Consider the following 108,199-nt stretch of genomic DNA (forward strand, 5'->3'; position numbering starts at 1 on the left):
TGCCGTCCGGCGCGCCCCAGCTGAACTGGTGCCAGGCCTGTTGCAGGATGTTGTCGACGAACCAGGCGCGGTCCTCGATCAGCCGGCGGATCTCGCGGCCTTCACGGAAACGCTTGTCGAGCACCTCGCCGGCCATGCGGATGGCCTTCTTGAAAGCGGCGATGGGGCTTGCCTTGAGGGCCAGTTCCGCCTGGAACTGGCCGCGGTCGAACAGCTCGGGATCCACCTGGGGCATCGAGTCGCGTTCCTGTTAGTCAGTATCAGGCCGAGGTGCGCGGGATGGTGTCGTCCTTGCGCAGGGTGAAGATCTCGTAGCCGCTGGCGGTCACCACCAGGGTGTGCTCCCACTGGGCCGAGAGCTTGCGGTCCTTGGTGATGGCGGTCCAGCCGTCGCCCAGCACCTTGGTGTCGGCCTTGCCCTGGTTGATCATCGGCTCGATGGTGAAGGTCATGCCTTCCTTGAGTTCCATGCCGGTACCGGCGCGGCCGTAGTGGAGGATCTGCGGCTCTTCGTGGAACACCTTGCCGATGCCGTGGCCGCAGAACTCGCGGACCACCGAGAAACCGTTCTTCTCGGCGTGCTTCTGGATCACTTCGCCGATGTCACCCAGGCGGCAGCCGGGCTTGACCAGCTCGATGGCCTTGTACAGGCACTCCTGGGTGACCTTGGACAGGCGCTCGGCCCATGGCGCGACGGTGCCGACATGGAACATGCGGCTGGTGTCGCCGTGGTAGCCGTCCTTGATCACGGTCACGTCGATGTTGATGGTGTCGCCGTCCTTGAGCGCCTTGTCATTGGGAATGCCGTGGCAGACCACATGGTTGATCGAGGTGCAGATCGACTTGGGGAAGCCCTTGTAGTTGAGGGGGGCGGGGATCGCCTGCTGGACGTTGACGATGTAGTCGTGGCACAGGCGGTCGAGCTCCTCGGTGGTGACGCCGGGCTTGACGTGCTCCTCGATCATTTCCAGCACTTCGGCGGCCAGGCGGCCAGCGATGCGCATCTTCTCGATGTCTTCTGCAGTCTTGATGGTGACGGTCATGAACAGGCTCTCTACGGCGCCCTGTGTGGCGCGAACAAACGGGAAAGACCGGATTCTACCAGAGCGCGGCGGCGATCTGTCGGGAGAGTCCCGTGGATCCGGTGGTCTATTGAAGGCATTCTGGCCGCAAAGCACGGGTGCTGCAAAAACCGCTGACGGACGAAGCATGATCCGGGTTCCGTTCGCGCTCGGCCTGTGGTATAAAATGCGCCGCTTTCGGGGGATGTCCTCCGTCAGCTCAAACCCACACACGTGTCGACACGATGGCCTGGGTGCCCGGTTTCCCTGGAAACACGGGTTGGTCATTGGGATACGTGGAGGCCCAACCCGACTTATCAAGGAACTATCATGTCCCAAGTCAACATGCGCGATATGCTGAAGGCCGGTGTGCACTTCGGCCACCAGACCCGTTACTGGAACCCGAAAATGGGCAAGTACATTTTCGGCGCGCGTAACAAGATCCACATCATCAACCTGGAAAAAACCCTGCCAATGTTCAACGAAGCTCTGTCCTTCGTAGAGCGCCTGGCCCAGGGCAAGAACAAGATCATGTTCGTCGGCACCAAGCGTTCCGCCGGCAAGATCGTCGCCGAGCAAGCTGCTCGTTGCGGTTCGCCATACGTTGACCACCGTTGGTTGGGCGGCATGCTGACCAACTACAAGACCATCCGCGCCTCGATCAAGCGTCTGCGCGACCTGGAAACCCAGGCCGAAGACGGCACCTTTGCCAAGCTGACCAAGAAAGAAGCCCTGATGCGTTCGCGCGATCTGGAAAAACTGGACCGCAGCCTGGGTGGTATCAAGGACATGGGCGGCCTGCCTGATGCCCTGTTCGTGATCGACGTCGACCACGAGCGCATTGCCATCACCGAAGCCAACAAGCTGGGCATCCCGGTCATCGGCGTTGTCGATACCAACAGCAGCCCGGAAGGTGTTGACTACATCATCCCAGGTAACGATGACGCCATCCGCGCCATCGAGCTGTACATGACTTCGATGGCTGACGCCGTCATCCGCGGCCGCAACAACGTTGCCGGCGGCACTGAAGTCTACGCTGAAGAAGCGGCTGCACCTGCTGCTGAGTAATTGACGCCTGGCGTCTACTTGGCACGCAAAAAGGGGGCTTGGCCCCCTTTTTGCCACCTTGAAATCCTGCTGTCAGCAACGGCCCCGCATCATGGGCGAGCTGATATAAAGGCAGCGATTTGCAGAATTTAACGCCCGTGACGAGCGGGTGGAATGGTTGAAAAACTTTCCAAGAGGATTTTGAAATGGCAGCAATTACTGCGGCGCTGGTCAAAGAACTGCGCGAGCGTACTGGCGAAGGCATGATGGATTGCAAAAAGGCCCTGGAAAAGGCCGGCGGCGACATCGAGAAAGCCATTGACGACATGCGTGCCTCGGGCGCCATCAAGGCCGCCAAGAAGGCTGGCAACGTCGCTGCTGAAGGCGCTATCGCCGTCAAGACCGACGGTAAATCCGCCGTTCTGCTGGAAGTGAACTCGCAGACCGACTTCCTGGCTCTGCAGGACGACTTCAAGAACTTCGTTGCCGAAAGCATCGAAGAAGCCTTCGCCCAGAAGCTGACCGACGCAGCTCCGCTGATCGCCTCGCGTGAAGCCGCTCGTGAAGCCCTGGTTGCCAAGTGCGGCGAGAACGTCAACATCCGTCGCCTGGTGCGCGTTGAAGGCGACGTTGTCGGTGCCTACCTGCACGGCAACAAGATCGGTGCCGTTGTTGTCCTGAAAGGCGGCGACGTCGACCTGGCCAAGAACATTGCCATGCACGTTGCAGCCTCGAACCCAGAGTTCCTGGATGCGTCGGAAATCTCCGCCGAGGCCATCGAGCGCGAGAAGAACGTCTTCCTGCAGCTGAACGCCGACAAGATCGCCGGCAAGCCGGAAAACATCGTTGAAAACATGATCAACGGTCGTATCTCCAAGTTCAAGGCCGAAGCCTCGCTGAAAGAGCAAGCCTTCGTCATGGATCCGGAAGTCAAAGTCGGCGCGCTGGCCAAGAAAGCCGGTGCTGAAATCGTTTCCTTCACCTACTTCAAGGTCGGCGAAGGCATCGAGAAGCCGGTTGACGACTTCGCTGCCGAAGTTGCCGCCCAGGTAGCTGCCGCCAAGCAGTAAGACGGATTCGTCTGTCGCCCCGAAGAGGCTGCCCGCTTACGCGCGCAGCCTCTTTGTCAAAGCGGGAGCGGTTCACGAGACCGTTGTTCGCTGACGCATGAATTGCGTCACGCTAGAGTTACGCGCAGGCTGAAACAGCCCGCCAGATTTTTACAAACGCCGCAGGAGAGATTCGCAATGGCTCAGCAGGGCAGTGGTCATCAGGCTCGCTATAAACGCATTCTACTCAAACTTAGCGGCGAGGCCCTGATGGGCTCGGAAGAGTTCGGGATCGACCCCAAGGTCCTGGATCGCATGGCGCTGGAAGTCGGCCAGCTGGTCGGCATCGGCGTTCAGGTCGGCCTGGTGATCGGTGGTGGCAACCTGTTCCGTGGCGCGGCGCTCAGTGCAGCCGGCATGGACCGCGTTACCGGCGACCACATGGGCATGCTGGCCACCGTGATGAACGGCCTGGCCATGCGCGACGCGCTGGAGCGGGCGAACATCACCGCCATCGTCATGTCGGCCATCTCCATGGTAGGCGTGACCGATCACTACGATCGCCGCAAGGCCATGCGCCACCTGAACTCCAAGGAAGTCGTGATCTTCGCTGCCGGTACCGGCAACCCGTTCTTCACCACCGACTCCGCCGCTTGCCTGCGCGCCATCGAAATCGATGCCGACGTGGTATTGAAGGCAACCAAGGTCGATGGTGTATACACTGCAGATCCATTCAAGGACCCGCATGCCGAGAAGTTCGATCATCTGTCCTACGATGAAGTGCTGGATCGCAAGCTGGGCGTAATGGACCTGACGGCAATCTGCCTTTGCCGCGATCACAAGATGCCGCTGCGCGTCTTCAACATGAACAAGCCCGGCGCCCTGCTGAACATCGTGCATGGCGGCGCGGAAGGAACTCTGATCGAGGAAGTTCAAAAATGATCAACGAAATCAAGAAAGACGCCCAGGCGCGCATGCAAAAGTCGCTGGAGTCGCTGATCCACGCATTTGGCCAGATCCGCACCGGCAAGGCGCATCCGAGCGTCCTGGGCAGCGTGATGGTGCCTTACTATGGCTCCGACACCCCGCTGACCAGTGTCGCCAACGTGACCGTCAAGGACAACCAGACCCTGCAAGTCGTGCCTTTCGAGCGCAACATGCTGGGCGCCATCGACAAGGCCATCGGCAGCGCCGGCTTGAATCTCAATCCGACCAACCTGGGCGAGTTGCTGCTGGTCAATATGCCCCCGCTGACCGAAGAAACCCGCAAGGGCTTCACCAAGCAGGCTCGCGCCGCGGCCGAAGATGCGCGCGTTGCCGTGCGCAACATCCGTCGTGACGCCATGGGTGACCTGAAGAAGCTGTCCAAGGACAAGGAAATCAGTGAAGACGAAGAGCGTCGTGCCAGTGCCGACATCGACAAGCTGATCAAGGATATCGAGGCGCAGATCGCCAAGGCCACCGAAGCAAAAGAAAAGGACCTGATGGCCATCTAAGGGTCAGGACGCCTTCATGGAAAAGACCAAGCAGACTGTGCCCTCCGTGGTGCCGCGTCACGTGGCGATCATCATGGATGGGAATAATCGCTGGGCGAAGAAACGCTTCATGCCCGGTGTTGCCGGGCATAAAGCGGGTGTCGATGCGGTGCGCGCCGTGATCGAAGTGTGCGCCGAGGCGAAGGTCGAGGTGCTCACGCTTTTTGCGTTCTCCAGTGAGAACTGGCAGCGACCGGCGGACGAAGTCAGTGCCCTGATGGAGCTGTTCTTCAAGGCGCTGCGCCGCGAGGCCTCGCGCCTGAACGACAACAACATCAGCCTGCGCATCATTGGCGACCGCTCGCGCTTCCATCCTGAGCTTCAGGCGGCGATGCGCGAGGCCGAGGCCGCGACCGCAGGCAGCAACCGTTTCATCCTGCAGATCGCCGCCAACTACGGCGGCCAGTGGGATATCGCCCAGGCTGCCCAGCGCCTGGCGCGTGAGGTTCAGGCCGGTCATCTGCGGCCGGACGACATCACACCGGAGTTGTTGCAGACCTGCCTTGCCACCGGCGACCTGCCGTTGCCCGATCTGTGCATCCGCACCGGCGGCGAGCACCGTATCAGCAACTTCCTGCTGTGGCAGCTGGCCTACGCCGAGCTGTACTTCTCCGACCTCTATTGGCCGGACTTCAAACACGAGGCCATGCGCAACGCGCTGGCCGATTTCGCTTCGCGCCAGCGCCGCTTCGGTAAGACCAGCGAGCAGGTCGAAGCCGGAGCCCGTGCTTAATGCTTAAACAACGCATCATTACCGCGCTGATCCTGCTGCCGATCGCGTTGGGTGGTTTCTTCCTGCTCAACGGTGGAGATTTCGCCCTGTTCATCGGCTTCGTGGTGACGCTCGGTGCCTGGGAGTGGGCGCGCCTGGCCGGCCTGGTCGCGCAGCCGCTGCGCATCGCCTACGCCGCGGTGGTGGCGGGCGGCCTGATGTTGCTCTACCTGATGCCCGACCTTGCGCCCTGGGTGCTGGGCGCCTCGGTGATCTGGTGGGCCCTGGCCACCTGGCTGGTGCTGACCTACCCGCGCAGCGGCGAGCTGTGGAGCAGCGCCGCCTGTCGCCTGCTGATTGGCCTGTTGGTACTGCTGCCTGCCTGGCAGGGCCTGGTGCTGCTCAAGCACTGGCCGTTGGGCAACTGGCTGATCCTGTCGGTGATGGTGCTGGTCTGGGCTGCCGATATCGGCGCGTACTTCTCCGGTCGGGCCTTCGGCAAGCGCAAGCTGGCGCCGCAGGTCAGTCCGGGCAAGAGCTGGGAGGGCGTCTATGGCGGCCTCGCGGTCAGCCTGCTGATTACCCTGGCCGTGGGTTTCTCCCGCGACTGGAGTGTCGGCCAGGTGCTGCTGGGCCTGCTGGGGGCTGTCGTTGTAGTGATGTCCTCGGTGGTCGGCGACCTGACCGAAAGCATGTTCAAGCGCCGTGAAGGCATCAAGGACAGCAGCAACCTGCTGCCGGGTCATGGCGGCGTGCTCGATCGCATCGACAGCCTGACCGCGGCGATTCCGATGTTTGCCGTGCTGCTGTGGGCGGCTGAGTGGGGTGTGATGTGAGTGCCGTGCAACGCATAACCGTGCTGGGGGCCACCGGCTCCATCGGCCTGAGCACGCTGGATGTCATTGCCCGCCACCCCGACCGTTACCAGGTGTTCGCCCTCAGCGGCTATTCGCGCATCGACGAACTGCTGGCCCTGTGCGAGCGTCATCGTCCGGCGTTCGCCGTGGTGCCGAGCGCCGAGGCGGCCATGCGCCTGCGTCAGGGGCTGGCCGCGGCGGGCTGCGCCACCGAGGTGCTCGAGGGTGAGGCCGGGTTGTGTCAGGTGGCCGCTGCGTCCGAGGTGGATACCGTGATGGCGGCTATCGTCGGCGCCGCCGGCCTGCGCCCGACCCTGGCCGCGGTCGAGGCGGGCAAGAAGGTGCTGCTGGCCAACAAGGAGGCCCTGGTGATGTCCGGGGCCCTGTTCATGGATGCGGTGCACCGCAGTGGTTCGGTGTTGCTGCCGATCGACAGCGAGCACAACGCGATCTTCCAGTGCATGCCCGGCGATTACGCCCGTGGCCTGGGCGCTGTCGGCGTGCGCCGGATCCTGCTGACCGCCTCCGGCGGGCCGTTCCGCGAAACCCCTGCTGAAGCATTGCTGGATGTAACTCCGGAGCAGGCCTGCGCGCACCCGAACTGGTCCATGGGTCGCAAGATCTCGGTCGACTCGGCCAGCATGCTGAACAAAGGCCTGGAACTGATCGAGGCCTGCTGGCTGTTCGATGCCAAGCCGTCCCAGATTGAAGTGGTGGTGCACCCGCAGAGCGTCATTCACTCGCTGGTGGATTACGTCGATGGCTCGGTGCTTGCCCAGCTGGGCAACCCGGACATGCGCACACCGATCTCCAACGCCCTGGCCTGGCCGGAGCGTATCGATTCGGGCGTCGCGCCGCTGGACCTGTTCGCCATCGCCCGTCTGGATTTCCAGGCGCCCGACGAACAGCGCTTCCCATGCCTGCGCCTGGCACGTCAGGCTGCCGAGGCGGGCAACAGCGCGCCGGCGGTGCTCAACGCCGCCAACGAAGTGGCTGTCGAGGCGTTTCTCCAGCGGCGTATCCGCTTCCCGGAGATCGCGGGTATGATCGAACAGGTGCTCGACCAGGAGCCCGTGGTGGCATTGCCCACCCTCGAGGCGGTGTTCGCCGCCGACCAGCGTGCCCGGGAGCTCTCCCGGGAATGGCTGCGACGCCACGGCCGCTGAAGCCTGCGGCCGACTCCGCCGAATGTCACCCGGAGATTGGACATGACTGCGCTCTACATGATTGTCGGCACCCTGATTGCCCTGGGTGTGCTGGTTACCTTCCACGAGTTCGGCCACTTCTGGGTGGCGCGGCGTTGCGGGGTCAAGGTCCTGCGTTTCTCGGTGGGCTTCGGCACGCCACTGGTGCGTTGGCATGATCGCCACGGCACCGAGTTCGTCGTCGCCGCGATCCCCCTGGGCGGCTACGTCAAGATGCTCGACGAGCGCGAGGGCGAGGTCCCGCCAGCGCTGGTCGAGCAGTCGTTCAACCGCAAGTCGGTCCGCCAGCGCATCGCCATCGTGGCCGCCGGCCCCATCGCCAACTTCCTGCTTGCCATCCTGTTCTTCTGGGTGGTGGCCATGCTGGGCTCGCAACAGGTACGTCCGGTCATCGGCGGCGTCGAGGCCGGCAGCCTGGCGGCCAGCGCCGGTCTGAGCGTCGGCCAGGAAATCGTTTCCATCGATGGCGAACCGACCAATGGTTGGTCGGCGGTCAACCTACAGTTGGTGCGCCGCCTTGGCGAGAGCGGCACGCTGCGGGTCGGGGTGCTCGACGAGGGCGCGACCACCGAGCGCCAGCTCGATGTTTCCCTGAATCAGTGGCTCAAGGGCGTCGACGAGCCGGAGCCGATCCAGTCCCTTGGCCTGCGCCCCTGGCGCCCGGCGGTGGTGCCGGTGCTGGCCGAGATCGATCCGAAGGGGCCAGCGGCGGCGGCCGGGCTCAAGACCGGTGACAAGCTGCTGGCGCTCGACGGCGTCGAGCTGGCCGACTGGCAGCAGGTGGTCGACGCGGTCCGCGCGCGTCCCGAGAAAAAGGTCAGCCTGCGCATCGAGCGCGACGGCGCGCCACTCGAGGTTGCCGTCACCCTGGGGCGCAAAGGTGAGGGCCAGGCTTCTGGCGGCTATCTGGGCGCCGGGGTCAAGGCCGCCGAGTGGCCGGCGAAGATGCTCCGCGAGGTCAGCTATGGTCCGCTGGAAGCAGTCGGCGAGGGGCTTTCCCGCACCTGGAGCATGAGCGTCCTGACCCTCGAATCGCTGAAGAAAATGCTGTTCGGGGAGCTCTCGGTAAAAAACTTGAGCGGACCGATAACCATTGCTAAAGTGGCGGGCGCTTCAGCCCAGTCGGGCGTTGGGGATTTCCTGAATTTCCTGGCCTACCTGAGCATAAGCCTGGGGGTTCTGAACCTGCTGCCCATCCCGGTACTGGATGGGGGGCATTTGCTGTTCTACCTGATCGAGTGGGCGCGCGGTCGTCCGCTCTCGGATCGGGTGCAAGGTTGGGGGGTCCAGATCGGTATCAGTTTAGTCGTCGGGGTGATGTTGCTCGCCCTGATCAACGATCTGGGTCGACTATAAAAGCTTCGCTCAATCGCGAAAACCTGCCGCCTTGTCGCGGCAGGTTGTTTATTGCCAGTTGGAATAAAAGGACTTCATGAAACGTCTGCTGCTAACTGCGGTGCTCTCCGCACTGATGATCGCTGAAGTTCACGCCGAGTCCTTCACCATCTCCGATATTCGTGTCAACGGCCTGCAGCGGGTGTCCGCCGGCAGCGTGTTCGGCGCGTTGCCGCTGAACGTCGGTGACCAGGTCGACGACCGCCGTCTGGTCGAGTCGACCCGCTCGCTGTTCAAGACCGGCTTCTTCCAGGACATCCAGCTGAACCGCGACGGCAATGTCCTGATCATCAACGTGGTCGAGCGCCCCTCGGTGTCGAGCATCGAGATCGAAGGCAACAAGGCGATCAGCACCGAAGACCTGATGAAAGGCCTGAAACAGTCGGGCCTGGCCGAAGGCGAGATCTTCCAGCGCGCGACGCTGGAAGGCGTGCGTAACGAACTGCAGCGTCAGTACGTGGCCCAGGGCCGCTACTCCGCCGAGGTCGACGCCGAAGTCGTGCCGCAGCCGCGCAACCGCGTGGGCCTGAAGATCAAGATCAACGAAGGCACCGTGGCCGCGATCCAGCACATCAACGTGGTGGGCAACACGGTCTTCGACGACGAGACCCTCGGCCAGCTGTTCGAGCTCAAGACCACCAACTGGTTGTCGTTCTTCAAGAACGACGACAAGTACGCCCGGGAAAAACTCTCCGGTGACCTGGAGCGCCTGCGTTCCTACTACCTGGACCGCGGCTACATCAACATGGACATCGCGTCCACCCAGGTGTCGATCACCCCGGACAAGAAGCACGTCTACATCACCGTCAACATCAACGAGGGCGAGAAGTACACCGTCCGCGACGTGAAGCTGTCCGGTGACCTGAAAGTGCCGGAAGACCAGGTCAAGTCGCTGCTGCTGGTGCAGCCGGGCCAGGTGTTTTCGCGCAAGGTGATGACCACCACCTCCGACCTGATCACCCGTCGTCTGGGCAACGAAGGCTACACCTTCGCCAACGTCAACGGCGTGCCGCAGCCGAATGACCAGGACCACACCGTCGACATCATGTTCGTCGTCGATCCGGGCAAGCGTGCCTACGTCAACCGCATCAACTACCGCGGCAACACCAAGACCGAAGACGAAGTGCTGCGCCGCGAAATGCGCCAGATGGAAGGTGGCTGGGCTTCGACCTACCTGATCGACCAGTCCAAGACCCGCCTCGAGCGCCTGGGCTTCTTCAAGGAAGTCAACGTCGAGACGCCGCCGGTGCCGGGCACCGACGACCAGGTCGACGTCAACTACAGCGTCGAAGAGCAGGCCTCCGGCTCGATCACCGCCAGCGTCGGTTTCGCCCAGAGCGCCGGCCTGATCCTGGGCGGCTCGATCAGCCAGAACAACTTCCTCGGTACCGGTAACAAGGTATCCATCGGCCTGACCCGTTCCGAGTACCAGACCCGCTACAACTTCGGCTACGTCGACCCCTACTTCACCGCCGATGGCGTGAGCCTGGGCTACAACGCCTTCTACCGCAGCACCGACTACGACGACCTCGACGTCGACGTGGCCAGCTACGCGGTGGACAGCCTCGGTGCCGGTGTCAGCCTCGGCTACCCGATCAGCGAGACCTCGCGCCTGACCTACGGCCTGACCGTGCAGCAGGACAAGATCAAGACCGGCCGCTACACCGTCGACGAGATCTTCAAGTTCCTCCAGGACGAGGGCGACAACTTCCTGAACTTCAAGGCGTCGATCGGCTGGTCCGAGTCGACCCTGAACAAAGGCGTGCTGGCTACCCGCGGTCACTCCCAGAGCCTGACCCTGGAAACCACCGTGCCTGGCAGCGACCTGTCGTTCTACAAGCTCGACTACCGTGGCCAGCTGTTCAAGCCGATCAACAACGACTACACCCTGCGCCTGCACACCGAGCTGGGCTATGGTGATGGTTTCGGCTCGACCTCCGGCCTGCCGTTCTATGAAAACTACTACGCGGGCGGCTTCAACTCCGTGCGCGGCTTCAAGGACAGCACCCTGGGTCCACGCAGCACCCCGAGTCGTGGCGCCGCGGTAACCGGCAACCAGGGCACCATCGCCGACCCGGACCAGGATCCGCTGCCGTTCGGTGGCAACGTCCTCGTCCAGGGTGGCGTGGAGCTGCTGTTCCCGCTGCCGTTCGTCAAGGATCAGCGTTCGCTGCGCACGTCCGTGTTCTGGGACGTGGGTAACGTGTTCGACACCAACTGCGGCTCCAAGCCCGATTGCACCAAGGTCGGTTTCTCGGACATGGCCAGCTCGGTCGGTCTGGGCGTGACCTGGATCACCGCGCTGGGCCCGTTGAGCTTCAGCCTGGCGATGCCGATCAAGAAGCCGGACGACGCCGACACGCAAGTGTTCCAATTCTCTCTGGGCCAGACCTTCTGAGGTCGGCCCTTGCATAACGACAACGGATTATCCAGGAGTGCATCGTGCGTAAGTTGACCCAACTGGCCCTCGTGGCCGCGGCGCTGGTCGCCACCCCGGCTTTCGCCGAAATGAAAGTTGCCGTGCTGAACTATCAGATGGCCCTGCTGGAATCCGATGCGGCCAAGAAGTACGCCGTTGACGCCGAGAAGAAGTTCGGTCCGCAACTGACCAAGCTCAAGGGCCTGGAAAGCAGCGCCAAGGGTATCCAGGACCGCCTGATCAAGGGCGGCGACAAGATGCCTCAGCCTGAGCGTGAACGCCTGGAACTCGAGTTCAAGCAAAAAGCCCGTGACTTCCAGTTCCAGTCCAAGGAACTCAACGAAGCCAAGGCCGTGGCCGACCGCGACATGCTCAAGCAACTCAAGCCGAAGCTTGACGGTGCTGTCGAGGAAGTGATCAAGAAGGGCGGTTTCGACCTGGTTCTGGAGCGTGGCGCGGTCATCGATGTCAAGCCGCAGTACGACATCACCCGCCAGGTCATCGAGCGCATGAACCAAGCTCGTTGATATGACCGTGACCATGACGCTCGGCCAGCTGGCCGAGGCCCTCGGGGCCGAACTCAAAGGCCCCGAAGCGCTGCAGATCACCGGGCTGGCCACCTTGCAGGAGGCCGGTTCCGGGCAGTTGAGCTTCCTGGCCAACAAGCAGTACCGCAAGTTCCTGGACGATTCCTCGGCCAGCGCGGTATTGCTCAAGGCCGAGGACGCCGAAGGTTTTGCCGGCAACGCCCTGATCGTTCCCGACCCTTACCTGGCCTATGCACGCATTTCGCACCTGTTCGATCCAAAGCCCAAGGCTGTGGCGGGAGTCCATCCCAGCGCCGTGGTTGCCGAGGATGCCCAGGTGGATGCCAGCGCCAGCATCGGCCCGTTCGCGGTGATCGAGAGCGGTGCGCGCATTGGCGCCAATGTAACGGTTGGCGCGCACTGCTTCGTCGGTGCCCGCTGCGTCATCGGCGAGGGTGGCTGGCTGGCCCCGCGGGTCACGCTGTATCACGACGTGACCATCGGCAAGCGGGTGGTCATCCAATCCGGCGCGGTGATCGGCGGCGAGGGCTTCGGCTTTGCCAACGAGAAAGGTATCTGGCGCAAGATCGCGCAGATCGGCGGCGTCACCCTGGGTGATGACGTGGAGATCGGTGTGAACACCGCGGTAGACCGCGGCGCGCTGTCGGACACCCGCATTGGCGATGGCGTCAAGCTCGACAACCAGATCCAGATCGCCCACAACGTGCAGGTCGGCGACCACACGGCGATGGCGGCCTGCGTCGGGATTTCCGGCAGCACCCGGATCGGCAAGCATTGCATGATTGCCGGTGGCGTCGGGATGGTCGGCCACATCGACGTCTGCGACAATGTCTTTGTCTCCGGCATGACCATGGTGACCCGTTCGATTACCGAGCCGGGTGGCTATTCTTCCGGTACGGCCATGCAACCCTTGGCCGAGTGGCGCAAGAGCGCCGCTCGCATTCGCCAGCTGGACGAGATGTCCAAGCGTCTCCAGCAGCTGGAAAAGCGTGTCGACACCGTGACCTCAGGTGGCCAGCCGGCATCAGAAGGCTGATACCATTTACTGAGCAAGCGTTACAGTCGCTAGCTGGCTCCTCTTTGGATCTGCAAAAGGAGCGTGTGGTCAGCACCTGCGCTCCCTATTCTTATACAGGCTTCCCCCCGAAATGATGGACATCAACGAGATTCGCGAATACCTGCCTCACCGTTACCCGTTCCTGTTGGTGGATCGTGTGACGGACCTGGACTTCGAGGCCCAAAGCATTCGTGCCTACAAGAATGTCAGCATCAACGAGCCGTTCTTCAATGGCCACTTCCCGGCGCATCCGATCATGCCGGGCGTGCTGATCATCGAGGCGATGGCCCAGGCGGCCGGGATTCTCGGATTCAAGATGCTCGACGCCAAGCCGGCGGACGGCACCCTCTACTACTTCGTCGGCTCCGACAAGCTGCGCTTCCGCCAGCCGGTGCTGCCGGGCGACCAGCTGGTGCTGGAAGCCAGGTTCCTCAGCCGCAAGAGCATGATCTGGAAGTTCGAGTGCCGCGCCCTGGTGGACGGCAAGCCGGTCTGCTCGGCCGAGATCACCTGCGCGGAACGCTCCCTATGAGTTCGATTGACCCAAGGGCGATCATCGACCCCTCGGCCAAGCTGGCCGAGGGCGTCGAGGTCGGCCCCTGGTCGATCGTAGGCCCCGATGTGGAAATCGGGGAGGGCACCGTCATCGGTCCGCACGTGGTGCTCAAGGGGCCGACCCGCATCGGCAAGCACAACCGTATCTACCAGTTTTCATCTATCGGTGAAGACACCCCTGACCTGAAGTACAAGGGTGAGCCGACGCGCCTGGTGATCGGTGACCACAACGTGATCCGCGAGGGTGTCACCATCCACCGCGGCACCGTCCAGGACCGTTCGGAAACGACCCTGGGCGATCACAACCTGATCATGGCCTATGCCCACATCGGCCACGACAGCGTCATCGGCAACCACTGCATCCTGGTCAACAACACCGCGCTGGCGGGCCATGTGCATGTCGGCGACTGGGCGATCCTGTCCGGCTACACCCTGGTACACCAGTACTGCCATATCGGCGCCCACGCGTTTTCCGGCATGGGCACCGCGATCGGCAAGGACGTACCGGCCTACGTCACCGTGTTCGGCAGCCCGGCCGAGGCGCGCAGCATGAACTTCGAAGGCCTGCGCCGTCGCGGTTTCAGCGACGAAGTACTGCACGCCCTGCGTCGCGCCTACAAGATCGTCTACCGGCAGGGCCTGACCGTCGAAGAGGCGCTCAAGGAGCTGGATGAACTGGTAACGCAGTTCCCCGAAGTCGACCTGTTCCGCCAATCGATCGCCAATTCCGCACGCGGCATCACCCGCTGACATGGCCCAGCTCTGCGTGGCGCTGGTCGCGGGCGAGGCCAGCGGCGATATTCTTGGTTCCGGCCTGATGCGCGCCATCAAGGCACGTCATCCCGATGTACGGTTCATCGGTGTTGGCGGTCCCTTGATGGAAGCCGAGGGCATGACCTCCTACTTTCCGATGGAACGTCTGGCCGTCATGGGCCTGGTCGAGGTGCTCGGGCGCCTGCGCGAGCTGCTCAAGCGGCGCAAGGAACTGATCCAGACGCTGATCGGCGAAAAGCCCGACGTGTTCATTGGCATCGACGCCCCCGATTTCACCCTCAATATCGAACTCAAGCTGCGCCAGGCCGGGATCAAGACGGTGCATTACGTCAGCCCGTCGGTCTGGGCCTGGCGGCAGAAGCGCGTGCTGAAGATTCGCGAGGGGTGCGACCTGATGCTCACCCTGCTGCCGTTCGAAGCGCGTTTCTATGAAGAGCAAGGTGTGCCGGTGCGTTTCGTCGGCCATCCGCTGGCGGACACCATTCCCCTGGAGGCCGACCGTGGCGCGGCGCGTGCCGAGCTCGGCCTGGGCGAAGGGCCGGTGATCGCGCTGATGCCCGGCAGCCGGGGTGGTGAGGTGGGACGCCTGGGTGCCTTGTTCCTCGATGCCGCCCAGCGCCTGTGCGAGCTGGTGCCCGGCGTGCGCTTCGTGCTGCCGTGCGCCAATGCCGCCCGGCGCGCCCAGGTCGAGCAGATGCTCGAAGGGCGCGAGCTGCCGCTGACCCTGCTGGACGGCCGCTCGCACCAGGCGTTGGCCGCCTGTGACGCGGTGCTGATCGCCTCCGGCACCGCCACCCTTGAAGCGATGCTGTACAAGCGACCGATGGTGGTGGCCTACCGCCTGGCGCCGCTGACCTATTGGATCCTCAAGCGCATGGTCAAGAGCCCGTACGTGTCGCTGCCCAACTTGCTGGCCCAGCGCCTGCTGGTGCCGGAGCTGCTGCAGGACGCCGCCACCAGCGAAGCCCTGGCGCAGACCCTGGCGCCGCTGGTCAAGGACGGCTCGCAACAGACCGACAGCTTCGACCAGATCCACCGCACCCTGCGCCGCGACGCCTCCAACCAGGCGGCCGACGCGGTGCTCGCCCTGTTGAAGGACAGCTGACATGCAGATGGGACTGGATTTCAACCTGGTTGAAGAGCTGGTGGCCGGCGTCGATGAAGTGGGTCGCGGCCCGCTGTGCGGCGCGGTGGTCACCGCGGCGGTGATTCTCGACCCGCGCCGACCGATCCTCGGCCTGAACGACTCGAAGAAGCTTACCGAGGCCAAGCGCGACGCGCTGTTCGACGAGATTCGCGAAAAGGCCCTGAGCTTCTTCATCGCCCGGGCCGAGGTCGAGGAGATCGACAGCCTGAACATCCTCCAGGCCACCATGCTGGCCATGCAGCGCGCGGTCGAAGGGCTGCACATCACGCCGAAACTGGCGCTGATCGACGGCAACCGTTGCCCGAAGCTGGCCGTGCCGGCGGCGCCGGTGGTCAAGGGCGACTCCCAGGTGCCGGCGATCGCGGCGGCTTCGATCCTGGCCAAGGTTACCCGTGATCGCGAGATGAGCGAGTTCGAGCTGATCTACCCGGGGTACGGGATCGGCGGGCACAAGGGCTATCCGACCCCGGTACACCTCGAGGCCCTGGCACGTCTTGGGCCGACGCCCATTCATCGGCGCTCGTTCGCGCCTGTTCGGGCCGCATGGGAAGCCCGTGAAGGTATTTCCACCTCGCTGATCTGATCGGCGCCATTCATCGCGGGGCAAGCCCGCTCCCACGCCAAGCCTGCACTGGAATCGGCTGCGTGGGAGCGGGCTTGCCCCGCGATGCATTCTGCAACCAACCGCTGACCTGCAGGCGAGGCAAGCGAAGAGCAATACGCTACAATCCCGCCCTTGTCGTTCAGCACTGCTACAGGATCCTCCATGCCGGTCTCCTTCGTTCACCTTCGCGTGCACTCCGAATTCTCCCTGGTCGACGGCCTGGTGCGGATCAAGCCGCTGGCCAAGGCCCTGGCCGGGATGAACATGCCGGCGGTGGCGATCACCGACCAGAGCAACATGTGCTCGCTGGTGAAGTTCTACAAGACCGCCATGGGCGCCGGCATCAAGCCGATCTGTGGCGCCGACCTGTGGCTGGCCGGGGCCGACCCCGAGGCGCCGCTGTCGCGCATCTGCTTCCTGGCCATGAACCCCAAGGGCTACCGCAATCTCACCGAGCTGATCTCGCGCGGCTGGACCGACGGCCAGCGCAACGGCCTGGTGATCATTCAGCGCGACTGGATCGCCCCGGCCAGCGAGGGGCTGATCGCCCTGTCCGCTGGCAAGGAAGGTGATATCGGCGTGGCCCTGATGGCCGGGCGCCAAGACGAGGCCCAAGCCCTGCTCGGCGACTGGATGGGCCTGTTCCCGGATCGTTTCTACGTCGAGCTGCAGCGCACCAACCGCGCCGGTGACGAAGAGTACGTGCACGCCGCCGTGGCCCTGGCCGACAAGTTTGGCGCGCCGCTGGTGGCGACCAACGACGTGCGCTTCATCAAGCAGTCGGACTTCGACGCCCACGAGACCCGCGTCTGTATCGGCGAGGGCTGGACCCTCGACGACCCGCGCCGCCCGCGCGGCTACAGCGACCAGCAGTACCTCAAGTCGCCGGAGGAGATGGCCGAGCTGTTCAGCGACCTGCCGGACGCCATCGCCAACACCGTCGAGATCGCCAAGCGTTGCAACATCACCGTGCAGCTGGGCAAGTACTTCCTCCCCGATTTCCCCACGCCCAACGGCATGGGCATCGACGACTACCTGCGTCACGTCTCCCACGAGGGCCTGGAGGAGCGCCTGGCGGTGCTCTGGCCGAAGGAGACCACGCCCAACTACGAAGAGAAGCGCCAGGTCTACCTGGACCGTCTGAAGTTCGAGCTGGATATCATCATCCAGATGGGCTTCCCCGGTTACTTCCTGATCGTTATGGACTTCATCAAGTGGGCGAAGAACAACGACGTGCCGGTCGGCCCGGGCCGGGGTTCGGGTGCCGGTTCCCTGGTGGCCTATGTACTGAAGATCACCGACCTCGACCCGCTGGCCTATGACCTGCTGTTCGAGCGCTTCCTGAACCCAGAACGTATTTCCATGCCCGACTTCGACGTCGACTTCTGCATGGATGGCCGTGACCGGGTGATCGATTACGTGGCCGAGGCCTATGGCCGCAACGCGGTGAGCCAGATCATCACCTTCGGCACCATGGCCGCCAAGGCGGTGGTGCGCGACGTGGCGCGGGTGCAAGGCAAGTCCTACGGCCTGGCCGACCGCCTGTCGAAGATGATCCCGTTCGAAGTGGGCATGACCCTGGAGAAGGCCTACGAGCAGGAAGAGATCCTGCGCGACTTCCTCAAGGGCGACGAGGATGCCCGCGAGATCTGGGACATGGCCCTCAAGCTCGAGGGTGTTACCCGCGGTACAGGCAAGCACGCCGGTGGCGTGGTGATCGCGCCGACCAAGCTTACCGACTTCTCGCCGATCGCCTGTGACGAAGAGGGCGGCGGCCTGGTGACCCAGTTCGACAAGGACGACGTCGAGGCCGCAGGCCTGGTGAAGTTCGACTTCCTCGGCCTGCGGACCCTGACCATCATCAAGTGGGCGATGGAGATCATCAACCGCGAGCAGGCCAAGAAGAACCTGCCCGACGTCAACATCGACTTCATCCCCCTGGACGACCGCAAGACCTACGAGCTGCTGCAGAAAGCCGAGACCACGGCAGTGTTCCAGCTCGAATCCCGTGGCATGAAGGAGCTGATCAAGAAGCTCAAGCCCGACTGCCTGGAAGACCTCATCGCACTGGTGGCGCTGTTCCGTCCGGGCCCGCTGCAATCGGGCATGGTTGACGACTTCATCAACCGCAAGCACGGTCGGGCAGAGCTGGCCTACCCGCATTCCGACTACCAGTACGAAGGCCTCAAGCCGGTACTCGCGCCTACCTACGGCATCATCCTGTACCAGGAGCAGGTGATGCAGATCGCCCAGGTGATGGCCGGCTACACCCTCGGTGGCGCCGACATGCTGCGTCGGGCCATGGGTAAGAAAAAGCCCGAGGAGATGGCCAAGCAGCGCGGTGGTTTCATCGAAGGCTGCGTGGCCAACAACATCGATGCGGACCTGGCCGGTAACATTTTCGACCTGGTAGAAAAATTCGCCGGCTACGGCTTCAACAAATCCCACTCCGCCGCCTACGGCCTGGTGTCATACCAGACCGCCTGGCTGAAGACCCACCACCCGGCGCCATTCATGGCCGCGGTGCTGTCGGCGGATATGCACAACACCGACAAGGTGGTGGTGCTGGTCGAGGAAGTGCGCAGCATGAAGCTGCGCCTGGACGCGCCGGACGTGAACTTCTCCGACTTCAAGTTCACCGTCAACAATGACGGGCGCATCGTTTATGGCCTGGGCGCGATCAAGGGCGTGGGCGAAGGGCCGGTCGAGGCGATCGTCGAGGCCCGTGCCCAGGGCGGCCCGTTCAAGGACCTGTTCGACTTCTGCGAGCGGATCGACCTCAAGCGGGTCAACAAGCGGACCCTCGACGCGCTGATCCGCAGTGGTGCGCTGGACCGCCTGGGGCCGCACTTCCATGATGAGATCAAGGCTTATCAGGCCAACATCGACATCAACCGTGCAACCTTGCTGTCGGCGCTGGGCGAGGCGGTCAAGGCTGCCGAGCAGGCCGCTCACACCGCGGACAGTGGTCATGTCGATCTGTTTGGCGGCATGTTCGACGAGGCGGATGTCGACGTCTACGCCAACCATCGCAAGGTGCGCGAGCTGACCCTCAAGGAGCGCCTCAAGGGTGAGAAAGACACCCTCGGCCTGTACCTGACCGGCCATCCGATCGACGAATACGAGACCGAGATCCGCCGCTTCGCCCGCCAGCGCATCGTCGACCTCAAGCCGGCGCGAGATACCCAGACCATTGCCGGCATGATCATTGCCCTGCGGGTAATGAAGAACAAGAAGGGCGACAAGATGGGCTTCGTCACCCTGGATGACCGTTCCGGGCGCATCGAGGCCTCGCTGTTCGCCGATGCCTTCATGGGCGCCCAGGCCCTGCTGCAGACTGACGCCATGGTGGTGGTGGAAGGGGAGGTGAGTAACGATGACTTCTCCGGCGGCCTGCGCCTGCGGGTCAAGACCGTGATGACCATGGAGGACGCCCGGACCAAGCTGGCCGAGAGCCTGCGCCTGAAGGTCGGCCACGACGCGCTCAAGGGCGATCGTCTGAAGTGGTTGGGCGAGCTGATCACCCGCCATCGCGGTGGTTGCCCGATCACCCTGGAGTACACCGGCAGCGACGCCAAGGCCATGCTGCAGTTTGGCGACCAGTGGTCGATCGATCCGGCCGATGGGCTGATTCAGGCACTGCGTGACCAGTTCGGGCGTGAGAACGTCTTCCTGCAATACCGTTGAAACGACGAATTTTAATCTCGACCTTTATGCGCCTGATCCCTTAAGGTAGGGCGCCAAACGGATCAACCGGCCGGCCGCCTGGCCGTAGACCCAAGACGGAAGCCTATGAACCCGAATTTCCTCGATTTCGAACAGCCGATTGCCGACCTGCAAGCCAAGATCGAAGAGCTGCGCCTGGTGGGCAACGACAACTCGCTGAACATCAGCGATGAAATTGCCCGTCTGCAGGACAAGAGCAGCACCCTGACCGAGAGCATCTTCGGCAACCTGACCAGCTGGCAGATCGCTCGCCTGGCCCGTCACCCGCGCCGCCCTTACACCCTCGACTACATCGACCACATCTTCACCGAGTTCGAGGAGCTGCACGGCGACCGTCATTTCGCCGACGACGCCGCCATCGTCGGTGGTACCGCGCGTCTGAACGACAAGCCGGTCATGGTCATCGGTCACCAGAAGGGCCGTGAAGTGCGCGAGAAGGTGCGCCGCAACTTCGGCATGCCGCGCCCTGAAGGCTACCGCAAGGCCTGCCGCCTGATGGAAATGGCCGAGCGCTTCAAGATGCCGATCCTGACCTTCATCGACACCCCGGGCGCCTACCCGGGCATCGACGCCGAGGAGCGCAACCAGAGCGAGGCCATCGCCTGGAACCTGCGTGTGATGGCGCGCCTGAAGACGCCGATCATCGCCACCGTGATCGGTGAAGGCGGTTCCGGCGGCGCACTGGCCATCGGCGTGTGCGACCAGCTGAACATGCTGCAGTACTCGACCTACTCGGTGATCTCGCCGGAAGGTTGCGCCTCGATCCTGTGGAAGACCGCCGACCGCGCGGCTGATGCCGCCGAGGCCATGGGCGTGACCGCCGAACGTCTGAAGAGCCTGAACATCGTCGACAAGGTCATCGCGGAGCCGCTGGGCGGTGCTCACCGTGATCCGGCGAAGATGGCGGCCAATGTTCGCGCCGACCTGATCGAACAGCTGGACATGCTCGGCAAGCTCGACAACGACGCGCTGCTCAAGCGCCGTTACGATCGCCTGATGAGCTACGGCCTCTGATCGTAGTCTGACGCCCTCGATCGCGGGGCAAGCCCGCTCCCACGTTCTGTAGCGTGGGAGCGGGCTTGCCCCGCGATGCGATTTGAAGAGGGACTACTATGCTCGACCTCACTGCGCAACTCTCTCCCTGGCTCAACGCCCCCGCCTGGCACGTCGCCTTCTCCGGCGGCCTGGACTCCACAGTCCTCCTGCACCAGCTTGCCGACTACACCCGCAACCATCCAGCGCCCCCCCTGCGCGCCATCCATGTCCATCACGGCCTGCAAGCCGCCGCCGATACCTGGCCCGACCACTGCCGAGCGGTGTGCGACGCCTTGGGTGTCGAACTCGATGTGATTCCTGTCCAGGTCGCCCCCGGCGCCAGCCTCGAACAAGCGGCCCGCAACGCCCGCTACGGCGCCTTCGAAAAACGGCTGGGCGCAGGCGAGGTACTGTTCACCGGTCAGCACCGCGATGACCAGGCCGAAACCCTGCTGTTGCGTCTGTTGCGCGGCGCTGGCCTGCGTGGGCTGGCCGCCATGGCGCAACAGCGTCCGCTGGGCCAGGGCAGCCTGGTGCGGCCGCTGCTGGGGCTGTCGCGCCAGCAGTTGCAGGCCTACGCCGACAGACACGGGTTGGAATGGGTCGACGACCCTTCCAATAGCGATACGGCCTTTGCCCGCAACTTCCTGCGCGGCGAGGTCTTCCCAATCCTGCGCCAGCGCTGGCCCCAGGCCGAAGCCAATCTGGCGCGCAGCGCCGAACACCTGGGCGAGGCACTGGGCCTGCTGGACGAACTGGCCGCCAGCGACCTGGCGGTCGCCTGCGACAATGCGCCGCTGTCATGGCTGGGTTTGGATTCACTCAGCCTCGAGGCGCTCACCGCACTGTCCCCGGCGCGTCAACGCAACGCCATGCAATTCTGGCTCAGCCAGCGCACCCGCCTGCCCGACAGCCGCCACTGGGCCGGCTGGAGCGACCTGCGCGACGCGGCGGCCGATGCCTGCCCGGTCTGGCGTCTGACCGACGGCGAAATGCATCGCAGCCATGGACGTATCTGGTGGCTGAGTGGCGATTGGCTGGCTGCGGTGTCGGGCGTTTACCCCTGGCTGGACAGCGGGAAACCGTTGCGCCTGCCGGGTAATGGCAGCGTTCGCCTGATGTCGGGCCTGCCAGGTGAAGGCCTGCATATCCGCTACCGCCAGGGCGGCGAGGTCATGCAACTGCCCGGCCGCGGCCGGCGCGATCTCAAGCGCCTGCTCAACGAGCTGCAGGTCCCGCACTTCGTGCGCCCGCGCCTGCCGCTGCTGTATCGTGGCGAGCAGTTGCTGGCGGTGGCCAACCTGCCCGAGCGGGTGCAGGCAGATTGCCAACTGCACTGGCAGCCGCCGACGAACGTGCAAGGTTTGAGCTGAAGGGTACATTCCGGTAGACTACCCTCCCTTCTTGATACAACTTCTGTGGGTTGCGCAAAAACACAGGAGTTGCCGATTACCAAGCAGTTTTTTGCTGGGCTGATTTCTTAAAATGACGAGCGAGCTCCATGCCGGGGATACCCCTGGTCTGTACAGACGCGGCAGTTTTTCGAGATGCACTGTGATTGACGCAGGTGATCGGGGGCTTCGGCCTTCCTTCGCTTTCTCCGGCGGCGCTGGCCGCCTTAACGCAGACTTCTAGGGTTTTTCATGACGCGCTACATATTCGTCACGGGCGGTGTTGTTTCTTCATTGGGGAAAGGCATTGCCTCGGCTTCCCTGGCGGCCATCCTGGAAGCGCGGGGGCTCAAAGTCACCATGCTCAAGCTGGACCCGTACATCAACGTCGACCCGGGCACCATGAGCCCGTTCCAGCACGGTGAAGTATTCGTCACCCACGACGGCGCCGAGACCGACCTCGACCTGGGCCACTACGAGCGGTTCATCCGCACCACGATGACCCAGAACAACAACTTCACCACCGGCCGTATCTACGAGCACGTGCTGCGCAAGGAGCGCCGTGGTGATTACCTGGGCGCGACCATCCAGGTCATCCCGCACATCACCGACGAGATCAAGCGCCGCATCATCAAGGGCGCCGGCGATGCCGACGTCGCGCTGGTCGAAATCGGCGGCACCGTGGGTGACATCGAGTCGCAACCGTTCCTCGAGGCGATCCGCCAGCTGCGCGTCGAAGTGGGCTCCAAGCGCGCCATGCTGATGCACCTGACCCTGGTCCCGTACATCGCCACCGCCGGCGAGACCAAGACCAAGCCGACCCAGCACTCGGTGAAGGAGCTGCGCTCCATCGGCCTGCAGCCGGATGTGCTGATCTGCCGCTCCGACCACCCGGTCGATGCCTCGTCGCGTCGCAAGATCGCGCTGTTCACCAACGTCGAAGAGCGTGCGGTGATCTCGCTGGAAGACGTCGACACCATCTACAAGATCCCTGGTGTGCTGCACGCACAAGGCCTGGACGACTTCGTCGTCGAGCGCTTCGGCCTGCAGTGCAACAGCGCCGACCTGTCCGAGTGGGACAAGGTCGTCGACGCCAAGCTCAACCCTGAGCAGGAAGTGACCATCGCCATGGTCGGCAAGTACATGGAGCTGCTGGATGCGTACAAGTCGCTGATCGAAGCGATGAGCCACGCCGGCATCACCAACCGCACCAAGGTCAACCTGCGCTACATCGACTCCGAAGACATCGAGAACCAGGGCACCAGCCTGCTCGAAGGCGCCGATGCCATCCTGGTCCCGGGCGGTTTCGGCCTGCGTGGCGTGGAAGGCAAGATCACCGCGGTGCAGTACGCCCGTGAGAACAAGGTTCCGTACCTGGGCATCTGCCTGGGCATGCAGGTGGCCGTGATCGAGTTCGCCCGTAACGTGATGGGCTGGAAAGACGCCAACTCCACCGAGTTCGACCGCAACAGCGGCCACCCGGTCGTCGGCCTGATCACCGAGTGGGCCGATGCCACCGGCGCGGTCGAGACCCGTACCGAAGCCTCCGACCTGGGTGGCACCATGCGCCTGGGCGCGCAGGACTGCCAGCTGGCGGCTGGCTCCAAGGTCCACGACTGCTACGGCAAGGACGTGATCACCGAGCGTCACCGTCACCGCTATGAAGTGAACAACAACCTGCTGCCGCAACTGGTCGATGCCGGCCTGGTGGTGTCCGGTCGTTCCGAAGACGGCGCGCTGGTCGAAGTGGTCGAGTCCAAGGAGCACCCATGGTTCGTCGCCTGCCAGTTCCACCCGGAATTCACCTCGACCCCGCGTGACGGCCACCCGCTGTTCAGCGGCTTCGTCAAGGCTGCCCTGGCACAGAAGAACAAGGCCTGATCCATGACTCAGAAGATCATTCGCGTCGGTAACATCGAGATCGCCAACGACAAGCCGTTCGTCCTGTTCGGCGGCATGAACGTCCTGGAGTCCCGTGACCTGGCCCTGAAGGTCTGCGAGGAGTACGTGCGGGTGACCGAGAAGCTCGGCATCCCATACGTGTTCAAGGCCAGCTTCGACAAGGCCAACCGTTCGTCGGTCAACTCGTACCGCGGCCCCGGCATGGAAGAAGGCCTGAAGATCTTCGAAGAGATCAAGCAGACCTTCAACGTGCCGGTGATCACCGACGTGCACGAGCCCTACCAGTGCGAGCCGGTGGCCAAGGTGTGCGACATCATCCAGCTGCCGGCCTTCCTGTCGCGCCAGACCGACCTGGTCGTGGCGATGGCCAAGACCGGTGCCGTGATCAACATCAAGAAGGCGCAGTTCCTGGCGCCCCACGAGATGAAGCACATCCTCGCCAAGTGCGTCGAGGCCGGCAACGATCAGCTCATCCTCTGTGAGCGCGGTTCGAGCTTCGGCTACAACAACCTGGTCGTGGACATGCTCGGCTTCGGCATCATGAAAGAGTTCGAGTACCCGGTGTTCTTCGACGTGACCCACTCGCTGCAGACCCCGGGTGGTCGCGCCGACTCCGCCGGCGGCCGTCGCGCCCAGGTCACCGACCTGGCCAAGGCCGGTATGAGCCAGGGCCTGGCGGGCCTGTTCCTCGAGGCCCACCCGGATCCGGACAACGCCAAGTGTGACGGTCCGTGTGCCCTGCGCCTGGACAAGCTGGAGCCGTTCCTGGCCCAGCTCAAGCAACTGGACGACCTGGTGAAAAGTTTTCCGACGGTAGAAACCGCGTAAAGCTCGTTTCTCGGGTAAAGTACCGCCCGTTCCACCCCTGACCTTTCGGTCAGGGGCTCCCTTCGCCAGGCCTGCCCGTGCCATGTCGCCTGGTGAACGGCAAGAATTCCCAAAAGCTGCGTTGTTTTCGTCAATTCTGGAGTGCTTACAACAATGGCAAAGATCGTCGACATCAAAGGTCGTGAAGTTCTCGATTCGCGTGGCAACCCCACCGTGGAAGCCGATGTACTGCTCGACAACGGCATCATCGGTAGCGCCTGCGCGCCGTCGGGTGCTTCCACTGGCTCGCGCGAAGCGCTGGAGCTGCGTGATGGCGACAAGAGCCGTTACCTGGGCAAGGGCGTGCTGAAGGCCGTCGGCAACATCAACGGCCCGATCCGCGACCTGCTGCTGGGCAAGGACCCGGCCGACCAGAAAGCCCTGGACCGTGCCATGATCGAGCTGGACGGTACCGAGAACAAGGCCAAGCTGGGCGCCAACGCCATCCTCGCCGTGTCCCTGGCCGCCGCCAAGGCCGCCGCCCAGGACCTGGACCTGCCGCTGTACGCGCACATCGCCAACCTCAATGGTACCCCGGGCCAGTACTCCATGCCGGTGCCGATGATGAACATCATCAACGGCGGCGAGCACGCCGACAACAACGTCGACATCCAGGAGTTCATGGTGCAGCCGGTTGGTGCCAAGACCTTCTCCGACGGCCTGCGCATGGGCACCGAGATCTTCCACCACCTCAAGGCCGTGCTGAAGGCCCGTGGCCTCAACACCGCCGTCGGTGACGAAGGTGGCTTCGCGCCGAACCTGGCTTCCAACGAAGACGCCCTGGCAGCCATTGCCGAAGCCGTCGAGAAGGCCGGCTACAAGCTGGGCACCGACGTGACCCTGGCCCTGGACTGCGCGGCTTCCGAGTTCTATGAAGACGGCAAGTACAACCTGTCCGGCGAAGGCAAGTCGTTCGACGCCGAAGGCTTCGCCGACTACCTGAAGGGCCTGACCGAGCGCTTCCCGATCATCTCGATCGAAGACGGCCTGGACGAGTCCGACTGGGCCGGCTGGAAGATCCTGACCGACAAGATCGGCGAGAAGGTCCAGCTGGTCGGCGACGACCTGTTCGTGACCAACACCAAGATCCTCAAGGAAGGCATCGAGAAAGGCATCGGCAACTCGATCCTGATCAAGTTCAACCAGATCGGTTCGCTGACCGAGACCCTGGAAGCCATCCAGATGGCCAAGGCCGCCGGCTACACCGCGGTGATCTCGCACCGTTCCGGTGAAACCGAGGACTCGACCATCGCCGATCTGGCCGTGGGTACTGCTGCCGGCCAGATCAAGACCGGTTCGCTGTGCCGTTCCGACCGCGTCAGCAAGTACAACCAACTGCTGCGCATCGAGGAGCAACTGGGCGCCAAGGCCGTATATCGCGGTCGTGCCGAGTTTCGCGGCTGAGCAAGAGATGGTAAAAAGGCAGCAGCCGGGGCCGGCTGAACGTTCGTACTGATCGTTCGGTTGTCTCCACGGGTTTCTGTCGACGAAGCCTGGCCTCGGCCAGGCTTCGTGCTATCGGAAGCTCGCTGCGGCGGCCTTTTTTACCCTGGATATCTTCATGCGCAGTCCCTATTGGTTGTTCCTCGTCCTGCTCCTGCTGCTCGGCGGCCTGCAATATCGCCTTTGGGTAGGTAATGGCAGCCTGGCGCAAGTGACCGAACTCAAACAGCAGATCGCCGACCAGCATGCGGAAAACGAACGCCTGCTGGAGCGCAATCGTGTGCTCGATGCCGAGGTCCTGGAGTTGAAGAAAGGTATGGAGACCGTGGAAGAACGGGCTCGTCATGAGCTGGGGATGGTCAAGGAGGGCGAAACCCTCTACCAGCTGCCGCAGAAATGACAAACGAACTGCCGGCCTTCTGGGCCGTGATTCCCGCCGCGGGCGTTGGTGCCCGCATGGCTGCCGACCGTCCCAAGCAGTACTTGCAACTGGGCGGGCAGACGATTCTCGAGCACAGCCTCGACTGTTTCCTCGACCATCCCATGCTCAAGGGCCTGGTGGTCAGCATTGCCGAACAAGACCCCTACTGGCCCGGCCTGCGTTGCGCCAGCGATCCGCGCATCCAGCGCGCCCCGGGCGGTAGCGAGCGCGCCGACTCGGTGCTCAACGCGCTGTTGCTGCTGCATGCCCAGGGCGCGGCGGATGACGACTGGGTGCTGGTGCACGACGCCGCGCGGCCGAACCTGGCACGTAGCGATCTGGACAAGTTGCTGTCAGCCCTGGCTGAAGATCCCGTCGGCGGATTGCTCGCCGTACCCGCCCGGGACACGCTCAAGCGTGCCGACGGCGAGGGCCGGGTGGCGGCCACGGTTGATCGCAGCACCGTCTGGCAGGCCTATACCCCGCAGATGTTCCGCCTTGGCATGCTGCACCGGGCGCTGGCCGAGTGCCTGGTGTCCGATGTGGCGGTCACCGACGAGTCGTCCGCCATCGAATGGGCCGGTTATGCGCCGCGCCTGGTCGAAGGGCGCAGCGACAACATCAAGGTGACCCGGCCAGAGGACTTGGAGTGGCTGCGCCAGCGCTGGGCCGGGCGCCGCTGAGCGCCGACCTGGCACTGTCCCTGTAGGAGCGGGCTTGTCCCGCGAACACCGGCAAAGCCGGTGCCATGCGACGCGGCGCCTGCTTTGCGGGGCAAGTCCGCTCCTACAGGGGAGTGCTGCTATATTCTGGCAACTGTGCCAACCCTTCCTTGAGATAGTCCACCAATCGCCTCACCTTCGGCGACAGATGCCGCTGCTGCGGATACAACGCCCACACTGCCGTATTCGGCGGCTGATGCCCCTCCAGCAACGACACCAGCGCCCCGCTGTGAAAATGCTCGAGCACGTAATAGTCCGGCAACTGGCACAGCCCCATCCCCTGCAGCGCCGCGTCCAGCACCGCCTGGCCGCTGTTGCAGCGCCAGTTGCCCTGCACCCGCTGGGTGATCTCGCGACCCTCCTGCTGCAGTGCCCACAGGTCCGAACTACCCACCAGGCAGTTGTGCCGCGCCAGCTCCGACAGGCTGTGCGGCCGCCCATAGCGCTCCAGGTAGGCCGGCGACGCGCACAGGTACATGCGCCTTGGTGCCAGGCGCGTGGCCACCAGCCGCGAATCCTGCAAGCGCCCCAGGCGAATCGCCAGGTCCATGCCTTCGTGCAGCAGGTCGAGGGTACGGTTGCTCAGCTCCACTTCGACCCGCAACTGCGGATACTGCGCCATGAAGCGCGTCACCAGCGGCACGATGAAGCGTTCGCCATAGGCCACCGCGCAGGTCATGCGCAGCAGGCCCTTGGGCTCGCTGGCCAGGTCGCCCATGGCGCGCAGCGCCTCCTCGCGGCCATCCTGCAGGCGCTGGCAGTGCTGGAGAAAGGTCTGCCCGGCTTCGCTCAGGGTCACCCGTCGGGTGCTGCGATACAACAGGCGAGTCTGCAGGCGTTCTTCCAGGCGGGCGATCTGCCGGCTGATGTGCGAGGACGACACCCCCAGGCGTTCGGCGGCGGCGGTGAACTGGCCCGATTCGGCCACCGCGACGAACTCGTCGATGCCCTCCCAGCGACTGCTCATGGATTATCCCTGCATAGCAATAATGTTTTGTGAATGGCTGGATTATTCATCAAAAGGCGGTGAATTACACTGACCGCCAGTAACCGACATCCTTCTGGAGACCTTTGATGATCAAGTCCCGCGCTGCCGTCGCCTTCGAGGCCAAGAAACCCCTGGAAATCGTCGAAGTGGACGTGGCCATGCCCAAGGCCGGCGAAGTGCTGCTGCGCGTCGTCGCCTCGGGTGTCTGCCATACCGACGCCTACACCCTGTCCGGCGCCGACCCGGAAGGTATCTTCCCGTCGATCCTCGGCCACGAAGGCGGGGCGATCGTCGAGGCGGTGGGCGAGGGCGTTACCTCGGTGGCGGTCGGTGACCATGTGATCCCGCTGTACACCCCCGAATGCGGCCAGTGCAAATTCTGCCTGTCGGGCAAGACCAACCTGTGCCAGGCCATCCGCGCCACCCAGGGCAAGGGCCTGATGCCCGACGGCACTACCCGCTTCAGCTACAAGGGCCAGCAGCTGTTCCACTACATGGGCACCTCGACCTTCTCCGAGTACACCGTGCTACCGGAAATCTCCGTGGCCAAGATCCAGAAGGAAGCTCCGCTGGAGAAGGTCTGCCTGCTCGGTTGCGGCGTGACCACCGGCATCGGCGCGGTACTCAACACCGCCAAGGTCAAGCCGGGTGACACCGTGGCCATCTTCGGCCTTGGCGGCATCGGCCTGTCGGCAGTGATCGGCGCGGTCAAGGCCAAGGCTTCGCGCATCATCGCCATCGACATCAATCCGGCCAAGTTCGAGATCGCCCGCCAGCTGGGCGCTACCGACTGCATCAACCCGAAAGACTACGACCGCCCGATCCAGGAAGTAATCGTCGACCTCACCGACGGCGGGGTCGATTTCTCCTTCGAGTGCATCGGCAACGTGCAACTGATGCGCGCGGCGCTGGAGTGCTGTCACAAGGGCTGGGGCGAGTCGGTGATCATCGGCGTGGCCGGTGCTGGCCAGGAAATCGCCACCCGTCCGTTCCAGCTGGTCACCGGTCGCGTCTGGCGCGGTTCGGCCTTCGGCGGCGTGCGGGGTCGCAGCGAGCTGCCGAGCTACGTCGAGATGGCCGAGAAGGGCGAGATCCCGTTGGACACCTTCATCACCCACACCATGGGCCTGGAGGACATCAACAAGGCCTTCGACCTGATGCACGAAGGCAAGAGCATCCGCAGCGTGATCCACTTCTGAGGGCCCCGCCATGACCCTGGAAAACCTCTCCTGCCAGAAGAGCTTCGGCGGCTGGCACAAGCGTTACCGGCACACTTCCAAGGTGCTCGGCTGCGACATGGTGTTCGCCGTCTACCTGCCGCCCCAGGCCGAGCAGGGCGAGAAGCTGCCGGTGCTGTACTGGCTCAGCGGCCTGACCTGCACCGACGAGAACTTCATGCAGAAGGCCGGCGCCCAGCGCCTGGCCGCCGAGCTCGGGCTGATCATCGTCGCCCCGGACACCAGCCCGCGTGGCGAGCAGGTGCCGGGTGATCCGGATGGCGCCTGGGACTTCGGTCTGGGCGCGGGGTTCTACCTCAACGCCACCCAGCAGCCCTGGGCCCAGCATTACCGGATGCACGACTACGTGGTGGAGGAGTTGCCGGCCCTGATCGAGGCGCACTTCCCGGCGTCCGACCAGCGCAGCATCAGCGGTCATTCCATGGGCGGGCACGGAGCGCTGGTCTGCGCCCTGCGCAACCCCGGGCGCTATCGTTCGGTGTCGGCGTTCTCGCCGATCAGCAATCCGATGGATTGCCCCTGGGGCGAGAAGGCGTTTTCCCGCTACCTGGGCGAGGACCGTGCGCGCTGGCGCGAGTGGGACGCCAGCGTGCTGCTGGCTGAGCCCGGGCAGTGCCCGCCGTTGCTGGTGGACCAGGGCGATCGCGATGACTTCCTCGACAAGCAGCTCAAGCCGCAGGCGCTGGAGCAGGCAGCGCGCAAGGGCGGCCATGCGCTGACCCTGCGCCTGCAGCCGGGCTATGACCATAGCTACTACTTCATCGCCAGCTTCATTGATGAACACCTGCGTCATCATGCGGTGGCGTTGGGCAGGGTTTAAAGGTCGATGGCTTTTCGTCTGTAGGCGCGGCCTTGTGCCGCGAAAGGGCCGCGAAGCGGCCCCAGGATGTCAGCGTCACCGCCAGTCCCGCCGGGGCTGCTGCGCAGCCCTTTCGCGGCACAAGGCCGCTCCTACAGCGCCGCCCAATACTGCATGAAAGCAGGTAGAATCACGCCCTGACTCAATCAGGGCGTTTTTCTATGCGTATTGGCCACGGCTACGATGTCCACCGTTTCTGCGACGGTGATTTCATTACCTTGGGCGGGGTGCGTATCCCCCACAAGTTCGGCCTGCTGGCCCACTCCGACGGCGACGTGCTGCTGCACGCCCTGAGCGATGCCCTGCTTGGCGCTGCGGCGCTGGGCGACATCGGCAAGCATTTCCCCGACACCGACCCGCAGTTCAAGGGCGCCGACAGCCGCGTCCTGTTGCGCCACGTGGTTACCGTCGTGCGCGACAAGGGCTGGAAGGTCGGCAACGTCGACGCCACCATCGTCGCCCAGGCGCCGAAGATGGCCCCGCATATCGAAATCATGCGCCAGCAGATCGCCGCAGACCTGCAGGTCGAACTCGACCAGGTCAACGTCAAGGCCACCACCGAAGAAAAGCTGGGCTTCACCGGTCGCGAGGAGGGCATCGCCGTGCACGCGGTCGCCCTGCTGCTGCCAGCATGACCGAACTGGAACTGCTGGGCCCACGGGCCTCGGGCGATGCATTGGGCACTGCAGTGCTCAAGGCGGTGGCCGAAGACTTCCAGGTCGATGAAGTCCTTGATATCCCGCTGTCCGGCCAGGGCGAGCACCTGTGGCTGTGGGTCGAGAAGCGCGACCTCAACACCGAGGAGGCGGCCCGCCGCCTGGCCCGCGCCGCCGGCGTGCCGGTGCGCGCCATCAGCTATGCCGGCCTCAAGGACCGCCAGGCCCTGACCCGCCAGTGGTTCAGCCTGCACCTGCCGGGCAAGGCCGACCCCGACCTGTCCCGCGCCGAGGACGACACCCTGCGGGTGCTCAAGCAGGTGCGCCACCAGCGCAAGCTGCAGCGTGGCGCGCACTCGGCCAATGGCTTCACCTTGCGCCTGACCGCGCTGCAGGCCGACCGCCCGGCCCTCGATGCCCGCCTGGAGCAACTCAAGCTGCAGGGCGTGCCCAATTACTTCGGCAGCCAGCGTTTCGGCCATGGCGGTGGCAACGTGCATGATGCCCAGGGCTGGGCCGCACGCCAGGCATTGCCCGAGCAGCGTAACGTGCGCTCGCGGTTGTTGTCGGCCGGGCGCAGCTACCTGTTCAACCAGGTGCTGGCCGCCCGGGTGGCAGACGGCAGCTGGCAGCGCGCCCAGGTCGGCGACCTGCTGGCGTTCACCGACAGCCGCAGTTTCTTCCCGGCAGGGGAGGCCGAGTGCAGCGATCCGCGCCTGGCCATTCTCGACCTGCATCCCACCGGCCCGCTGTGGGGCGAGGGGCAATCGCCTTGCGCTGGCGCGACCCAGGCGCTCGAGAGCGAAGTTGCCGCCCGCCATCCGGCGTTGTGCCAATGGCTGGCGCGAGCGGGCATGGATCACGAACGGCGCATCCTGCGGCTCCCTATTGGGCGTCTGTCGTGGCATTATCCCGAGCCTGATATCCTGCAACTGGAATTCGTCCTTCCGGCCGGATGCTTCGCCACCGTGGTGGTGCGCGAACTCGTCGATCTGGTGCCGGCAGGGCAGACGGACAGCCCATGCGTATTCTGATTTCGAATGACGACGGTGTTACCGCACCCGGCATCGCCGCGCTGCATGAAGCGCTGGCGGATTACGCCGAGTGCGTGGTGATTGCCCCGGATCAAGACAAGAGCGGCGCCAGCAGTTCGCTGACGCTCGACCGGCCGCTGCACCCGCAGACCCTGGCCAACGGCTTCATCAGCCTCAACGGCACGCCCACCGACTGCGTGCACCTGGGGCTCAACGGCCTGCTGCCGGAAACCCCCGACATGGTGGTGTCCGGCATCAACCTGGGTGCCAACCTGGGGGATGACGTGCTGTATTCCGGCACGGTCGCCGCCGCGCTGGAAGGGCGTTTCCTCGGCGGCACCTCGCTGGCCTTCTCGCTGCTTTCGCGTCTGCCCGATAACCTGCCGACCGCCGCCTATATCGCCCGGCGCCTGGTCGAGGCGCAGTCGCGCCTGGAACTGCCGCCGCGCACCGTGCTCAACGTCAACATCCCCAACCTGCCGCTGGAGCACATCCGCGGCATCCAGCTTACCCGCCTGGGGCACCGGGCGCGTGCCGCGGCGCCGACCAAGGTGGTCAACCCGCGGGGCAAGGAAGGTTACTGGATCGCCGTGGCCGGCGATGCCGAGGATGGCGGGCCGGGTACCGATTTCCATGCGGTGATGCAAGGCTACGTGTCGATCACGCCGTTGCAGCTGGACCGTACCTTCAACGATGCCTTCGAGCGCCTCGATGGCTGGCTGGAGGGCGTGCTCTGATGCGCGAACAGGACGATCTGCAGCGTCGCGGCATCGGCATGACCTCCCAGCGTACCCGGGAGCGGCTGATCCAGCGCCTCTACGAAGAAGGCGTGTCGAACGCCAAGGTACTCGAGGCCATTCGCCGCACCCCGCGCCACCTGTTTGTCGATGAAGCCCTGGCCCATCGAGCCTACGAGGACACGGCGCTGCCGATCGGCCACAACCAGACGATCTCCCAGCCGTTCATGGTCGCGCACATGAGCGAGCTGCTTCTGGAGGCCGGGCCCCTGGACAAGGTGCTGGAGATCGGCACCGGTTCTGGCTACCAGACCGCGATCCTGGCCCAGCTGGTGGAGCGGGTGTTCTCGGTGGAGCGGATCAAGGTCCTGCAGGACCGGGCCAAGGAGCGCCTGGTCGAGCTCAACCTGCGCAACGTGGTGTTCCGCTGGGGCGACGGCTGCGAAGGCTGGCCGGCGCTGGCGCCGTACAACGGCATCATCGTTACCGCGGTCGCCCCGGAAGTGCCCCAGGCACTGCTCGACCAGCTGGCGCCGGGCGGGCGCATGGTGATCCCGGTCGGGCCGGCGGGGGAGACCCAGCAGCTGATGCTGATCGTGCGCGAAGAACATGGCTTCTCGCGCCGGGTACTCGGGGCCGTACGCTTCGTACCCCTGCTCAACGGCCCGCTGGCCTGACCTGCGCAACGGAATATTTGCGCCGGCGACGAATTCTTGCGCCTGGCCCCTGTCTATCTGGCGTGGCGTTTTTCGTACACCGATCAGGCCAACAGCGAGTCACCCCAAGGTGGGTGGCTCGGTTATAATTGAAACAATATTGCATTTCGTATCGTCATTTTTGACAGCATGAGGGGAGCGCGGGTGGGTCACACAGGCATGCGGCAGCGCAAGGAACGGTCGGTATTGAAGCTTCTGGTGATTGCGCTGGCCATGGGGACCCTGTTGGCTGGCTGTTCCAGCACCAGCTCCAACGGCGCCCGCGTGGTCGACCGCAACAACGCCGCGCCCAAGCGCCCGACCGTCACCTCGGGGCAGTACATCGTCAAGCCCGGCGACACGCTGTTCTCCATCGCCTTCCGCTATGGCTGGGACTACAAGGAGCTGGCGGCGCGCAACAACATTCCCGCCCCCTACACCATCCGTCCGGGCCAGCCGATTCGTTTCAGCAGCGGCGCGGGGGGCAGCACCACGGTTGTCAGCAGCCCTTCTTCGTCGAGCAAGACCACCGTCATCCGCCGACCGGTCGGCAGCACCGCGCCGACGACCAGTAATGGCAAAAGTGCCACTACTGCCTCTTCCACCACCTCGCAAACGGTTGCCCAGGTGCCCGCCGCAGAGCGCGCCGTCGGCGGTTGGACGTGGCCGGCGAGCGGCGTGCTGATTGGTAAATTCGCTTCAAACGGTAGTTTGAATAAAGGCATTGATATCGCCGGTGATTTGGGACAGCCTGTTTTTGCTGCGTCTGATGGAGCGGTGGTCTACGCCGGCAGTGGCTTGAGGGGCTATGGCGAGCTCATCATCATCAAACACAGCGATACCTACGTCAGTGCCTACGGTCACAACCGCAGGCTTTTGGTTCGGGAGGGGCAGCAGGTCAAGGCAGGGCAGACGATCGCAGAAATGGGGTCCACGGGCACTGATCGGGTGAAGCTGCATTTCGAGATTCGCCGCCAGGGCAAACCCGTCGATCCGCTCCAGTTCCTGCCACGCCGTTGATCATTGTCCCGGCCTGTTCCTTGGATGTAGAGGGGACAGGCTCCAGCGCTGCCATGGAAGGGTGACGCTCGAGTCTGAGTTCGAACTCAGCAAAGGACTATAACAATGGCTCTCAGTAAAGAAGTGCCGGAGTTTGACATCGACGATGACCTCCTTCTCATGGAGACGGGCATCGTTTTGGAAACGGATGTGGTGTCAGACGAACCTGCTGTACCTTCGGTTCGGACCAAGTCGAAACAGGGCGCATCGCTCAAGCAGCACAAGTACATCGACTACAGTCGCGCACTTGATGCTACTCAACTGTATCTGAATGAAATCGGCTTCTCGCCCCTGCTTTCGCCAGAGGAAGAAGTGCATTTCGCGCGCCTGTCGCAAAAAGGCGACCCGGCCGGTCGCAAGCGCATGATCGAAAGCAACCTGCGCCTGGTGGTCAAGATCGCCCGCCGTTACGTCAATCGTGGCTTGTCGTTGCTCGACCTGATCGAGGAAGGCAACCTGGGACTGATCCGTGCGGTGGAGAAATTCGACCCCGAGCGGGGCTTCCGCTTCTCGACCTACGCGACCTGGTGGATCCGCCAGACCATCGAACGGGCGATCATGAACCAGACCCGCACCATCCGCCTGCCCATCCACGTGGTCAAGGAGCTCAACGTCTACTTGCGCGCTGCCCGCGAGCTGACGCAGAAACTCGACCACGAGCCGTCGCCGGAAGAAATCGCCAGCCTGCTGGAGAAACCGGTGGCCGAGGTCAAGCGCATGCTCGGCCTGAACGAGCGGGTGTCCTCGGTGGATGTCTCGCTCGGCCCTGACTCGGACAAGACGCTGCTCGACACGCTCACCGACGATCGCCCCACCGATCCGTGCGAACTGCTGCAGGACGACGACCTGTCGCAGAGCATCGACCAGTGGCTGGGCGAGCTGACCGACAAGCAGCGCGAGGTGGTGGTGCGGCGTTTCGGCCTGCGTGGGCATGAAAGCAGCACCCTCGAGGATGTCGGCCTGGAGATCGGCCTGACCCGCGAGCGCGTGCGGCAGATCCAGGTCGAAGGCCTCAAGCGTCTGCGCGAGATCCTTGAGAAGAATGGCCTGTCCAGCGAGTCGCTGTTCCAGTAGTCACTGACGTGCTTAGGCGAACGCCCCGACTTGTTCGGGGCGTTTGCGTTTTAGATTGGCTGATCTGACGCCATCGCGGGGCAAGCCCGCTCCCACGCTGCTTTTGGGGGCTGGACGCGAAACCTGTAGGAGCGGGCTTGCCCCGCGAAGGCGTCCTCAATACCAACCCCATAGCCTGCTCCCCTGCGAAGTATTTATTTCTCCACCCTCGTAGCATCGCGTGTAAGCATTTGCTCACTCGTCATGTAAGCGATCGCTGTAGGGATCAGTAAATCAATGTCGTTTCCAACGGCGTACTTTTTCTAACTAACTGATATTTATGACTTTTATAAATATCAAAAGATGTGTCACCTGAATCATCCTGAGATATTCGCCGCTTGTTCCCTACCGAGGAATCGCTAGTATTCGAACTGTGTCAAGGGACAGACACAGGCCTTCAAGGATGACGGCCAGGGACATCGCGGGACGCGATTCATCAGGATGATGATTGGGACATACAGGGACTACGGAAAAAATGTGGGCGGGTCAAACCGCCCCTTTTTTTTGCCCGTCGGAAATGAAAAAAGGCCCTTTCGGGCCTTTTTCGCAACTGGGCGCTATCAGCGCTCCAGGTCGGCAATCTTGCCCGTCTTGCCATCCCACTCTTCGGCGTCCGGCAGGGCGTCTTTCTTCTCGGTGATGTTCGGCCAGATCTCCGCCAGCTCGGCGTTCAGCTCGATGAAGTTCTCCATGCCGGACGGCACTTCGTCTTCCGAGAAAATCGCCTGGGCCGGGCACTCCGGCTCGCACAGCGCACAGTCGATGCACTCGTCCGGGTGAATCACCAGGAAGTTCGGGCCTTCGTAGAAGCAGTCCACCGGACAGACTTCCACGCAGTCGGTGTACTTGCATTTGATGCAGTTGTCGGTGACGACGAAGGTCATTTCTAATTCTCTCCTCAGGCGACGGCAGCTTGCCCTTCCTTACCAGGGCAGCGCGGTTCACGGTGCTGGCTGCAGGCCAGGCTAATAACCTGCAGTGCTCGCAAACCGCGCCGGATTCTACCAGCTTGCGCGGTGGGCCGTTATAACAGGTTTTTCAGTTGATATAGCATTTCGATAGCTTGGCGCGGCGTCATGTCGTCCAGGTCCAGCTTGCCCAGCTTCTCGATGGCTGGGTGTGGCAGGCTGGCGAACAGGTCGCTCTGGTGCGGCACGTGAGGCATGTTGTCGCGGGCTGGCGTGACCGGCGCCTCGTGGGGCAGGCTGGCGGTTTCCAGCCGGCCGAGGTGCTCGCGGGCGCGTTGGATCACCGCCGCCGGCACGCCCGCCAACTGCGCCACGGCCAGGCCGTAGCTCTGGCTCGCCGGGCCCGGCAGGACGTGGTGCAGGAACACGATGCGTTCGTTGTGTTCGGTGGCGTTCAGGTGCACGTTGGCCACTAGCGGTTCGCTGTCCGGCAGCACGGTCAGTTCGAAGTAGTGGGTGGCGAACAGCGTGTAGGCGCGCAACTGGGCCAGGCGCTCGGCGGCGGCCCAGGCCAGCGACAGGCCATCGAAGGTACTGGTGCCGCGGCCGACTTCGTCCATCAGCACCAGGCTGCGGTCGGTGGCGTTGTGCAGGATATTGGCGGTCTCGCTCATCTCGACCATGAAGGTCGAACGCCCGCCGGCCAGGTCGTCGCTGGAGCCGATACGGGTGAAGATGCGGTCGACCGGCGACAGTTCGCAGGCGGCTGCCGGGACGAAGCTGCCGATATGGGCCATCAGCACGATCAGCGCGGTCTGGCGCATGTAGGTGGACTTACCGCCCATGTTCGGGCCGGTGATGATCAGCATGCGCGTGCTGTTGTCCAGGCCCAGGTCGTTGGCCACGAATGGCGTGGTCAGCACCTGCTCGACCACCGGGTGACGGCCCTGCTCGATGCGCAGGCACGGCTCCTCGACGAAGCTTGGGCAGTTCAGGTCCAGGTTCAGGGCGCGCTCGGCCAGGTTGCTCAGCACATCCAGTTCGGCCAGGGCGGCGGCGCTGTCCTGCAGCGGCGCCAGGTGTTCGATCAGGGTTTCGAGCAAGGCATCGTAGAGCATCTTCTCGCGGGCCAGGGCGCGGCTCTTGGCCGACAGTGCCTTGTCCTCGAAGGTCTTGAGCTCGGGGGTGATGAAGCGTTCGGCGCCCTTGAGCGTCTGCCGCCGGATGTAGTCGGCGGGTGCCTGCTCGGCCTGCTTGGTCGGCAGTTCGATGAAGTAGCCGTGCACGCGGTTGTAGCCAACCTTGAGGTTGGCCAGGCCCGTGCGGGCCTTCTCGCGGGCTTCGAGGTCGATGAGGAACTGGCCGGCGTTCTCGCTGATCGCCAGCAGCTCGTCCAGTTCGCTGTCGTAGCCGGTCTTGAGCACGCCACCGTCGCGGATCACCGCCGGTGGGTTGTCGATGATCGCCCGCTCCAGCAGGCCGGCCAGCTCCGGATAGGTGCCGGTGATCGCGGCCAGGCGCGCCAGGTGTGGCGCCTCCAGCTCGGTCATGGCGTTCTGCAGCTCGGGCAGGGCGCCGAGGGCGTCGCGCAGGCGCGCCAGGTCACGGGGACGGGCGTTGCGCAGGCCGATCCGCGCGAGGATCCGCTCGATGTCGCCGATTTCCTTGAGCTGCGGCTGCAGCTTCTCGAAACGGTAGCCGTCGAGCAGGCAGCGGATCGAATCCTGGCGGGCCTTGAGCACCTTCAGGTCGCGCAGCGGACGGTTCAGCCAGCGGGTCAGCAGGCGGCTGGCCATGGCGGTCTGGCAACGGTCGATGACCGATTGCAGGGTGTTGTCGCGGCCACCGGCCAGGTTGATGTCCAGCTCCAGGTTGCGGCGGCTGGCGGCATCGAGGATGACCGTGTCGTCCAGGCGCTCGTGACGCAGGCTGCGCAGGTGGGGCAGGGCGGTGCGCTGGGTTTCCTTGGCGTAGGTCAGCAGGCAGCCGGCGGCGCCGATGGCCAGGGTCAGCTTGTCGCAGCCAAAGCCCTTGAGGTCCTGGGTGGCGAACTGCTGGCAGAGGCTCTTGCGCGCCGTGTCGCGGTCGAAGTCCCACGGTGCGCGGCGACGGGCGCCGGGGCGCTTTTCGGCCGGCAGGCCCTGCGGCCAATCGTCGGGGATCAGCAGTTCCACCGGGTTGATGCGTTCGAGCTCGGCCAGCAGGTTCTCCCAGCCCTTGATTTCCTGCACGCTGAAGTTGCCGCTGGTGATGTCCAGCACCGCCAGGCCGAACAGGCGCTCGTCACCCAGCAGGGCGGCGATCAGGTTGTCGCGGCGCTCGTCGAGCAAGGCCTCGTCGCTGATCGTGCCCGGGGTGATGATGCGCACCACCTGGCGCTCCACCGGGCCCTTGCTGGTGGCCGGGTCGCCGATCTGCTCGCAGATGACCACCGACTCGCCGAGCTTGACCAGCTTGGCCAGGTAGCCTTCCAGCGAGTGGAACGGAATCCCGCACATGGGAATCGACTGGCCCGCCGACTGCCCGCGGGCGGTCAGGGTGATATCCAGCAGTTTCGCGGCTTTCTTCGCATCTTCGTAGAAGATCTCGTAGAAATCGCCCATGCGGTAGAACATCAGCTGGTCTGGGTGCTGGTTTTTCAGCTTCCAGTACTGCTGCATCATCGGGGTGTGTGCGCTGAGATCGGAAATTGCTTTATTCATCAGTGAGTTGCAGGCAAGTCTTTGGAGGACTGGGGCAGGATTGGGGTGACGTCCACGGTTGAAACACCGTGATACGCCTGCTGTGCCACCTAAAAGGCTGGCGAGAGGGTATCACGAACGACGGGTCGCCTTCTGTCAGAAAATCGAGGCATCAGTTCATCGCGGTTGGCAGCTTTCGTGCGACAACCAGCCGTGATCCTCCCAGGGGCAGGTTCAGCCCCCGTCGAATCATTGCCAGTTCAAGGTTCAATGCCCACTCAAAGATCCCGTTCAACGCAGGGTGGATGCGCAGTTCGGCCATTTCGTCGGGCTTTGCGTCGTCTGAGTGCTTTTTCATCAGACGGGACAGGTACATCGCTGGCAGCAAGGTGCTGACAAACGAGGTGCTTCGAACGACTTCCAATCCAGCCCGGACCATCTTGCCATGCAGTTCACTGGCCTCATATCGCCTGACATGACAGGCATGTACATCCACGGAGCTCCACAGCCAGCGATGTTGCGGAACGGTGATGAACAACATGCCGTTTGGCGCCAGGGCCCTGGCCATCTGATCCAGAACCTGCTCATCCTCTTCGATATGCTCAAGCACATCGAAAGCGCCGATGACATCCGGTGCTGACGCGAAATTGATTTGCCTGGCATCCATTTGTTGGAACTCGACATCGGGAAGCCGCTGCCGCGCGTAAACCAGGCCTTCATTGAAGTACTCGCTGCCCGAGAGGTGTGCTTCAGGGAATGCACGGGCCACGGCAGATATGACGAACCCTGTGCCGCAGCCGATCTCATGAAATGAGGTCAGCTGCGGCATGTACTTTTTCAGTGCCCAGATGATGATTTTGTTTCTAGCGCGAAACCAGAAGTTCTTGCCCTCCAGGCTCGCCAATTCCTGATAGAAGTCTTTGCGGAAACCGGTTTTCATTTCGAGTCACCACGAAATACGAAATACTTGCAGGCCAGGAAACCATAAAGCGCGACGACCAGGATGGCGACTGCCTGCACGGCCTGATGGGGGTAACCAAGTAGGTCGGAGAAAATGAGCAATAACAAAAAATTCAGCAAGTAGCCGATGATATGCATTTGCACATAACGAAGCATTGCGCCACGTTGCTTGACTTGCATGAAAGTCCATTGATGGTTGGCGATGAAGCCGAAGACTACGCCGATGAGGTACATGAGTGTCATCGAGAGTTTCTTGCCGACGTCTGCGTAGACGAGGAGCAGGTAGCCAAGATAGACCAGGCCATTGCTCGTTACGCCAACAATGCCGTAACGAATGAATTGGGCAAGGGTGGTGGCGCTTGGGGATCTCAACGTCAGCACCTCAGAAGGTCTTTTGTCTGACGATGTACAGCGGCCGCTTCTTGGTTTCGTCGAACGTCTTGCCGATATAGATGCCGACAACACCCTGAATGGAGATGATCACCCCGCCAATGAAGAACAGCGACACCATCAGGCTGGTCCAGCCAGGTACGACCGCACCGTGCAGTAACGTGGTGGTGAGCAGGTAGGCGCCATACAGGAAAGACAGCAATGCCATGGAAAAACCGAGCTTGACCGCTAACCGCAGAGGCTTGTCGGAATAGGCGATGATGGTTTCCATCGCCAGATCCCAGAGTTTCGAGAAGGTATAGGTGCTCTCGCCATGTGGGCGCTCGGCGTGCTCGACCGCAATACCGGTGGTGTTGAACCCCATCCAGTGGACCAGGGCACCAAAAAAGCGCAGTTGCTCACGCATCTGGCAGAGGTTGTCGACCACCTTGCGGGAGATGATCCGAAAGTTGCCACTGTCGCCATCGTAGTCAAAGTCGGCCAGGTAACTGAACATCTTGTAGAACAGCCACGACGTGAGCCGCTTGAGTGGCGCGTCACGGCGTTTGCCGCGCAGCGCTAGGACAATGTCGAAGCCTTCCTGGGCCTTGGCATAAAGGCGCGGGATTTCCTCGGGCCGATCCTGCAGATCACAGTCCATGACGACGACCCACTGACCGCGACAGCTGTCCAGGCCTGCGGTGATACCGTAGTGTTGTCCGAAATTGCGGCTTAACTGGATACCCCGGACACGGGGATCACTTGCGGCGAGCCGTTCGATGATCTCCCATGAGCGATCACCCCCACAGTCCTCGACCAGCAGAATCTCGAAATCAAGAGAAATCGTCTCCAGCGAGGCTTTCAGGCGTCGGTACAATTCGTCGAGAGATTGCTCAGCCTTGTAGACCGGTATGACAACCGACAATAGAGGATCTGCAGTCTGTAGTGGCATCGTATTCCGTGACTTTCTTGTTGAGCGTTGAATTGACTGTTACCAGTACTGCATGTAGCCAAACAGAAGTTCTTGACGGTAATAGAACACGCCGCAAGCCGTGTGTGCGAAGAACACGCTGAGGCAGAGGCCGTACTTTATCTTATCGAACACGGTGCGGGTCAGGGACTTGCGATCACCGAGCAGGAACGCCAGCGAGAACAGGAATGCCAGGTACAGGCCGATCTGCCCGCTCCACCAGAAGTTGCCGGCATACATTCGATAGCCACTTTCGGCGAAGAAGTAGGTGAGGATCATGCCCATCAGCAGGCACAGGAACGCCAGCACGAAGGCCTTATTCTGTGTGCTCGCCTTGGGATAGGAGAGCAGCACAAGCAGCGGGAAGGCAATCGACAGGAACAGCTTGCCAGTCAGGAAATTCGAGTAGTGGGAGAATGTTTCGAATGGCAGGAACAGCACGTGGCTTTCTTCATTGCCCGTCCCGGTGGAAAGCCCTTGGTAAAAGTAGGTGTGGAAGAACTGAAGGCTGAGCACCAGTAGGACAGGGAGGAAAAAGGCCCCGTAGATGTACGGGCGTTTCAGGGTGGAATGCAGTTGCTGGGTGATCATCAGGAACAGCACGAACGCCGGCAGGACGATCAGCAGGAAGTTCGGTTTGGAAATACCGCAGACGAAAATCGCAGCAGCAAACGCGAGGGCACTGGGCAGTGGATCTCCTGCGGGGCGGTCCACTGTCTTCAGGGCATAGCAGAACACGATCAATGACAACGGTTTGAGCAGCAGCATGGTGGGGCTGTGGTAGACCGTGATGCCGATGTAGCCGAAGTACAAGTGGTTATCGACGAAAAAGAACGCCTGCAGCGGTGTCACCAGGAGCAGGCAGACAGAGAACACAAAGGCAACGGGCAACGATGTGCGGGGCGCTAGAACACGGTAGCTGAGGATGGCCAGCAACGAAATGGCCAGGAGGATCACCACAGTTGAAGCCGCGATGTAGTCGATGGCCAGCAACTTCTTCGCAACGATGACCAGAACGTGATAAAGCGGGTGCGGAAGTATGAGCTTGCCGTGCTCTTCGATTTCGCTCGCCCATTTCAGGTGGGCGACATAGTCACCACCAATGGCGGATAGCTTGCTGATCAGCGGTTCGAAGATGGCGACGCTGATGACCAGCAATGCGAAGTACACCGCACCTTCGATCAAGCGACTGGATGTTGTCGTCACACGACTTTCGCTATGGGGTATCACCGGACCCTCCCTGTTTTCGTTGAGCGGTTCAATTGTCCTGGACACGGCCAGGGGCACTGGCTGCGCCTTGTTGTGATCCGGATACCTGATAGCAGGCATCCGAAACAGTCGGTTCTTGAACATGGCACTGCGCCCTGCGCGGATTATTTTCATGCGGCGCTGGCAATTGGGCCGAGGAGTATACCCGTAGCTTTACTGCGGCGTCCTGACGGCGACCGGCTGTTGCGAATCAGAAATCACTGACCTTTGCCATCCCTTGATTGCATTTCGCATATGCTCTCGCTACTATGCATTCTATGCAAAAGCGCAACGTAGCCTCCGTACTTAGAGAACTGCTCGCCCGCCACGGCCTGTCCCCCACAGAGCTGCATCGGCGCACGGGCGTGCCTCAATCCACCCTGTCGCGGATTCTCAGCGAGAAGATCGTCGATCCTTCGGACAAGCACGTCTCGAAGATCGCCGAGTACTTCGGCGTGAGCACCGACCAGTTGCGCGGCCGCGTCGAACTGGGCGAGTCCCGTGACGCGGCCCCGCTCGCCCAGGGCCACGCAGCCCTGAGCGATATCAGCCTGTGGGACGATGAAACCCCCGTCGAGGACGACGAGGTGTCCGTTCCTTTTCTTCGTGAGGTCGAGTTGGCAGCAGGATCAGGAAGATTCGTCATCGAGGAAAGCGAGAACGCTCGCTTGCGCTTCGGCAAACGCAGCCTGCGCCACAATGGCGTGCAGTTCGACAACGCCAAGTGCGTGACGGTGCGCGGCAACAGCATGCTGCCGGTACTGCGCGATGGCGCCACGGTCGGGGTCAATACCGGTAAAAGCACCATCGGCGATATCATCGACGGTGACCTTTATGCCATCAACCACAATGGCCAGCTGCGGGTGAAACAGGTGTACCGCCTGCCTACCGGCATTCGCCTGCGCAGCTTCAACCGCGACGAGCACCCCGACGAGGACTACAGCTTCCAGCAGATGCAGGAAGAACAGATCAGCCTTCTCGGCCACGTCTTCTGGTGGGGCATGTACGCCCGTTGATCCCCAGCCCTCGATAAAAACCCGCCTCGGCGGGTTTTTTTTCGCCCTCAGAAAACCCCTACAGCCACGTCAGATCAGGCCTCCATGCATAGAAGCAAAAGCTGATGCATAAAAATTTGAATTTGTGCATTGACTGCATATGCATGAGTGCATAAAATGTATCCCAAGCCGGACGCAAACCGGTTGAGATACAGGCAGCGATGAACAGGCCTCGACTGTTCAGAGGGTTGGCAACTGGCCCGGGTGTGCAGCGTAAAGCACCACGATCAGTTATCCGGCGGGCAGGCGGCCGCGGTCGGAGTCACCAATTTGAAGCGCAACCGCACGGCGTCACCAGTCGTGGCCGGCGGTTACACCGCGCATTACTGAAAAGCCTGCAGGGCGGGCTTTTTGGAATGCCGAGTCAAGCCAATCACGATCCGCCGGCATGTCGCCGGCGGGCAACACACAGGAGGCAGGAACGTGACGAACGAGCAACAGGCGTTGCTGGAGATGCCGCTCTGGCTGGTGATCCTCCTGGCATTGCTGGGCGGGCTTTCCGGCGAGATGTGGCGCGCCGACAAGGCCGGCGCCCGCGGCTGGGGGCTGCTCAGGCGGCTGGCGCTGCGCTCCGGGGCCTGCATGGCCTGCGGGGTATCGACGGTCATGCTGCTGTACGCCAGCGGCATGTCGATCTGGAGTGCCAGTGCCTTTGGCTGCCTCACCGCCATGGCTGGCGCCGACGTGGCCATCGGTCTCTATGAGCGCTGGGCCGCGCGCCGGCTGGGGCTGGACGACCAGCCCGCAGTGGCGCGCCAGGACGAAGAATGAACGCGGTAACAAGGAAGAAAGCGGATGTTCAACGAGTTTCGCTGCGGTAAATGCAACCGCTTGCTGGCCCGCATCGGCGGGTCGGCGCTGGTCCAGATCAAGTGTTCGCGCTGCGCGACCTTGAACCACATGAAGGCCACGGGCCTCGACAACGTGCCACCGAGCGATCAGGACGGGCCGCAGAGCCCAGCTCCCCTTCAATCGATCCAGTAGGAGAAACACCATGGCAGGTCGTACCCGCATTCCTTTCAACGGCGTCGGCACTTCGGTGCTGCCCGCTTACCAGACCCTTTCGGCGGGCCAGTACCTGCTGTCGCCCAACCAGCGCTTCAAGCTGCTGCTGCAGGGCGATGGCAACCTGGTGATCCAGGACAACGGCGCCACCGTCTGGGTCGCCAATGAACAGCAACCCTTCAGTTCGAGCATTCCCCTGCGCAACAAGAAAGCCCCGCTGGCCTTCTACGTGCAGTACGGCGCATTCCTCGACGACTACTCGCGGCGCCGGGTGTGGCTGACCAACAACAGCACCTTCACCAGCAACGACCAGTGGAACCGCACGCACCTGGTGCTGCAGGACGACGGCAATATCGTGCTGGTCGACTCCCTGGCGTTGTGGAACGGCACGCCGGCCGTCCCGCTGGTGCCTGGCGCCGTCGACTCGCTGCTGCTGGCGCCTGGCTCCGAGCTGGTACAGGGCATGGTATACGGCGCGGGCGCCAGCAAGCTGGTGTTCCAGGGCGACGGCAATCTCGTGGCCTATGGCCCGAACGGCGCGGCCACCTGGAACGCCGGTACCCAAGGCAAGGGCGCCGTGCGCGCAGTGTTCCAGGGCGACGGCAACCTGGTGGTCTACGGTGCCGGCAACGCGGTGCTGTGGCATTCGCACACCGGCGGCCATGCCAGCGCGGTGCTGCGCCTGCAGGCCAACGGCAGCATCGCCATCCTCGACGAGAAACCGGTGTGGGCGCGCTTCGGCTTCCAGCCGACCTATCGCCATATCCGCAAGATCAACCCTGACCAGAAGCCAATCGACATCTGGACCTGGCACTTCTGAGCCGGGCGCCGGGCCTTCGCGGGCCCGGCCTTCGCCGAACCGAGCGTTCAAGGAGCACAAGCATGAGCGAACTGGCCCAGTTGTACGCGGCCGTCACCTCCACCCTGCGGGCGGCGTTGCCGGCCTTCGCCACGGTCGCCACGGAGGGCGACGACATTACCGAGCCGGCCCTGCCCGCCTTGGTGCATGGCGTGTTGCGCATGCGTGGCGACGAGGCGCTGCGTGACGGTCGCTCATTGCTGATGACGACCTTCGAAGCCCGCGTCACCGCCCAGGGCACCCCCGCGCAGGCACGGACGCAGGCCGGCGTGCTGGCGGCGCAGCTGATCGATGTGCTGCGCCAGCAGTCCTGGGGCCTCGATTACGTCGAGGGCGCACGGGACATCCTCGCCGAAGCCGAGGGCAGCACCTGGCGGGTGCAATGGGAACAACCGGTCCTGCTGGGGAATGCCCACTGGCCTTGGCCCGACCAGCCGCCGGGCAGCCTGATGCTGGGCTTCGCCCCGGACACCGGGCTCGGCAACCAGGACAAGTACCTGTCACCGGAGGACCTGGCATGAGCTACGCCAGCGCCATGCACGATCGCATGCTGGCCAGCCTGGTGATCCCCTGCCGGGTGGTGGCGGTGGACCTGGCCACGGCCCGGGTGCGGGTGTCCGACGGCGGTGGCTGGACCAGTGCTTGGGTGCGCTGGCATGCCCAGGCTGCCGGCAAGGCCCGCCACTGGCGAGTGCCGAGCCTGGACGAGCAGGGCGTGCTGATCAGCCCCAGCGGCGAACCGGCCCTGGGCACCTTCGTCCCGGGGTTGTACGGCAATGCCGGGACGGCGCCGGACAACCGCGACCATATCGAAGTCTGGCGCTTCGACGACGGCGGCTCGCTGACCTACGACTGGCAGGCCAAACGCTATGACATCCAGCTGCCCAGCGGCCAGGCCACGGTCAAGGTCGGCGCCAGCACCCTGGTGGTCAGCGACAACGCCATCACCCTCGACGCTGCGTCGATCACCCTGACCGGCACGGTCGCCATCAACGGTCCGCTGACGGTCAGCGGCGACATCAACGGCGGTGGCCGGATCATCGACACGGCCGGCAACACCGCCAACCACAAGCACTGAACAATGGCCTGGAGCCCAGCAAGATCGCCATTGAGCGACATGAACGCGGTGAGTGCCGCGCCCCCTCATTTCGACTCAAAAGGTAAAGCAACATGGAAGCAGTAAAAGTCGGCAAGCATTTCTTCAACGCCCACCCAACCGCCGTCAGCCAGGTCTTCAGTGCCGCGGACAACAAGGATGGCGTGTACCTGCGCACCGCCACCCTGTGCACCGGCGGCGGCATCCTCAACCTGTACACCGGCCCGAAGGCGCCGGCCTACATCGGCGACATGAGCGTCCACGCCATCATGGGCGGGATCAACGGCGGCATCGACTCGCAGTACACCCTGCCTTATCCGCTGTTCATCCCGGCGGGTTACGGCCTGTGGACCGTCGCCAACAACGCCACGGCGGCCATCGCCCTGACCTACGACTTCGTCTCCTGAAGCGGCTGCCCGGCTTGTCCGGGCAACCCATTCCTTTCTTCCAGGTGATAACCATGCGCTATCCGAACAGGCTATCTGGAGCCTCAATCCCAGGAGGTGCCCCATGATCGGCATGGACCGCCGCACCGGCCAGCCCCTGTCGGGCGTGGCCCACCTGCGTCAATCCATCGAAGACATCCTCACCACGCCGCTTGGCAGCCGGCGCATGCGCCCGGAGTACGGCAGTCAGCTGCGCCGCTACGTCGACCTGCCGGTCAACGAAGGCTGGAAAAGTGCGGTGCAGGCGGAAGTGGCCCGCGCCCTCGGGCGCTGGGAACCGCGCCTGAAGCTGGACCGGGTCAAGGTCGTGGCCGTGCTCGACGGCCAGGTCAGCCTGGCCTTGAGTGGCCGCTACCTGGGTGACGACGCGCTGGTGGAGGTGACTGTATGAGCCAGGTCGATCTGTCGAAACTGCCCGTCCCGCAACTGCTCGAAGACCTCGACTTCGAGGCACTGTACCTGGAGGACCTGGCCAGCTTCCGCGCCCAGATGGGCGACAGCTGGACCGCCAAACTGGAAAGCGACCCGGTGATCAAGCTGCTGGAGGTCGGTGCCTACCGCAAACTGCTCAACCGGGCGCGGGTCAACGATGCGGCCAAGTCTTTGCTGTTGGCCTACGCCCAGGAAGGCGACCTCGACCAGCTGGCGGCCAACGTCAGCCTGCAACGCCTGGTGATCCGGGCCGCGAACCCGAACACGATCCCGCCGATCGAGCTGCTCCTCGAGTCCGACGACGCGCTACGCGAAAGGGTGCAGCTGGTGTACGAAGGGCTGACCACGGCTGGCCCGCGCAACAGTTACATCCTCCATGCTCGCAACGCCTCGGGACGGGTCGCTGACGCGACCGCCGAGAGCCCGTCGCCAGCGGTGGTAGACGTCACGGTACTGAGCCTGGATGGTAATGGTAGGGCCGGCGCGCCACTGCTGGCGCAAGTCGCCAGCTACCTTAACGACGACGATATCCGCCCGGTTGCCGACCGGGTCAACGTGCGCAGTGCCGAGATCCTGCCCTACCGCGTAGAGGCGGTGCTGCACATGGCTGACAGTGGCCCGGAGTACGAAACGATACTCGGTGAATGCCGACGGCGCCTGGAGGCATGGGTCAACCCACGGCGACGATTGGGTGTCGAGGTAGCCCGCTCCGGTGTCGACGCACAGTTGCACATCGAGGGCGTGAGCCGGGTCGAGCTGGTGGATTGGACCGACATCCGCCCCACCAAGGCACAGGCAGCCTGGTGCACCGGCATCGACCTCAAGCGCGGGGGCTGACATGGACACGCTCTTGCCGCTCAATCGCACGCCGCTGGAACGCGCCCTGGAGGCGGCTGCCGACGAAGACCTCAAGGTCGGCCTGCGCACCCTCTACAACCCCGATACCTGCCCGGCGCACCTGTTGTACCAACTGGCCTGGGCCTGGTCGGTGGATCGCTGGGACGACCGCTGGAGCGAGTCGATCAAGCGCTCGGTGATCCGTTCGGCGTTCTTCGTCCACGCCCACAAAGGCACCCTCGGCGCCCTCCGGCGGGTGGTCGAACCGTTCGGCTACCTGATCGAAGTCGAGGAGTGGTGGCAGACACAGCCTGTCGGGGTGCCAGGCACATTCGCCCTGAAACTCGGGGTGACCGACGCCGGCATCAGCGAAGAAACCTACAACGAACTGTCGTCGCAGATCGACGATGCCCGACCGGTCAGCCGCCACCTGACCGGCCTGGTGATCAGCCTCGAAAGCCGTGGCGCCTTCTACCTTGGCTGCGCGCTGCAGGACGGCGATGAACTCGACGTCTACCCGCCAGCACCCCCTGACGTCATCGTCAGCGGTGCGATCGGGCGCGGTGGCCGGGAACACACAATCGATACCTTGGACATTGCACATGGTTGACCAGAATTCACAGTTCTACGCCATCCTCACCAAAGTGGGCGCGGCGAAGCAGGCCAATGCGGATGCCTTGGGCATTCCGTGGAAAATTACCCAGATGGGGGTGGGCGACGCCAATGGCCTCGACCCCACCCCCAATGCCACCCAGACCAGCCTGATCAACGAATGGCGTCGCGCACCGCTGAACCAGCTCAAGGTGGACGACAAGGACAGTTCGGTGATCGTCGCCGAGCAAGTCATCCCTGCGGAAGTGGGAGGCCGCTGGATCCGTGAAGTCGCGCTGTACGACGCCGACGGCGACATGGTTGCCGTGGCCAACTGCGCGCCCACCTACAAGCCGTTGCTCAACCAGGGTTCGGGCCGCACCCAGGTGGTGCGCCTGAACCTGATCGTCAGCAGCGCCAGCCTGGTACAGCTGAAGATCGACCCTGCGGTTGTCCTCGCTACCCGTGAATGGGTTACCGAGGAACTGGCCAGGCAAGACTTCAAACATTCGGTGCAGGCAGCCACCACCGGTCCCATCACCTTGAATGGGTTGCAGACCATCGACGGCGTCGCGCTGCTGGCGGGTGCCCGTGTACTGGTGAAAAACCAGGCGGCAGCCAAGGACAACGGCTTGTACCAGGTCGGCGCAAGTGCCTGGGTTCGCTGCAGTGATGCCGATACCGATGCCAAGGTCACACCTGGCTTGCTGGTGCTGGTGGAGAAAGGCACGGTCAATGGTGACAGCGGCTGGCAGCTGGTCACCGATGCAACGATCACATTGGGCGTGACGGCCCTGGCGTTCGAGATGGCGTTTGGCCGCACGGGTGTGTCCGAGGGTACGTATCGGAGCGTGCAGGTCGACAAGTACGGTCGCGTCGTTGCGGCGAGCAATCCGACCACCGTGGCGGGTTACGGTATCACCGACGCCTACACCAAGAGTGAAGTCTTCACCCGGGCGGAAACCTCCAATGCCGTGGCGCAGGCGGTTGCAGCCCTGGTTGGTTCGGCCCCGGCCGCACTGGACCAGCTCAACGAACTGGCGGCCGCGATCGGCAACGATCCGAACTTCGCCGCCACGATGGTCAACGAGCTGTCGAAGAAGGCCACCATCGAACAGGTGAATGCCATCGCAGGCCTGACCGCCGGCCATGTCGCCCACTTCGCGATGAGCGTGCCACCAGCGGGTTGGCTGAAGCGTAACGGCGCAGCGGTTTCGCGCGTGACCTATGCGCGCTTGTTCGCGGTCATCGGTACCCAGTTTGGCGCTGGCGATGGCTCGACGACGTTCAACCTGCCCGATGACCGTGGTTACTTCGACCGCGGCTGGTCGGATGGACGCAACGTCGACCCTGGCCGGGCATTGTTCTCGGATCAGGGCAGCCAGAACCTCGAACACGCCCACTCCGGGGCCACCTCGGCCGCGGGTGCCCACTCGCACGTGACGCTGCTGGTGAGGGAGCGGATCAATGCGGCAATGGTCACCAGCGGCGGTAACGCCGTGCTCGGTGACGAGATGGGCGATGGCGTGAACTCGGCCTATACCGACACGGCGCCGGCCCATGCCCACAGCTTCGTCACCAGCGTCAGCGGCGGCAATGAATCCAGGCCATTCAACCGGGCCTATCTGGCCTGTATCAAATTTTGAGAGTGCCCATGACCGATCAAATCATTCAAGGCGCCGTGGCGGCGGTGCAGTCCTACCTGGCCGCCACTACCACCTGGTGGCAACAGGCCGGTGTCGTTGCGCCGCTGGTGTGCAACGTCGACCCTGCCAGCGGTGAGTTTCTTGGGGCCTGCGCGGCCGATCCCAGCCCGCTCGAACCTGGAGTCTGGCTGATCCCGGCCCACAGCTATCGCATCCAACCGCCTGAGTTGAAGACGGGCTTCGCCGCCATCGCTACCCAGGATGGCAAGCACTGGGACCAGGTGGTCGATCATCGAGGCGCGACGGTGTATCGCACCGCCGATGGTGAGGCGCAGGTCTGGACCATGCTGGGCGAACTGCCTGGAGATTTCACGCTGCAAGCGCCGACCTCGGACTTCGATACCTGGAACGGCAGCGCCTGGGTTGTCAACCAGTTGGCCAGGGGCAAGGCGCTGCGCCAATCGGGCGCCCACAAGCAGGCACTGCTGGTCCGATACGCCACGCTGCGCATCTCGAGCCTGCAGGACGCCGTTGCCCTGGAAATGGCCACAGATGCCGAAGTAACGGCGCTGACGGCCTGGAAGCGCTACCGGATCGAACTGAACCGGTTGGATCTCTCGGCCGCGGCGCCCACCGCCGATAGTTGGCCGGCGAGCCCTGACGAGGCGGCGGCTGCCGACTGGCTGACCAGCCAAGGCTTCGAAGAAGTCGCCTGAACCTGAGCGCCCGCGACGCCGGGCGTTTTCCCAAACCGATCTACCCCTTCCAGGCCCTGCACCCGCAGGGCCTTTTCACACCTGAACCTGGAGCAAACCTACATGAGTGGATTCTTCCACGGCGTCACCGTGACCAATGTCGACACGGGTGCCCGCAACATCGCGTTGCCTTCGTCCTCGATCATCGGCCTGGTCGATACCTTCACCGAAGGCCCGGGCGTCACTGCAAAGGCCAACGACCTGGTACTGATCACCAGTGAGCGCGAAGCAGTGGCTGCGTTCGGTGGCAATGCCGCCATCACCAAGGCCTGCCGCGCCGTCTTCGCTCGCGCCAAGGCAGTTATCGTCGCCTGTGGCGTGGCCAAGGTCGATGACACTGCCGAACAGATCTCGGCGATTATCGGTACCGTCGGGATCAACGGCAAGCGTACCGGCCTGCAAGCGTTGCTCGACGGCAAAAGTCGATTCAATGCCCAACCGCGCCTGCTGATCGTTCCGGGCCACAGCTCGGTCAACACCATTGCCACCGCCCTGGTGGGCCTGGCCGACAAACTGCGTGGCATCGCCATCCTGGATGGCCCCAACACCACCGAAGAGCAAGTGCTTGCCTACGCCAAGCAGTTCGGCGCCAAGCGGGCCTTCATGGTCGACCCCGGCGTGCGCTACTGGGACAACGAGGCCCTGGCTACCGTCGATGCCCCCGCGTCGGCCTGGGTCGCCGGCCTGTTCGCCTACACCGACCGCGAGTACGGCTTCTGGGCTTCGCCTTCGAACAAGGAATTTGTCGGCATCACCGGCACCACCCGCGCCGTGGAATTCCTCGACGGCGATGACACCTGCCGCGCCAACCTGCTGAACAACGCCAACATCGCCACCATCATCCGCGACGACGGCTTCCGCCTGTGGGGCAACCGCACCCTGTCGAGCGACCCGAAATGGGCCTTCGTCACCCGCGTGCGGACCATGGACATCGTCATGGACGCGATCCTCTACGGCCACAAGTGGGCCGTCGACCGCTCCATCACCGCCACCTATGTCAAGGACGTCACCGAGGGCCTGCAGGCCTTCATGCGCGACCTGAAGAACCAGGGCGCGATCATCAACTTCGAAGTCTTCGCCGACCCGGAGCTGAACACCGCCAGCCACCTCGAGCAGGGCAAGGTGTACTGGAACATCCGCTTCACCGACGTCCCGCCTGCCGAAAACCCCAATTTCCGCGTCGAAGTCACCAACCAGTGGCTGACCGAAGTCCTCGATTCCGTCGCTTAAGGAGCGCATCTACATGGCAATGATTCCCGAAACCCTGGCCAACCTGAACCTGTTCGTCGATGGCGTCAGCTTCCAGGGCGATGTACCCAACCTGACCCTGCCCAAGCTCACGCTGAAGATGGAAGAGCACCGCCCCGGCGGCATGGACATGCCGGTCGAGATGGACCAGGGCATGGAAAAACAGGAAGCCGCCTTCACCACCACCGGCGTACGCCGCGAGTCGCTGAAGTTCTTCGGTCTGGCCGACGGCACCGCTTTCAACGGCACCTTCCGCGGCGCCTTCAAGGGCCTGAAGGGCAAGATCAACCCAGTCATCGTCACCCTGCGCGGTTCGCTGAAAGAGATCGACATGGGTGACTGGAAGTCCGGCGACAAGGCCGAGATCAAGCACAGCATCGCCGTCACCTACTACAAGCTCGAAGTCGATGGCCGCCTGGTCTACGAAATCGACGCCCTGGGCATGAAACGGGTGATCGACGGTGTCGACCAACTGGCCGCGCAGCGCGCCGCACTGGGTCTTTAAGGAGAACGCTCGATGGCTCAAACGAAGAAACTGCCGCAATGGCTGACCGTCGACGCCGAGCGCGTGAACGTGCGCCTGTCGCGCCCCAGCGAGGCGAACGGCGTGCAGGTCGACAGCCTGTCGCTTCGCGCACCGACCGTGCGTGACATTCGCAACGCACAGGCCGGTGGCGTGGCTGACGACGAGCAGCGCGAACTGAACTTGTTCGCCTCACTCGCCGAGGTTGGCGTCAAGGACCTCGAGGGCCTGGCCCTGAAGGACTACAGCCGCCTGCAGACGGGCTACTTTCGCCTGGTGCAGGACGACGAGGTTTGACCCTGCCCGGCAGAAGGCCGCCGCCAGGCGGCTGGCCAAGGAGCTGAACTTTTCTGCCAGCGAGATCATGGCCATGTCGTTCAGCGATATGGTCTGGTGGCTGGCGGACTGAAGGGGGAGACACGGATGGCGAACAGATCAACGACAGCGCTGGGCGCAGTCGGTGCCACCGTTCCGGAACTTGCGGGGCCGTTGGAGGGGCTGCGTGGCCGCACGGTACCCATGGGGGCGCTGGGGGGGACCCAGCGGCCTGCCGATGTCGGCGGCGGGGGAAATACTGCCCCGTCCCCGCAAGGGGCGATGGCACTACGGGACAAGGATACGCAGGCCGAGTCCTTGAAAGTACAGCAACAGCAGGTCGGGCTGCTTCAGCAGCACAAGGTACTCCTGGAGCGCTCCCTGGGCGGCAGGCCGGCCCAGTCGGGGCCTGAGTTGCTGCCTCAGGTCGGCCAGGCAGCGCGCGATGTCGCTTCGTCGCTCCTGATCGCGGGCGGTGGTTACCTGGCGGCGAAGGGAATCGCCCAGGGTAGCGCTCCTGGCCGTCCGGGTACCCTGTACCTACCGGCCTTGGTCATTGGCAGCACCGATGGCGCGCCAGGCAGCGAGGATTACCCGCTTGGCGCGGATGCGATGCCGGCCCCGCTGCCTCGCAGCGATGGGCCAGGGCGTTGGGCGCAGGCGCTGCAGGCCGGGAAGTCGGCTACCGGCATGGCCGGGCTGGATGCATTGACGAAGCTTGTCTTTACGGCAACCACGGCTTCCACTGCGCAGCAGAGGGGAGAGGGGGTGGGTGCCGCCGCCGGTGGTTTCTTGGGGGCCGTATCGGGGGCCATGTTGGGCGCAGGCCTCAAACTGGGCGCCCCAGCGGCCTCGATGATGCTCGGCTTTGCCGGCGACAAGGTCGGTGGAGTGCTAGGCAAGGGGCTGATGGCCAGGTCCGACAGTGCTTCTGTGGCGGGCGTTGGCAACGGGCAATCGACGCCGTCAGCAGACGCTGCCCCGCCATCGGCATCGAGTACATTATGGGGCACCTTGGCCAGCGCCCTGGGAATAGGCGCGGGGGCTGCCGCCTACAAGCATCGTGGCCGTTTACGCCGTGCCGGACGTGGGGTTGGGCTGGACGAACCTTATCCGCTAGGGGCGGATGCCGGACCGTCACCCTCCGGCCTCAATCCTTCACCTGGGCGTTGGGCCAGACTGACGGAGGCTTTCAAGGCGGCTGGCAAACTGCCTTGGCTCGAGGCCGGGGTAAAGGGGGCTTACACCTATGCCACGGCCAAGACGCCCGAGGAGAAGGGGGCGGGTTATGGTGGTGCGATTGGCGGAGCAGTGGGCACAGTGCTGGGAGGGATGTTTCTCAGTGGTGTTGTTGGTCCGCCAGTTGCGATGCTGATCGGCAACATGGTTGGCGACAAGGTCGGTGGCGTGATCGGGGGATGGGCTGGAAAAACATTCTTTAGCGCCTCTGACGAGCCTCCCAAGAGTCCCCGTCCAGCAATCTCCCTGAGCGATCCGCGGCAGATCACGCTCGTACCGAAGGGAGAGGTGCTCGATGGGCAGGTCGGCACACGGATGGCCAGGCAGCTACTGTCGCCATCGCAGGTGGCGCTTTCCAAGCCTCGGGCGGCAGTCGATGCGCGCGCCGCTGGTGGTGTCGAGGTACCGCTGGCGATTGGGCCTGGAGCGCCGATCGGTGCGCCTGTGGGCAAGTATTTCTCCGAGCGTGCCGCCGAGTTCAAACCGCAGGAAACGAGCGTACCTGTTGGGCCGCTGGCGTTGCCCGACGCCGGGCCGCGTCCGGCGCAGAGCCAAGGCTTGGCCACGCAGCCCGTCAGCCAGCAGCTCACGTTCACCGCGAACATGCCTATCACCGTGCAGGGTAGCGTGGACTCGCCCAACCAGCTCACCCAGCAACTCGAAGAGGCGGTCCGACGTGTCATGCAGGACCTGCAGAGGCAGGCCTACAACGCACAGCTGGCCGATCATCCCAACCCATTCTGACAGGAGGATCCATGACCTATATGGAGCAGCTGCAAGCCACGCTGCACGCCCTGGTCAAGGCAGGAGAAGCAGGGCGTCGGCATGCCGACGCCATGCTTGATCCGATGAACGACGCGATCGGCCATGTACAGGGTGCGGTCGTCGTGCTGGAGGGGCTGCCAGTGGTCGGCCCGTTCATCGCCGCCAAGCTCCAGCGCACGATGCGCGCGATCACCAATGCCCAGGCTCGGGTCGCCAAGGTAGCGGCCAGGTATGAGCAGACACTGGCCGTGGTACGCCAGGTACGCGATCGCATCGATACCTTCGCCGGGCATATCGCCAAGGCCGGCACCGCCGTAAAACGGTTGGTAAAGACGTTACCCTCGGCCGTCAACGGCGTGTTGTCGACACTGGGCTTCGCGCCCGAGGTGACGCCCGCCGCCGAAGCGATAAAACCGTTCCCGCACCTGCTGGTGCTGCAACCGCTCAAGGCGGGCGCGGCGCCGTACTACTTCAACCTCGACACCGCCGCCTTCGACCAATTGCGTCGGCAGACGCGTTTTCGCTGGGCCGGGCAGGAACGCCTGAGCCGCGAGAGCGCCCAGCAGGCGGTCAGCCTGGGCGAGGAGAGCATCAACATCCGTGGCGCGATCTTCCCCGGGTTCAAGGGCGGCCTCGGCCAGTTGCAGACGCTGCGCAGCATCGGTCGCCAGCTGCTGCCGCTGTCGTTGACCACCGGCTACGGCGAGGTGCTCGGCACCTGGTGCCTGACCAGCATCGAGGAAGAGCAGAGCGTCCTGCTGGCCGGCGGCATTCCGCGCAAACAAGGGTTTTCACTGGAGTTCGTGAGCTATGGCCAAGACCTGCACAACGTCTGAGGGCGACCTGCTCGATACCCTCTGCCAGCACTACTACGGCCATCTTTCCGGCACGGTCGAGGCCGTGCTGGATGCCAACCAGGGCCTGGCGGACGAGGCGCAGCCGTTTCGCGCCGGGGTGAGGATACTGTTGCCGGAACTGCCGATGACGACCAGCACCAGCCTGCAGCTGTGGGATTGACCACTCGCCCCTGTACCGTGGGGGGGGGGGGGGGGGGGGGGGGGGGGGGGGGGGGGGGGGGGGGGGGGGGGGCGCGCGCCCCCCCCCCCCCCCCACCCCCCCCCCCCCCGCACCCCCCCCACCCCACCCCCCCCCCCCCCCCCCCCCCCCCCCCCCCCCCCCCCCCCCCCCCCCCCCCCCCCCCCCCCCCCCCCCCCCCCCCCCCCCCCCCCCCCCCCCCCCCCCCCCCCCCCCCCCCGCCCCCCCCGCCCCCCCCCCCCCCCCCCCCCCCCCCCCCCCCCCCCCCCCCCCCCCCCACGCCTTCCTCGCTACACCAATACAGCGGAGCCCCAACCATGCAACCTCAATTTCGCATCATCGCGGACGGCCATGACATCACCACGCTGCTTAACGACCGCCTGCTGCTGTTACGCACCACTGATAAGCCAGGTCTGGAATCCGACGAGTTCGAACTGCGCCTCGATGCCCGCGACGGTGCCCTGGCCTTGCCAGCCAGGGGCGCAGTGCTCGAGGTGCACCTGGGTTACGCCGGGCAGCCGCTGAACCGCCTGGGCCGCTACACCGTGGACGAGGTCGAGCTGTCCGGCCCGCCGGACACCCTGGTAATCCGCGGCAAGGCCAGTGACCTGCGCGGCAGCGGCAAGACCATTCGCAGTGGCAGTTGGGAGAACGCTACGCTGCAGCGCATCGTCGCCGAGATCGGTGCCCGCAATGGCTGGCAGGCCGTGTGCCCGTTGGCTGTGCAAGTGCCGCGGGTCGACCAGTACAGCGAGTCGGACTTCAACTTCATCACTCGCCTGGCGCGCCAGCACGACTGCACCGCCAAGCTCGCCAACGGCCAGTTGCTGGTGCTGCCGCGCCAGGGTGGCCAGAGCGCCAGCGGCAAGCCTCTTGATGTGGTGGGCATTGCCCGCAGCGAGGTCAGCCAGTGGCAGTTTCGCCTGGCTGACAAGAGCACCCACAAGGCCGTCAGGACCCGCCACCAGGACAGCGCCAGCGGGCACCTGCAAGCGGTGGAACTGGACAATGGCGATGCGCCGGACGGCCTGCAGCCGGTCTACACCGACCGCCACCTGTACCCCAACCGCGCGGCGGCGGAACAGGCCGCCCGCGCCCGCCTGGCCAGCTTCAACCGCGACACCGCCAGCGTGCGCCTGGACATGCCCGGGCGCACCGACCTGTTCGCCGAGCGCAGCATCGATGTTCAGGGTTTCCTGGCTGGGCTTGATGGGCAGTACCTCATCGAATCGGTCGAGCAGGTGTTCACCAGCAGCGGCTGGCGCACCACCGTGCAGTGCAATGGCGGTCGCCAGGGCAAGGCCAAGGCCAAGGGTTCCGCGCCTCGGCGGACGGGTTCGCTCAAGGCCTGAGACAGGGCGGTGAGGGTTTCCCGATGCCTGCCGGCGGCGGCGCTCCCTATAGTCGCTGTCAGCCGGCCGCATCACCCTGTTTCCGAGCTCCAGATCAGGTGCGGCGGTCGCCACACCGTGACCCCTGTGAAAGCCACGCGCTTCGAGCCAACGCCCATGAGCGAGCCACAGGCGGCACCGGCCGCCTTTCGATCAGACCGCAATGGAGAATGCACCGATGCCGCTCACTGAACAGCAACTCAAGCAGATCTACCCGCTCGCCGGCCAACGCGTCGCCGCCTTCCTGCCGGCGCTGAACACGGCCATGGCCAACTGGGAGATCGACCACCCCAAGCGCATTGCCGCGTTCCTGGCCCAGGTCGGCCATGAGTCCGGCCAGTTGCGCTACGTCAAGGAGCTGGGCAGCGACCGCTACCTGGCCCGCTACGACACCGGCAGCCTGGCCCTGCGCCTGGGCAACACGCCTGAAGCCGACGGTGATGGCCAGCGCTATTGCGGCCGTGGCCTGATCCAGGTGACCGGGCGCAACAACTACCAGGCCTGTAGCCGTGCGCTGTTCGGCGACGAACGCCTGCTGGCGCAACCGCAGATGCTCGAGCAGCCGCGCTGGGCCTGCGAATCGGCGGCCTGGTTCTGGCACTCGCGCGGGCTCAACGCCCTGGCCGACCAGGGGGAATTCAACCGCATCACCCGGCATATCAACGGCGGCCTGAACGGCTTGTCGGAGCGCCTCGAACTGTGGGCGCGAGCGCGGGAGGTGCTGTGCTGAGCCGCCTGCAACTGGCGCTGTGCCTCGGGCTGATGGCGTTGTCCGCGGTGCTGGCCTGGCAGCTGCAAGGCTGGCGCCTCGGGCGTCAGCTGGCCGAGCAGGAGCAGGCGCTGGTGCAGCAGCGCCTTGACCAGGCCGAGGCGCTGTACGGCCTGCTGCTCGCCGAACGCGATCAGCGCCAGGGCCTCGAACAACGCCTGCACGACAGTGAAACGAAGCATTTCCAGGAGCTGACCGATGCCCAACAGACTCAGGCTCGCTTGCGTGACCGCCTTGCTACTGCCGATCTGCGCCTGTCGGTCCTGGTCGAGCGCGACCCCACCTGTGCCCCAGTGCCTGCCGCCGCCGGCACCGGCGGCGTGGATCATGGCCCCGTACGCGCCCGACTTGACCCGGCGCATGCTCGACGAATTATCGCCATCACCGACGACGGCGACCGCGGACTGATCGCCTTGCGGGCGTGCCAGGCCTATGTGCGTGCGCTGTCGCGCTGATCTGTATTTCTTATCTTTTGTCCATGGCCGGCCTCACTTTCGTGGGGCCGGCCATTTTTCAAGCAAGCCAATTCAAGGAGTAGAGAATGGGCGAAAAGAACATCATCGTGGACCGTGGCATTCCCCCTTCGGGTTCCTCAGGTGGAGGGGGACGCGGTGGAAGTTCAACGGGAGGCATCACTATCCCTTTGGGTGTCAATGGTGAACCCTCCCACCATGCACTCAACGTTGCCGCGCTGATGAACGGCGCAGTACTGGAAGCGGTGCTGGAGGGGCAGGGTTGGCCAAGCCCGGATGCCTACTATGACCTGGGCGTCGATATGTGGGGCATGTTGCCCTATCAGATCTTCGAGATGCGTAATGAACTGAGTGACAGCTACCTCAGAAAGGAGCGTAACCTGCCGGCCAGTCTCAATGCCGAGTTGGCTGCGGCTGAAGCCGCCGCAGGTAGCACTGCGGCGCTGCCGGACTCGAAGAAAGCCGAGCGCTCCATTGGGATCATCAAGTCGATGATGGCCACCCGCGACCAGCAGATCGCATTCAATCGCGGGCGACTGGCCACGGAGCAGGGCGGTCGTTTCGATGACCGCGATATCAAGGAACTGATCGACGAATTGCGCAAGCTGGACGATTACGACGTGCCGGCGGCATTGGATGTCGAGCTTTCCCTCTATACGGCAGCCCTGGCCTTGTATGTCGATCTGAAGGCTCAGGAGCAGTTGCGCGAAAAGCTCGATGCCCTGGAGAAGGCGCGCCGCGATGCGCTGGAGAAAGAGTCCTACAAGGACGCGGCCACCTACGCCAGTGACACTGGCAAGGAAATCGCCAATCGCTTTGGCAACCAGGTGGCGCAGGCCGCCAACGACATGCAGAAGGGCATCGCGGGCAAGCGCATAGGCAGCTACCAGGAGGCCTTGAAGGCCTTCGAAAAGCTGTCGCAAAACCCCGGCTTGCGGCTGAACGCCAAGGACTCGGCGGCGGTTGCCCAGGCACTTGAGGCGCTGGACAAGGCCACGCTTGGCGATAACATGCTGCGTTTGGGCAAGGCCTTCGGTGTGACCGGTGGCGTCATTCAGGCTGCCGGGCTGGTTGACTCGGCAGTGAGCGGTTTCAAGACCGGTGACTGGAAACCCTTTCTTCTGGAACTGGAAAGCGCTGTCGTCGGCAAGGTGGCGGGCAGTCTGGCGGGCGCCATGGCTGGCATCGCCCTGGGCTTGCTGGTTTCCGCCCCCGCTGCCGCAGTAGCGGGAACCGTTGTGGCGGCCGTCTTCATCGGGGCTGCCAGCGCATACTTCGATACCGAGAAGGTCGACCAGATCAATCAGTGGGTCATGGGCGCAGTAGCACCCTGATACCCTTGCACCGGGAGCGCACAACGTTGCTCTCGGTGCTTAGGCTCTGTACGAAATGTATCTGCATTCGCCCATACTGCGTTGAAACGGGGCTCGGAATGCTCATGTACTCCAGTACACTCCGCTTCCTCCCCCCGTTTCGCCTTGTCTGGCCTTCGCGCAGACACATTTCGTACAGGCCCTAGCAACCTGTCTGTGCAAGGAGTTGTGACGTTGAACGCGAAGCACACGGCCAGTCACTGGCCGTTGTATCTGATCACGGTCTCGAGCCTGGTGCCGGTGTTCCTGCTGGCCTGTTGGGTGCCGACGCTGAGTCAGGAACAAGCCTTGGTCCTGGATCGCCTGCTTGACCAGCATCTGCTGGGGCAGGTGGGTGTCTGGTCGTCCAATTTTGCGCTGATGTCCAAGGCGGTCGCCAACTATGTCGCGATCGCCGCGCCGTTGTGTTCAATCGGCCTGGCGCTGCTGGTATGCCGCCATCATCTACGTCCCTTGGAGCAACTGCCGGTGCTGTCATTGCGCCGCCAGTTGTTTTTCCATGTCGGTTGGGTGGTGGTGGTTGGGGTGCTACTTGCCCAGAACTACTTCGGTTACACAGATTTCGCCCACCATCGTGCGAAGTTTCGCTGGGTGGGCAATCACCCAGGTTTGTATCCCTTTTTTGCCAGCATGATGTTGCTTGCGCTCGAATTCGCGTTCGTCTTCAGCTATGTCGTGCTGGTGCATTACCCATTGCTGCGCCTGGCCCGTCGGCGCAAGGCGAGGCAGGACTGAGCCTGGCTTGAGTGGTAGGGTATGGCGGTCGCAACGAGGAGCCCGCCATGGACCCGATCACCGTACTTTCCACTCGCCTGGGCGAACACCTGCGGCGCTTCAACGCCCAGGTGAGCACCGCCGAATCCTGCACCGGCGGCGGCATCGCCGAGGCCATCACCCGTATCCCCGGCAGTTCGGCGTGGTTCGAGGCAGGATACGTCACCTATTCCAACGCCCAGAAAACCCGCCAGTTGGGCGTCCCCGAGGCGTTGTTCGCCCAGGTGGGGGCGGTCAGCCAGGAAGTGGTCGAGGCCATGGTGCGGGGCGCCCAGGCCGCCAGCGGAGCGCGCTTCGCGGTGGCGGTCAGCGGCGTGGCCGGGCCAGACGGCGGTTCGCCGGCCAAGCCGGTGGGCACGGTGTGGCTGGCCTGGGCCGACGGAACCCACGTGAGCAGCGAGCGCCGGCACTTCGACGGCGACCGCGAAGCGGTGCGCCGACAGACGGTGATCGCCGCGTTAGACGGCTTGTTACAGCTTGGCGCGGAGTAATTCGCCCGACGGGGGTTTGCGGAAACGAATCGCTGTGGAATAATACTGGCTACTTATACAGTTATTCCGGCCGTCAGGGCCACGTCGAACACGTGAGGATTTCAATGGACGACAACAAGAAGCGCGCCTTGGCTGCGGCCCTGGGTCAAATCGAACGCCAATTCGGCAAGGGCGCGGTCATGCGCATGGGCGACCACGAGCGCCAGGCCATTCCCGCCATCTCCACTGGTTCCCTGGGCTTGGACATCGCCCTGGGCATCGGCGGCCTGCCGAAAGGCCGTATCGTTGAGATCTACGGCCCGGAGTCCTCGGGTAAAACCACGCTGACCTTGTCGGTCATCGCCGAAGCCCAGAAGAACGGCGCCACCTGCGCCTTCGTCGACGCCGAGCACGCCCTCGACCCTGAATACGCCGGCAAGCTGGGCGTCAACGTCGACGACCTGCTGGTCTCGCAGCCGGACACCGGCGAGCAGGCCCTGGAAATCACCGATATGCTGGTGCGCTCCAACGCCGTTGACGTGATCATCGTCGACTCCGTGGCCGCCCTGGTCCCCAAGGCCGAGATCGAAGGCGAGATGGGCGACATGCACGTCGGCCTGCAGGCTCGCCTGATGTCCCAGGCGCTGCGCAAGATCACCGGTAACATCAAGAACGCCAACTGCCTGGTCATCTTCATCAACCAGATCCGTATGAAGATCGGCGTAATGTTCGGTAGCCCGGAAACCACCACCGGTGGTAACGCCCTGAAGTTCTACGCCTCGGTGCGCCTGGACATCCGCCGTACCGGCGCGGTCAAGGAAGGCGACGAAGTGGTCGGCAGCGAAACCCGCGTCAAGATCGTCAAGAACAAGGTTTCGCCACCGTTCCGTCAGGCCGAGTTCCAGATCCTCTACGGCAAGGGTATCTACCGCAACGGCGAAATCATCGACCTGGGTGTTTCCCAAGGCCTGGTGGAAAAATCCGGTGCCTGGTACAGCTACCAGGGCAACAAGATCGGTCAGGGCAAGGCCAACGCCGCCAAGTACCTGCAAGAGAACCCGGCCATTGGCAGCGAGATCGAGAAGCAGATTCGCGACAAGCTGCTGACCGCTGGTGCTGCCGCCGCTGCAGCAGCGGCCGCCAAGGCTGGTGCAGCCGAAGCCGATGCCGACGACCTGGCTGACGCCGACGCCGGTTATTGATTGGCTCCATGTCCGTCGTACTCGACACCCCCGTCGCCGTTCGGCGGACAGCCATGGACCTGCTCGCACGCCGCGAGCATGGTCGCGTCGAGCTGACGCGCAAGCTGCGTCAGCGTGGCGCACCGGACGAGCTGATCGAGCCTGCGCTCGATCGGCTGGCCGAAGAAGGGCTGCTCAGTGAAGCCCGCTATCTGGAAAGCTTCATTCGCTACCGGTCCAGTGCCGGCTACGGCCCCGCGCGAATTCGCGAGGAGCTTGGCCAGCGTGGTTTGAACCGTGGCGATATCGACCAGGCCCTGCGCGACAGCGAAGTGGACTGGGCGACGCAGCTGCGTGATGTCTGGCAGCGCAAGTTCGCCGGGCAACGCCCGCAAGACCCACGCAGCCGGGCGCAGCAGACGCGCTTTCTCGCCTACCGTGGTTTCCCCATGGACATGATCGGCCGGCTGCTCAGCGGTCGCGACCTCGACGATTATTGATGCCCTGTACGGCTGACGCCCATGCGTGTCAGCTGTACAGGGCATTTTGCGTTCAGCTGACCCGCAAGGCTTCCCGGGCGCGCTGGGTGGTGTGCATCGGCTGGGGTTTGGCCCAGTTTTCCGGCAGGTTGATGAAGTCCACCAGTTCGCGCAGACGGCCCTGGTCGCGCCCGTTGAAGGCGAAGGTCAGGCGTGTCAGGTGGCTGAAGTTGCCTTCCTCGTGTTCGGCGCCGCTGTCCGCTTGCTGATGGTACCTGCCGCTCAGGCGCAGGTCGGCGAAGCCTTCCTCGACATCATGCAGGGCTGCCTCGCTCAAGGGATGGTGCATGCGGATCACGAACTGGTTCTTCAACCAGCGGCTGGAGTGGTAGTTGCTGTAGAACTGGTTGATCTCCTCGACCGCTTCGTCGGCATTGTGCACCAGGCGCACCAGCTTGAGGTCGCTGGGCAGGATGTAGCGGTTCTCTTCTAGCTGGCGACTGATGAAGGCCAGGGCGTCCTGCCAGAAGCTGCCGCCGGGTGAGTCGAGCAGCACCACCGGTACCAGCGGGCTCTTGCCGGTCTGGATCAGCGTCAGCACCTCCAGCGCCTCGTCGAGGGTGCCGAAGCCGCCTGGGCAGAGCACCAGCGCGTCGGCTTCCTTGACGAAGAACAGCTTGCGGATGAAGAAGAAATGGAACGGCAGCAGCTTGTCTGTGCCATTGACCGTGGCATTGGCGTGCTGTTCGAACGGCAGGGTGATGTTGAAACCCAGGCTGTGGTCGGCTCCGGCGCCCTCGTGTGCGGCGGCCATGATGCCGCCGCCGGCGCCGGTGATGACCATCAGGTCCGAACGTGCCAGCGTCGCACCCAACTCCCGGGCCAGCGCGTACATGGGGTGTTCCATTGGTGTGCGCGCCGAACCGAACACGGTGACCTTGCGTCGGCCCTTGTAGTGCTCAAGGGTGCGGAACGAATGGTCGAGTTCGCGCAGGGCCTGCAGGGTGATCTTGGCGTTCCAGCGGTTGCGGTCGTCGTGGGCCATGCGCAGCACGGTCAGCAGCATGTCGCGGTACAACGGCAGGTTGGGACTGTTCGGCGCGACCAGTTGCAGTTGCTCGTCGATCTTGCTCAGGTCGATGCCGTTGTCCCTGAAATGGTTGAACAGCAGCTCGTTCGATTGGTAAGGCATTCAACGTCTCCTTCTGCAGCAAAACCTCTGACCGGGTCGATGGTGTGTCCCGGCCGCGACACTGCGTGTGTCGCTGGCTGCTGTGGCTCGAGTGTGCCCCCCGAGCGTTGCAGTGGGCCTTCAAGGCCATGTTGCAGTGGCAATTCCATCGCGTTGTCGTTGTTATGGGTGCTCGTTATCAATCTAGACGCTGGCGCGGCTTCGTGCCGCCACAGACGCGCGCTACCGCCGGTCAGGCGGGATTCAGCAATGGCGGGGCTTTGGTTAACTGGGGGCAGAAGGGCGAGGCGGCGAGGTGGCGGTATGCACCGGCTGGAGATCGAAGTGGATGGGCAACTGTTGCAGTTGCTCGAGCACGAGGCCAGGGTTCATCACCTGAGCCTGGAAGGGGAGTGCCTGCGCCGCCTGCAGGGCGCCGAGGCGCATTCGCGTTACCTGCAGGCGCTGCTGGCCGAGTTGCGCGCCGATGATGAGCAACGGCGCGCCAGAAACAGCGATCAGTTGGTCTGAATCACTTCTTCTTGTTACCGGCCGTGCAGCTGGCGGCGTCGAAGGCCTGGTCCATGACCGGTTGGTTGGTCTTGTAGACGGTGAAGCGGTAGACCATCACGGCGCCCTTGGACATCAGCTGGCGGTAGCCGTTGTTGCGGCACACGCTGTCACCCAGCTGGCTGCGGACCTGCGCGGGATTGCCCTGCATGCGCTGGGCATGCTCCTGGCGTACGCTCAGGTGATTGACCAGTGCCTTGCCTTCGACGGTGTAGCCCTGGTCGAGGATGTCTTCGTTGATCGCCCGCGGGGTGCCGACGCTGCTTTCCTTGGCGACCTTCTGCAGCATCTGGTTCAGCTCGTACTCCTGCTTGGACGCAGCCTGGGCGGCCAGCGGCAGGGCGAGCAGCAGGCTCAGGGTCGGGACGATAAGACGCAGCATGGATCTCTCCTGGTTCGATGACTGGCGCTTTGACCAGCGCCGGCGGGCGGCGTTCCCTGAAACCGCAGGGTTTCCAGGCCGCCAGACCCTGCGATTATAAAGGAGCGGCGCCGCTGGCTGCACGGCAAATGACGTGCGCTCTGGTAGACTGGGCGCTTTGTTTTCATCGAGTCGTCGCCGTGCCCCTCCCACTTCCCTGCCAAGGCCTGCTGCCATGAGCCACGCGGTAGCGCGCCTGCGCGCCGAGCGCCTGGCGCGCAGCATCAAACCCTTTGTCGCCCGAGGCTCGCGCGCCGAGCGCTGCCCGGATTGCCGGGTGATCGCCACGCACTGCCTGTGCGCCTGGAAACCCCGGGTGCCGGCCGAGTCCGGCATGTGCCTGCTGATGCACGACACCGAGCCGTTGAAACCGACCAACACCGGCTGGCTGATCGCCGATGTGATCGAGGACACCTCGGCCTTCGGCTGGCTGCGCACCTCGGTGGACGAGGGGCTGCTGGCGCTGCTGGACGACCCTCGCTGGCAGCCCTACATCGTCTTTCCGGGCGAGTTCGTCAAGGAGGAGCGCGTGGTCAGCGAAGTCGCGCGCGAGCCGGGCAAGCGCCCGTTGTTCATCCTGCTCGACGCCACCTGGACCGAGGCGCGCAAGATGTTCCGCAAGAGCCCGTACCTCGACCGTTTCCCGGTACTGAGCCTGCAGCCCGAGCAGATGTCGCGCTACCGCCTGCGCCGTTCCAAGCGTGATGATCACTTCTGCACCGCCGAAGTGGCCGCCATGTGCCTGGAACTGGCCGGCGACGGCCAGGCCTCGCAGGCCCTGGACGCCTACCTGGACGTCTTCAGCCTGCACTACCTGAGTGGCAAGCGACGCCTGCCGCTGGACGAGCAGGACGAGGTCCACCAGCGTTTGCATACCTTCCTATAGTCCAAGGGGCAGGCGCCACGGATTGGTTCATACTGTCGGGGCTGGCAGCCAGGGTAGGCGGGTTCGACCGGGCAATTGGCTTGACCACCCGGGGCGTGCTCGGCATCCTTGGCGCCGCTTCGGGCACGACGAAGCTGCTGTTACCCCGGACTTCGCCGTGCCATCCCGGCCGGCGGCCCTGCCGTTCGCGCCATGAGTTGCCCGCCAGGCGTCTCCCGTATCCCCTGCGCCTGGCACAGAACAGGATCCATAGATCGATGGCCACATACGAAATCCTGATTGCCGATGACCACCCGCTGTTTCGTAGCGCACTGCGCCAGGCCGTTACCCTCGGCCTGGGCCCGGACGTGCGTCTGGTCGAGGTGGCGAGCATCGCCGAACTGGAAACCAGCCTCACCGAGAAAGCCGACTGGGACCTGGTCCTGCTGGACCTGAACATGCCCGGCGCCTACGGATTCTCCGGCCTGGTCCTGCTGCGCGGCCAGTACCCGCAGATCCCGGTGGTGATGGTCTCGGCCCAGGAGGAGGCAGCCGTCGTGGTCAAGTCCCGCGAATTCGGCGCCAGCGGCTTCATTCCCAAGTCCAGCGAGCTGAGCAAGATCCAGGAAGCGGTGCGCAACGTGCTCGACGGCGATGTCTGGTGGCCGCCGCAGGCCTTTGACAAGGTTGATGTGTCGGCCGAGGCCAAGGCCGCCAGCGAAGGCCTGGCCAGCCTCACCCCGCAGCAGTTCCGCGTGCTGACCATGGTCTGCGAAGGACTGCTGAACAAGCAGATCGCCTATGAACTGAGTGTTTCCGAGGCGACCATCAAGGCCCACGTGACGGCGATCTTCCGCAAGCTGGGGGTGCGCACGCGAACCCAGGCGGCGCTGCTGCTGCAACAACTTGAATCGGTTTCGGCCAGCTAAGTACCCGTGCATTCACGCTTTTTTGACTCCGACTGGACTAGTGTCCTGTCTCGGAAATAGGCTGTTCACTTTTGGCGGCGTCTTGGGCGCCCGGCCGGCGTTGCCACTCCTCGCCATAGCCCTGCTATGACTCGTCGCGGCGCCTTGGCCGGACACCCAAGCCACTCGCCAAAAGAGAACGTATTTCCGAGACAGGGCACTAGCCTGCCGACCTTATCTCCGGTGAAGTGACGGACACACATGTCGCCATTCAAAGGCCAGACCGGCCTCAAACGTATCGTCAACGCCGCCGGCTATTCGCTGGACGGCCTGCGCACCGCCTTCAAGGGCGAAGCCGCCTTCCGCCAGCTGGTGCTGCTCAACGTGCTGCTGGTGCCGCTGGCCTTCTGGCTGCCGGTCAGCCGCGCTGAGCGGGCGATCCTCATTGCCGTGTGCCTGCTGGGGCTGATCGTCGAGTTGCTCAATTCGGCGGTGGAGGCGGCCATCGACCGCATCTCGCTCGATCGCCACCCGCTGTCGAAGAACGCCAAGGACATGGGCAGCGCCGCGCAGCTGGTGGCCATGAGCATGGTCGCGGTGGTCTGGGGCGTGATCCTGCTCGGTTGAGCGCTCAGGCGATCGGCGGCAGCACGATCTCGTCGCTGCGCCGCACGCCGGCGGTGAAGCTGCGGCACAGCTCGAGGAACTCGCGCATGGCCGAGGTCTGGTACTTCTGCTTGTGCCAGATGAAGTAGAACTGCCGCGCCAGATCCAGGGCCGGAGTTTCCACCGGCACCAGGCTGCCGCGGCGGAAGGCATCGCGCAGGGCCAGGCGTGAGATGCAGCCGATGCCCAGGCCCGACTCCACGGCGCGCTTGATCGCTTCGGTGTGTTCCAGCTCCAGGCGGATATTCAGGTTGGCGCGGTGATGGCGCATGGCCTGGTCGAAGGTCAGGCGCGTGCCCGAGCCCTGCTCACGCAGGATCCAGGCTTCATGGGACAACTGCTCGATACCGGCATGACCGACCTTGGCCAGGGGATGCTGGGGCGCGCAGAACACCACCAGTTCATCCTCCACCCAGGGTTGCACCTCGAGATCGGGGTGGTTGCAGTCGCCTTCGATTAGACCCAGGTCAATTTCATAGTGGGCGACCTGTTGCACGATATGCGCAGTGTTCTGCACGTGCAGCTTGACCTGGCTTTCCGGGTGCACCTGCATGAAGCTGCCGATCAGCAGGGTGGCCAGGTAGTTGCCGATGGTCAGCGTGGCGCCGACGGCCAGCGAGCCGAAGCCCGACTTGCCGTTGAGCAGGTCTTCGATTTCCTTGGCCTGGTCGAGCAGGGCCACGGCCTGGGGCAGCAACTGGTGGCCCAGAGCGTTGAGGCTCAGGCGCTTGCCGGCACGGTCGAACAGCTGGCAGCTGGACTGGCGCTCCAGTTCGGTGATCGATGTACTTGCCGCAGATTGCGACAAGGCGAGGACGCCGGCGGCCCGCGACACGCTCTGGTGCTGGGCGACGGCGACGAATACCTGGAGCTGACGGAGTGTGAATCGCATATCTATATAACCGATAACACATATCTTGATAATTCAGTTAACAGATATTGTCGCTGCCCCTAAACTATCGCGCAACTGCGCGTCTTGCGCGCGCCGCGTTTTCCTTCAGGAGCCCCATCGATGAGCAACATGAACCACGAACGTGTCCTCAGTGTGCACCACTGGAACGACACCCTGTTCAGCTTCAAGTGCACCCGCGACCCGGGCCTGCGCTTCGAGAACGGTCAGTTCGTGATGATCGGCCTGCAGCAGGACAGCGGCCGTCCGCTCATGCGCGCCTATTCCATCGCCTCGCCGAACTGGGAAGAGCACCTGGAGTTCTTCAGCATCAAGGTGCCGGACGGCCCGCTGACCTCGCAGCTGCAGCACCTGAAGGAAGGCGACGAGATCATCATCAGCAAGAAGCCTACCGGTACCCTGGTGCTCGATGACCTGAACCCGGGCAAGCACCTGTACCTGCTGAGCACCGGCACCGGCCTGGCGCCGTTCATGAGCGTCATCCAGGACCCGGAGACCTACGAGCGCTTCGAGAAAGTGATCCTGGTTCACGGCGTGCGCTACGTCAACGAAGTGGCCTACCGCGAGTTCATTACCGAGCACCTGCCGCAGAACGAGTTCTTCGGTGAGTCCGTACGTGACAAGCTGATCTACTACCCGACCGTGACCCGCGAGCCGTTCGAGAACCAGGGCCGCCTGACCGACCTGATGCGCAGCGGCAAGCTGTTCAGCGACATCGGCCTGCCACCGATCAACCCGCAGGACGACCGCGCGATGATCTGCGGCAGCCCGAGCATGCTCGACGAGACCAGCGAAGTGCTGGACAGCTTCGGCCTGAAGATCTCCGCGCGCATGCGCGAGCCGGGTGACTACCTGATCGAGCGTGCGTTCGTCGAGAAGTAAGTCGAATCGCGGTGACGAAAAACGCAGACCTGGGTCTGCGTTTTTTTATGCCTGCAGGATCTAGGTTGGCGGTGCCGGCCTCTTCGCGGGTAAACCCGCTCCCACAGATTTTGCGCAACCTGTGGGAGCGGGTTTACCCGCGAAGAGGCCTGGCCTGAAAACGAAAGAGCTTCAGCTTTCCCGCACCACTTCCAGCACCCGGATCCGATCCGGTTGCGGGTAGTGCCACCTGACTTGCACATCCCAGAACTTTACCCCGTAGACCCGCTCCGCAGGCGGTACCTGGTAGGCCGGTCGCGGGTCCTGCGCAAGACACTGTTCGATCAGCTCCACCAGTGGCTGATCCAGGCGCAGTGCATGGTCGCGGGCTTGGGGCAGGGCGCTTTCGCTCCATTCGACGGCAATCGCCTCTGGAGCATCATTGGCCATCAGGTTGCTCGCGCCGGCAATGCTGTCCGCATAGGGCACATAAGGCTTGATATCCAGCACCGGGGTGCCGTCCAGCAGGTCGATCCCCGACAGCAGCAGACGCCCCGGCTCGACGCCTTCCAGGCGCACCACCGACTGACCGATGCCATTGGGCCGGTGGGTGGCCCGGGTGGCGAACACTCCCATGCTCTTGTTGCCGCCCAGGCGCGGTGGACGCACTTTCAGGCGTGGCTTGTCTTCCAGTGCCTGGTGGAACAGGAACAGCAGCCACACATGACTGACCTGCTCCAGCCCTTCGACGGCATCGCCCTGGTCAAAGGGCGGCAGCAGCTCCAGCACGCCACGGGCGGCCGGCGCCAGCTGGGGCTGGCGCGGGATGGCGAACTTCTCCTTGAAACAGGAGCGGACAATGCCGACCGGCGAGACGGTATGCTGCATCCTGGCTCAGCCGCGCACGCGAAGGGTCAGGCCCTTGAGGAAGTTGCGCAGCAACTGGTCGCCGCAGGGGCGGTAGTTGTCGTGGCCGACCTTGCGGAACAATGCGCTGAGCTCAGGTTTGGATACCGGGAAGTTGACCGACTTGAGCACCGCGTGCAGGTCGTCTTCCTTCAGCTCGAAGGCCACCCGCAGCTTCTTGAGCACGGTGTTGTTGGTCACCGGCACTTCGATCGGCTGCGCTGGACGGCTGTCGTCACGGCCGCGACGGTGGATTACCAGGCCGTCGAGGAAGTGCGCCATGACCTTCTCCGGGCAGAGCACGAAGCCGGGTTCCTCTTCCTTCTTGACGTAGCCGGCGATGGCCTCGACCGAAACCTCCAGGCCCGAGAGCTTGATGATCTCGGCCAGCTTCTGGTCGTTGGCCTTGAGCATGTAGCGCAGGCTGCGCAGTACATCGTTGTGGTTCATTGCAGCGAATCCTGTTCTGTTGCCGCGTCAGTCATTGCGCGGCGGTAATGCTAAAAGCGTTCGGTGGCGGCCACATAGCGCCACTGGCCCACTGGCAGCTTGCCCATCGACACGCCGCCCAGGCGAATGCGGCGCATCGCCAGGACCTTGAGGCCGGCGGTCTCGCACAGTTGTTCGATCAACCCGGGCTGCGGGTTCTTCAGGACCATGCGCAGGTGTTGCTCGTTCTGCCAGCTGGCCTTGGCCTTCGGCAGTTCGACGCCCTTGCGCTCGACACCGCGGGCCAGGCGGTCGAGAGCCCCCGGCTTGGCCTGGCCGCTGACCTGGACAATGTATTCCTGCTCCATGCGGCGCAGGTCGGCGTCGAGCTTGCGGGTCACCCGCCAATCCTGGGTGAACAGTTGCAGGCCGCTGGCGCCGGGCAGTAGCGGAGCGACACAGGCCTGGCGGACGAAGTGCCCGTGCAGCGCGCGCACGCCTTCGCGGTGCGCTTCACTTAGACTGGCCATGCTCATGCCTGCCTGGGCGCTGGCGGTGTCCTGTCCGAGCGGCTGGTTGAGCAGCAGGGTCACCGGCTCCAGCGCTTCGGCACGGGCACCCGGGAGCAGTTCAACGCGTTGCCCGGCGACCTTGAACTGCGGCTGCTCGACGACCTGGCCATCGACCGTGACCCAGCCTCCTTCAATGTACAGTTCGGCCTCTCGGCGAGAGCAGCCAAGCTGTTCGATAAGGTGTTTGGAAAGACGAATGGGTTCGGACATGGACACGGGCATCACGCGGCAGGGAAAGCTTTCATTGTACCTGCCTGCGCAGGTTAGCGGCTGCAAATCGATGTCATTTCCGCCAATTCGGAGCGGGGCGATGGTTTCCTTGGTTCGCGTCCTAGGACGTTGTACGAACAAGCCTCATGTGCAGTAGGGGATAGGGCTGCCCCAGGCCGTCGGTTTCCGAGCGCCCGTACACCTCGAAGCCTTCGTGCAGATAGAAGCCCAGGGCCTGCGGGTTCTGTTCGTTGACGTCCAGGCGTTCGGCATTGAGCTCGCTTACCGCATGCCGCAGCAGGCGCTGGCCGATACCCTGGCCACGGTACTGCGGCGCGACGAAGAGCATGTCGACACGGCCGCTGGCCACGCCGGCGAAGCCGAGGATGCGTCGGCTGGCATCCTTGCAGCAGACCAGCATCACCGCGTCGAGGTACTTGTGCAGCACATGCTCACGCAGCAGCACGATGTAGCCGTCGGGCAGGAAGTCGTGGGTGGCGCGCACCGACGCCTCCCACACCCGCACCAGTTCGGGGTAGTCGCTCAGGTGGGGCGTTTGCAGCGTGACGGTGGGCGACATCCTGTGATCCTCGGGGTCATTGAGGAAAACATAGATGTAAAAGGCTGCCCCGCCAGTGGGCTAATGCCTGTCAGTTAGCGCTTCATCGCACTTATTGGGGCTGCTTTGCAGCCCTTCGCGGGTAAACCCGCTCCCACAGGATCGCGCAAACGCTGACCCCAATTGGCTTAACTGACTGGCATTAGCCAGTAGGCGGGGTATCTTCAGGCGAGCATCGATCAGACGGGCTCGGCCCACATGTCGTACTCGTCGGCATCGACGATGCGGCAACGGACCTTGTCGCCCGGCTTGAAGCCGTGGTCGCCGTCGATGAACACGCTGCCGTCGATTTCCGGCGCGTCGAAGAAACTGCGGCCGACCGAGCCCTGCTCCTCGACTTCGTCGATCAGCACCTCGATCTCCTTGCCGATACGCTGCTGCAGGCGCGCGGCGCTGATCGCCTGCTGGTGCGCCATGAAGCGATCCCAGCGCTCCTGCTTGACGTCGTCCGGCACTTCATCGAGGCCCAGGTCGTTGGCCGGGGCGCCTTCGACCGGCGAGTACTGGAAGCAGCCGACGCGGTCGAGCTGGGCTTCGGTCAGCCAGTCGAGCAGGTACTGGAAGTCCTCTTCGGTCTCGCCGGGGAAGCCGACGATGAAGGTCGAGCGGATCACCAGCTCAGGGCACTGCTCGCGCCAGCTCTTGATGCGCGCCAAGGTGCGGTCTTCGAAGGCCGGGCGCTTCATCGCCTTGAGCACCTTGGGGCTGGCGTGCTGGAACGGGATGTCCAGGTACGGCAGGATCTTGCCGGCGGCCATCAGCGGAATCACGTCGTCGACGTTCGGGTACGGATAGACATAGTGCAGACGCACCCAGGCACCCAGGCTGCTCAGGGCCTCGCACAGCTCGAGCATGCGGGTCTTGACCGGGCGGCCGTTCCAGAAGTCGGTCTTGTACTTGACGTCGACGCCGTAGGCGCTGGTGTCCTGGGAGATCACCAGGATCTCCTTGACGCCGGCCTTGACCAGGCGCTCGGCCTCGCTCAGCACTTCACCGACCGGGCGGCTGACCAGCTTGCCGCGCATCGACGGGATGATGCAGAAGCTGCAGCTGTGGTTGCAGCCTTCGGAAATCTTCAGGTAGGCGTAGTGGCGCGGGGTCAGCTTGATGCCCTGGGGCGGCACCAGGTCGATCAGCGGGTTGTGATCCTGGCGTGGCGGTACCACCTCGTGCACGGCGTTGACCACCTGCTCGTACTGCTGGGGGCCGCTGACCGACAGCACACTCGGGTGTACGTCGCGGATATTGCCTTCCTCGACACCCATGCAGCCGGTGACGATGACCTTGCCGTTCTCCTTGATCGCCTCGCCGATCACTTCCAGCGACTCGGCCTTGGCGCTGTCGATGAAGCCGCAGGTGTTGACCACCACCACGTCGGCGCCATCGTAGGTAGGCACGACTTCATAGCCTTCCATGCGCAGCTGGGTCAGGATGCGCTCGGAATCGACCAGGGCCTTTGGGCAACCCAGGGAAACGAAGCCGACCTTTGGGGTGGCGGGAGTGGTGGACATGGCTAACCTCGGTATTGAATACAGGTCGCCCGGCTGGAATCGCGGGCGATCTTGATGGGCGCTTTTTGGCGCCTCTGATCAAAAAGTGCGCAATTCTAGCGAGCGCAAGGTCGCTTTACCAGCAGAAATACGACGAACGCTGCGCTATGCTTCGCGCCGTTGCGCCGGGGCTTCCGGGATGGCCCGGCGCGGGTAGGAATTCAACCGGTCTAGATGGCCGTCTGCGGGAGTGGTCGATGGTTCAGGCAAGCAGTCACGCCGAAGGCGGGCAGGGCGCGGCACGGCCGCTGGGCCTGTTGGTGGCCGCCGTGGGGGTGGTCTATGGCGATATCGGCACCAGCCCGCTGTACACCCTCAAAGAGGTCTTTACCGGTGGTTATGGCGTACAGGTCAACCATGACGGGGTGCTGGGCATCCTGTCGTTGATCCTCTGGTCGCTGCTGTGGGTGGTGTCGTTCAAGTACGTGATGTTCATCCTGCGCGCCGACAACCAGGGCGAGGGCGGCACCATGGCCCTGACCGCGCTGGCGCGGCGGGCCACGGCGCAGTATCCGCGGTTGCGCATGCTGATGGTCGGCTGCGGCCTGGTCGGCGCCTCGCTGTTCTACGGCGACAGCATGATCACCCCGGCGGTGTCGGTGCTATCGGCGGTGGAGGGCATGGGCCTGGCCTTCGAGGGCATCGACCACTGGGTGGTGCCGATCTCGCTTGTGGTGCTGGTGGCGCTTTTCCTGGTGCAGAAGCACGGTACCGAGAAGATCGGCAAGCTGTTCGGCCCGATCATGGTCACCTGGTTCGTGGTGCTGGGGGCGCTGGGGGTACACGGCATCTCGCAGAGCCCGGAAGTACTCAAGGCCTTCAACCCGGGCTGGGCGCTGAATTTCTTCATCGTTCATCCGGGCATGGGCGTGGCCATTCTCGGTGCCGTGGTGCTGGCGCTGACCGGCGCCGAGGCCCTGTACGCCGATATGGGCCACTTCGGCCGCAAGCCGATCGCCCGCGCCTGGTTCGCCCTGGTGCTGCCAGCGCTGGTGCTCAACTACTTTGGCCAGGGGGCGATACTGCTGCAAAACCCGGAGGCGGCGCGCAATCCGTTCTACTTGCTGGCGCCGAGTTGGGCGCTGCTGCCGCTGGTCGGGCTGGCCACCATGGCCACGGTGATTGCTTCCCAGGCGGTGATCTCGGGGGCCTTCTCCCTGACCCGCCAGGCCATCCAGCTGGGCTACGTGCCGCGTATGCAGATCCAGCACACCTCCAGCGACGAGCAGGGGCAGATCTACATCGGTGCGGTGAACTGGGCGCTGATGGTTGGCGTGGTGCTGCTGGTGATCGGCTTCGAGTCGTCCGGCGCCCTGGCCGCAGCCTATGGCGTGGCGGTGACCGGTACCATGCTGATGACCACCATCTTGGTCTCGGCGGTCATGCTGCTGCTGTGGAAGTGGCCACCGGTGCTGGCGGTACCGCTGCTGGTGGGCTTCCTGTTCGTCGACGGGCTGTTCTTCGCCGCCAACGTGCCGAAGATCGTCCAGGGCGGTGCCTTCCCGGTGTTGGCGGGGATCGTGCTGTTTGTGCTGATGAGCACCTGGAAGCGCGGCAAGCAGATCCTGGTCGAGCGCATCGACGAGGGCGGATTGCCGTTGCCGGTGTTCATCGGCAGCATCCGCGTGCAGCCGCCGCACCGGGTCGAGGGCACCGCGGTGTTCCTCACCGCCCGGCCTGATGCCGTGCCCCATGCGCTGCTGCACAACATGCTGCACAACCAGGTGTTGCACAGCCAGGTGGTGCTGCTGACGGTGGTCAGCGAAGACCGGCCACGGGTGCCGGAGCAGGAGCGGTTCGAGGTGGAGGCCTATGGCGACGGGTTCTTCCGGGTGCTGCTGCACTTTGGCTTCATGGACGAGCCGGACGTGCCGGCGGCGCTGAAACTGTGCCACCTGGACGAACTGGACTTCAGCCCGATGCGCACCACCTACTTCCTCAGTCGGGAAACGGTGATCGCCTCGCGCCTCGAGGGCATGTCGCGCTGGCGCGGGAACCTCTTTGCGTTCCTGCTGAAGAACGCCAACGGCAATCTGCGGTTCTTCAACCTGCCGCTCAATCGGGTGATCGAGTTGGGGACGCAGGTCGAGATTTGAGGGGCACCCCTTTCAAGGTTCTTGCGTTTTTTGGGGGTATGACCGCTCCAGTTCAAGATTGCCGGGGCTGCTTTGCAGCCCATTCGCGGCACAAGGCCGCTCCTACAGAGGGACGAGGTCGCCTGTAGGAGCGGGCTTGCCTCTTTCCCTATCATTTCTCAGCGACGTTGGCCTTTCCCTGGCGGGTCTCGATCTCACCGATCAGGCGCTTGGCCAGCGCCGGGTAGTTCTCGTCGAAGTGATGGCCGCCCGGCAGCTTCATGCGCTCGCCTACGGCGGTCTTGTCGGTGCAGCCGCTTTCGTCGGTCTCTTCCACACCGTAGATGCACACCACCTTCGCTGCCGGCAACCTGGCCATCTCCGGCCCGGTCGGCGCCTCCTGACCTTCCTTGCCCAACCAGCCTTCCACCTCGATCTCGAAGCTGCCGCTGCGGGCGAAGGCCAGCAGGATCACCGCGTCGATGCGCTTCTGGTCTTCCTCGGAGAGGCGGTTGTAGATGGCCGGCAGCACATCGGCACCGAACGAGTAACCGGTCAGCACGAAGCGCTTGGTGCCCCATTTCTGGCGGTAGTGCTGCATCAGTTCAGAGAGGTCGGCGGCGCTCTGTTCCGGAGTCTTGTGCTGCCAGTAGTAGCGCAGGGTGTCGATGCCGACCACCGGGTAGCCGAGTTTGGCCATCTCGCCGGCCACGTCGCGGTCCAGGTCGCGCCAGCCACCGTCGCCGGAAAGGAACAGGGTCACGGTGTCGGTGGTCTGCCCAGCCGGGACTTCCACCACCGGAATCGCCAGGGCGTTGCCGTCGTGGCCGACCAGGGCCTGGGTCAGCTGGGCCTTGAGCACCTGGGGCAGGTGGATGTCGTAGTCGGCGATGCTGGTCTCGGCGTTGGCCTGGTCGCGCACGAAGGCGGCGCTGGCGTCATCCGGGTTGTCGTTCCAGGCCACGTTCCAGTGGCCGTGGGCGGCGGACTTGGGCAGGGCGGCCTGGCAGCCGGGTTGCTCGACGGTGAAGTCCACCGAGATCGCCCGGGCCTTGTCGTCGCCCTGCGCGGCCAGCCAGCGCCAGGCCTGGGCTGCGCCCGGGCCGATGCCGGCGACCAGGGTCGGATTGTCGGCCAGGCGGGTGAGGGCCTGGTCCATTGCCGCCTGCTGCTTGGCGCAGTCGGCGGGCGGCAGGATCACCTGCACCAGCTGGGCCTCGCCGGCCTGGCTCAGGTCGAGCAGCTGCTTGTCGGTCAGGGCCTGGTCCTGGGGCACGCCGATGGCCACCCGGGCCTTGGCATGCACGCCGGGGGTGGCGCGGGTCAGGGCGCTGCCGTCGTCGAGGGTGAGGTGTTCCAGGCGCGCCTCGGGCGCCGGCCGGGTCCACAGCCAGAAGGCCGCGCCGCCGGCCAGCACGGCCAGCAGCAGGGGAATCAGTACGTACAGCCAATAGCGTCGGATCATCAACGTTTCACCAATCCAGTCAGGCCGCCAGCGATCAGGGCGGCGGTGTCAGCCAGTGCCACCAGCGGGTCGAGCCCGGCCGGCACGGCCATGTAGCGGGGTTCCCAGTCCGGCTGGAACTTGTCCTTGAAGCGCCGCAGGCCCTGGAAGTTGTAGAGCTGCTCGCCGCGCTGGAACACCATCGAGCCCAGGCGCTGGGTCAAGGGGGCGCCACGGCGCGGCTGCAGCCCGGAGAGGGGGACCATCCCCAGGCTGAAACGGCCATAGTCATGGCTCTTGTAGTGCAGGATCAGGCCGACCATCATGAATTCCATGGTCAGTTTCGGCGCCTCCGGGTGCGCGCGCATCAGGTCGAGACTGGCCAGCTCGTTGCTGTGGGTTTCCAGCAGGTTGGCGAAGGCCACCGGACGGCCCTGGAAGCGGATCAGCGCGATGCGGAAATGCTGCAGGTATTCGGGGCTGAAGCGGCCAAGGGAGAAGCCTTTCTCGCGCACGTTCTTGCCGCCGAGCCAGGCGTCGGAGATTTCCTTGAGCTCGGCCAGTGGCGCCTGGCCGGGTTCATGGATCTCCAGGCTCAGGCCGTCGCGTCCGCCTCGGTTCCAGGTGTAGCGCAGGTCCTTCATCTCCTTGCCCTTGGCTTCGATGTCGAAGCGCCGCAGGTCGACCCGGGCCTCTTCGCCGAGCTTGATCGCGGTCAGGCCGATGTCCATGTAGAACGGCAGGTTCTCCGCCCGCACCTGGTAGAACACCGGGCGCGCATGGTGCAGGTCGCACAGGTCGCGGAACTGCCAGATCATCTCGGCGCGCTCCTGGGCCGGGCCGATCGGGTCGTACAAGGCCACCAGGCTGCGACCGCGGCGGGCGTACATGAGGAAGGCGTTGTCGTTGGGGTGGAACAGCAGCGCCTTGTCACCGGTCAGGGCCAGGCCGCCGTCGGGCTGGTCGGAGGCCAGCAGGATGCGGTTGGCGCGTTGCAACTCGTCCTCGGTCGGCAGGTGGATGACCGGGCGGGCGGTGCGCAGCAGCCAGGTCAGGGCAACGATCACCAACAGCACGGCGCTGCCGAGGGCGGCACGCAGGCCGCGCGGCGCGTCGGCGTCGAGGGTAAACTGCCACCACAGCTTGTGGGTATAGGGCACGTCCTGGTAGGCGAACAACAGCAACCACACCGAGGCGCCGACCACGCAGGCGCTGGCCACCAGGTACACCGGCGAGAACGGCAGCTCCAGCAGGCGGCTGGGGCGGTAGAACGAGCGGCGGAACAGGGCGAGCAGGGCAGCGGTGAAGCACATCAGGCTGGCTTCTTCCCAGTCGAAGCCCTTGAGCAGCGACAGCACCGCGCCTACCAGCAGCAGCACCGTGGTCAGCAGCCAGGCAGCCGACAGGCGTCGGCGCAGACCCTGGGCGAGCAGCAGGCAGAGCACGCCGATCAGGCTGGCGCCGAAGTGCGAGGCATCGATCAGGCGGTGCGGAATCAGGAAGCCCATGTGTTCCAGGCGGCTGTCGATTTCCGGGGTGGCGCCGGAGAACAGCAGCACCACGCCGGAGAGGAACACCAGGATCGCCAGCACCGGCGCGGCCAGCCCAGAGGCGGCGCGGATCGCCTGTTGGGTGACCATCAGGCGGCGGGCCTCGTTGGCCAGCAGCAGCACACAGGCCACCAGCAGCGGCATGACCACATAGATCAGCCGGTACAGTAACAGTGCGGCCGCCAGCGGCGCGGCACCCAGCTGGTTAGCGAAGGCTGCCAGCAGGATCGCCTCGAACACGCCGACGCCGCCCGGCACATGGCTGAGCACGCCGGCGGCGAGGGCGAGCAGGTAGACCAGCACGAAGGCGCCGAACGGCGGCGCTTCTGGCAGCAGCAGGTAGAGCACGGTGGCGGCGGCGGCGACATCCAGCGCGGTGATCAGCAGTTGCAGCGCGGTCAGGCGCGCACCCGGCAGGCGCAGGGTGCGTCGGCCGAATTGCACCATCAGGTTGTCGGCCAGCGGTTGTTCAGGCAGGCGCCGGCGATACAGGCCCATCACCAAGGCGGCGGCGGCGACCAGCACGGCGATCGCGATACCGCCCAGCAGCGGAGCGGGCAGACGCAGCGCGGTCGCCGCCGCAGACAGGTCGCTCAACGTGGCCAGTGCCGCCAGGGGCGGGAGCGCGCAGCCCAGCGAGAGGCTGGCGAATACGGTCATGCGCGCGACTTCCGCGGCGCCCAGACCCTGGCGCGCATAGAGGCGATAACGGACCGATCCGCCCGACAGCATCGACAGGCCAATGGCGTTGCCGATGGCGAAGGCGCTGAAGCCGCCCAGCACCAGGGTGCGGGGCGGCAGTTGCACGGCCGCGTAGCGACTGGCCGACCATTCATAGCCCAGCAGGATCACGAAACCGACCACGGTGGCCAGGACCGCGCCCAGCAGTGCATTGGCCGGGACGCTGAGCATGGCGTCGTGAAGGGCATAGATGTCCAGTTCGCTCAGCAGGTGGCGACAGGCGATCAGGCCCATGGCGAACAGCACCAGGGTCACTGCCAGCCCCAGTGGTTGGCGGTACTTGCTCAGGCGCTCCAGCCAGGGCAGGCGCTGGGCAGCCGTGGGCAGGGCCGCCGTCAGCGGTGCCTGGGTTTCGGGAGTGGGGGCGGTCATGGGGTGCCTCGTGCGGTCAGCGCGAGGTGCAGGCAAGGTACGGCCAAGTGAAAGTCCCTTTGGAAAAACGTATCCGAATATTACTCCGGGCCGACGGCTTAATCTGTTTCAGGATAGTTAAAGATAGTTCATTCAGCCGCAGGGGCGCGGCAAGGGAGGCAGGTAGCGGGGAAGGGGCAATTGGCTTTTACGGGGCCGGAATGCAACAAACCCCGCACTATCTTGCGATAGGCGGGGCTTGTTCTGACGAATATGGTTGCGGGAGCCGGATTTGAACCGACGACCTTCGGGTTATGAGCCCGACGAGCTACCAGGCTGCTCCATCCCGCGTCAGAGGGGCGCATTCTACGGATTCACCGTACGTTGTCAAGTGTTTATGATGATTTCGTAACCATTTGGCTGAACAGCAGGCAATAAAAAAGGCCACTGTCGAAACAGTGGCCTTTTTTTGAATCTGGTTGCGGGAGCCGGATTTGAACCGACGACCTTCGGGTTATGAGCCCGACGAGCTACCAGGCTGCTCCATCCCGCGCCTGTGGGATCGAATTCTACGGATTTCGTACTGAGTGTCAAGCGTTACTATTTGATTTTTCGAAAGTTTTTACTGATCGAGAATCTAAAGGCAATAAAAAAGGCCACTGTCGAAACAGTGGCCTTTTCTTTAATCTGGTTGCGGGAGCCGGATTTGAACCGACGACCTTCGGGTTATGAGCCCGACGAGCTACCAGGCTGCTCCATCCCGCGCCTGTGAGATCGAATTCTACGGATTTCCTTCGTGGTGTCAAGTATTTAGTTCAAAAAAACCTTTTTTGTTCAAACCCTTAGCGCTTCAGATCGGGGTGCGCCTCAGTCGCGACGGGGCTTTCAGGCCGATCGTCCTGCACAGACTGTTTAGTGGTGGGGGCATGGGATACTATCTGTATGAATTTACAGTAGTGGCTGTCGTCCATGTCCCTGCGCAAGATCATCCATATTGATTGTGACTGTTTCTACGCCGCCATCGAGATGCGTGACGACCCGCGCCTGGTCGGTCGCCCCATGGCGGTGGGTGGGCAGCCGGGGCAGCGCGGGGTGATCGCCACCTGTAACTATGAAGCGCGTGCCTATGGCGTGCGTTCGGCGATGGCGTCCGGACATGCCATGAAATTGTGCCCGGACCTTGAGATCGTCAAGCCGCGCTTCGAGGCCTATCGCGAGGCGTCGCGGGAGATCCACACGATCTTTCGCGATTACACCGAGTTGATCGAGCCGTTGTCCCTGGATGAAGCGTACCTGGATGTCAGTGACAGCCAGTGGTTTGCCGGCAGCGCCACGCGGATTGCCGAGGACATTCGTCGGCGGGTGGCCCAGCAACTGCACATCACGGTGTCCGCCGGGGTGGCGCCGAACAAGTTCCTGGCCAAGATCGCCAGTGACTGGCGTAAACCCAACGGGCTGTTCGTCATCACTCCGGATCAGGTGGAAGAGTTTGTTTCCCACCTGCCGGTGGCGCGCTTGCACGGGGTTGGCAAGGTGACGGCGGACAAGCTCTCGCGCCTGGGGATCGACACCTGCCTGTCGCTGCGCGACTGGTCGCGGCTGGCGCTGGTTCGCGAGTTCGGCAGTTTCGGCGAGCGGCTGTGGGGGCTGGCGCGGGGGATCGACGAGCGTGCGGTACAGAACGACAGCCGGCGGCAGTCGGTGAGTGTCGAGAACACTTACGACCAGGACTTGCCTGATCTGAACAGCTGCCTGGAAAAACTGCCGGAGCTACTGGTCAGCCTGAACGAGCGGATAGCGCGGATGGACAGCAGCTATCGGCCCGACAAGCCCTTCGTCAAGGTCAAGTTCCATGACTTCAGCCAGACCACGATGGAGCAGGCGGGGGCGGGAAGGGATCTGGAGAGTTACCGTCAGTTGCTCAGCCAGGCGTTTGCCCGGGGTGGCAAGCCGGTGCGGTTGCTGGGGGTGGGGGTGAGGCTGCGTGATCTGCGCGGGGCGCATGAGCAGTTGGAGTTGTTCGACGATAAATAGAAGAGGGGCCGCCTTGCGGCCCATCGCGGGGCAAGCCCGCTCCTACAAAGCCAACACAGGACCTGTAGGAGCGGGCTCGCCCCGCGATGGGCTGCAAAGCAGCCCCTTTTCTGTTTACTGCACGCCTGGATCGGCTACCAGGCGCCCGGTGGCCTTGGTCAGGGTCTGCAGGAATTCCTGTTGCAGTTCCGGATCGTTGCGGGTCAGCTCGATCAGGCTCTGCTCCAGTTCACTGGCTTCTTCTTCCAGGCCCAGCTCCGACAGGCGCTTGACCCGATGCACCCACTGGCCGACATCATCGTCCTCGAGATCGTCGAAGATCAGCTCGTGAGCCTCGAGCAGCTTGCCACGCAGGTTGCCGCTGACCAGCAGGCTGGCGTCGCCGCGCACCTGGTTTTCCTCGTCGGCCACCTGCAGGTGCAGGGTGCCGATATGGTTGAGGTTCTGCTCGGAGAACGGGCTGTCGAGCAGGTTCAGGCGCAGCACACCGTTCTTGTCGGTGGTCAGCTCGTGGGTCATCTTGCCGGCTTTGACCTCAACCAGGCGCTCGTTCCACGGCAGGCTGATGGACTCCTCGCGCTTGCCCTTCTCGACCTCGTCGATACCGGCCAGGTTCTGCTGGGCGCGACCGTTGGACGGCACGTTCATGAACGGGTTGACGCCTGCCACGCCATAGCTGAGCCAGTCGTGGGTGACGCTGTCAGGCAGGTTGCCCAGGGCGAACACGTTGACCACGTTGGCGCCGATACCGGCCACCACCGCTACCGCACCAAGCGGGATCTCGTAGATCTCCCGCCAGGGTTGGTAGGGGGTGTAGCGGTCGTAGCGGCGGGTCACCTCGAACTCGGTGACCTCGAAGCGCTTGAGTTCATGGATGCGCACACGCCGTTGCGGAAGCTCCATCACCTTCGGCTCGCCGACGTCGATCTGCAGGCTGTGCTCGAGCAGCTTGCGCTCGACGCGCTCCTCATGGTCGCTGCGCTGGGACATCTGGTTGGCGCAGCCGCTGAGGAACAGGGCGCCGCACAGTGCGGCGCCCCCCAGGGTGTAGGTACTTCGCTTGGACATGATCACTCGCGTAACGGGTTATCAGCGGCGGATTTGGGCCTGCAGGAAGGACAGCGCGTCCGCGAGCGGCAGTGCCTGAGCCTCCGATTCGGTGCGGTGCTTGTACTCCAGGTTGCCTTCGGCCAGGCCGCGGTCGCTGACGACGATGCGGTGCGGGATGCCGATCAGCTCCATGTCGGCAAACTTGATGCCGGGGCTGGTCTTCTTGTCGCGGTCGTCCAGCAGCACTTCGAAGCCGGCGGCGGTCAGTTCGGCATACAGCTTGTCGGTGGCTTCGCGGACCACATCGGTTTCGTAGCGCAGCGGTACCAGAGCGATCTGGAACGGTGCCAGGGCGTCGTTCCAGATGATGCCTTTTTCGTCATAGCTCTGCTCGATGGCGGCAGCGACCACGCGGGACACGCCGATGCCGTAGCAGCCCATGGACAGCACGACAGGCTTGCCGTTCTCACCCAGCACCTGGCACTTGAGCGCCTCGCTGTACTTAGTGCCGAGCTGGAAGATATGGCCGACTTCGATGCCGCGCTTGATTACCAGGGTGCCCTGGCCGTCCGGGCTCGGGTCGCCTTCGACCACGTTGCGCAGGTCGGCAACTTGTGGAACCGGCAGGTCGCGCTCCCAGTTCACACCGAAGTAGTGCTTGTCGTCGATGTTGGCGCCGATGCCGAAGTCGCTCATCAGGGCGACCGAGCGGTCGATGATGCACTCCAGCGGCAGGTTCAGCGGGCCGAGGGAGCCTGCGCCGGCACCGATGGCGGCGCGCAGCTCGGCGTCGGACGCCATCACCAGCGGGTCGGCGACCTGCTCCAGCTTGGCGGCCTTGATCTCGTTGAGTTCGTGGTCGCCACGGACGATCAGGGCGACCAGCTTGCCTTCCTCGGCGCCATGCACGATCAGGGTCTTGACGGTCTTCTCGATCGCCAGGCCGAAGTTTTCCACCAGTTCGGCGATGGTCTTGGCATTCGGGGTGTCGACCAGGCGCAGCTCTTCGGTCGGGGCCGGGCGCACGGTTTCACGCGGGATGGCCTCGGCCTTCTCGATGTTGGCGGCGTAGTCGGAGCTGTCGCTGAAGATCACGTCGTCCTCGCCGGAGGAGGCGAGCACGTGGAATTCATGGGAGTAGCTGCCACCGATGGAGCCGGTGTCGGCCTGCACCGGACGGAAGTCCAGGCCCAGGCGGGTGAAGATGTTGGAGTACGCCAGGTGCATGCGGTCGTAGGTTTCCTGCAGGGAAGCCTGGTCGGCATGGAAGGAGTAGGCGTCCTTCATGATGAACTCGCGGCCGCGCATCAGGCCGAAGCGCGGACGGATCTCGTCACGGAACTTGGTCTGGATCTGGTACATGTTCAGCGGCAGCTGCTTGTAGCTGGACAGCTCGTTGCGCGCCAGGTCGGTGATGACCTCTTCATGGGTCGGGCCGACGCAGAAGTCGCGCTGGTGACGGTCTTTCAGGCGCAACAGCTCGGGGCCGTACTGCTCCCAGCGGCCGGATTCCTGCCACAGTTCGGCCGGCTGGATGCTCGGCATCAGCACTTCGAGGGCACCGGCGGCGTTCATTTCCTCGCGGACCACGGCTTCGACCTTGCGCATCACCCGCAGGCCCATCGGCAGCCAGGTGTACAGGCCGGAGGCCAGTTTGCGGATCATGCCGGCACGCAGCATGAGCTGGTGGCTGATGACCACTGCATCGGCCGGGGTTTCTTTCTGGGTGGCGAGCAAATATTGACTGGTGCGCATGGTGGGCCGTGTCGATTGCCTGAATGTGAAATGACCCCGCATTGTACGGGGGCGAAACGAAAGCGTACAGAATGCAGCACTGGCGCGGTTCTGTCAGCCAAGAAAAAGCCCGGCGATTGCCGGGCTTCTTCATTCGCGGAGCGATGCAAGCGCGGGCTTACAGGATGCTCAGCGGGTACTCGACGATCAGGCGCAGTTCGTCGATCGAGCTGGAGCCGTAGTAGACACCATCTGCGGAGCGGTAGGTGGCTTGACGTACGCGGAAGCTCAAGTCTTTGGCCGGGCCTTCCTGCAGGACGTATTTAACGTCGATATCGCGTTCCCATTCCGAGCCGTTATCGGTAGTGCGGGTCTTGGCGTCGGTACCGCGGGCGTAACGGGTCATGAAGGTCAGGCCTGGGATGCCGTACTCGGCAAAGTTCAGGTCGTAGCGTGCCTGCCAGGATTTCTCGTCTTCGGCGTTGAAGTCCGAACGGGCGATGGAGTTGGCCAGGAACACGGTACCGCCGCCGTCTACGCCATAGGCGTAATCGCCGTCGCCGCTGACTTTCTGGAAGGCCAGGGTGAAGGTGTGGGCGCCGATGTTGTACGCGGCCGAAAGGCTGGCGGCAATGTTGTCAAGTTTGTTGGAGCCGTCTGCCTTCTTGACCCAGGCGCCAGTCAGGTTCTGGCCAATGGACTTGGTGTCATAGATGTTGAAGTCAAACACCAGTCCTTGCTTGTCGCTGATCGGCAGTGCCCAGTTGACGTTGCCGTACCATTTACGGAAGTGATCCTCGACGTGCGAGTAGTAGACGCTGGTGCTCAGGCTATCGGTGATGGCGTAGGTGCCGCCCAGGACATCGGCTTCCTTGAGGCGGAAACTGTCACGGTTGGTTTCTGCTTGAGCGGTCAGGCTGGTGAAGCGACCGGCGTGCAGGGTGAGGCCTTTGATCTCATTGCTGGTGATCAGGCCGCCTTGAGCAATTTCGGGCAGCAGGCGGCTGTCATCGGTAGCAAACACCGGCAAGGCGGTGAACTGATCGCCGACCTTCAGCACGGTGTCGGAGATACGGAACTTGGCTGCTGCGCCAGCCTTCGAGTAGTCGTCCTGGGAGCGGCCGTCGAGAGCGGTGGGGAACAGGCCGGTGCCAGCGCGGCCTTTGCCGCTGTCCAGTTTCAGGCCAAGCATGCCGACGGCGTCGAAGCCTACGCCCACAGTGCCCTGGGTAAAGCCGGATTCGTAGGTACCGACAAAGCCCAGGCCGGTCTCTTCGGCGCGGCTCTGACGGTTACCCTCGTCATCCCGGTCGTTGTTGCGGAAGTCACGGCTGAAATACAGCATCCGGGTCTTGACGTTGAGTTTGCTGTCTTCAAGGAAGCCCTTGGACTCATCCTGCGAAGAGGCGACAGCCAGCTGCGAAGTCCCTGCCGCTACGGCCAGGGCGATCATGCTCCACTTCATCACGCGCATCGTGATTTGCTCCTTTGGTTTTTAGGAAGAGTACCGCCGCACCCGGGTATTTTAATTATGGGGCCGGCTCTTTCTTGTTATGTCGGCGAAAATGTATATCACGCGGACTATTCTTGGCGATATGGGCAGAAACAACCTTTCGGTAACTTTATGGCCATGTCGCTGTTGGTTGTCTCCATGTCGCAAATCACGCCTGTCATATAAGGGCGTACAACTCCAGCGCTGTCTCGAAACCGTCATATTTGTATAAATACAAAGTACGGCTTGTGAAACTCCCTGGTTTATCCGATGCCGCTGTTGTTATTTGTCGCGTTCACCCTGCGATGCAGGGGTCGTGCCGACTTGGCGTGAAGCGAATGCAACAAGCGTGCTCAAAATCACGAACGCTTGATGAAATTTTCACATTTGCCTCGAAAAGACCTGGGAAACCTCCGCAAACACGGGCTGCGGCCGGTATGTCGGTGGGGTGCGATCCTCCCTTGCGTTTGCGTGTGAAGCTGCCTTCCAAGTCAAGGTGTTACCGTCGATTGTTTATCCTGGCTGTTTTATGTGAAGGATGTGTGGCGCTGGCCTGACGAGCGGCATCATTTTGGTGCGAAAAGTAGCGCAGTGTTACCGAAGCGGGGCGTTGATGTTGTCATTCGCGTGCCACAAATGCCCTGGGTCGACGTCGACGGGTGTGGCAGCGGTCGAAGCGGAGTATCCTTGCGCGCCTGTGCCCGACCGCTCGGAAGGGCTGAATCGCTTGTAAGGAGGTTTGCCGTGTTTACCCTCGATTCGCGTCTGCAGGAGGATTCCCTGGTGCTGGGCGACCTGCCGCTGTGCCGCCTGCTGCTGAGCAAGGATGCCAACTACCCCTGGTTCATCCTGGTGCCACGTCGCGCCGATATCAGCGAAGTGTTCGAGCTCGAGGACACGGACCAGCAGCAGCTATGGGTCGAGACGACTGCCTTGGCCGAAGCGCTGAAGGATGCCTTCGCCGCCGACAAGATGAATGTCGCGACCCTGGGCAACGTGGTCAGCCAGCTGCACATGCACGTGATTGTGCGTCGCCAGGGCGATGCCGCCTGGCCTGCCCCGGTGTGGGGCAAGGTGCCGGCCATCGGCTACACCCAGGAGCAGATCGACGGTATTCGCCAGCAAGTGCGCGCGCTGCTGGGCGAAAGCTTCAAGGAGGCGTGAGGATGTCGCAGGAGCTGGAAATGCGCATGATCGAGCTGGAGACCCGCCAGGCGTTCCAGGATGACAGCTTGCAGGCGCTCAATGATGTGATTGTCGAGCAGAGCCGGGCGATCGAACGCTTGCAATTGCAGATGGCGGAGCTGATCAAGCGCTACGAGGAGATGGCCGGCCAGCAGGGCGGCGGGGGAGAGGAAGCGCCGCCGCCTCATTATTGAGCACGGCGGCGGCAAAGGGTCAGCGGCGCGCGACGGCGACCACGTCTTCGGCCTGCAGGCCCTTGTCGCGGTGCATCACCGAGAACTCCACGCGCTGGCCTTCGACCAGAACCCGGTGGCCCTCGCCGCGGATGGCGCGAAAGTGCACGAAGATATCGTCACCGGAGTCGCGGGAGATGAAGCCGAAGCCCTTGGACGTGTTGAACCACTTCACGGTGCCGGTATCGCGATTGCCTGCGTCATGCGAGGTGCCCTGGGTGGAGCGGGCCTTTCGCGTGCCGCGAACGAAGCTGGCAATCAGGTGCAGGGCGCAGGCCAGGACAGCACAGGCCAGGGCTGGCAGGTTGCCCAGCTCCGGGCGGGCCAGCAGGGTGAGGGTCTGCAGCACCACGGCCAGCACCAGCAGCAGGCTGGCGGCGTGTTGCAGTTGCTGGCGCAGGCCTTTGTAGTACTGCGGCAGTACCGGGGCGATGACCAGGTTGATGAGCCCGAGCAGCGCCAGGTAGACGGCCTCGGGTTGTTGCAGGAAGGGTGTTGCGTCAGCTTTCAGGCTAGGTATGAGCGATAGCAGCAACGCCGCCAGGCCCGTCACCAGATGGACGATCTTGAACATTGGTTTGGCTCACATTGATAAGGCCGATCACAGGATGAGCTGGTCGCACGGTGCGCGTGAACGAGTAGGCGCGAAAACGTGGCGGGCCAGCCTATGCACCCGGCACTGACAATCCGCACGGGTGGCACAGTGCCTATTTAACAGCAAAGACGCAGGCTTCTCAAACCGGCTGGCACGGGCGGTCCTGTGCCGCATGCGCCAGCCGGAAACTCTTGTTAGAGTGTTTACTGCCCGCTTGATGATCAAGCCTTATGGAAAGGGGAGCTTCATGGCAATCGATATCGGTATCAGTGAAGAAGATCGCAAGTCCATCGTCGATGGGTTGTCCCGCCTGTTGTCGGATACCTACGTGCTGTATCTGAAAACCCATAACTTCCATTGGAACGTCACCGGTCCGTCGTTCCGCACCCTGCACCTGATGTTCGAAGAGCAATACAACGAGCTGGCCCTGGCGGTCGATTCGATTGCCGAGCGCATTCGCGCCCTGGGCTTCCCGGCGCCGGGTTCCTACGCCTTCTATGCCCGCCACTCCTCCATCAAGGAAGAGGAGGGGGTGCCGCCTGCCGATGAAATGATCCGCCAGCTGGTGCAGGGGCAGGAGGCGGTGGTGCGTACCGCGCGCAGCATCTTCCCGGTGGTGGACAAGGTCAGTGACGAGCCGACCGCTGACCTGCTGACCCAACGCATGCAGGTCCACGAGAAAACGGCGTGGATGCTGCGAGTCCTGCTCGACGGGAACTGATTGCCGGTTGCTTGTCGTTCTATCCAGTGAATCCGGGCCCGATACCGCCAGCGGTATCGGGCCCGTGTGTTTGCGGGGAAGGGTTTGCCGCTGCTATCGGCCTGGCCGGTGGCGCTTCATGACGGTCATGGACCCATTCGGCTGACGAACGGGGTGTGGTTTCGTGACGATGGAGCGGTGCGATGGGCGATCCGATGCGTGGTATCGATGGTAATGCAAGGCAGGGGGGTGGCAACCCTCGTCTCGACCCGTTCAGGCGGGATTTCGACATGGCCCAGGCCGGGCCCGTGTCGCGCTCGGTGCGGCTCAACGGCTTTGCCACCTGCCTGCGCCTGGAGGTGGTCTACTGGCGCATCCTGGAGCGTATCGCCCAGGCCAACCGCTGTTCGGTGAGCGCCGTGTTGTCCTATGTGGATCGCGAGGTGCACCTGCGCCATGGCGGGGTGAGGAATTTTAGCGGCCTGGTCCGGGTGATCTGTGTCACTTGGCTGCAGGAAGCGCGAGACGCGCACTGATCGCCGGGCTGCGCTGCTCTCCTTTACCATATATAATCCCGCTCTTTGCTGCCTTGGGCAGCGTGCGATGTGGTTGACGAGAGACACCCATGCCCCTGTACGACTATCAATGTGCATCCTGCGAACACCAAATGGAGGTGTTGCAGAAGATCAGTGCCGCGCCGCTGACCGATTGCCCGGCGTGCCAGGCGCCGGCATTGAAGAAGCTGCTGTCGGTCCCCGGCTTTCGCCTGAGTGGCAACGGCTGGTACGAGACCGACTTCAAGACCGGGGCGAAAAAGAATCTGGCAGGCGGCGACAAGGCCGACTGAGTTGAATTGCACCCGCCAGGTCTTGCAGTATTAGCCCCTTGGGCGGCCAAGACCTCCACCGAACACACGAATCACGAGAAGCGAAACCACGATCATGATGCGCAGCCATTATTGCGGCCAACTGAACGAGTCCCTGGACGGCCAGGAAGTCACCCTTTGCGGCTGGGTCCATCGTCGCCGCGACCACGGCGGGGTGATTTTCCTCGACATCCGTGACCGCGAAGGCATGGCCCAGGTCGTGTTCGACCCGGATCGCGCCGAAACCTTCGCCGCCGCCGACCGCGTGCGCAGCGAATATGTCGTGCAGATCACCGGCAAGGTACGCAAGCGCCCTGACGGCGCGGTGAACGCCAACATGGCGTCCGGCGCCATCGAGATCCTCGGCTACCAGTTGAAGGTGCTCAACGAAGCGGAAACCCCGCCGTTCCCGCTGAACGAATACTCCGACGTCGGCGAGGAAACCCGCCTGCGTTATCGCTTCATCGACCTGCGTCGTCCGGAAATGGCCGACAAGCTGCGCCTGCGTTCGCGCATCACCAGCAGCATCCGTCGCTTCCTCGACGAGAACGGCTTCCTCGACGTCGAAACGCCGATCCTGACCCGTGCCACCCCTGAGGGCGCGCGTGACTACCTGGTGCCGAGCCGCACCCACGCTGGCAGCTTCTTCGCCCTGCCGCAGTCGCCGCAGCTGTTCAAACAGCTGCTGATGGTCGCCGGCTTCGACCGCTACTACCAGATCGCCAAGTGCTTCCGTGACGAAGACCTGCGCGCAGACCGCCAGCCGGAATTCACCCAGATCGACATCGAGACCAGCTTCCTCGACGAGTCCGAGATCATGGGCCTGACCGAAAGCATGATCCGCAAGCTGTTCAAGGAAGTGCTGGACCTGGAATTCGGTGAGTTCCCGCACATGACCTTCGAAGAAGCCATGCGCCGCTACGGTTCCGACAAGCCGGACCTGCGTATTCCGCTGGAACTGGTCGACGTCGCCGACCAGCTGAAGGATGTCGACTTCAAGGTCTTCGCCGGTCCCGCCAACGATCCGAAGTGCCGCGTCACCGCCCTGCGCCTGCCGGGCGGCGCCAGCATGCCGCGCAGCAAGATCGACGAGTACACCAAGTTCGTCGGTATCTACGGTGCCAAGGGCCTGGCCTACATCAAGGTCAACGAGCGCGCCAAGGGTGTCGAGGGTCTGCAGTCGCCGATCGTCAAGAACATCCCCGAGGCCAACCTCAACAACATCCTCGACCGCGTGGGCGCCGTGGATGGCGACATCGTGTTCTTCGGTGCCGACAAGTTCAAGATTGTCAGCGAGGCCCTGGGCGCGCTGCGTATCCGCCTGGGCCACGACTTCGAGCTGCTGACCTGCGAGTGGGCGCCGATGTGGGTCGTCGACTTCCCGATGTTCGAAGAGAACGAAGACGGCAGCTTCACCGCGCTGCACCACCCGTTCACCGCGCCGAAGTGCACCCCCGAAGAGCTGGAGGCCAACCCGGCCACCGCGCTGTCGCGTGCCTACGACATGGTCCTGAACGGCACCGAGTTGGGTGGCGGTTCGATCCGTATTCACCGTAAAGAGATGCAGCAAGCGGTATTCCGCCTGCTGGGCATCGAGGCGGCGGAACAGGAAGAGAAGTTCGGCTTCCTGCTCGACGCCCTGAAGTTCGGCGCGCCGCCTCACGGTGGCCTGGCCTTCGGCCTGGATCGCCTGGTCATGCTGATGACCGGCGCCCAGTCGATCCGTGAAGTGATCGCCTTCCCGAAAACCCAGAGCGCCGCGTGCGTCATGACTCAGGCCCCAGGCCTGGTCGATGCCAAGGCCCTGCGTGAGCTGCACATCCGTCTGCGCGAGCAGACCAAGGTCGAGTGATCGACCGGGGCGCCTCGGTCACGGGGTGCCCCCGCGCTTGAGGCGCAGGATTCTTCACGTTCCGCCCTTCGGGGCGGAACCTGTTTCTGTTTCAAGGATTCGGAGTCGTTATGGCTGGTCATTCCAAGTGGGCGAACATCAAGCACCGCAAAGAGCGCCAGGATGCAAAAAGAGGCAAGATCTTCACCAAGTGGATCCGCGAGCTGACCGTCGCGGCCAAGCAAGGGGGCGGTGACCCGGCCTCCAATCCGCGTCTGCGCCTGGCGCTGGACAAGGCCCTGGGTGCCAACATGAGCCGCGACATCATCGATCGCGCCGTGGCCCGTGGTGCTGGCACCAACGAAAGCGACAACGTCGAAGAGCTGAGCTACGAGGGCTATGGCCCGGGCGGCGTGGCGATCATGGTCGAGGCCATGACCGACAACCGCAACCGTACCGCCGCCGCCGTGCGTCATGCCTTCACCAAGTGCGGTGGCAACCTGGGCACCGACGGCTCGGTGGCCTACCTGTTCGAGCGCAAGGGGCAGATCAGCTTCGCCGCTGAGCTTGCGGTCGACGAGGACGCACTGATGGAAGCCGCGATGGAGGCCGACGCCGACGACGTGGTGGCCAACGACGACGGCTCCTTCGAGGTGTTCACCTCGTTCAACAGCTTTTATGCCGTGCGCAATGCGCTCGAAGAGGCTGGCTTCAAGGCCTCGGACGCCGAGATCGTGATGCAGCCGACCACCAGTGCCGAGCTGGACAAGGATGGCGCGGAGAAGGTGCTCAAGCTGATCGACATGCTCGAGGACCTGGATGACGTGCAGAACGTCTACTCCAATGCGCAGATCTCCGATGAGATCATGGAAAGCCTCGGCTAAGGTGTTCTGGCGATCCTTGCCGGTTCTTTGAATTTGTCAGCGCCTGTCCCGGCCCTTTCGCGGGTAAACCCGCTCCCACAGGTACTGCACCGACTCTGAACGTGGTGCAGTACCTGTGGGAGCGGGTTTACCCGCGAAGGGGCCGGCACAGTTTGCCGAGATGCATCAATTTTTCCACAGGCACTATGACTCTGATTCTTGGTATCGACCCCGGCTCGCGCATCACCGGCTTCGGCGTGGTCCGCCAGACCGCCCGTGGTTGCGAATATGTGGCCTCGGGCTGTATCCGCACCGGCGGCGGCGAGCTGCCCGAGCGACTGCAGATCGTCTTTCGTGGCGTGAGCGAGATCATCCGTGAGCATGGCCCGGTGACCATGGGCATCGAACGGGTGTTCATGGCGCGCAATGCCGATTCGGCGCTCAAGCTGGGCCAGGCCCGGGGCGCGGCTATCGTTGCCGCGGCCGAGGCGGGCCTGGAGATCGCCGAGTACAGCGCCAGCCAGGTCAAGCAGGCCGTGGCCGGTACCGGCGGGGCCAATAAGGAACAGGTGATGATGATGGTCATGCACCTGCTCAAGCTGACCCAGAAGCCGCAGATCGACGCCTCCGACGCCCTGGCCATCGCCCTGTGCCATGCCCATACCCGTTCCAGCCTGATTCCCCATGGGCTGGCGACGGCGCGGCGGCGCGGCGGGCGCTTGCGTCTGTAACCGCTTCATGCGCTGATACACATTTTGTCCGGGTGGCGCGCGCTCCCGGCGCATTTGCTGATAGGGTGGACCGGTTTTCGACCGGCGCCCGAGAGGAAGGAACGGAACGTGATTGGACGTTTGCGTGGCACCCTGGCGGAAAAACAGCCGCCGCACCTGATTATCGACGTCAACGGCGTGGGCTATGAGCTCGAAGTGCCGATGACCACCCTGTACCGCCTGCCCAAGGTCGGCGAGGCAGTGACCGTGCACACCCACCTGGTGGTACGCGAAGACGCCCACCTGCTCTATGGTTTCGCGGAAAAGCGCGAGCGCGAGCTGTTCCGCGAGCTTATCCGCCTGAACGGCGTAGGGCCGAAGCTGGCGCTGGCGCTGATGTCCGGCCTGGAAGTGGACGAGCTGGTGCGCTGCGTGCAGGCCCAGGATGCATCGGTCCTGGTGCGTGTGCCCGGTGTCGGCAAGAAAACCGCCGAACGCCTGCTGGTCGAGCTCAAGGACCGCTTCAAGGCGTGGGAAACCTCCCCGGCGATGTTCACTCTGGTCTCCAACGGCCCGCTGCCGGCGGCCAGTGAGTCCTCGGCCGAGGCCGACGCGGTCAGTGCCCTGGTCTCCCTGGGCTACAAACCACAGGAAGCGAGCAAGGCGATTGCCGCGATCAAGGACAAAGCCGGCCTGAGCAGCGAGGAATTGATCCGTCGCAGCCTTAAAGGGATGATTACCAAGTGATCGAGACCGACCGCCTGATCGCCGCCAGTGGGCGCGACCGCGAAGAAGTCCAGGACCGCGCGATCCGCCCGCTGCGCCTGGACGACTACATCGGCCAGCCGGTGGTGCGCGAGCAGATGGCGCTGTTCATCCAGGCCGCGCGCGGGCGCAACGAATCCCTCGACCATACGCTGATCTTCGGCCCGCCCGGCCTGGGCAAGACCACCCTGGCCAACATCATTGCCCAGGAGATGGGCGTGTCGGTCAAGAGCACCTCGGGCCCGATCCTCGAGCGCCCGGGCGACCTCGCGGCAATGCTGACCAACCTCGAGCCCCATGACGTGCTGTTCATCGACGAGATCCACAGGTTGTCGCCAGTGGTCGAGGAAGTGCTCTATCCGGCGATGGAAGACTTCCAGCTGGACATCATGATCGGCGAAGGCCCGGCCGCGCGCTCGATCAAGCTCGATCTGCCACCGTTCACCCTGGTCGGCGCCACCACCCGTGCCGGCATGCTGACCAATCCGTTGCGTGACCGCTTCGGTATCGTCCAGCGCCTGGAGTTCTACAGCAACAAGGACCTGGCAACCATCGTCAGCCGTTCGGCTGGTATTCTCGGGCTGCCGATGGACGACAAGGGTGCCTTCGAGATCGCCCGTCGGGCGCGGGGCACGCCGCGGATCGCCAACCGCCTGCTGCGGCGGGTGCGCGACTTTGCCGAAGTGCGTGGCAAGGGCGAGATCACCAAAGCCGTGGCGGACATGGCGCTGAACCTGCTGGATGTCGACGAGCGTGGCTTCGATCACTCCGACCGGCGTCTGCTGCTGACCATGATCGAGAAGTTCGACGGCGGTCCGGTGGGGCTCGACAACATTGCTGCGGCGATCGGCGAAGAGCGCCACACCATCGAGGACGTGCTCGAGCCCTATCTGATCCAGCAGGGCTACATCATGCGTACCCCGCGAGGCCGCGTGGTGACCCGACACGCCTACCTGCATTTCGGCCTGAACATCCCCGGGCGCTTCTGCGAAGGTGGCGAATATGCCGCCCAGGACGACGAATGACAGATCGAATCGGGAATTTCGTGGTCCTAGCGCTGGCACGCCGCAGGCTCGCTGGCAATAGGACATTATTGATGAAAAAACAGTTACCGCGGCGGATTGGCAAGTTCAGGAGTAACCACTAGAGTATGCGCGCGCAAAATGGGCTGGAACCGTTCGCACACCGCTGTCGCGTCTATTACGAGGATACCGACGCCGGTGGCGTGGTGTATTACGTCAACTACCTGAAATTCATGGAGCGCGCCCGCACCGAGCGGCTGCGTCACCTGGGGTTCTCCCAGGCCCAGCTGGCGCAGGACAACCTGCTGTTCGTGGTCCATTCCAGCGAGGCGCGCTACCACGCGCCGGCCCGCCTGGACGATGAGCTGCGGGTGACCGCGCAAGTGCTTGAACTGAATCGTGCCAGCCTGCGCTTCGTGCAGCAGGTGTGGCGAACACAGGATGAAGTGCTGCTCTGCGAGGGGCAGTTCCTGGTGGCCGCCGTGCGCGCCGACACTTTCAAACCCCGGGCCATTCCCCCAGAACTGCGCGACGCATTCCTGGCGGACGGCGCGGGTACTCAATCGAACGCAGGAGAATAAGCGTGGAAGCAAACGTCGTCGACCATACCTCCATGTGGAGCCTGGTCGCCAATGCCAGTGTCGTGGTTCAGCTGGTAATGCTGACCCTCGTGGCAGCCTCGGTGACCTCTTGGATCATGATCTTCCAGCGCAGCACCATGCTGCGCGCCGGTCGTCGTGCACTGGACGCTTTCGAAGAGCGCTTCTGGTCGGGCATCGACCTGTCCAAGCTGTACCGCCAGGCAGGTAGCAACCCCGATCCGGACTCGGGTGTCGAGCAGGTGTTCCGCGCCGGCTTCAAGGAATTCTCGCGTCTGCGCCAGCAGCCGGGTGTTGATCCGGACGCGGTCATGGAAGGTGTCGGTCGCGCCATGCGCGTGGCGATCTCCCGTGAGGAAGAAAAGCTCGAGCAGAGCCTGCCGTTCCTGGCCACCGTCGGTTCCACCAGCCCGTACATCGGCCTGTTCGGTACCGTGTGGGGCATCATGAACTCGTTCCGCGGCCTGGCCAGCGCCCAACAGGCGACCCTGGCCACCGTGGCTCCCGGTATCGCCGAGGCCCTGATCGCCACCGCGATCGGCCTGTTCGCCGCGATCCCGGCCGTTATCGCCTACAACCGTTTTGCCGCGCGCAGTGAAGTGCTGATTGGCCGCTACTACACCTTCGCCGACGAGTTCCAGGCGATCCTGCACCGCAAAGTACACACCAGCGAAGAGTGATCAGGTAGAAACCCATGGCCCGAGTTCGCCACAAACGCAAGCCGGTCGCCGAGATGAACGTGGTGCCCTACATCGACGTGATGCTGGTACTGCTGGTCATCTTCATGGTGACCGCCCCCATGCTCAACCAGGGCGTGAAGGTGGATCTGCCCAAGGTTTCCAGCGAAGCCCTGCCGCAGGACAACAACGTCCAGGTCCTGACCATCTCGATCAAGGCCGACAAGACCTACTACTGGAACCTTGGTAGCGAAGTAGACACCGACAAGCAGATGGACAAGGCCATGACCTTGCCGGAAATGACCGGTGCGGTGACCAAGATCATCGCCGCCGGCCGTGACCAGGGCAAACAGACCCAGGTCTTCATCCGTGGCGACAAGGCCGTCGACTACGGCGCGGTCATGGGCGCCATGGGCGGGTTGCAGAAGGCCGGTGTCGGTAACGTTGGCCTGATTACCGAGGCGCCCTGATGCAGCAGCGAGAGCCATCCGCCTCGGAAAGCTACTTCTGGCCCAGTGTCTGGGCCATCGGCCTGCATGTTCTGGTGTTCGGCATGCTGTTCGTCAGCTTTGCCATGACGCCCGAGCTGCCGCCGTCCAAGCCCATCGTCCAGGCCACGCTCTACCAGCTCAAATCCAAGAGCCAGGCGACCACCCAGACCAATCAGAAGATTGCTGGGGAAGCGAAGAAAACCGCCTCGCGCCAGACCGAGGTCGAGCAGCTGGAGCAGAAGAAGGTCGAGCAGGAGGCCGTGAAGGCCGCGGAACAAAAGAAAGCCGACGCCGCTCAAAAAGCCGAGGAGGCTCGCGAAGCCGCCGAGGCGAAGAAGGCTGAGGCCGCCGAGCAGAAGAAAGCCGCCGAGGCCAAGAAAGCCGAGGAAGCTAAGAAGGCCGCTGAAAAGCAACAGGCTGACATCGCCAAGAAGAAGGCTGAGGAAGAGGCCAAGAAACAGGCCGACGAAGAAGCCAAGAAACAAGCTGCGGAAGAGGCGAAGAAGAAAGCCGCCGAAGACGCGAAGAAAAAAGCTGCCGAGGACGCCAAGAAGAAAGCGGCGGCCGAGGACGCGAAGAAGAAGGCAGCTGAAGAGGCCAAGAAAAAGGCCGCGGCAGACGCCCAGAAGAAAAAGGCACAGGAAGCGGCCCGCAAGGCGGCGGAAGACAAGAAGGCCCAGGCGCTCGCCGAGCTGTTGTCCGACACCACCGAGCGGCAGCAGGCGCTGGCCGACGAGCAGGGTGACCAGGTGGCCGGCGACTTCGACGACCTGATCCGCATGCGCGCGGCCGAAGGTTGGGCGCGTCCGCCATCTGCGCGCAAGGGCATGACGGTAGTTCTGCAGATCAACATGCTGCCGGACGGCACCATCACCAACGTGAGTGTGGCCAAGTCCAGCGGTGACGGTCCGTTCGACAGCTCGGCCGTGGCCGCGGTGAAGAACATTGGTCGGTTGACCGAAATGCAGGGCTTGAAGCCGAGCGATTTCAATCCGTATCGTTCATTCAAGATGACATTTACACCTGAGGATCTAGCGTTGTGATTAAACGTCTGAGAGGACTCCTGGTCTTGCTCTGCTGCGTGGCAGGCATGGCCATGGCAGAGGAAAAGAACATCCTGGTCACCAGCGGTAGCGACCGGGCAACCCCCATTGCGGTAGTACCGTTCGGCGTGCAGGGCGGCAGCGTGCTGCCCGAGGACATGGCCGACATCATCAGCAACGACCTGCGCAACTCCGGCTACTATGGGCCGATCCCGCGGCAGAACATGATCAGCTTGCCGACCCAGGCCAGCGAAGTGATCTTCCGTGACTGGAAAGCCCTGGGCGCCCAGTACGTCATGGTTGGTAGCATCGTCCCGGCAGGCGGCCGCCTGCAGGTGAGCTACGCGCTGTTCAACGTCGCCACCGAGCAGCAAGTGCTGACCGGCAGCGTTGCCGGCGGCGTCGACCAGTTGCGCGACATGGCCCACTACATCGCCGACCAGTCGTTCGAGAAGCTCACCGGCATCAAGGGTGCGTTCTCGACCCGCATGCTGTATGTGACCGCCGAGCGTTTCTCGACCAACAACACCCGCTACACCCTGCAGCGTTCGGACTACGACGGTGCCCGTGCAGTGACCCTGTTGCAGTCGCGTGAACCGATCCTGTCGCCGCGTTTCGCGCCGGATGGCAAGCGCATCGCCTATGTCTCGTTCGAGCAGAAGCGTCCGCGCATCTTCATCCAGCACATCGACACCGGTCGTCGCGAGCAGATCACCAACTTCGAGGGCCTGAACGGCGCTCCGGCCTGGTCGCCTGACGGCACCCGCCTGGCGTTCGTGCTGTCCAAGGACGGCAACCCGGACATCTACGTGATGAATGTGGCCTCGCGCCAGATCACCCGCGTGACCGCAGGCCCGGGCATCAATACCGAGCCGTTCTGGGGCAAGGATGGCAACACCCTGTACTTCACCTCCGACCGTGGCGGCAAGCCGCAGATCTACAAGCAGTCGGTTGGTGGCGGTGGCGCCGAGCGCGTGACATTCGTGGGTAACTACAACGCCAACCCGAAACTGTCGGCGGACGAGAAGACCCTGGTGATGATTCATCGCCAGCAGGGTTTCACCAACTTCAAGGTGGCCGCTCAGGACCTGCAACGTGGAAGTGTAAAGATTCTCACCGAGACCAGTCTTGATGAGTCTCCCACTGTTGCGCCAAACGGCACCATGCTAATCTACGCCACCCGCCAGCAGGGCCGGGGAGTCTTGATGCTCGTGTCGCTTAACGGCCGCGTGAGGCTCCCACTTCCTACCGCTCAAGGCGAAGTCAGAGAACCGTCCTGGTCCCCTTACCTGAACTGATTGCGGCGTAACACGTTTTGCTTAACACACTGGGGTTTCATTAGGAGTTTCACGATGGAAATGCTGAAGTTTGGTAAATTCGCTGCGCTGGCTCTGGCCATGGCTGTAGCTGTAGGTTGCTCCTCGAAAGGCGGCGACAACGCTGGTGAAGGCGCTGTTGACCCGAACGCTGGCTACGGTGCCAACACTGGCGCTGTCGACGGCTCCCTGAGCGAAGAAGCCGCCCTGCGCGCAATCACCACCTTCTACTTCGAATACGACAGCTCGGACCTGAAGCCAGAAGCCATGCGCTCCCTGGACGTTCACGCCAAGGACCTGAAGTCCAACGGCAACCGCGTTGTCCTGGAAGGCAACACCGACGAGCGCGGCACCCGCGAGTACAACATGGCTCTGGGTGAGCGTCGTGCCAAGGCCGTTCAGCGCTACCTGGTTCTGCAGGGCGTTTCCCCTGCTCAGCTGGAACTGGTTTCCTACGGCGAAGAGCGTCCAGTTGCCACCGGCAACGACGAGCAGTCCTGGGCTCAAAACCGTCGCGTAGAACTGCGTAAGTAAGTTCTTATGCGTATGTGCCGTCGTGCTGTAACCGTCCTCGCACTCAGCCTGCCCCTTTCGGCGTGGGCTGCGGTTCCCGTAGTAGATGACAACGCGGGTGGCTATCCACCCGCGGGTTATGGCACGAGCGGCGCCTATGCCGGAGCAGGGGCTTCGGCCCCTGCTTCTGCAAATGGCCAGCTGTTCATGCAGCTGCAGCAGATGCAGGACCAGATTTCCCGCCAGCAAGGCATCATCGAAGAGTTGCAGAACGATGTGTCGCGCATGAAGCAGGAAAACCTCGAGCGCTACCAGGATCTCGACCGCCGCCTCAGCAGCGGTGCCGCGCCTGCCGCGACTCCAGACAATTCCTCCACCGGTGGCGCGAACAACGCAGCCACGGGTGCCGCTGCCGGCGCCAGCGCCGCGCAGCCACCGGCCGCCAGCAGCGAGCCGGGTGATCCGGCGAAAGAGAAGCTGTATTACGACGCCGCTTTCGACCTGATCAAGCAGAAGGACTTCGACAAGGCCAGCCAGGCCTTCAACGCCTTCCTGCGCAAGTACCCCAACAGCCAGTACGCCGGCAATGCCCAGTACTGGCTTGGCGAGGTCAACCTGGCCAAGGGCGACCTGCAAGGCGCCAGCCAGGCCTTCGCCGAGGTCGGCCAGAAGTACCCGAAACACAGCAAGGTGCCGGATTCGCTGTACAAGCTGGCCGATGTCGAGCGCCGCATGGGCCACACCGACAAGGTCAAGGGCATCCTGCAGCAGGTCATCACCCAGTACCCCGGCACCTCCGCCGCGCAACTGGCCCAGCGCGACCTGCAGAAGCTCTGAGCGACCCGTTGATGAAGAAACCCGCGCCTGTCGCGGGTTTTTTCGTTAGAATCACTGCCCTTTTTTCTTAAACACGCTGCCGCGGATAACGCCATGTCGAGTCCGCGACAGTGCCTGACGGAGGCGGACAGCCTGTTCAGCTGTCACGCCCGTGGCGATCATGCAAGACACATTACGCATCACCGAAGTGTTTTACTCGTTGCAGGGTGAAACGCGAACGGCCGGGCTGCCCACGGTTTTCGTGCGCCTGACCGGTTGCCCCCTGCGCTGCCAGTACTGCGACAGTGCCTACGCCTTCAGTGGCGGCACTATTCGCACCCTCGACTCGATCCTCGAGCAGGTCGCCGGCTTCAAGCCGCGCTACGTCTGCGTGACCGGCGGCGAGCCGCTGGCCCAGCCCAACGCGCTGCCGTTGCTGCAGCGCCTGTGCGATGCCGGTTACGACGTGTCGCTGGAAACCAGCGGCGCCCTCGATATCAGTGGTGTCGACACCCGGGTCAGCCGCGTGGTCGACCTCAAGACCCCGGGCTCGGAAGAATCCCATCGCAATCGCTACGAGAACATCGAGCTGCTGACCGGCAATGACCAGGTCAAGTTCGTCATCTGTTCCCGCGAGGACTACGATTGGGCGGTTTCCAAGCTGATTCAGTACAACCTGGCCGAGCGCGCCGGGGAAGTGCTGTTCTCGCCCAGCCACCATCAGGTGAGCGCCACCGACCTGGCCGACTGGATCGTCGCCGACAACCTGCCCGTGCGTTTCCAGCTGCAGCTGCACAAGCTGCTGTGGAACGACGAACCCGGACGTTGAGGAGAAAAAAGACATGACTGACAAACGCGCGGTAATCCTGCTGTCCGGTGGCCTGGACTCGGCCACCGTGGTGGCCATGGCCAAGGCCGACGGCTACCAGTGCTACACCATGAGCTTCGACTACGGCCAGCGCCACCGCGCCGAGCTCAATGCCGCAGCGCGGGTGGCCCGTGACCTGGGCGTGATCGAACACAAGGTGATCGGCCTGAACCTCGACGGCATCGGTGGCTCGGCCCTGACCGACAGCAGCATCGATGTGCCCGAGGCGCCGAGCGAGGGGATTCCGGTCACCTACGTGCCGGCCCGCAACACCGTGTTCCTGTCCCTGGCCCTGGGCTGGGCGGAGGTGCTCGAAGCCCGTGACATCTTCATTGGTGTCAACGCCGTGGACTACTCCGGTTATCCGGACTGCCGCCCGGAATTCGTCGAGGCCTTCGAGCGCATGGCCAACCTGGCCACCAAGGCCGGTGTGGAAGGGCAGGGCTTCCGTATCCAGGCGCCGTTGCAGAACCTGAGCAAGGCGCAGATCGTCCAGGCGGGCATCGCCCGTGGCGTGGACTACAGCCTGACCGTCTCCTGCTACCAGGCTGATGACGACGGGCGTGCCTGCGGCAAGTGCGACAGCTGCCGTCTGCGTGCCGACGGCTTCAAGGCGGCCGGCATAGAGGACCCCACCCGGTATTTTTGAAAAATTTCGCGATGGGGTGTTGATTTCCTCTGAGAAATCAGTAATATACGCGCCATCCAACGGGTCGTTAGCTCAGTTGGTAGAGCAGTTGGCTTTTAACCAATTGGTCGTAGGTTCGAATCCTACACGACCCACCATATGCAGTACGAAAGAGCCCGCCTTCATGGCGGGCTTTTTCATGCCTGTCGAAAAGTGCCCTGGCCCACTGTCAACGATTCAACCGCCGCGCATCGAAGGCATCACGCGCCTGGTAGGCAGTGTAGGTGGCCTGCGCGGCCACCAGGCCGGCCAGGCCGAAGGTACGGTCGAGGCCGAACTGGCTGAAACCGCTCGGGATCGGCAGGCGACGGGCGATGGCGTCCGCCAGCACTTCGCCGGCGACCGTGGTCGGGGCCATGCCGTGGCCGCCGAAGCCAACCGCGTGCCAGATGCCATTGTCGTCCTGGCCGATCTGCGCCATCTGGTGGCGTCCGTAGCTCATCAGGCCGCCCCAGGAATACTCCAATTCCACGTCCTCGAGTTGCGGGTAGACGCTTGCCAGGTCGGCCTTGAGCAGCCTGGCGATGGCCTGCGGCCCGCGATCGAGAATGGAGATGCGTCCCCCCCAGAGAATTCGGGTGTCTTTCAGCGGGCGGTAGTAATCGAAGGCGAAGCGTGTGTCGTAGATGGCTGACTGGCAGTTGATGGCGTCCGACAGGCGATCGCCCAGTGGTGGGGTGGTCACCACGTAGGTGGCGATCGGCAGAACGGCGCGTTCGATTGGGGCGTAGACGCCGCGGGCATAGCCCCCTGCGCTGAACACCACCTCCTCGGCATGGACTTCGCCCTGGCCGGTGCGCACGATGTAGCCGCCGGCCTTCTTCTCGATGCCGGTCACCGGCGACTGCTCAAAGATCGTCACCCCGGCCTGGGACGCGGCCTGGGCGAGGCCGCAGACGTACTTGAGCGGGTGGAAGTGGAAGGCGTTGCGCTCCAGCAACCCGCCGTAATAGCGCTCGGTCCTGAGCTGTTCCTTCAGGTCTCCGGGTGCGATGTATTCCCAGTCGACGCCATAGGCCTGCTTCATCAGCTGGCGCGGTTTCTCCAGGCGCGACGGGTCGTTGAACCAGTTGGCGAGGATCACGCCCTGGTCGACCAGGTCGCAGTCGATGGTGTAGCGGCGGGTGCGTTCGCGGATCAGGTCGACGGCGTCGAGTGTCAGCCGATACAGCTTGCGGGCCTCGTTGGCGCCCAGCGCCGACAGCAGGTCGGCGTTGCCGAGGCTGTAGCCGCCGAAGACAAAGCCGCCGTTGCGTCCCGAGGCGCCATGGCCGACACGTTGCGACTCGAGCAGGGTCACATCGCTCACTCCGCGCTCGGCAAGCCCTATCGCGGTCGACAGGCCGGCCAGGCCGCCACCGAGGATGCAGACGCGGGTATCGGTGTGCCCACTCTGGGTGGGGTAGAAGGTTCTGCTGGCGGTGGCTTCGTAGTAGGAGTCGAAGGTGCTGTTCATCAGGGTCCCGGAGCAGTGGTGGGCGGACCGGAGCGGGTCCGCCAATGGAGTGTTCAGGCGGGCTGCTGGCTGGCCGCGAGCGCATCGCCGGCGGGCTCTGCCTTGCTGCGTTCGGCCTTGCGCATCTCGATGCTGGAGAAGTCCATTTCCCTGTAGCGCACCACCCTGGAACCTGTCATCAGCTTGTGCCCGAACCAGACCACCACGAACAGCACCAGACCGACGTAGGTGGCGAAGGCGCCGATCCAGTCGATCTGCCCGCCGATGAATGCCTGGTAGTTCTGTCCGAGCATCACCACCATGCACAGGCCGAAGGCGAACAGTGGGCCGAACGGGAAGTACTTCGACACATACGGCAGTTTCGCCAGGTCGTTGCCATGGAACAGGTAGCCGCGGCGGAAGCGGTAATGGCTGATCGCGATACCCAGCCAGGCGATGAAGCCAAGCATGCCGGAGGTGTTCAGTAGCCACAGGTAGAGCTTGCCGGGGCTGAACAGGAAGCTCAGCAGGCACAGGCCGGCGACTGCGGCGGTGGCCAGCAGCGCCCAGACCGGCGTGCCGCTGCGAGTTACCCTGGCGAAGATGGCCGGCGCCTTGCGCTCCAGCGCCAGGCTGTAGAGCATGCGCGAGGAGGCGTACATGCCCGAGTTGCCGGCGGACAGCACCGAGGTCAGGATCACCGCGTTCATCACGGCGGCGGCGGCAAGCATGTCGGCCTTGGTGAAGATCAGGGTGAACGGGCTAATGGTGACGTCCGACAGTCCGTCCTTGAGCAGCCGTGGGTCGGTGTAGGGGATCAGCAGGCCGATCACGACGATGGTCAGCACGTAGAACAGCAGGATGCGCCAGAAGATCTGGCGTACGGCCTTGGGAATATTGCGCCCCGGGTTTTCCGTTTCGCCGGCGGCGATGCCCACGAACTCGGTGCCCTGGAACGAGAAGCCGACGATCATCGCCACGCCGATCAGCGCTGGCAGGCCGCCGGCGATGGGCGCGTCGCCGATCTGCCAGAGATGGGCGCCGCCGTCCTGGCCGCCTTCGAGGATGCCCAGCAGCATCAGCACGCCCACGGCGATGAAGATGATGATGGTGATGACCTTGATCAGGGCGAACCAGAACTCGGCCTCGCCGAAGAAGCGCACCGAGGCGACGTTGAGGGCGAACAGCAGTACCAGGAAGGCCGCGCTCCAGATCACCCCGGGGGTGTCCGGGAACCAGTAGAGCATGATGATCTGCACGGCCACCAGGTCCACGGCGATGGTCACGGCCCAGGAGTACCAGTAGTTCCAGCCCAGGGCGAAGCCGAAGCTTTCTTCGACGTAGCGCGAGGCATAGGTGGAGAACGAGCCGCTGACCGGCATGCACGCGGCCATTTCGCCGAGGCTGGTCATCAGGAAGTAGACCATCAGGCCGATCACCGCGAAGGCCAGCAGCGCGCCGCCGGGGCCGGATTGGGCGATGGTGGCGCCGGAGGAGACGAACAGGCCGGTGCCGATGGAGCCGCCGATGGCGATCATGTTCAGGTGGCGGCTGGTGAGCGTGCGTTTGAGGTGTCCGGAAGGCGGGGTTGCGGCAGTCAAACTTGCGTTGTTGTTCGAATGGGTCATGGGCAACCTATTGGATCTGCATTCGGGTGAGTTGTTGTTTTTGTTGTGATCTGACCACTTCCAGTTGCAGTTGACGGGCGCGGTTTGGGCGCCGGTCGGCCGGCGGCTTCTCCAGTGCCGCGGCGGTCGCGATTGCATTGATTGAAATCAGTATTGGCGTTGAAAGGTGTTCGCAACAAACGACAATTAGTTGCTACATCATTCCGTTTTGGAATGTTTGATTTCGTCGTTTTGATGATGTGCCAATGCGGGTGTTTGCACGTACTCATTTGAATTGCCCATGATTACTGGGGTGTATTGACGTCATTGTGGAGTGGAATATTGTCGTTTTGTAATTGTCAGGAAATGTACGAAACAATATGGCAGAAATTTATTCATCATTGATGCAGCAAAAAACCGATACCTGGGGGCCAGATATCGGTTCTTGGGGGGGGCGTGTCCCTTCAAGCGGAGGGACTGGTGTGAGGGGCGGCCTTGTCGCGGGCTGTCAGCCTTCGTCAGGGCGAACCGTGCTGCTGCTGGCGGTCCGCTGTTGCTGTTTCGCCCGGGTGTCGGGCAGGTTGTCGAACGCGTGCAGCCCGTTTTTCGCGTACGGGTCGCCGATCCAGCGTGGGCTGGCGGTGAACGCTTCGTTGACCAGGCTCTTGGCCGGCTCGTAGCGGTCGTAGCTCAGGCCCGCCAGGTCGGACAGGGTGTGGATCAGGTGTGCGCTGCTATAGGGGCGGTTGGTCATCGACTGCAGGTCGCGCGGGTGCCCCGCCTGCCAGCTGGGCGAGGTCCAGAGCAGGAAGGGGATGGTGTACATCGGCCGGGTCGGGTCGGCCTCGTTGCGGCCGAGGCGATCATGATTGCCGGAGCTGTAGACGTCCTCGCCATGGTCGGAGAGGTACAGCAGGAAGCCGTTCGGTGTGCTGGCCGAATAGCGCTTGATCAGGTCGGACACGACGAAGTCGTTGTAGCGCACGGCGTTGTCATAGAAGTTGTAGGTTCGTACCTGGTCGGGGGACAGCGCCGCCGGCGCGCCGGTGTTGTCCTTGAAGTGGTCGAAACCGGCCGGATAGCGGTAGCGGTAATCCATGTGCGTGCCGAGCAGGTGGACGATGATCAGCTTCTTGCCGGCCGGGTCCTGCAGGGCTTTTTCGAAGGGCTCCAGCACCACGCTGTCGTACTGGCTGGCGTTCTGGTTGCGCTGGTTGTTCAGGTAGACCGGCACGTCCGTCTGCTGCGAGAAGGTGGTGAGCATGGTGTTGCGCTTGGTCATCGTCTGCTGGTTGGTGATCCAGAAGGTCTTGTAGCCGGCCTGTTTCATCAGGTTGATCAGCGATGGATCGGTGAGGAAGCGGTCGGGGTGCTGTTGATCGCCGAAGGTGAGGATCTGCTGCATCACCTCGATGGTGTACGGGCGTGGCGAGACGACGTTGCGGAACACGGTGAGGCCCTTGTCGCGGGCGGCCAGGGCATCGAGGTTCGGTGTGGTGTCGCGGTTGTAGCCGTACAGGTGCATGTGTTCGCGGGTGGTGGACTCGCCCAGTACCAGCACCAGGGTGCGCGGCGCGTCGCCGCTGTTGTCCTTGAGGTCCTGCAGCGGCGGCAGGGCGGCATTCTGTTCCAGCAGGGCCTGCATGTTGTCCAGCTGCTGGCGGTACTGCCGGTAGCCGACCACCAGTTGCCAGGGCACCGCGGCCGCCATGCGCTGTTCGACCTTTTCCTGGGCGTCGGCGAAGCTGCGTTGCTGGGAGACCATCTGTTTGTAGAACGGGTAGCCCAGGGTCGCTGTCAGCAACAGGACGACCACCGGCAGGCGGCTGTACCGTGGCAGGGTGACCGGGCGTATGCGTCGCCACAGCAGCACGGCGATCGCGCTGTAGAGCAGCAGCCCCAGGCACAGCCAGATACTGAAGTACTGGCTGAAGTATTCCCCGGCTTCGGCGGTGTTGGACTCGAACATCACGAAGATGACGCTTTGCGAGAACTCCTGGCGGTAGATGCCGAAATAGCTCAGGCCGACCAGCGAGCTGGCCCACAACACCAGCCCGATCAGCGCGGCGAGGGGGCGGGTCAGGCGTGGCAGCAGCAGTACTGGGGCCAGCCACAGGCTGCTGAGGAACAAGGCGTCGCGAAAGCCGGCAAAGCCGGTGGTGCCGCTGAACAGCAGCAGGGCCTGGGTGACGCCGGAGAAGTACCAGAAGAACAGCAGGAGCCAGCCGAGGCCAGACCAGTCGATGGATTTGCTAGCGGGGGGAGTTGTACGGGACACGTGTGCCTCAGAGAGCGGTTGCCTGCCGGATCGGTTGGCAGGCGACGCTAAAGGGGGGAGCGTGAAAAGATCGTCAACAATTCATGAAAGTCCCGGAGAGACCGACGAGTGAGATACAAGTAACTTGCTCTTGTTGTTCGCTCTTGTTGTTCGCTCTTGTTGTTCGCTCTTGTTGTTCGCTCTTGTTGTTCGCTCTTGTAGTTGCTGTTTGCTTTTGCTTCTAAGC

The 108,199-nt window shown here is 63.6% G+C and carries 109 protein-coding genes, 4 tRNA genes and 1 pseudogene (1 of these 114 only partly in view); 84 read left to right on the forward strand and 30 right to left on the reverse strand.

The genetic code is table 11. The features are described 5' to 3' along the window. Together POF53_RS04585 and map are read right to left on the reverse strand one after the other, a co-directional pair. Window positions 1–235 carry the 5' end (the start) of a [protein-PII] uridylyltransferase gene (locus tag POF53_RS04585; RefSeq protein WP_475859417.1) on the reverse strand. 2,468 nt of this gene lie to the left of the window's left edge, so the window shows 235 of its 2,703 coding nt (coding positions 1–235); the start codon lies at window positions 233–235; its stop codon lies beyond the left edge, outside the window. Between the two features lie 25 nt (window positions 236–260). After that, window positions 261–1,043: a type I methionyl aminopeptidase gene (gene map / locus POF53_RS04590; protein ID WP_050704409.1), complete on the reverse strand. Its 783-nt coding sequence runs from the start codon at window positions 1,041–1,043 to the stop codon at window positions 261–263. Between the two features lie 348 nt (window positions 1,044–1,391). Here map and rpsB point away from each other — a divergent pair, with 348 nt between their 5' ends. The 23 genes from rpsB (at window position 1,392) to ispD (ending at window position 27,433) form a co-directional block, all read left to right on the forward strand. Beyond that, window positions 1,392–2,129, forward strand: coding sequence for a 30S ribosomal protein S2 (rpsB, locus tag POF53_RS04595; RefSeq protein ID WP_028690678.1), 738 nt, complete (start codon window positions 1,392–1,394; stop codon window positions 2,127–2,129). A gap of 185 nt (window positions 2,130–2,314) precedes the next feature. After that, window positions 2,315–3,178: a translation elongation factor Ts gene (tsf, locus tag POF53_RS04600; RefSeq protein WP_050704410.1), complete on the forward strand. Its 864-nt coding sequence runs from the start codon at window positions 2,315–2,317 to the stop codon at window positions 3,176–3,178. A gap of 177 nt (window positions 3,179–3,355) precedes the next feature. Next, the gene (gene pyrH / locus POF53_RS04605) at window positions 3,356–4,099 is read left to right on the forward strand and encodes a UMP kinase (protein WP_028690676.1); all 744 of its coding nucleotides are present in this window, start codon (window positions 3,356–3,358) and stop codon (window positions 4,097–4,099) included. Further along, window positions 4,096–4,653: a ribosome recycling factor gene (gene frr, locus POF53_RS04610; protein ID WP_203651124.1), complete on the forward strand. Its 558-nt coding sequence runs from the start codon at window positions 4,096–4,098 to the stop codon at window positions 4,651–4,653. The genes pyrH and frr overlap by 4 nt, the downstream gene beginning before the upstream one ends. 16 nt (window positions 4,654–4,669) lie before the next feature. Continuing rightward, window positions 4,670–5,425 carry a polyprenyl diphosphate synthase gene (gene uppS, locus POF53_RS04615; protein WP_203651126.1) on the forward strand — a complete coding sequence of 252 codons (756 nt, stop codon included), beginning with the start codon at window positions 4,670–4,672 and terminating at the stop codon, window positions 5,423–5,425. Next, a complete protein-coding gene (locus POF53_RS04620; RefSeq protein WP_203651127.1) occupies window positions 5,425–6,240 on the forward strand; it encodes a phosphatidate cytidylyltransferase in 816 nt (271 codons plus the stop codon). The genes uppS and POF53_RS04620 overlap by 1 nt, the downstream gene beginning before the upstream one ends. 5 nt (window positions 6,241–6,245) lie before the next feature. Then, window positions 6,246–7,427 carry a 1-deoxy-D-xylulose-5-phosphate reductoisomerase gene (ispC, locus tag POF53_RS04625; RefSeq protein ID WP_498966581.1) on the forward strand — a complete coding sequence of 394 codons (1,182 nt, stop codon included), beginning with the start codon at window positions 6,246–6,248 and terminating at the stop codon, window positions 7,425–7,427. A 42-nt stretch (window positions 7,428–7,469) separates the two neighbouring features. Continuing rightward, a complete protein-coding gene (rseP, locus tag POF53_RS04630; protein ID WP_254463925.1) occupies window positions 7,470–8,822 on the forward strand; it encodes an RIP metalloprotease RseP in 1,353 nt (450 codons plus the stop codon). Window positions 8,823–8,898: 76 nt separating this feature from the next. Further along, window positions 8,899–11,259, forward strand: coding sequence for an outer membrane protein assembly factor BamA (gene bamA / locus POF53_RS04635; RefSeq protein ID WP_028690670.1), 2,361 nt, complete (start codon window positions 8,899–8,901; stop codon window positions 11,257–11,259). Window positions 11,260–11,303: 44 nt separating this feature from the next. Then, complete coding sequence (locus POF53_RS04640; protein WP_023629834.1) at window positions 11,304–11,807, forward strand: OmpH/Skp family outer membrane protein; 504 nt, start codon at window positions 11,304–11,306, stop codon at window positions 11,805–11,807. 1 nt (window position 11,808) lies between these two features. Beyond that, window positions 11,809–12,864: a UDP-3-O-(3-hydroxymyristoyl)glucosamine N-acyltransferase gene (gene lpxD, locus POF53_RS04645; protein WP_203651136.1), complete on the forward strand. Its 1,056-nt coding sequence runs from the start codon at window positions 11,809–11,811 to the stop codon at window positions 12,862–12,864. Between the two features lie 112 nt (window positions 12,865–12,976). Next, entirely contained in the window at window positions 12,977–13,417 is a 441-nt protein-coding gene (fabZ, locus tag POF53_RS04650; RefSeq protein WP_051097422.1) for a 3-hydroxyacyl-ACP dehydratase FabZ, read from the forward strand. Next, a complete protein-coding gene (lpxA, locus tag POF53_RS04655; RefSeq protein WP_028690667.1) occupies window positions 13,414–14,190 on the forward strand; it encodes an acyl-ACP--UDP-N-acetylglucosamine O-acyltransferase in 777 nt (258 codons plus the stop codon). Before fabZ ends, lpxA begins: the two co-directional genes overlap by 4 nt. Window position 14,191: 1 nt before the next feature. Beyond that, entirely contained in the window at window positions 14,192–15,319 is a 1,128-nt protein-coding gene (lpxB, locus tag POF53_RS04660) for a lipid-A-disaccharide synthase (RefSeq protein WP_203651137.1), read from the forward strand. Window position 15,320: 1 nt separating this feature from the next. Beyond that, window positions 15,321–15,944 (forward strand): ribonuclease HII, encoded by a 624-nt coding sequence (gene rnhB, locus POF53_RS04665; RefSeq protein WP_498966586.1) that lies wholly within the window; start codon window positions 15,321–15,323, stop codon window positions 15,942–15,944. A gap of 183 nt (window positions 15,945–16,127) precedes the next feature. Next, window positions 16,128–19,652 carry a DNA polymerase III subunit alpha gene (gene dnaE, locus POF53_RS04670; protein WP_254463924.1) on the forward strand — a complete coding sequence of 1,175 codons (3,525 nt, stop codon included), beginning with the start codon at window positions 16,128–16,130 and terminating at the stop codon, window positions 19,650–19,652. Between the two features lie 105 nt (window positions 19,653–19,757). Next, complete coding sequence (locus POF53_RS04675) at window positions 19,758–20,705, forward strand: acetyl-CoA carboxylase carboxyltransferase subunit alpha (RefSeq protein WP_110738407.1); 948 nt, start codon at window positions 19,758–19,760, stop codon at window positions 20,703–20,705. Between the two features lie 98 nt (window positions 20,706–20,803). After that, the gene (tilS, locus tag POF53_RS04680; RefSeq protein WP_498966589.1) at window positions 20,804–22,099 is read left to right on the forward strand and encodes a tRNA lysidine(34) synthetase TilS; all 1,296 of its coding nucleotides are present in this window, start codon (window positions 20,804–20,806) and stop codon (window positions 22,097–22,099) included. Between the two features lie 270 nt (window positions 22,100–22,369). Next, on the forward strand, window positions 22,370–23,998 hold the full coding sequence (gene pyrG / locus POF53_RS04685; RefSeq protein ID WP_186714670.1) for a CTP synthase: 1,629 nt from the start codon (window positions 22,370–22,372) through the stop codon (window positions 23,996–23,998). A gap of 3 nt (window positions 23,999–24,001) precedes the next feature. Beyond that, entirely contained in the window at window positions 24,002–24,847 is an 846-nt protein-coding gene (gene kdsA / locus POF53_RS04690) for a 3-deoxy-8-phosphooctulonate synthase (RefSeq protein WP_110701896.1), read from the forward strand. 153 nt (window positions 24,848–25,000) lie between these two features. Next, entirely contained in the window at window positions 25,001–26,290 is a 1,290-nt protein-coding gene (gene eno / locus POF53_RS04695; protein ID WP_232856796.1) for a phosphopyruvate hydratase, read from the forward strand. A gap of 157 nt (window positions 26,291–26,447) precedes the next feature. Beyond that, window positions 26,448–26,729 carry a cell division protein FtsB gene (ftsB, locus tag POF53_RS04700; protein ID WP_011535259.1) on the forward strand — a complete coding sequence of 94 codons (282 nt, stop codon included), beginning with the start codon at window positions 26,448–26,450 and terminating at the stop codon, window positions 26,727–26,729. After that, window positions 26,726–27,433, forward strand: coding sequence for a 2-C-methyl-D-erythritol 4-phosphate cytidylyltransferase (gene ispD / locus POF53_RS04705; protein ID WP_232856797.1), 708 nt, complete (start codon window positions 26,726–26,728; stop codon window positions 27,431–27,433). Before ftsB ends, ispD begins: the two co-directional genes overlap by 4 nt. Window positions 27,434–27,536: 103 nt before the next feature. On the opposite strand, the gene POF53_RS04710 is transcribed toward ispD, so the two are convergent. Then, on the reverse strand, window positions 27,537–28,439 hold the full coding sequence (locus POF53_RS04710; protein ID WP_203651154.1) for a LysR substrate-binding domain-containing protein: 903 nt from the start codon (window positions 28,437–28,439) through the stop codon (window positions 27,537–27,539). 110 nt (window positions 28,440–28,549) lie between these two features. Between POF53_RS04710 and POF53_RS04715 the strand changes: the two genes are divergently transcribed. From POF53_RS04715 to rpoS, 8 genes are all read left to right on the forward strand, one after another. After that, window positions 28,550–29,659, forward strand: coding sequence for an S-(hydroxymethyl)glutathione dehydrogenase/class III alcohol dehydrogenase (locus POF53_RS04715; RefSeq protein WP_498966632.1), 1,110 nt, complete (start codon window positions 28,550–28,552; stop codon window positions 29,657–29,659). Window positions 29,660–29,675: 16 nt separating this feature from the next. Beyond that, a complete protein-coding gene (gene fghA, locus POF53_RS04720; RefSeq protein ID WP_498966634.1) occupies window positions 29,676–30,518 on the forward strand; it encodes an S-formylglutathione hydrolase in 843 nt (280 codons plus the stop codon). A gap of 200 nt (window positions 30,519–30,718) precedes the next feature. Continuing rightward, window positions 30,719–31,192: a 2-C-methyl-D-erythritol 2,4-cyclodiphosphate synthase gene (gene ispF, locus POF53_RS04725; protein WP_232856801.1), complete on the forward strand. Its 474-nt coding sequence runs from the start codon at window positions 30,719–30,721 to the stop codon at window positions 31,190–31,192. Beyond that, the gene (gene truD / locus POF53_RS04730) at window positions 31,189–32,247 is read left to right on the forward strand and encodes a tRNA pseudouridine(13) synthase TruD (RefSeq protein WP_232856803.1); all 1,059 of its coding nucleotides are present in this window, start codon (window positions 31,189–31,191) and stop codon (window positions 32,245–32,247) included. Before ispF ends, truD begins: the two co-directional genes overlap by 4 nt. Beyond that, complete coding sequence (gene surE, locus POF53_RS04735) at window positions 32,235–32,984, forward strand: 5'/3'-nucleotidase SurE (protein WP_232856805.1); 750 nt, start codon at window positions 32,235–32,237, stop codon at window positions 32,982–32,984. The genes truD and surE overlap by 13 nt, the downstream gene beginning before the upstream one ends. Continuing rightward, complete coding sequence (locus tag POF53_RS04740) at window positions 32,984–33,661, forward strand: protein-L-isoaspartate(D-aspartate) O-methyltransferase (RefSeq protein ID WP_028690652.1); 678 nt, start codon at window positions 32,984–32,986, stop codon at window positions 33,659–33,661. Before surE ends, POF53_RS04740 begins: the two co-directional genes overlap by 1 nt. A gap of 225 nt (window positions 33,662–33,886) precedes the next feature. Continuing rightward, window positions 33,887–34,699, forward strand: coding sequence for a peptidoglycan DD-metalloendopeptidase family protein (locus tag POF53_RS04745; RefSeq protein WP_498966595.1), 813 nt, complete (start codon window positions 33,887–33,889; stop codon window positions 34,697–34,699). 105 nt (window positions 34,700–34,804) lie between these two features. Then, window positions 34,805–35,812 (forward strand): RNA polymerase sigma factor RpoS, encoded by a 1,008-nt coding sequence (gene rpoS, locus POF53_RS04750; RefSeq protein ID WP_011535249.1) that lies wholly within the window; start codon window positions 34,805–34,807, stop codon window positions 35,810–35,812. A gap of 599 nt (window positions 35,813–36,411) precedes the next feature. Here rpoS and fdxA read toward each other — a convergent pair. The 6 genes from fdxA to POF53_RS04780 form a co-directional block, all read right to left on the reverse strand. Then, window positions 36,412–36,735 (reverse strand): ferredoxin FdxA, encoded by a 324-nt coding sequence (fdxA, locus tag POF53_RS04755; RefSeq protein WP_050704429.1) that lies wholly within the window; start codon window positions 36,733–36,735, stop codon window positions 36,412–36,414. 140 nt (window positions 36,736–36,875) lie between these two features. Then, a complete protein-coding gene (gene mutS / locus POF53_RS04760) occupies window positions 36,876–39,461 on the reverse strand; it encodes a DNA mismatch repair protein MutS (protein WP_269806789.1) in 2,586 nt (861 codons plus the stop codon). A gap of 151 nt (window positions 39,462–39,612) precedes the next feature. Further along, complete coding sequence (locus tag POF53_RS04765; RefSeq protein ID WP_232856809.1) at window positions 39,613–40,380, reverse strand: class I SAM-dependent methyltransferase; 768 nt, start codon at window positions 40,378–40,380, stop codon at window positions 39,613–39,615. Continuing rightward, window positions 40,377–40,781, reverse strand: a complete 405-nt coding sequence (locus POF53_RS04770; RefSeq protein ID WP_232856811.1) for a GtrA family protein — start codon at window positions 40,779–40,781, stop codon at window positions 40,377–40,379. Before POF53_RS04770 ends, POF53_RS04765 begins: the two co-directional genes overlap by 4 nt. A 1-nt stretch (window position 40,782) precedes the next feature. After that, the gene (locus POF53_RS04775; RefSeq protein WP_232856812.1) at window positions 40,783–41,721 is read right to left on the reverse strand and encodes a glycosyltransferase family 2 protein; all 939 of its coding nucleotides are present in this window, start codon (window positions 41,719–41,721) and stop codon (window positions 40,783–40,785) included. Between the two features lie 39 nt (window positions 41,722–41,760). Next, window positions 41,761–43,092, reverse strand: a complete 1,332-nt coding sequence (locus POF53_RS04780) for a hypothetical protein (protein ID WP_232856813.1) — start codon at window positions 43,090–43,092, stop codon at window positions 41,761–41,763. Between the two features lie 173 nt (window positions 43,093–43,265). Between POF53_RS04780 and POF53_RS04785 the strand changes: the two genes are divergently transcribed. From POF53_RS04785 to recX, 26 genes are all read left to right on the forward strand, one after another. Next, window positions 43,266–44,003 carry a LexA family transcriptional regulator gene (locus tag POF53_RS04785; RefSeq protein WP_050704435.1) on the forward strand — a complete coding sequence of 246 codons (738 nt, stop codon included), beginning with the start codon at window positions 43,266–43,268 and terminating at the stop codon, window positions 44,001–44,003. Window positions 44,004–44,465: 462 nt separating this feature from the next. Continuing rightward, window positions 44,466–44,813, forward strand: coding sequence for a phage holin family protein (locus tag POF53_RS04790; RefSeq protein WP_203651175.1), 348 nt, complete (start codon window positions 44,466–44,468; stop codon window positions 44,811–44,813). Between the two features lie 24 nt (window positions 44,814–44,837). Then, entirely contained in the window at window positions 44,838–45,026 is a 189-nt protein-coding gene (locus POF53_RS04795; RefSeq protein WP_203651177.1) for a Com family DNA-binding transcriptional regulator, read from the forward strand. A gap of 10 nt (window positions 45,027–45,036) precedes the next feature. After that, window positions 45,037–45,867, forward strand: a complete 831-nt coding sequence (locus tag POF53_RS04800) for a putidacin L1 family lectin-like bacteriocin (protein WP_203651179.1) — start codon at window positions 45,037–45,039, stop codon at window positions 45,865–45,867. A 62-nt stretch (window positions 45,868–45,929) separates the two neighbouring features. Beyond that, entirely contained in the window at window positions 45,930–46,427 is a 498-nt protein-coding gene (locus tag POF53_RS04805) for a hypothetical protein (protein WP_232856816.1), read from the forward strand. After that, window positions 46,424–46,984, forward strand: a complete 561-nt coding sequence (locus POF53_RS04810; RefSeq protein WP_232856817.1) for a phage baseplate assembly protein V — start codon at window positions 46,424–46,426, stop codon at window positions 46,982–46,984. The genes POF53_RS04805 and POF53_RS04810 overlap by 4 nt, the downstream gene beginning before the upstream one ends. Window positions 46,985–47,076: 92 nt before the next feature. After that, complete coding sequence (locus POF53_RS04815) at window positions 47,077–47,409, forward strand: hypothetical protein (RefSeq protein WP_110738424.1); 333 nt, start codon at window positions 47,077–47,079, stop codon at window positions 47,407–47,409. A 103-nt stretch (window positions 47,410–47,512) separates the two neighbouring features. Next, on the forward strand, window positions 47,513–47,839 hold the full coding sequence (locus POF53_RS04820; protein WP_232856818.1) for a GPW/gp25 family protein: 327 nt from the start codon (window positions 47,513–47,515) through the stop codon (window positions 47,837–47,839). Then, a complete protein-coding gene (locus tag POF53_RS04825; protein ID WP_232856819.1) occupies window positions 47,836–48,717 on the forward strand; it encodes a baseplate assembly protein in 882 nt (293 codons plus the stop codon). Before POF53_RS04820 ends, POF53_RS04825 begins: the two co-directional genes overlap by 4 nt. 1 nt (window position 48,718) lies before the next feature. Beyond that, on the forward strand, window positions 48,719–49,327 hold the full coding sequence (locus POF53_RS04830) for a phage tail protein I (RefSeq protein ID WP_232856820.1): 609 nt from the start codon (window positions 48,719–48,721) through the stop codon (window positions 49,325–49,327). Next, window positions 49,320–50,954: a phage tail-collar fiber domain-containing protein gene (locus POF53_RS04835; protein WP_232856821.1), complete on the forward strand. Its 1,635-nt coding sequence runs from the start codon at window positions 49,320–49,322 to the stop codon at window positions 50,952–50,954. Before POF53_RS04830 ends, POF53_RS04835 begins: the two co-directional genes overlap by 8 nt. Window positions 50,955–50,962: 8 nt before the next feature. Beyond that, window positions 50,963–51,670: a tail fiber assembly protein gene (locus POF53_RS04840; protein ID WP_254463914.1), complete on the forward strand. Its 708-nt coding sequence runs from the start codon at window positions 50,963–50,965 to the stop codon at window positions 51,668–51,670. A gap of 102 nt (window positions 51,671–51,772) precedes the next feature. Next, window positions 51,773–52,939, forward strand: a complete 1,167-nt coding sequence (locus POF53_RS04845) for a phage tail sheath subtilisin-like domain-containing protein (protein WP_232856823.1) — start codon at window positions 51,773–51,775, stop codon at window positions 52,937–52,939. A gap of 13 nt (window positions 52,940–52,952) precedes the next feature. Further along, window positions 52,953–53,462, forward strand: a complete 510-nt coding sequence (locus POF53_RS04850) for a phage major tail tube protein (RefSeq protein WP_232856824.1) — start codon at window positions 52,953–52,955, stop codon at window positions 53,460–53,462. 12 nt (window positions 53,463–53,474) lie between these two features. Continuing rightward, complete coding sequence (locus POF53_RS04855) at window positions 53,475–53,777, forward strand: phage tail assembly protein (protein WP_232856826.1); 303 nt, start codon at window positions 53,475–53,477, stop codon at window positions 53,775–53,777. 336 nt (window positions 53,778–54,113) lie between these two features. After that, on the forward strand, window positions 54,114–55,778 hold the full coding sequence (locus POF53_RS04860) for a hypothetical protein (RefSeq protein WP_232856828.1): 1,665 nt from the start codon (window positions 54,114–54,116) through the stop codon (window positions 55,776–55,778). A gap of 11 nt (window positions 55,779–55,789) precedes the next feature. Next, a complete protein-coding gene (locus POF53_RS04865) occupies window positions 55,790–56,635 on the forward strand; it encodes a phage tail protein (RefSeq protein WP_232856830.1) in 846 nt (281 codons plus the stop codon). Continuing rightward, window positions 56,610–56,816 carry a tail protein X gene (locus POF53_RS04870; RefSeq protein WP_203651200.1) on the forward strand — a complete coding sequence of 69 codons (207 nt, stop codon included), beginning with the start codon at window positions 56,610–56,612 and terminating at the stop codon, window positions 56,814–56,816. The genes POF53_RS04865 and POF53_RS04870 overlap by 26 nt, the downstream gene beginning before the upstream one ends. Window positions 56,817–57,151: 335 nt before the next feature. Further along, entirely contained in the window at window positions 57,152–58,186 is a 1,035-nt protein-coding gene (locus POF53_RS04875) for a phage late control D family protein (protein ID WP_232856832.1), read from the forward strand. Between the two features lie 217 nt (window positions 58,187–58,403). Next, window positions 58,404–58,955: a glycoside hydrolase family 19 protein gene (locus tag POF53_RS04880; RefSeq protein WP_232856834.1), complete on the forward strand. Its 552-nt coding sequence runs from the start codon at window positions 58,404–58,406 to the stop codon at window positions 58,953–58,955. Beyond that, window positions 58,949–59,449 carry a lysis system spanin subunit gene (locus POF53_RS04885; protein WP_498966606.1) on the forward strand — a complete coding sequence of 167 codons (501 nt, stop codon included), beginning with the start codon at window positions 58,949–58,951 and terminating at the stop codon, window positions 59,447–59,449. The genes POF53_RS04880 and POF53_RS04885 overlap by 7 nt, the downstream gene beginning before the upstream one ends. Before the next feature lie 86 nt (window positions 59,450–59,535). Next, window positions 59,536–60,801, forward strand: a complete 1,266-nt coding sequence (locus tag POF53_RS04890) for a colicin-like pore-forming protein (protein WP_232856836.1) — start codon at window positions 59,536–59,538, stop codon at window positions 60,799–60,801. A gap of 213 nt (window positions 60,802–61,014) precedes the next feature. Beyond that, window positions 61,015–61,575 (forward strand): hypothetical protein, encoded by a 561-nt coding sequence (locus POF53_RS04895; RefSeq protein ID WP_203651205.1) that lies wholly within the window; start codon window positions 61,015–61,017, stop codon window positions 61,573–61,575. A gap of 47 nt (window positions 61,576–61,622) precedes the next feature. After that, window positions 61,623–62,105 carry a CinA family protein gene (locus POF53_RS04900; RefSeq protein WP_028690617.1) on the forward strand — a complete coding sequence of 161 codons (483 nt, stop codon included), beginning with the start codon at window positions 61,623–61,625 and terminating at the stop codon, window positions 62,103–62,105. A 104-nt stretch (window positions 62,106–62,209) separates the two neighbouring features. Then, complete coding sequence (gene recA / locus POF53_RS04905) at window positions 62,210–63,286, forward strand: recombinase RecA (RefSeq protein ID WP_028690616.1); 1,077 nt, start codon at window positions 62,210–62,212, stop codon at window positions 63,284–63,286. 8 nt (window positions 63,287–63,294) lie between these two features. Next, a complete protein-coding gene (gene recX, locus POF53_RS04910; protein WP_028690615.1) occupies window positions 63,295–63,765 on the forward strand; it encodes a recombination regulator RecX in 471 nt (156 codons plus the stop codon). Window positions 63,766–63,817: 52 nt separating this feature from the next. On the opposite strand, the gene POF53_RS04915 is transcribed toward recX, so the two are convergent. After that, entirely contained in the window at window positions 63,818–64,936 is a 1,119-nt protein-coding gene (locus tag POF53_RS04915) for an LOG family protein (protein WP_232856838.1), read from the reverse strand. 303 nt (window positions 64,937–65,239) lie between these two features. On the opposite strand from POF53_RS04915, the gene POF53_RS04920 reads away from it, so the two are divergent. Then, window positions 65,240–65,446, forward strand: coding sequence for a hypothetical protein (locus tag POF53_RS04920; RefSeq protein ID WP_232856840.1), 207 nt, complete (start codon window positions 65,240–65,242; stop codon window positions 65,444–65,446). A gap of 1 nt (window position 65,447) precedes the next feature. Here the strand turns inward: POF53_RS04920 and POF53_RS04925 are convergent, their stop codons facing one another. Beyond that, window positions 65,448–65,867, reverse strand: coding sequence for a quorum-sensing-regulated virulence factor family protein (locus POF53_RS04925; RefSeq protein ID WP_232856841.1), 420 nt, complete (start codon window positions 65,865–65,867; stop codon window positions 65,448–65,450). A 214-nt stretch (window positions 65,868–66,081) separates the two neighbouring features. Between POF53_RS04925 and POF53_RS04930 the strand changes: the two genes are divergently transcribed. From POF53_RS04930 to POF53_RS04940, 3 genes are all read left to right on the forward strand, one after another. Then, window positions 66,082–66,792 carry a tRNA-uridine aminocarboxypropyltransferase gene (locus POF53_RS04930; RefSeq protein ID WP_050704454.1) on the forward strand — a complete coding sequence of 237 codons (711 nt, stop codon included), beginning with the start codon at window positions 66,082–66,084 and terminating at the stop codon, window positions 66,790–66,792. A gap of 257 nt (window positions 66,793–67,049) precedes the next feature. Beyond that, window positions 67,050–67,700 (forward strand): response regulator transcription factor ErdR, encoded by a 651-nt coding sequence (erdR, locus tag POF53_RS04935; RefSeq protein WP_203651208.1) that lies wholly within the window; start codon window positions 67,050–67,052, stop codon window positions 67,698–67,700. A gap of 240 nt (window positions 67,701–67,940) precedes the next feature. Further along, window positions 67,941–68,306, forward strand: a complete 366-nt coding sequence (locus tag POF53_RS04940) for a diacylglycerol kinase (RefSeq protein WP_198744388.1) — start codon at window positions 67,941–67,943, stop codon at window positions 68,304–68,306. A gap of 4 nt (window positions 68,307–68,310) precedes the next feature. On the opposite strand, the gene finR is transcribed toward POF53_RS04940, so the two are convergent. Continuing rightward, window positions 68,311–69,237 carry a LysR family transcriptional regulator FinR gene (gene finR / locus POF53_RS04945; RefSeq protein ID WP_110738445.1) on the reverse strand — a complete coding sequence of 309 codons (927 nt, stop codon included), beginning with the start codon at window positions 69,235–69,237 and terminating at the stop codon, window positions 68,311–68,313. A 120-nt stretch (window positions 69,238–69,357) separates the two neighbouring features. Between finR and fpr the strand changes: the two genes are divergently transcribed. Beyond that, a complete protein-coding gene (fpr, locus tag POF53_RS04950) occupies window positions 69,358–70,137 on the forward strand; it encodes a ferredoxin-NADP reductase (RefSeq protein ID WP_046856781.1) in 780 nt (259 codons plus the stop codon). A gap of 171 nt (window positions 70,138–70,308) precedes the next feature. Here fpr and tsaA read toward each other — a convergent pair whose 3' ends face one another. From tsaA to rimO, 5 genes are all read right to left on the reverse strand, one after another. Next, a complete protein-coding gene (gene tsaA, locus POF53_RS04955) occupies window positions 70,309–71,004 on the reverse strand; it encodes a tRNA (N6-threonylcarbamoyladenosine(37)-N6)-methyltransferase TrmO (RefSeq protein WP_110738447.1) in 696 nt (231 codons plus the stop codon). 6 nt (window positions 71,005–71,010) lie between these two features. Next, window positions 71,011–71,472, reverse strand: a complete 462-nt coding sequence (locus POF53_RS04960; protein ID WP_203651209.1) for a YehS family protein — start codon at window positions 71,470–71,472, stop codon at window positions 71,011–71,013. A 50-nt stretch (window positions 71,473–71,522) separates the two neighbouring features. Next, the gene (locus POF53_RS04965) at window positions 71,523–72,233 is read right to left on the reverse strand and encodes an rRNA pseudouridine synthase (RefSeq protein WP_232856843.1); all 711 of its coding nucleotides are present in this window, start codon (window positions 72,231–72,233) and stop codon (window positions 71,523–71,525) included. Between the two features lie 121 nt (window positions 72,234–72,354). After that, the gene (locus POF53_RS04970) at window positions 72,355–72,813 is read right to left on the reverse strand and encodes a GNAT family N-acetyltransferase (protein WP_232856845.1); all 459 of its coding nucleotides are present in this window, start codon (window positions 72,811–72,813) and stop codon (window positions 72,355–72,357) included. 218 nt (window positions 72,814–73,031) lie between these two features. Next, a complete protein-coding gene (gene rimO / locus POF53_RS04975; protein WP_232856847.1) occupies window positions 73,032–74,363 on the reverse strand; it encodes a 30S ribosomal protein S12 methylthiotransferase RimO in 1,332 nt (443 codons plus the stop codon). 236 nt (window positions 74,364–74,599) lie between these two features. Here rimO and POF53_RS04980 point away from each other — a divergent pair, with 236 nt between their 5' ends. Next, complete coding sequence (locus tag POF53_RS04980; RefSeq protein ID WP_232856849.1) at window positions 74,600–76,498, forward strand: potassium transporter Kup; 1,899 nt, start codon at window positions 74,600–74,602, stop codon at window positions 76,496–76,498. 151 nt (window positions 76,499–76,649) lie between these two features. Here the strand turns inward: POF53_RS04980 and POF53_RS04985 are convergent, their stop codons facing one another. The 5 genes from POF53_RS04985 to POF53_RS05005 form a co-directional block, all read right to left on the reverse strand. Continuing rightward, window positions 76,650–77,942, reverse strand: coding sequence for a virulence factor family protein (locus POF53_RS04985; protein ID WP_232856851.1), 1,293 nt, complete (start codon window positions 77,940–77,942; stop codon window positions 76,650–76,652). Further along, complete coding sequence (gene mprF, locus POF53_RS04990) at window positions 77,942–80,584, reverse strand: bifunctional lysylphosphatidylglycerol flippase/synthetase MprF (protein ID WP_232856853.1); 2,643 nt, start codon at window positions 80,582–80,584, stop codon at window positions 77,942–77,944. Before mprF ends, POF53_RS04985 begins: the two co-directional genes overlap by 1 nt. A 253-nt stretch (window positions 80,585–80,837) precedes the next feature. After that, window positions 80,838–80,914: transfer RNA gene (locus tag POF53_RS04995), tRNA-Met, on the reverse strand. A gap of 125 nt (window positions 80,915–81,039) precedes the next feature. Beyond that, window positions 81,040–81,116: transfer RNA gene (locus POF53_RS05000), tRNA-Met, on the reverse strand. Window positions 81,117–81,251: 135 nt separating this feature from the next. After that, window positions 81,252–81,328: transfer RNA gene (locus POF53_RS05005), tRNA-Met, on the reverse strand. Between the two features lie 204 nt (window positions 81,329–81,532). Here POF53_RS05005 and dinB point away from each other — a divergent pair. Then, window positions 81,533–82,597, forward strand: coding sequence for a DNA polymerase IV (dinB, locus tag POF53_RS05010; RefSeq protein WP_498966616.1), 1,065 nt, complete (start codon window positions 81,533–81,535; stop codon window positions 82,595–82,597). A gap of 114 nt (window positions 82,598–82,711) precedes the next feature. On the opposite strand, the gene POF53_RS05015 is transcribed toward dinB, so the two are convergent. The 3 genes from POF53_RS05015 to POF53_RS05025 form a co-directional block, all read right to left on the reverse strand. Then, window positions 82,712–83,665, reverse strand: a complete 954-nt coding sequence (locus tag POF53_RS05015) for a hypothetical protein (RefSeq protein ID WP_203651239.1) — start codon at window positions 83,663–83,665, stop codon at window positions 82,712–82,714. A 21-nt stretch (window positions 83,666–83,686) separates the two neighbouring features. Further along, window positions 83,687–85,402, reverse strand: a complete 1,716-nt coding sequence (locus POF53_RS05020; RefSeq protein ID WP_203651240.1) for a proline--tRNA ligase — start codon at window positions 85,400–85,402, stop codon at window positions 83,687–83,689. Window positions 85,403–85,559: 157 nt separating this feature from the next. Then, complete coding sequence (locus tag POF53_RS05025) at window positions 85,560–86,855, reverse strand: OprD family porin (protein ID WP_232857158.1); 1,296 nt, start codon at window positions 86,853–86,855, stop codon at window positions 85,560–85,562. A gap of 762 nt (window positions 86,856–87,617) precedes the next feature. On the opposite strand from POF53_RS05025, the gene POF53_RS05030 reads away from it, so the two are divergent. After that, entirely contained in the window at window positions 87,618–88,037 is a 420-nt protein-coding gene (locus tag POF53_RS05030) for an HIT family protein (RefSeq protein WP_232857159.1), read from the forward strand. A 2-nt stretch (window positions 88,038–88,039) separates the two neighbouring features. Beyond that, a complete protein-coding gene (locus POF53_RS05035) occupies window positions 88,040–88,252 on the forward strand; it encodes a SlyX family protein (protein WP_232857160.1) in 213 nt (70 codons plus the stop codon). Window positions 88,253–88,271: 19 nt separating this feature from the next. Here the strand turns inward: POF53_RS05035 and POF53_RS05040 are convergent, their stop codons facing one another. Both POF53_RS05040 and POF53_RS05045 read right to left on the reverse strand, forming a co-directional pair. Next, window positions 88,272–88,466, reverse strand: coding sequence for a cold shock domain-containing protein (locus POF53_RS05040; RefSeq protein ID WP_181427846.1), 195 nt, complete (start codon window positions 88,464–88,466; stop codon window positions 88,272–88,274). A 93-nt stretch (window positions 88,467–88,559) separates the two neighbouring features. After that, window positions 88,560–88,865, reverse strand: a pseudogene (locus POF53_RS05045) (cold shock domain-containing protein membrane protein); the annotation flags it as partial. A 268-nt stretch (window positions 88,866–89,133) separates the two neighbouring features. On the opposite strand from POF53_RS05045, the gene POF53_RS05050 reads away from it, so the two are divergent. The 18 genes from POF53_RS05050 (at window position 89,134) to POF53_RS05135 (ending at window position 102,751) form a co-directional block, all read left to right on the forward strand. Next, a complete protein-coding gene (locus POF53_RS05050; RefSeq protein ID WP_084854477.1) occupies window positions 89,134–89,607 on the forward strand; it encodes a Dps family protein in 474 nt (157 codons plus the stop codon). Between the two features lie 182 nt (window positions 89,608–89,789). Then, a complete protein-coding gene (locus POF53_RS05055) occupies window positions 89,790–90,122 on the forward strand; it encodes a ribbon-helix-helix domain-containing protein (RefSeq protein ID WP_203651244.1) in 333 nt (110 codons plus the stop codon). Window positions 90,123–90,211: 89 nt separating this feature from the next. Further along, window positions 90,212–90,433, forward strand: a complete 222-nt coding sequence (locus POF53_RS05060; RefSeq protein WP_050704473.1) for an FmdB family zinc ribbon protein — start codon at window positions 90,212–90,214, stop codon at window positions 90,431–90,433. A 97-nt stretch (window positions 90,434–90,530) separates the two neighbouring features. Further along, window positions 90,531–92,303 carry an aspartate--tRNA ligase gene (gene aspS, locus POF53_RS05065; RefSeq protein ID WP_498966637.1) on the forward strand — a complete coding sequence of 591 codons (1,773 nt, stop codon included), beginning with the start codon at window positions 90,531–90,533 and terminating at the stop codon, window positions 92,301–92,303. A 110-nt stretch (window positions 92,304–92,413) separates the two neighbouring features. Beyond that, complete coding sequence (locus tag POF53_RS05070) at window positions 92,414–93,166, forward strand: YebC/PmpR family DNA-binding transcriptional regulator (RefSeq protein WP_475859371.1); 753 nt, start codon at window positions 92,414–92,416, stop codon at window positions 93,164–93,166. Window positions 93,167–93,351: 185 nt separating this feature from the next. Then, window positions 93,352–93,876 (forward strand): crossover junction endodeoxyribonuclease RuvC, encoded by a 525-nt coding sequence (gene ruvC, locus POF53_RS05075; RefSeq protein WP_050704476.1) that lies wholly within the window; start codon window positions 93,352–93,354, stop codon window positions 93,874–93,876. A 108-nt stretch (window positions 93,877–93,984) separates the two neighbouring features. Continuing rightward, window positions 93,985–94,602: a Holliday junction branch migration protein RuvA gene (ruvA, locus tag POF53_RS05080; RefSeq protein WP_203651249.1), complete on the forward strand. Its 618-nt coding sequence runs from the start codon at window positions 93,985–93,987 to the stop codon at window positions 94,600–94,602. Then, window positions 94,599–95,645, forward strand: coding sequence for a Holliday junction branch migration DNA helicase RuvB (gene ruvB / locus POF53_RS05085; protein ID WP_203651256.1), 1,047 nt, complete (start codon window positions 94,599–94,601; stop codon window positions 95,643–95,645). Before ruvA ends, ruvB begins: the two co-directional genes overlap by 4 nt. A 125-nt stretch (window positions 95,646–95,770) precedes the next feature. Continuing rightward, window positions 95,771–96,223, forward strand: coding sequence for a tol-pal system-associated acyl-CoA thioesterase (ybgC, locus tag POF53_RS05090; protein ID WP_186733987.1), 453 nt, complete (start codon window positions 95,771–95,773; stop codon window positions 96,221–96,223). A 32-nt stretch (window positions 96,224–96,255) separates the two neighbouring features. Continuing rightward, window positions 96,256–96,921: a protein TolQ gene (gene tolQ / locus POF53_RS05095; protein WP_189657184.1), complete on the forward strand. Its 666-nt coding sequence runs from the start codon at window positions 96,256–96,258 to the stop codon at window positions 96,919–96,921. 14 nt (window positions 96,922–96,935) lie between these two features. Then, window positions 96,936–97,388 (forward strand): protein TolR, encoded by a 453-nt coding sequence (gene tolR / locus POF53_RS05100; protein ID WP_011535155.1) that lies wholly within the window; start codon window positions 96,936–96,938, stop codon window positions 97,386–97,388. Further along, a complete protein-coding gene (gene tolA, locus POF53_RS05105) occupies window positions 97,388–98,452 on the forward strand; it encodes a cell envelope integrity protein TolA (RefSeq protein ID WP_203651263.1) in 1,065 nt (354 codons plus the stop codon). The genes tolR and tolA overlap by 1 nt, the downstream gene beginning before the upstream one ends. Before the next feature lie 53 nt (window positions 98,453–98,505). Next, window positions 98,506–99,750: a Tol-Pal system beta propeller repeat protein TolB gene (gene tolB, locus POF53_RS05110; protein WP_498966624.1), complete on the forward strand. Its 1,245-nt coding sequence runs from the start codon at window positions 98,506–98,508 to the stop codon at window positions 99,748–99,750. A 54-nt stretch (window positions 99,751–99,804) separates the two neighbouring features. Continuing rightward, entirely contained in the window at window positions 99,805–100,302 is a 498-nt protein-coding gene (gene pal / locus POF53_RS05115; RefSeq protein WP_011535152.1) for a peptidoglycan-associated lipoprotein Pal, read from the forward strand. A 12-nt stretch (window positions 100,303–100,314) separates the two neighbouring features. Further along, window positions 100,315–101,118 carry a tol-pal system protein YbgF gene (gene ybgF, locus POF53_RS05120; RefSeq protein ID WP_498966627.1) on the forward strand — a complete coding sequence of 268 codons (804 nt, stop codon included), beginning with the start codon at window positions 100,315–100,317 and terminating at the stop codon, window positions 101,116–101,118. A gap of 160 nt (window positions 101,119–101,278) precedes the next feature. Further along, window positions 101,279–101,926 (forward strand): 7-carboxy-7-deazaguanine synthase QueE, encoded by a 648-nt coding sequence (queE, locus tag POF53_RS05125; protein ID WP_050704519.1) that lies wholly within the window; start codon window positions 101,279–101,281, stop codon window positions 101,924–101,926. Window positions 101,927–101,939: 13 nt separating this feature from the next. Next, entirely contained in the window at window positions 101,940–102,614 is a 675-nt protein-coding gene (queC, locus tag POF53_RS05130; RefSeq protein ID WP_475859363.1) for a 7-cyano-7-deazaguanine synthase QueC, read from the forward strand. A gap of 61 nt (window positions 102,615–102,675) precedes the next feature. Next, window positions 102,676–102,751 (forward strand) — tRNA-Lys (locus POF53_RS05135). Between the two features lie 71 nt (window positions 102,752–102,822). Here POF53_RS05135 and POF53_RS05140 read toward each other — a convergent pair. The 3 genes from POF53_RS05140 to POF53_RS05150 all read right to left on the reverse strand — a co-directional run bounded on the left by POF53_RS05140 (window position 102,823) and on the right by POF53_RS05150 (window position 107,973). Next, window positions 102,823–104,109, reverse strand: coding sequence for an NAD(P)/FAD-dependent oxidoreductase (locus POF53_RS05140; protein WP_498966630.1), 1,287 nt, complete (start codon window positions 104,107–104,109; stop codon window positions 102,823–102,825). A 53-nt stretch (window positions 104,110–104,162) separates the two neighbouring features. Next, window positions 104,163–105,716: an amino acid permease gene (locus POF53_RS05145; protein ID WP_203651272.1), complete on the reverse strand. Its 1,554-nt coding sequence runs from the start codon at window positions 105,714–105,716 to the stop codon at window positions 104,163–104,165. Window positions 105,717–106,203: 487 nt separating this feature from the next. Next, the gene (locus POF53_RS05150) at window positions 106,204–107,973 is read right to left on the reverse strand and encodes a phosphoethanolamine transferase CptA (protein WP_232857165.1); all 1,770 of its coding nucleotides are present in this window, start codon (window positions 107,971–107,973) and stop codon (window positions 106,204–106,206) included. Between the last annotated feature and the right edge of the window lie 226 nt (window positions 107,974–108,199).

Origin of the sequence: Mitsuaria sp. RG (assembly GCF_028369275.1) — a bacterium.
GTDB lineage: Bacteria > Pseudomonadota > Gammaproteobacteria > Pseudomonadales > Pseudomonadaceae > Aquipseudomonas > Aquipseudomonas peradeniyensis.

Coding starts and splice junctions, on each gene's coding strand:
- map (WP_050704409.1), bottom strand. CDS start 1,043: ATGACCGTCACCATCAAGACTGCAGAAGACATCGAGAAGATGCGCATC.
- rpsB (WP_028690678.1), top strand. CDS start 1,392: ATGTCCCAAGTCAACATGCGCGATATGCTGAAGGCCGGTGTGCACTTC.
- tsf (WP_050704410.1), top strand. CDS start 2,315: ATGGCAGCAATTACTGCGGCGCTGGTCAAAGAACTGCGCGAGCGTACT.
- pyrH (WP_028690676.1), top strand. CDS start 3,356: ATGGCTCAGCAGGGCAGTGGTCATCAGGCTCGCTATAAACGCATTCTA.
- frr (WP_203651124.1), top strand. CDS start 4,096: ATGATCAACGAAATCAAGAAAGACGCCCAGGCGCGCATGCAAAAGTCG.
- uppS (WP_203651126.1), top strand. CDS start 4,670: ATGGAAAAGACCAAGCAGACTGTGCCCTCCGTGGTGCCGCGTCACGTG.
- POF53_RS04620 (WP_203651127.1), top strand. CDS start 5,425: ATGCTTAAACAACGCATCATTACCGCGCTGATCCTGCTGCCGATCGCG.
- rseP (WP_254463925.1), top strand. CDS start 7,470: ATGACTGCGCTCTACATGATTGTCGGCACCCTGATTGCCCTGGGTGTG.
- bamA (WP_028690670.1), top strand. CDS start 8,899: ATGAAACGTCTGCTGCTAACTGCGGTGCTCTCCGCACTGATGATCGCT.
- lpxD (WP_203651136.1), top strand. CDS start 11,809: ATGACCGTGACCATGACGCTCGGCCAGCTGGCCGAGGCCCTCGGGGCC.
- fabZ (WP_051097422.1), top strand. CDS start 12,977: ATGATGGACATCAACGAGATTCGCGAATACCTGCCTCACCGTTACCCG.
- lpxA (WP_028690667.1), top strand. CDS start 13,414: ATGAGTTCGATTGACCCAAGGGCGATCATCGACCCCTCGGCCAAGCTG.
- lpxB (WP_203651137.1), top strand. CDS start 14,192: ATGGCCCAGCTCTGCGTGGCGCTGGTCGCGGGCGAGGCCAGCGGCGAT.
- rnhB (WP_498966586.1), top strand. CDS start 15,321: ATGCAGATGGGACTGGATTTCAACCTGGTTGAAGAGCTGGTGGCCGGC.
- dnaE (WP_254463924.1), top strand. CDS start 16,128: ATGCCGGTCTCCTTCGTTCACCTTCGCGTGCACTCCGAATTCTCCCTG.
- POF53_RS04675 (WP_110738407.1), top strand. CDS start 19,758: ATGAACCCGAATTTCCTCGATTTCGAACAGCCGATTGCCGACCTGCAA.
- tilS (WP_498966589.1), top strand. CDS start 20,804: ATGCTCGACCTCACTGCGCAACTCTCTCCCTGGCTCAACGCCCCCGCC.
- pyrG (WP_186714670.1), top strand. CDS start 22,370: ATGACGCGCTACATATTCGTCACGGGCGGTGTTGTTTCTTCATTGGGG.
- kdsA (WP_110701896.1), top strand. CDS start 24,002: ATGACTCAGAAGATCATTCGCGTCGGTAACATCGAGATCGCCAACGAC.
- eno (WP_232856796.1), top strand. CDS start 25,001: ATGGCAAAGATCGTCGACATCAAAGGTCGTGAAGTTCTCGATTCGCGT.
- ftsB (WP_011535259.1), top strand. CDS start 26,448: ATGCGCAGTCCCTATTGGTTGTTCCTCGTCCTGCTCCTGCTGCTCGGC.
- ispD (WP_232856797.1), top strand. CDS start 26,726: ATGACAAACGAACTGCCGGCCTTCTGGGCCGTGATTCCCGCCGCGGGC.
- POF53_RS04710 (WP_203651154.1), bottom strand. CDS start 28,439: ATGAGCAGTCGCTGGGAGGGCATCGACGAGTTCGTCGCGGTGGCCGAA.
- ispF (WP_232856801.1), top strand. CDS start 30,719: ATGCGTATTGGCCACGGCTACGATGTCCACCGTTTCTGCGACGGTGAT.
- truD (WP_232856803.1), top strand. CDS start 31,189: ATGACCGAACTGGAACTGCTGGGCCCACGGGCCTCGGGCGATGCATTG.
- surE (WP_232856805.1), top strand. CDS start 32,235: ATGCGTATTCTGATTTCGAATGACGACGGTGTTACCGCACCCGGCATC.
- POF53_RS04740 (WP_028690652.1), top strand. CDS start 32,984: ATGCGCGAACAGGACGATCTGCAGCGTCGCGGCATCGGCATGACCTCC.
- rpoS (WP_011535249.1), top strand. CDS start 34,805: ATGGCTCTCAGTAAAGAAGTGCCGGAGTTTGACATCGACGATGACCTC.
- fdxA (WP_050704429.1), bottom strand. CDS start 36,735: ATGACCTTCGTCGTCACCGACAACTGCATCAAATGCAAGTACACCGAC.
- mutS (WP_269806789.1), bottom strand. CDS start 39,461: ATGAATAAAGCAATTTCCGATCTCAGCGCACACACCCCGATGATGCAG.
- POF53_RS04765 (WP_232856809.1), bottom strand. CDS start 40,380: ATGAAAACCGGTTTCCGCAAAGACTTCTATCAGGAATTGGCGAGCCTG.
- POF53_RS04775 (WP_232856812.1), bottom strand. CDS start 41,721: ATGCCACTACAGACTGCAGATCCTCTATTGTCGGTTGTCATACCGGTC.
- POF53_RS04780 (WP_232856813.1), bottom strand. CDS start 43,092: ATGTTCAAGAACCGACTGTTTCGGATGCCTGCTATCAGGTATCCGGAT.
- POF53_RS04785 (WP_050704435.1), top strand. CDS start 43,266: ATGCAAAAGCGCAACGTAGCCTCCGTACTTAGAGAACTGCTCGCCCGC.
- POF53_RS04795 (WP_203651177.1), top strand. CDS start 44,838: ATGTTCAACGAGTTTCGCTGCGGTAAATGCAACCGCTTGCTGGCCCGC.
- POF53_RS04800 (WP_203651179.1), top strand. CDS start 45,037: ATGGCAGGTCGTACCCGCATTCCTTTCAACGGCGTCGGCACTTCGGTG.
- POF53_RS04805 (WP_232856816.1), top strand. CDS start 45,930: ATGAGCGAACTGGCCCAGTTGTACGCGGCCGTCACCTCCACCCTGCGG.
- POF53_RS04810 (WP_232856817.1), top strand. CDS start 46,424: ATGAGCTACGCCAGCGCCATGCACGATCGCATGCTGGCCAGCCTGGTG.
- POF53_RS04815 (WP_110738424.1), top strand. CDS start 47,077: ATGGAAGCAGTAAAAGTCGGCAAGCATTTCTTCAACGCCCACCCAACC.
- POF53_RS04820 (WP_232856818.1), top strand. CDS start 47,513: ATGATCGGCATGGACCGCCGCACCGGCCAGCCCCTGTCGGGCGTGGCC.
- POF53_RS04825 (WP_232856819.1), top strand. CDS start 47,836: ATGAGCCAGGTCGATCTGTCGAAACTGCCCGTCCCGCAACTGCTCGAA.
- POF53_RS04830 (WP_232856820.1), top strand. CDS start 48,719: ATGGACACGCTCTTGCCGCTCAATCGCACGCCGCTGGAACGCGCCCTG.
- POF53_RS04835 (WP_232856821.1), top strand. CDS start 49,320: ATGGTTGACCAGAATTCACAGTTCTACGCCATCCTCACCAAAGTGGGC.
- POF53_RS04840 (WP_254463914.1), top strand. CDS start 50,963: ATGACCGATCAAATCATTCAAGGCGCCGTGGCGGCGGTGCAGTCCTAC.
- POF53_RS04845 (WP_232856823.1), top strand. CDS start 51,773: ATGAGTGGATTCTTCCACGGCGTCACCGTGACCAATGTCGACACGGGT.
- POF53_RS04850 (WP_232856824.1), top strand. CDS start 52,953: ATGGCAATGATTCCCGAAACCCTGGCCAACCTGAACCTGTTCGTCGAT.
- POF53_RS04855 (WP_232856826.1), top strand. CDS start 53,475: ATGGCTCAAACGAAGAAACTGCCGCAATGGCTGACCGTCGACGCCGAG.
- POF53_RS04865 (WP_232856830.1), top strand. CDS start 55,790: ATGACCTATATGGAGCAGCTGCAAGCCACGCTGCACGCCCTGGTCAAG.
- POF53_RS04870 (WP_203651200.1), top strand. CDS start 56,610: ATGGCCAAGACCTGCACAACGTCTGAGGGCGACCTGCTCGATACCCTC.
- POF53_RS04875 (WP_232856832.1), top strand. CDS start 57,152: ATGCAACCTCAATTTCGCATCATCGCGGACGGCCATGACATCACCACG.
- POF53_RS04880 (WP_232856834.1), top strand. CDS start 58,404: ATGCCGCTCACTGAACAGCAACTCAAGCAGATCTACCCGCTCGCCGGC.
- POF53_RS04890 (WP_232856836.1), top strand. CDS start 59,536: ATGGGCGAAAAGAACATCATCGTGGACCGTGGCATTCCCCCTTCGGGT.
- POF53_RS04900 (WP_028690617.1), top strand. CDS start 61,623: ATGGACCCGATCACCGTACTTTCCACTCGCCTGGGCGAACACCTGCGG.
- recA (WP_028690616.1), top strand. CDS start 62,210: ATGGACGACAACAAGAAGCGCGCCTTGGCTGCGGCCCTGGGTCAAATC.
- recX (WP_028690615.1), top strand. CDS start 63,295: ATGTCCGTCGTACTCGACACCCCCGTCGCCGTTCGGCGGACAGCCATG.
- POF53_RS04915 (WP_232856838.1), bottom strand. CDS start 64,936: ATGCCTTACCAATCGAACGAGCTGCTGTTCAACCATTTCAGGGACAAC.
- POF53_RS04920 (WP_232856840.1), top strand. CDS start 65,240: ATGCACCGGCTGGAGATCGAAGTGGATGGGCAACTGTTGCAGTTGCTC.
- POF53_RS04925 (WP_232856841.1), bottom strand. CDS start 65,867: ATGCTGCGTCTTATCGTCCCGACCCTGAGCCTGCTGCTCGCCCTGCCG.
- POF53_RS04930 (WP_050704454.1), top strand. CDS start 66,082: ATGAGCCACGCGGTAGCGCGCCTGCGCGCCGAGCGCCTGGCGCGCAGC.
- erdR (WP_203651208.1), top strand. CDS start 67,050: ATGGCCACATACGAAATCCTGATTGCCGATGACCACCCGCTGTTTCGT.
- POF53_RS04940 (WP_198744388.1), top strand. CDS start 67,941: ATGTCGCCATTCAAAGGCCAGACCGGCCTCAAACGTATCGTCAACGCC.
- finR (WP_110738445.1), bottom strand. CDS start 69,237: ATGCGATTCACACTCCGTCAGCTCCAGGTATTCGTCGCCGTCGCCCAG.
- fpr (WP_046856781.1), top strand. CDS start 69,358: ATGAGCAACATGAACCACGAACGTGTCCTCAGTGTGCACCACTGGAAC.
- tsaA (WP_110738447.1), bottom strand. CDS start 71,004: ATGCAGCATACCGTCTCGCCGGTCGGCATTGTCCGCTCCTGTTTCAAG.
- POF53_RS04960 (WP_203651209.1), bottom strand. CDS start 71,472: ATGAACCACAACGATGTACTGCGCAGCCTGCGCTACATGCTCAAGGCC.
- POF53_RS04965 (WP_232856843.1), bottom strand. CDS start 72,233: ATGTCCGAACCCATTCGTCTTTCCAAACACCTTATCGAACAGCTTGGC.
- POF53_RS04970 (WP_232856845.1), bottom strand. CDS start 72,813: ATGTCGCCCACCGTCACGCTGCAAACGCCCCACCTGAGCGACTACCCC.
- rimO (WP_232856847.1), bottom strand. CDS start 74,363: ATGTCCACCACTCCCGCCACCCCAAAGGTCGGCTTCGTTTCCCTGGGT.
- POF53_RS04980 (WP_232856849.1), top strand. CDS start 74,600: ATGGTTCAGGCAAGCAGTCACGCCGAAGGCGGGCAGGGCGCGGCACGG.
- POF53_RS04985 (WP_232856851.1), bottom strand. CDS start 77,942: ATGATCCGACGCTATTGGCTGTACGTACTGATTCCCCTGCTGCTGGCC.
- mprF (WP_232856853.1), bottom strand. CDS start 80,584: ATGACCGCCCCCACTCCCGAAACCCAGGCACCGCTGACGGCGGCCCTG.
- dinB (WP_498966616.1), top strand. CDS start 81,533: ATGTCCCTGCGCAAGATCATCCATATTGATTGTGACTGTTTCTACGCC.
- POF53_RS05015 (WP_203651239.1), bottom strand. CDS start 83,665: ATGTCCAAGCGAAGTACCTACACCCTGGGGGGCGCCGCACTGTGCGGC.
- POF53_RS05020 (WP_203651240.1), bottom strand. CDS start 85,402: ATGCGCACCAGTCAATATTTGCTCGCCACCCAGAAAGAAACCCCGGCC.
- POF53_RS05025 (WP_232857158.1), bottom strand. CDS start 86,855: ATGCGCGTGATGAAGTGGAGCATGATCGCCCTGGCCGTAGCGGCAGGG.
- POF53_RS05035 (WP_232857160.1), top strand. CDS start 88,040: ATGTCGCAGGAGCTGGAAATGCGCATGATCGAGCTGGAGACCCGCCAG.
- POF53_RS05050 (WP_084854477.1), top strand. CDS start 89,134: ATGGCAATCGATATCGGTATCAGTGAAGAAGATCGCAAGTCCATCGTC.
- POF53_RS05055 (WP_203651244.1), top strand. CDS start 89,790: ATGGGCGATCCGATGCGTGGTATCGATGGTAATGCAAGGCAGGGGGGT.
- POF53_RS05060 (WP_050704473.1), top strand. CDS start 90,212: ATGCCCCTGTACGACTATCAATGTGCATCCTGCGAACACCAAATGGAG.
- aspS (WP_498966637.1), top strand. CDS start 90,531: ATGCGCAGCCATTATTGCGGCCAACTGAACGAGTCCCTGGACGGCCAG.
- POF53_RS05070 (WP_475859371.1), top strand. CDS start 92,414: ATGGCTGGTCATTCCAAGTGGGCGAACATCAAGCACCGCAAAGAGCGC.
- ruvC (WP_050704476.1), top strand. CDS start 93,352: ATGACTCTGATTCTTGGTATCGACCCCGGCTCGCGCATCACCGGCTTC.
- ybgC (WP_186733987.1), top strand. CDS start 95,771: ATGCGCGCGCAAAATGGGCTGGAACCGTTCGCACACCGCTGTCGCGTC.
- tolQ (WP_189657184.1), top strand. CDS start 96,256: ATGTGGAGCCTGGTCGCCAATGCCAGTGTCGTGGTTCAGCTGGTAATG.
- tolR (WP_011535155.1), top strand. CDS start 96,936: ATGGCCCGAGTTCGCCACAAACGCAAGCCGGTCGCCGAGATGAACGTG.
- tolA (WP_203651263.1), top strand. CDS start 97,388: ATGCAGCAGCGAGAGCCATCCGCCTCGGAAAGCTACTTCTGGCCCAGT.
- tolB (WP_498966624.1), top strand. CDS start 98,506: ATGGCAGAGGAAAAGAACATCCTGGTCACCAGCGGTAGCGACCGGGCA.
- pal (WP_011535152.1), top strand. CDS start 99,805: ATGGAAATGCTGAAGTTTGGTAAATTCGCTGCGCTGGCTCTGGCCATG.
- ybgF (WP_498966627.1), top strand. CDS start 100,315: ATGTGCCGTCGTGCTGTAACCGTCCTCGCACTCAGCCTGCCCCTTTCG.
- queE (WP_050704519.1), top strand. CDS start 101,279: ATGCAAGACACATTACGCATCACCGAAGTGTTTTACTCGTTGCAGGGT.
- queC (WP_475859363.1), top strand. CDS start 101,940: ATGACTGACAAACGCGCGGTAATCCTGCTGTCCGGTGGCCTGGACTCG.
- POF53_RS05140 (WP_498966630.1), bottom strand. CDS start 104,109: ATGAACAGCACCTTCGACTCCTACTACGAAGCCACCGCCAGCAGAACC.
- POF53_RS05145 (WP_203651272.1), bottom strand. CDS start 105,716: ATGACCCATTCGAACAACAACGCAAGTTTGACTGCCGCAACCCCGCCT.